The sequence below is a fragment of the Pseudomonas sp. HMSC067G02 genome (assembly GCF_001813485.1).
Lineage (GTDB): Bacteria > Pseudomonadota > Gammaproteobacteria > Pseudomonadales > Pseudomonadaceae > Pseudomonas > Pseudomonas aeruginosa.
Genome location: NZ_KV812632.1, coordinates 296,029 through 406,915, shown reverse-complemented (window position 1 = coordinate 406,915; position 110,887 = coordinate 296,029). Strand labels below are relative to the sequence as shown.

Genomic DNA, 110,887 nt, shown 5'->3' with positions numbered 1-110,887 from the left:
TGGAGAAGCAGAAGGCTGGTAAGAAAAGGATGAAGCAGGTCGGTAGCGTGGAAATTCCCCAGGAAGCCTTCCTCGCCGTGCTCAAAGTGGATAGCTAGAACCCATGACACTCAATTTCCCGTTGTTGCTGGTCATCGCCGTGGCTGTATGCGGCGCCCTGGCCCTGGTCGACCTGGTGCTGTTCGCGCCGCGTCGGCGGGCCGCGATCTCTTCCTACGAAGGGCAGGTGAACGAGCCCGATCCGGCAGTGCTGGAGAAGCTCAACAAGGAACCGCTGCTGGTGGAGTACGGCAAGTCGTTCTTCCCGGTGCTGTTCATCGTGCTGGTGCTGCGTTCCTTCCTGGTCGAACCGTTCCAGATTCCCTCGGGGTCGATGAAACCTACCCTCGAGGTCGGCGATTTCATCCTGGTCAACAAGTTCGCCTACGGCATCCGCCTGCCGGTGCTGGACACCAAGGTGATCCCGATCGGTGATCCGCAGCGCGGCGATGTCATGGTGTTCCGCTATCCCAGCGAACCGAACATCAACTACATCAAGCGCGTGGTCGGCCTGCCCGGCGACACCGTGCGCTACACCAGGGAAAAGCGCCTGTACGTCAACGGCGAGCTGGTGGCGGAGAAACTGGTCGGCGAGGAACCGGGTACCCTGGGCAGCGTGACCCTGTACCAGGAGAAGCTGGGCCAGGCCGAGCACCTGATCCGCAAGGAAATGAGCCGCTATCGCATCGAGCCCGACCGCCAGTGGACCATTCCCGCCGGCCACTACTTCATGATGGGCGACAACCGCGACAACTCCAACGACAGCCGCTACTGGAACGATCCGAAGATCCCCAAGGATCTGCTGGGCATGGTTCCGGACCGCAATATCGTCGGCAAGGCCTTCGCCGTGTGGATGAGCTGGCCCGATCCGAAGATGAGCAACCTGCCGAACTTCTCCCGGGTCGGCGTGATTCACTGACCTGTGCGCAGGTTCGCCACGCGGAAGGGCGCTCCTGCTGAATAATCGCGAAGCGGGGCTGCTCCCGAGGGCAGCCCCGCTTTCACTTCCGCGAACGCCGCCGCAGGGCCCTGCCCGATGGCGTTACCGCTCGCTGGACGGAATAACTACACTGACATGAGGTCCGACATGAGGTTCGCGCGTTCGCAGAAGGGGATGTCCCTGCTGGGGTGGCTGGTGGTGCTGGGCGTGGTGGCGTTCTTCGCCAGCGCCGCATTCAAGATCATCCCGCACTACATGGATTACTACTCGCTGGAGAAGGTGATCACTTCCGTGGAGACCGACAAGGCGGCCGAGGTGCGTTCCGTGCCGGAGTTCTACAGCTACGTCGGCAAGGGGATGCAGATCAACGGCATCCGCAACCTGGACCTGGAGAAGGCCCTGGAGGTGCAACTGGAAGACAACCAATTCCGGGCGCACCTGAAATATGAAAAACGCGAGCCACTGATCAGCAACATCGACCTGGTGGTCCACTTCGACAAAGAATTCCGTGTACGCATGCCGTGAGTAATTCGCTGGACCGACTCGAGCGCAAGCTCGGCTATACCTTCAAAGACCGGGACCTGATGGTCCTGGCCCTGACCCATCGCAGCTACGCCGGGCGCAACAACGAGCGCCTGGAGTTCCTCGGTGACGCCATTCTCAACTTCGTCATCGGCGAGGCGCTGTTCCACCACTTCCCGCAGGCTCGCGAAGGCCAGCTTTCGCGCCTGCGCGCGCGACTGGTCAAGGGCGAGACCCTGGCCCTGCTGGCGCGCGGCTTCGAGGTGGGCGACTACCTGCGGCTGGGCTCGGGCGAGCTGAAGAGCGGCGGGTTCCGCCGCGAGTCGATCCTCGCCGATGCGATGGAAGCCCTGATCGGCGCCATCTACCTGGATACCGGCATGGACTCCGCGCGCGAGCGGATCATCGCCTGGCTCGGACCGCAACTGCGCGAGCTGACCCCGGTGGACACCAACAAGGACCCCAAGACCCGCCTGCAGGAGTTCCTGCAGTCGCGTGGCTGCGACCTGCCGCGCTACGAGGTGGTGGATATCCAGGGCGAACCCCATTGCCGGACCTTCTTCGTCGATTGCGAAGTGGCCCTGCTGAGCGACAAGACCCACGGGCACGGCGGCAGCCGCCGCATCGCCGAGCAGGTGGCCGCGGCCGCCGCGCTGGTGGCCCTGGGCGTGGAGAATGGCCATGACTGACATGCACGACGACATCCCCGCCGGCAGCCGTTGCGGCTACGTGGCGATCGTGGGGCGCCCCAACGTGGGCAAGTCCACCCTGCTCAACCACATCCTCGGGCAGAAGCTGGCGATCACCTCGCGCAAGCCGCAGACCACCCGTCACAACATGCTCGGGATCAAGACCGAGGGCGAGGTGCAGGCCGTCTACGTCGATACGCCCGGCCTGCACAAGAGCGGCGAGAAGGCCCTCAACCGCTACATGAACCGTACCGCCAGCGCGGCATTGAAGGATGTCGACGTGGTGATCTTCGTGGTCGACCGCACCCGCTGGACCGAAGAGGACCAGATGGTCCTGGAGCGCGTGCAGTACGTCAGTTGCCCGGTGCTGATCGCGGTGAACAAGACCGACCGCATAGAGGAGAAGGCCGACCTGCTGCCGCACCTCGAATGGCTCACCCAGCAGTTGCCGAAGGCCGAGGTAGTACCGATCTCGGCGCAGCACGGGACCAACCTGGACGTGCTGGAGAAGCTGGTCGCCGAGCGTCTGCCGGAAAGCGAGCACTTCTTCCCCGAAGACCAGATCACCGACCGCAGCAGCCGCTTCCTGGCCGCCGAGCTGGTCCGCGAGAAGATCATGCGCCAGCTCGGCGCCGAGCTGCCCTACCAGATCACCGTGGAGATCGAGGAGTTCAAGCAGGAAGGTCGCATCCTGCATATCCATGCGCTGATCCTGGTGGAGCGCGAGGGGCAGAAGAAGATCATCATCGGCGACAAGGGCGAGCGGATCAAAAGCATCGGCCAGAACGCGCGCAAGGACATGGAAGTGCTGTTCGACTCCAAGGTCATGCTCAACCTCTGGGTCAAGGTCAAGGGCGGCTGGTCCGACGACGAGCGTGCCCTGCGCTCGCTGGGCTACGGCGACCTCTGACCATTCCCGGCAGCCCGGCGCCAGCCGGGCGCCATTCCTCTCGCGCCCGGTCGACCCGCCATGTCCTTCGCCGCCGCCCAAGCCACCTACGTGCTGCATAGCCGGCCGTACAAGGAAACCAGCGCCCTGGTGGACTTCTTCACCCCGTTGGGTCGCCTGCGCGCGGTCCTGCGCGGCGCCCGCGGCAAGGCTGGCGCCCTGGCGCGGCCATTCGTGCCGCTGGAAGCGGAGTGGCGCGGGCGCGGCGAACTGAAGACCGTGGCCCGCCTGGAAAGCGCCGGTATTCCCAACCTGCTCAATGGCCAGGCGCTGTTCAGCGGTCTCTACCTCAACGAGCTGTTGATCCGCCTGTTGCCGGCGGAAGACCCGCAGCCGGAAATCTTCGCCCACTACGCCGCGACCCTGCCGCTGCTGGCGGCGGGGCGACCCATCGAACCGCTGCTGCGCGCGTTCGAATGGCGCCTGCTGGAGCAACTGGGCTATGGTTTCGCTCTCGATGTCGACATCGATGGGCGCCCGATCGAGCCGCAGGCGTTGTACCAGCTTTTGCCAGAGGCCGGCCTGGAGCCGGTGGCGCAGCTGCAACCCGGGCTGTTCCAGGGCTCCGAACTGTTATCCATGGCCGACGCCGACTGGAGCGCCCCCGGCGCCCTGGCGGCGGCCAAGCGCCTGATGCGCCAGGCGCTCGCTCCCCATCTGGGCGGCCGGCCGCTGGTCAGCCGCGAGCTGTTCATGAACCGTAAGGAGTCACCCCGTGACTGAAGCCACTCGAATTCTGCTCGGCGTGAACATCGATCACGTCGCCACCCTGCGCCAGGCCCGGGGCACCCGCTATCCCGACCCGGTGAAGGCCGCCCTGGACGCCGAGGAAGCCGGCGCCGACGGTATCACCGTGCACCTGCGCGAGGACCGCCGGCATATCCAGGAACGCGACGTGCGGGTGCTCAAGGAAGTGCTGCAGACGCGGATGAACTTCGAGATGGGGGTCACCGAGGAAATGCTCGCCTTCGCCGAGGAGATCCGGCCGGCGCATAGCTGCCTGGTCCCCGAGCGCCGCGAGGAACTGACCACCGAGGGCGGCCTCGACGTCGCCGGCCAGGAACAGCGCATCCGCGACGCGGTACGACGCCTGGCTGCGGTGGGCAGCGAAGTGTCGCTGTTCATCGATCCCGATCCGCGGCAGATCGAGGCCTCCGCCCGGGTCGGCGCGCCGGCTATCGAACTGCATACCGGTCGCTACGCCGACGCCGAAGACCCCGAGGAGCAGGCCCGTGAGCTGCAGCGGGTACGCGAGGGCGTGGCCCTCGGGCGTTCCCTCGGCCTGATCGTCAACGCCGGGCATGGCCTGCACTACCACAATGTCGAGCCGGTCGCGACCATCGACGGCATCAACGAGCTGAACATCGGCCACGCCATCGTCGCCCACGCCCTGTTCGTCGGCTTCAGGCAGGCGGTGGCCGAGATGAAAGCGCTGATGCTGGCCGCGGCGACCAAGCGCTGAGGCAATCGCGCCCCGCTTGCCGTCGACCTGCGGGGCGGATGAAGCCATGAAAAAAAGCCCATCCGAGGATGGGCTTTTCCCAATTTGCTGTCAGGGCTTGCGCGCCACCAGCGTGGCGCGCATCGGTGCCGGCAGGCCCTCGACGGTTCGCGAACGGTCCTGCGGATCGAGGAATTCCGGCAGCGACTGGAAACGCATCCATTCGGTGGAGCGTTGTTCCTCGACGCTGGTCAGGCTGACGTCGACGCAGCGCGCGTCGGCGAACCCGGCGCGGCGCAGCCAGAGCTCCAGGGCTGCCACCGAGGGCAGGAACCAGACGTTGCGCATCTGCGCGTAGCGGTCCTCGGGCACCAGCACGGTGCTGGCGTCGCCTTCCACCACCAGGGTCTCCAGGACCAGTTCGCCGCCGCGCTTCAGGCAGTCCTTGAGCGCCAGCAGGTGGTCGATGGGCGAGCGACGGTGATAGAGCACACCCATGGAGAACACCGTGTCGAAGCCTTCGAGCTTCTCCGGCAGGTCTTCCAGGGCCAGCGGCAGGTGCCAGGCCGTCAGCTCCGGCAGGTAGCGCTTGGCGGCGAGGAACTGGCAGAGGAACAGCCAGTTCGGATCGACCCCTACCACGCTTTCCGCGCCGGCGCCGAGCATGCGCCACTGGTAGTAGCCGTTGCCGCAGCCGACGTCGAGGACGCGTTTGCCACGCAGTTCGACATGCGGCGAGACACGCTCCCATTTCCAGTCGGAACGCCATTCGGTATCGACCTGTACGCCGAAGAAGTCGAACGGCCCCTTGCGCCAGGGAATCAGCCCTTGCAGCGCTTCCTTCACCTGCGCTTGCAGCGCCGCATCGTGGTCGCTGTGCAGGGCGAAGCGCTGGGCCAGTTCGACCTTCGGCGCGGGCACCTGGGGCAGGCGCTGGACCGCGCTCCACCAACGGGCCAGGTCGCCGTGGCCTTCCTCGATGCGCGCGGCGATCTGCGCGGGCAGGCTGGTCGCCCAGCCGTACAGCGGCGAGCCGGCGAGGTGTCGCTGGAGGGCGTCGAGGGCGAGGTGCTGGATCATGGCAGGGCGATCATCGAGGCGAAGTTGAGACACTGGAACCATTGGCTGACCCGGCTGAAGCCGGCGGCCAGCAGCCGTTCACGGTGTTCCTCGAAGGTGTCGGGGAGCATGACGTTTTCCAGCGCGCTGCGCTTCTGCGCGATCTCCAGCTCGCTGTAGCCGTTGGCACGCTTGAAGGCGATGTGCAGGTCGGTGAGCAGCGCGTGCTCCTGCGCATCGGCGAAGCGCAGTTTCTCCGAGAGGATCAGCGCGCCGCCGGGCAGCAGCGCCTGGCGGATCCTGCGCAGGAGGCCGAGGCGCTGGTCGGGGGCGACGAACTGCAGGGTGAAGTTCATCGCCACCAGCGAGGTGGGTTGCAGGTCCAGGGCGAGAATGTCGGCCTCGATCAGCTCGACCGGCAGCAGCTCCTGGTACATGGCGTCCTGGGCATGCAGGTATTCACTGCAGCGCTCGATCATCGCGTGCGAGTTGTCCACCCCGATCACCCGGCAGCCGTCGTTGCGGACGTGGCGGCGCAGCGACTGGGTGACCGCGCCGAGCGAGCAGCCGAGGTCGTAGAGCACGCTGTTCGGCTGGGCGAACTGCGCGCCGAGTACGCCGATGTTCTCGACGATGGTGGGGTAGCCCGGCACGGAGCGCTTGATCATGTCGGGGAACACGCGCACCACGTCTTCGTTGAATACGAAGTCGGCGACACGTTGCTGGGGTTGGGCGAACAGGCGATCGGACTCGCTCACGCGGGTGACCTCGGGCATCACGGCTTTTCAGGGGGCCGAATTGTAGCCGAGGGACGAGCGTCGCCCAACTGCGCGGCGACGATTCACCCATGCGCGCAGGCGAATCACCTGAGCTTGTCGGAGAAGTACTCTCCCGCGCCCTGCAGCGGACCCAGCGGGTTCTTCTTGTCTTCCAGGCGATGGATGTTCGGTTCGCCGTTGCTGACCTTGTGCACCAGCACGTCGTTGACGAAGACGAACACTGCCTTGAACGACCAGCCCTGCAACTCCCGTTTCTTGCGGAAGTTGAACACGTCCGCCCAGAAGCTGCCGACCCGCTGGGTGTCGGTCTTGCTGAAATCGAAGGCGTAGCCGATGCAACGGTCCTTCGCTTCCAGGCATTGCACCAGGCCGCCCGGCAGGTAATCGATGGGGATGTTCGGCTGGATGAACATGAGCCGCACGTCGATGAACGACAGCATGCGGCCGTTGCCCTGGGTCAATGGATCGAAACCCAACCCGAACAGCTGCGAACGGGTCGTGCTGCCGGGTTGCGCCTGGGAATAGCGCAGTTCGGCATCGAGGTAGTCGACGAAGGGGGATTGGACTTCCGCTCGTTCGCTGGGCAGCAGGCTGCCGCAGGAGGAAACGAAGACAGTGGATGCCCAGAGCAGTGAGTAACGAAGAGCGGTGCCCATGACGCGCCTCCTTTCGGTGCCGTCGTAGATTGAGTAATAGACGACGCCAAAAAGGCCTGCCGGAATTTATTCAATCGGCTGAAAGCAGCGTGGTTGCTGGTCTGGCGGCGGATTTCCGGCGGCCCGGAAAGTCATTCGAAAGAAAGCCTATAGCGCTCGCCGAGGACCTTCAGGGTGCCTTCGCGACGCAGTTGGCGCAGTCCTTCGTCGAGTTCCGCGAGACGCGCGTCGACCTCCGGCAGGTGCGGGCTGAGGCCGACGTGCAGCGGCTGCCGCCCGGGCAGTTCGCCGGCGCGGCGGACCTGTCCGGCGAGCTGCGGATGATGCTCCAGGTAGTGCTCGATGATGTCGCGGTCTTCCAATAGCACGTCGATGCGGCCGAGCAGCAGTTTCTGCAGGTTGCGCGGCAGCACGCGCTCGCCGCCGAGGACCTGCAGGTGCAGGTCGTCGTCGCCGGCCTGGCTGCGCCAGGCTTCGAAGCGCGGATTGTTCACGTAGCCCTGGGCGAGGCCCAGGCGCTGGCCGAGCAGGGAAGCATCGCCGGAGTAGCGCCAGTCGCTGTCGTGGCGGGTGTAGAAGGCCAGCTCGACCCAGCCGATGGGCTCGCTGCCGACCCGCAGGCCGTCGAGTCCATAGGCGCCGACCAGGCCGTCGCGATGGCCGTCGCGGACCATCTGCACGGCGCGCGGCCAGGGCAGGCTGTCGAAGTGCGGTGGCTCCCGAAGGACCTGGCTGAGCGCTTCGACCAGGTAGCCGGGCCGCTGCGGCGTGCCAGGGCACAGGTAGGGGCAGCCGTCGTCGCCTGCGAAGCGCAACGGTTCGGCCAGCGTGGGCAGCGGAGCGGCGCAGGACAGGGCGAGCAGGACGAAGGAGGCGCGGAGCATGGAGTCCTCGGGGCGACGGGGCCTGTCAGGATAGGCCAGGTCGCCACGGCGCAGGACGTCGGTCTTCGTACAGAATGTGTCCGCCGGGGGCAGCGGTTTCAGCGCACCTGGATCGCGCAGGAAAAGCTTTCCGCCGGTTCCGCGTCCTTTTCCCAGGGCCGCCGGTAGACCAGTTCCAGGCGGTCGTCGCCGCTGGCGGCGACGCGGAAGCGCCAGGTCGATTCGCCGCCGCTGCCAACCAGGCCGCTGTCTTCTTCGGAATTGCTGTAGACCTCCGGGCCAAGGCGCTTGAGCACACTGGCGGCGGGGTTGTGCAGTTCCCAGCGGAAGCCGGTGGTGGGATTGCTCGGCAGGGTCAGCACCAGTTCCTGGCCTTGCGTCAGCTTCAGCGGCGAACAGTCGTCGGCGTCGTCCAGGGTGACCACCGGCTTCTGTTGCCCGGCGCAGCCGGCCAGGACCACGATGGACAATGGCAGCAGCAGACGGGAGGGGGAAAAGGACATGCAGCGCTCCTCGGCTCGAATGGAAAGGGCGCCAGCATAAACCCTGCCGGCGCCCGAGCGCCAAGGTTGGCGCGGCGGATGGCCGAACCGGTCGGCCATCCGCCGCCGGCTCAGGCCGGGAACAGCACCTTGGCCACGTCGCCGTAGCGCTTGGCGAAATGCACGGTGAGCCCTTCCTTGAGATAGTCGGGCAACTCTTCGAAGTGGCCGCGGTTGGCTTCCGGCAGGATCAGCTCGAAGATCTTCTGCCGGCGCGCGGCGATCACCTTCTCGCGGACCCCGCCGATGGGCAGGACCTGGCCGGTCAGGGTCAGTTCGCCGGTCATCGCCACGCCTTTCTTCGGCACCTGGTTGCGCGCCAGGGAGAGCAGGGCGCTGGCCATGGTGACGCCGGCGCTGGGGCCGTCCTTGGGCGTGGCGCCTTCCGGCACGTGCAGGTGGACGAAGGCCTGGTCGAAGAAGGTCGGGTCGCCGCCATACTTCTTCAGGTGCGAGCCGATGTAGCTATAGGCGATCTCGGCGGATTCCTTCATCACCTCGCCGAGCTGGCCGGTGAGCTTGAAGCCACGGTTCAGCGTGTGGATGCGGGTCGCCTCGATCGGCAGGGTGGCGCCGCCCATGCTGGTCCAGGCCAGCCCGGTGATCACGCCGATCCCGGAAAGCACCTGCTCGCTGCGGAACACCGGCATGCCGAGGTAGTCCTCGAGGTCCCTGGGACCGATCTTCACCTTCGACTCGGGATCCTCCAGCAGCTTGACCACCGACTTGCGCACCAGCTTGCCGAGCTGTTTCTCCAACTGGCGCACCCCGGCTTCCCGCGCATAGCCCTCGATCACCGCACGCAGCGCGGCATCGCTGATGCTCAGGCGGCCCTTGGGCACGCCGGCCTTTTCCAACTGCTTGGGCCACAGGTGACGCTTGGCGATGGCCAGTTTTTCCTCGGAGATGTAGCCGGACAGGCGGATCACTTCCATCCGGTCGAGGAGCGGTCCGGGGATCGAGTCGAGGGTGTTGGCGGTGCAGACGAACAGCACCTTGGACAGGTCCAGGCGCAGGTCCAGGTAGTGGTCGAGGAATTCGACGTTCTGCTCCGGGTCGAGGGTTTCCAGCAGCGCCGAGGCCGGGTCGCCCTGGTAGCTGGCGCCGAGCTTGTCGATTTCGTCGAGCATGATCACCGGGTTCATCACCTCGACTTCCTTCAACGCCTGCACCAGCTTGCCGGGCAGGGCGCCGATGTAGGTGCGGCGGTGGCCCTTGATCTCCGCCTCGTCGCGCATGCCGCCGACGCTGAAACGGTAGAACGGCCGGCCGAGGCTCTCGGCGATGGATTTGCCGATGCTGGTCTTGCCCACCCCCGGCGGGCCGACCAGGAGCACGATGGAACCGGCGATCTCGCCCTTGAAACTACCCACGGCGAGGAATTCGAGGATGCGATCCTTGATGTCGTCGAGGCCCGCGTGATGCTTGTCGAGGACCTTGCGCGCATGCTTGAGGTCGAGCTTGTCCTTGCCGTACACGCCCCAGGGCAGGGCTGTGGCCCAGTCCAGGTAGTTGCGGGTGACGGCGTACTCGGGCGAGCCGCTCTCGAGGATCGACAGCTTGTTCAGCTCTTCGTCGATACGCTTGCGCGCCTGCTCGGGCAGCACCTTGCCTTCCAGGCGGGCGCGGAATTCGTCGGCGTCGGCGCTCTTGTCGTCCTTGGTGATGCCCAGCTCCTGCTGGATGATCTTCAACTGTTCCTTGAGGAAGAATTCGCGCTGGTGTTCGCCGATCTTGCGGTTGACCTCGGCGGACAGCTCCTTCTGCAGGCGCGCGACTTCCACCTCCTTGCGCAGCAGCGGCAAGACCTTCTCCATCCGCTTGAGGATCGGCACGGTGTCCAGCACTTCCTGCAGTTCGCCGCCGGGCGCGGTGGTCAGGGCCGCGGCGAAGTCGGTGAGTGGCGAGGGGTCGTTGGGACTGAAGCGGTTCAGGTAGTTCTTCAGTTCCTCGCTGTACAGCGGGTTGAGCGGCAGCAGCTCCTTGATCGCGTTGATCAGGGCCATGCCGTAGGCCTTCACTTCGTCACTGGGATCGATCGGGGTCTTCGGATAGTCCACCTCCACCATGAACGGCGGACGATGGCGCTTGATCCAGCCCCGGATACGCACCCGCGAGAGGCCCTGGGCGACGAACTGCAGCTTGCCGCCCTCGCGCGAGGCATGGTGCACCCGGACCAGCGTGCCGTGCTCGGGCAGGCTGTTGACGTCGAAGTGGCGCGGATCTTCCGGAGGATTGTCCATGAAGAACAGGGCCAGCGAATGGTGGTCGGTCTTGGCCACCAGTTCGAGGGTTTCCGCCCAGGGTTCTTCGTTGACGATCACCGGCAGCACCTGCGCCGGGAAGAACGGGCGATTGTGGATCGGGATCACGTAGAGGGTGGTCGGCAGGGTCTGGCCGGGCAGCACCAGGCCGGTGCCGGCGGGCTGCGCGTCGCTGATGTGTTCGGGATTAACGTCCTGGTCGCTCATGAGGCACCTGACTGACTGAAACATGAGAGTCTAGATGGGGCCCCGGGGGCGGGTTTCAATCCCTGTCCGTTCAAGGATGTTGCCGAAGGTTTCCACGCAGCACGCGGTACGCGGGTACCACTTGCGGCAAGGTGCTGGGCAGCGTCGGGCAAGTCGAGTAGAGTGCGCAAAAATTGAGCAGTTGCCGTTCATGTTCGACACCCGCCTCATCCGTCTGCCCGACCAGTCGCACACCCACGCCCACGAACATCACCAACTGGTGATGTCGCTGGCCGGGCGCGCCGAATTCGAGGTCAATGGCTGTGGCGGGGAAGTCTGCCGGATGCGCGCCTGCCTGGTGCCGGGCGAGGCGGGCCACGTGTTCGCCGGGGTGGGCGACAACCGCATGCTGATCATCGACCTGGGCGAGGACAACCCGACCCCGGAAGACCCCGACCTGCTCGCGCGCCTGTTCGAGGCGCCGCGCTACCCGACCCTGGACGCCGACTTCCAGAACCTGCTCAGCTACGCCGGCGCCGAACTGGCCCGCTACGGCAGCGACCCGTTGCTGACCCGTGCCCTCGGCGGAGTGCTGATCCGCGCCCTGCACCTGCGCCTGTTCGGCGAGCAGCAGCCCCTGGCGGCCAGCGGGCCGCTCGACCTGGAGCGCCTGGACGCGCATATCGTGCGGAACCTGGCGCGACGCATCACGGTCGCCGAACTGGCCCAGGTCGCCTGTCTCAGCCCGAGCCATTTCCATGCGCAGTTCAAGGACAGCGTCGGCCTGACCCCACACCAGTACCTGCTCAAGGTCCGCCTCGACTGCGCCGCGCGGTTGCTGAGGGAAAGCCGCCTGCCCCTGGTGCGGATCGCCGAGGAATGCGGCTTCTCCAGCCAGAGCGCGCTGACCACGGCGATGCGCCGCTACCTAGGGCTGACGCCGAAGTCGCTGCGCAAGGGCTGAGCGCCGTCCGCCACCTTCGGCGGATAACCGCAGGCGGTTATTCGCCCTACCGGCAGGAGTCCATATACGGATAACGGCGCGGACGTCATCCGCCGAGCGAATTCGTCCCGCACGGCCTGTCTCAGAACGCCACCTTCACCCCCGCCTCGATGCCGCGTCCCGCCGCCGGCACCCGGTCGCGCAGGATCGAACTGGCGTAGCGCACGGTCTGGTTGGTCAGGTTGGTGCCCTTGACGAAGGCCAGCCAGCGGCTCTCGCCGAGGTCGAAGTTGTAGCCGAGGCTGGCGCCGAGGGTGGTGTAGCCGTCGGTGGAGAGTTCTTCCTCCGGCACGCGGTGCTGCGAGGCGGCGTGTTCGACGTCGACCCGCGCCTGCCACTGCTGCAACTCCCAGATCAGCGCGGTGTTCAGGCGCAGCGGGGCGATGCGTGGCAGCGGTTCGCCGGTGTCCTTGTTCTTGGCGCGGGTGTAGTCCCCGGAGAGTTCCAGGTCGAAGTTGCCGTACGGGCTTTCCAGCAGGTGGATGCGGTCCTGCGCCTCGACGCCGTAGAAGTCCGCGCGAACGCCGCTGTAGAGGTATTCCGGCAGCGCCTCGTCGTCGCTGGCGGCGACCACTTCGCCTTCCTCGTTGCGATGGCGACCGCTGGCGAGCAGGCCGATGTAGTTGGAGAAGCGGCTGTAGAACACCCCGACGCTGCCCTTGTGCACGCCGTTGTCGAAGCGCAGGGCGAGGTCGGTGGAGACCGCCTTTTCCTTGTCCGCGTCGGCATCGCCTACCTCGTAGGTGCCGGTGGCGGCGTGCGGACCGTTGGCGTACAGCTCGTAGAAGGTCGGTGCGCGCTCGGTGTAGCTGAGGGTGGCGGCCAGCGACCAGATCGGCGTCAGCTTGTACACCGCGCCGGTGGACAGGCTGCCGGTGGTGAAGCTCTGTGAACCGTCGTTCTCGGCGAAGCGCTCGTTGCCCTTGGCGTCGGGGTCCACGCGGGTGTGCTCCAGGCGGGCGCCGAAGCTGAGGTCGAGGCGGTCGCTGAGCTTCCATTCCTCCAGGGCGAACAGCGCGGCGCTGTCGGTTTCCGTGTGCGGCACGAAGGCTTCCTCGCCGAGGGCGGAGAAGCGGCTGTTGGCGAACTGCGCGCCGACCACCCCGTTCAGCGGGCCGAGCGGGCGGTGGCGGGCCTCGATGCGGCCTTCGTAGCCTTCGTTCTTGAAGGTGGTGCCGGTCTCGCCGTCCTCGATTTCCTTGTGCTCGTACTTGGTATAGGCGGCGTCCAGCTTCAGCGAGGTGAACGGGCCTTCGAGGTCGCGGATCTCGGAGGCGAAGGCGTAGCGGTCCTGCTGCATCTTCAGGCGCACGTCGTCCTCGGCCGGCGAGCCATAGTTGCTGTCATAGCCGCTGTAGGAGAGGCCGGCGTAACCGTGCTCCCAGTGATAGGAGCCACCGACGGCGCCGCCGTCCTGGCGGCCGTCGCTGTTCTGCACCCGATGCTTGCCGGTGTCGCCGTCGATCTGCCGCTGGCGGCTGGAATGGGCGTAGCCGGGAATCCTGACGTCGTTGAACTCGCGGCTGGCGGCGTCCACGTGCAGAGCGAAGTTGCCGTCGCCGGCCTCCAGTGCGCCGGAGCGGCTACGGGTGGTGTCGGCGCCGCCGTAGCGCAGTTCGCCGCTGCCGTGGATGCCGTCGACGGGTTCGCTGGGGATGCGGTTGTCGAAGCTGTTCACCACCCCGCCGATGGCATTGCCGCCGTAGAGCAGGGCGGCCGGGCCGCGTACCACTTCCAGGCGCTCGACGCTGTTGGGGTCTTCCGGCACCGCGTGGTCGTAGGACAGCGACGAGGCGTCGAGCGCGCCGACGCCGTTGCGCAGCAGGCGGATGCGGTCGCCGTCCATGCCGCGGATCACCGGTCGGCTGGCGCCCGGTCCGAAGTAGGTGGAGGACACCCCGGGCAGGCCGTTGAGGGTTTCGCCGAGGCTGCCTTTCTGACGCAGGGTCAGCTCGTCGCCTTCGAGCACGCTGCTGGGCGTGGCGGGAGATTCGTTGCCCAGCGGGTTGGCGGTGATCACCTGGGAGGGCAATTCGCTGGTGCGGCCGTCGGCGCCGAGCGTTTCCCCCGAAACGATCAGGCAGGCCAGCGCCAGTGGCGTGAGAGGCCAGAGCGGACGGGAAGGGAAAAGGCCGGAAGAGGACATTGCGGGCTCCATGGTCATGGGTCGGACTTTTTTCAGGCCAAAGCGAACACAGGCCCTTCCCGGAGGAGGGGCGACGGGGTCGGATCGGCGTATTTATTGGGATGTTATATTATTTCTTTTTGTGTCGATAGACCCGCGTAGCCACTCTGCATGGCGTCGTGCCGACGAGCAGCGGCAATGTCCGCATGCCTGCCGGCGAAGAGGAACGGGAAAGTTCCGCGGCCAGGAGTTTTCCGCAAAAACTCCAGAGTCTTTCGCAAGAATCGCCCCTCTCGCAGCCACTACATTCCGCTATCCGCTGGTGCCTCGCGCCGGCGGAATGGGCCTGACCCATACTGATCCGTATTCCCGCGCCACAGGACGTGCCGCGCCGCCGGCACAACCCGTCGGCGGCGGTGCCCCGGGCAATGGACGCCTGGCCGGACTTCTTTCAATAACAATGGCTCCACAAGAGGAGGGCGTGATGTTCAAAGCCAGTCACGTCTTGCAGGGCGAGGACCAGACCCGGTCCGCAGCCGAATTCTTCCCTGTCATCAGCGCCAACTACGCGGTCGACGAGGAAGCCTACCTGGGCGAACTGCTGCAGCTCGCCGACCCCGGTCCCGACGGCATCGAGGCTATCCGCCGCAACGCCCGCGCACTGATCGAAACCGTGCGCAGCCGGGACAACGCCGTCGATACCCTCGACGCACTCCTGCGCCAATACAGCCTGGACACCCAGGAAGGCCTGATGCTGATGTGTCTGGCCGAGGCGCTGTTGCGTGTGCCTGACGCGGCGACCGCCGACGCGCTGATCCGCGACAAGCTGTCCGCCGCCGACTGGCAGCGCCATCTCGGCCAGAGCGACAACGTTCTGGTCAATTTCGCCGCCTGGGGCCTGGTGATGACCGGCAAGGTGGTGAACATCGACGAACGCACCGACGGCCGCGCCCCGAGCGTCATCAGCCGGCTGGTGCAGCGCTCCGGCGAACCGGTGATCCGCGCCGCGATGAACCAGGCGATGAAGCTGATGGGCAAGCAGTTCGTGCTTGGCCGGACCATCTCCGAAGCGCTGAAGAACGGTCGTCCATGCCGCGAGCAGGGCTACACCTATTCCTTCGACATGCTCGGCGAGGCCGCGCTGACCGCCGCCGACGCCGAGAAATACATGGCCGACTACCGCCAGGCCATCGACACCGTCGGCGCCGAGCCGCAGGTCGGTCCGGGGCCGCGGCCGTCGATCTCGATCAAGCTCTCGGCGCTGCATCCGCGCTACGAAGTGGCGCAGCGCGAGCGGGTGCTCAGCGAGCTGTTCGCCAACGTCCTGGAACTGGCGGTGCGCGCGCGCAAGCTGAACGTCGGCATCACCATCGACGCCGAGGAAGCCGATCGCCTGGAGCTGTCCCTCGAACTCTACGAGAAGCTGATGCGCGACCCGGCCATCGCCGGCTGGGGCGAGTTCGGCCTGGTCATCCAGGCCTACTCCAAGCGCTGCCTGCCGGTGCTGGTATGGCTGACCCTGCTCGGCCGCGAGCTTGGCGCACGCATCCCGCTGCGCCTGGTGAAGGGTGCCTACTGGGACAGCGAGATCAAGCAGTGCCAGGTGCAGGGCGCCGATGGCTACCCCGTCTACACCCGCAAGGAAGGCACCGACACTTCCTACCTGGCCTGCGCCCGCTACCTGCTCAGCGAGCACACCCGCGAGGTGATCTACCCGCAGTTCGCCAGCCACAACGCCCACACCGTGACCGCCATCCTCGCCCTGGCCGACGAAGCCAGGGCCGCCGGCGGCGAGGAGCGCGACTTCGAGTTCCAGCGCCTGCACGGCATGGGCGACGCGCTGTACGACACGGTGATCGAGAAGTACCGCCGCAACGTGCGCATCTACGCCCCGGTCGGCGCGCACAAGGACCTGCTGCCGTACCTGGTCCGCCGCCTGCTGGAGAACGGCGCCAACTCTTCCTTCGTGCACAAGCTGGTGGACCCGCGCGTGCCGGTGGAGACGCTGATCCAGCACCCGGTTACCCAACTGCGCCAGTTCAAGACGCTGGCCAACGACCGTATCCCTCTGCCCCAGGCGATCTTCGGCGCCGGGCGGAAAAACTCCCAGGGCATCAACATGAACATCCAGAACCAGTGGAACGAGCTGGAGCTCGCCTACAAGCCGCACCTGACCCGCCAGTGGCAAGCCGCGCCGATCGTCAACGGCGAGAAACTTTCCGGCCCGGCCCACGAAGTGCGTTGCCCGTACGACCTGGAGAGGCTGGTCGGCAGCGTCCAGTACGCGTCCGCCGAGCAGGCCGGCAAGGCCCTCGACGTGTTGCAGGCGGCCTGGCCGCGCTGGAGCGCCACCCCGGTGGACGAGCGTGCCGGCATCCTCGAGCGTCTCGCCGACCTGCTGGAAGCCCAGCGCGGCGAGCTGATGGCGCTGTGCACCCTGGAAGCCGGCAAGTCGTTGCAGGACGGTATCGACGAGATCCGCGAGGCGGTCGACTTCTGCCGTTACTACGCCCAGCAGGCCCGCCAGCGCCTGGTCCGCGAGGAATTGCGCGGCCCGACCGGCGAGCGCAACGAACTGTTCTACGAAGGCCGCGGCATCTTCGCCTGCGTCAGCCCGTGGAACTTCCCGCTGGCGATCTTCCTCGGCCAGATCAGTGCCGCGTTGGTAGCCGGCAACACCGTGCTGGCCAAGCCGGCCGAGCAGACCAGCCTGATCGCCGCGCGCACCGTCGAACTGATGTTCGAAGCCGGCCTGCCGAAGGACGTTATCGCCTTACTGCCGGGCGACGGCGCCACCCTCGGCGGCGTGTTCTGCCGTGACGCGCGGGTCGCCGGGGTGGCCTTCACCGGCTCCACCGACACCGCCCGCATCATCAACCGCCAACTGGCCGAGAAGCCCGGCGCCATCGCCACCCTGATCGCCGAGACCGGCGGGCAGAACGCGATGATCGTCGATTCCACCGCTTTGCCGGAACAGGTGATCAAGGATGCGGTACAATCCGCGTTCACCAGCGCCGGCCAGCGCTGCTCCGCGCTGCGCGTGATGTACGTGCAGCAGGACATCGCCGAGCGGGTGATCGAGTTGCTCAAGGGCGCCATGGCCGAGCTGAAGGTCGGCCCGACCGACGTGCGCGTCAGCGACGTCGGCCCGGTGATCGACGCCGAGGCCAAGGCCGGCCTGGAGCAGCACATCGCCGCGCTGAAGGCCGCCGGCAAGCTGATCGCCGAGACCAAGGTGCCGGGCAACCTGAACGGTCACTTCGTCGCTCCCGTCGCGTTCGAGATCAGCGGCATCGACGAGCTGAAGAAAGAGAACTTCGGCCCGGTGCTGCACGTGGTGCGTTATGCCGCGCAGGACCTGGAAAAGGTCGTGCAGGCGATCAACGCCACCGGTTTCGGCCTGACCATGGGGGTCCATAGCCGCAACGAGGAAACCGCCCGTCGCATCGAAGAGCTGGCGCGGGTCGGCAACCTCTACATCAACCGCAACCAGATCGGCGCGGTGGTGGGCGTGCAACCGTTCGGCGGCCACGGGCTGTCCGGCACCGGTCCCAAGGCCGGCGGGCCGAACTACCTGCTGCGTTTCGTCAGCGAGCGCACCACGTCGGTGAACACCACCGCGGTGGGCGGCAACGCGTCGCTGCTGTCGCTGGCCGACGCCGAGTGATACTCCGTTCCCGGGCGCCTTGGCGCCCGGGTCGGTTTCCGGGGTTCGCCGTGGCGGACGCCGAGGGAAATGACCGCCGTTCCGGTGCGTGCCCGGAGCGGACCATAAAGGACGATTTTCCCTGCCCGACAGGGGAGGGATCGTGAGGCGTGGGCCTGTTCGGACTCGTTTGAGGCCACCCACGTTTCCGGCTTGCTCCGGCAAGCGCTCACGGAGTGACGCCACAAGCGCCATTCTGCCAACCAAGGGCCCGCTACCCGTTGCTTGCACACGCAAGGGCCCGGATAAAAACAAGCAATAGGGGAGTCCCTATGAGTGTCAATACGCCCACGCTGATCACCTTCGTGATCTACATCGCGGCCATGGTCCTGATCGGCCTGGCGGCATATCGCTCCACCAACAACTTCTCCGACTACATCCTCGGTGGCCGCAGCCTCGGCAGCTTCGTCACGGCGCTGTCCGCCGGCGCCTCCGACATGAGCGGCTGGCTGCTGATGGGCCTGCCCGGCGCGGTGTACCTGTCCGGCCTGTCCGAAAGCTGGATCGCCATCGGCCTGATCGTCGGCGCCTACCTCAACTGGCTGTTCGTCGCCGGCCGCCTGCGGGTGCAGACCGAGCACAACGGCAACGCGCTGACCCTGCCCGACTACTTCACCAACCGCTTCGAGGACAACAGCCGCCTGCTGCGGATCTTCTCGGCCCTGGTGATCCTGGTGTTCTTCACCATCTACTGCGCTTCCGGCATCGTCGCCGGTGCGCGCCTGTTCGAGAGCACCTTCGGCCTCTCCTACGAGACCGCGCTGTGGGCCGGCGCCGCGGCGACCATCGCCTACACCTTCATCGGCGGCTTCCTCGCGGTGAGCTGGACCGACACCGTGCAGGCCTCGCTGATGATCTTCGCGCTGATCCTCACCCCGGTGATCGTGATGCTCGCCACCGGCGGCGTCGAGCCGACCTTCACCGCCATCGAGCTGAAGGACGCGACCAGCTTCGACATGCTCAAGGGCGCCTCCTTCATCGGCGTGATCTCGCTGATGGCCTGGGGCCTGGGCTACTTCGGCCAGCCGCACATCCTGGCGCGCTTCATGGCCGCCGATTCGGTGAAATCGATCCCGGCCGCGCGCCGCATCTCCATGACCTGGATGATCCTCTGCCTCGGCGGCGCGGTGGCCGTGGGCTTCTTCGGCATCGCCTACTTCCAGGCGCATCCGGAGCAGGCCGGCGCGGTCAGCGACAACCCCGAGCGGGTGTTCATCGAGCTGGCCAAGATCCTGTTCAACCCGTGGGTCGCCGGCGTGCTGCTGTCCGCCATCCTCGCCGCGGTCATGAGCACCCTGAGCTGCCAGCTGCTGGTCTGCTCCTCGGCGCTCACCGAGGACTTCTACAAGGCCTTCCTGCGCAAGGGCGCCAGCCAGCTGGAACTGGTCTGGGTCGGTCGCGCCATGGTGCTGCTGGTGGCGGTGATCGCCATCTGGCTGGCCGCCAACCCGGAAAACCGCGTGCTCGGCCTGGTGTCCTATGCCTGGGCCGGCTTCGGCGCCGCTTTCGGCCCGCTGGTGCTGTTCTCCCTGCTGTGGAAGCGGATGACCCGCAACGGTGCGCTGGCCGGCATGATCGTCGGCGCAGCGACAGTGATCCTGTGGAAGAACCTGTTGGGCTGGACCGGCCTGTACGAGATCATCCCCGGCTTCCTCTTCGCCAGCGTCGCCATCGTCGTCTTCAGCCTGCTCGGCAAGGCGCCTTCGACGAGCATGCTCAAGCGCTTCGACGATGCGGAGCAGGAGTACCGCGAGGCGCACCAGGGTTCCGCCGCTCCGGTAACCCAGCGCTGATCGAGCCTGCGGGCGGGTGAAGCGCCCGCGCATGGAGACGGCCCGCCCCGCAAGGTGCGGGCCGTCGTTTTTTCCGGCGGCTGCTGCGCCTCTCCGCGCAGGACGGATAACGGCAGCCGCGTTGTCCCTGTCCCGCCGCGCCGCTCAGGCGTCCCGCTCCAGCCGGCAAGCGTGCCCCGACTGTCGTGCCTCCAGCCTCAGCCATTCGAAGAATGCCTTCACCGGCGGATGACGTTCCCGTCCGGGCACGCATAGCGCGCTGTAGCCGGCGCCGTCGACACTGATATCCGCTCTGTAGGGTTGCAGCAGGCCGCTGGCGACGCTTTCCGAAACCAGGATCGAACTGGCCAGCACCAGTCCCTGGCCGGCGATGGCCGCCTGCAGGGCATAGTGCTCCTCGTCGTACTGGCGGATCACCGGCTGGCCCTCCATCCAGTCTTCGCCGGCCTGCGCGCACCAGGCCTCCCAGCCGTGGGCGTAGAGCCTGGAGTTGTGCCAGCGCACGCTGATCAGGGTCGGCTGCCGTTCTCCGGCCAGGGCGACCTGGGCCGGCGAGCCGTAGACCGCGAAGCATTCGTCGAACAGGCAGAGACCGTAGAAGTTCGGGTAGTCGTCGAGGCTGTAGCGGATCACCAGGTCGATGCTGGCGTCCTGGTGCAGGTCGAGGACTTCGCAGTTCGTGTCCAGGCGCAGGTTGATCTGCGGGTGCGCGGCGTAGAAGCGGCCGAGACGCGGCACCAGCCAGAGGGCGGCGAAGGCCGGGGTGGTGGAGACCGTCAGGTTGCCGCCGCTGCGCTGCGGACGCAGGGTGTCGACGCTCTGCGAAATTTCCAGCAGGGCCCCGTGCAGGCTGCGGAACAGCCGTTCGCCGCAGTCGGTCAGGCGCACTTTCCGTGGCAGACGCTGGAACAGCGGAACGCCGAGCCAGGCTTCCAGCGAACGGATCTGGTGGGAAACCGCGGTTGGCGTTACCGCAAGCTCCTCGGCGGCGGCCTTGAAGCTCGACTGGCGGGCCGCCGATTCGAAGGTGCGCAACGCGGTCAGCGGCAGGGAAGCGAACATGGGAATCTCCATGGGTGAACTGAATTCACCCTGAACAACTATTGCTCATTTGTCGGGAACCCCCGCTGCCAATAATTTCTGGCTCCAGGAGAAGGGCCTTGAGGCCATTCGAGTCTAGCCGAATCCAAGGAGATACAGATGAGTAGAATTCTTGCAGTGCATGCCAGCCCGCGAGGCGATCGCTCGCAATCCCGGCGTCTCGCCGAGGTTTTCCTGGCGACCTATCGCGAAGCCCATCCGCAGGCCCGCGTGGCTCGCCGCGAAGTCGGCCGGGTACCGCTTCCGGCGGTCACCGAGGCCTTCGTTGCCGCCGCCTTCCATCCCCAGCCGGAACAGCGTTCGCTGGCGATGCAGGCCGATCTGGCGCTGAGCGACCAACTGGTCGGCGAACTGTTCGACAGCGACCTGCTGGTGATCTCCACGCCGATGTACAACTTCAGCGTGCCCAGCGGCCTGAAGGCCTGGATCGACCAGATCGTGCGCCTCGGGGTGACCTTCGATTTCGTCCTCGACAATGGCGTCGCCCAGTACCGGCCGCTGCTGCGCGGCAAGCGTGCGCTGATCGTCACCAGTCGCGGTGGCCATGGCTTCGGCCCGGGCGGCGAGAACCAGGCGATGAACCACGCCGATCCCTGGTTGCGCACCGCGCTGGGTTTCATCGGCATCGACGAGGTCACGGTGGTCGCGGCGGAAGGCGAGGAATCCGGCGGCAGGTCCTTCGAGGACTCCTGCGCCGAGGCGGAACAGCGCCTGCTGGCGCTGGCGCGGTCGGCCTGAGGAGCCGCCATGGCCTGGTTCCATCTGCTGGTGGCGGCGGCCTTCGAGGTCGCCTTCGCCATGGGCATGAAGTTCTCCAACGGCTTCGGCAGGCTCTGGCCATCGCTGCTGACGGTGGTCGCGGCGATCGGCGGGATCTATTTCCTGACCCTGGCGCTGCGCGAGTTGCCGGTCAGCGTCGCCTATCCGATCTGGACCGCGATCGGTTCGCTGGGCACGGTGTTCCTCGGCGTCCTGCTGCTTGGCGAGAGCCTGACGGCGGTGAAGCTGATTTCTGTCGGGTTGATCGTCGCCGGGGTGGCCGTGCTCAAGTAAGCGATGCGGCATTTGGCCTACAATCGGCCGCGTTTCCGTTCCTTCGAGAGCAGCCATGCTGACCACCCTGGCGGTGTCCAACTACCGCACCCTGCGCGACCTGGTGATGCCGCTGCGGCGCCTGAACCTGATCACCGGCGCCAACGGCGCCGGCAAGTCCAACGTCTACCGGGCCTTGCGCCTGCTGGCGGACAGCGCGCGCGGCGAAGTGATCCCGTCGCTGGCGCGCGAGGGCGGCCTGCCATCGACCCTGTGGGCGGGACCGGAGGACATCAGCCGGGCCATGCGCAGTGGCGCCCAGCCGATCGAAGGCAGCGTGCGCCGGCAGTCGGTGAATCTGCGCCTGGGCTTCGCCGGGGAGGATTTCGGTTATTGCATCGACCTCGGCCTGCCGGAGCCAAGCCAGAGCAAGTTCGGTCTCGACCCGGTGATCAAGCGCGAATGCATCTGGGCCGGCCCGTTCCTGCGCCCGGCCAATGTCCTGGTCGACCGTCGCGGGCCGTTGTTGCGCGCACGCGGCGGCGGCGGTCGCTGGGAAGTGGCGGCGCAGCACCTCGCCACCTTCGACAGCATGCTGGGCGCGGCGGTGGACCCGCGACAGGTGCCGGAACTGCTCGGCCTGCGCGAGCGGATCCGCTCCTGGCGCTTCTACGACCATTTCCGCAGCGACGCCGAGGCACCGGCGCGGCGTCCGCAGATCGGCACCCATACGCCGGTGCTGGGCGCCGACGGCGCCGACCTGGCCGCGGCCCTGCAGACCATCCGCGAGATCGGCGATGCGGCGGCGCTGGACGAAGCGGTGGACGATGCCTTTCCCGGCAGCCGCCTGCACATCGACAACCCGGGAGGGCGCTTCGACGTGCTGATCGAGCAGCCCGGCCTGCTGCGGCCGCTGCGCACCGCGGAGCTGTCGGACGGCACCCTGCGCTACCTGCTGTGGATCGCCGCGCTGTTGTCGCCGCGGCCGCCGGCGCTGCTGGTGCTCAACGAACCGGAAACCAGCCTGCATCCCGACCTGCTGCCGGCCCTCGGGCGCCTGGTCGGCCAGGCCGCGCAGCACTCCCAGGTGCTGGTGGTGTCGCACGCCGCGCGGCTTGTCGCGACGCTCGAAGAACACCCGGAATGCCATTCGCTGGGGCTGGAGAAGGACTTCGGCGAGACCCGCATCCAGGGGCTGCGCGAGCTGGACCGGCCGGCCTGGTACTGGCCGGTGCGCTGAACCGCTACAGGCGGCCGATCTGTTGCGGCGACAACGGTACCTGGCAGCGGGTGGCGGTGCGTGGGTCGAGGTAGTCCCTGAGGAGCGGTGCCATGCCCTTGAGTACCTGCACCGGCAGGGCCGAGGTGAACTTGAACTGGCTCGACTCGCTGCCGTCGACGTAGGCGGTGAGGGTACCGAAGTGCCGCGGGCCGATGTAGAAGACGAAAGTGGCGGTGCGGTTCAGTGCCTTCGAACTGCGCACGTGGCCGCCGGCGCTGAAGGTCTGCAGGCGGTTGTCGCCGGTGCCGGTCTTGCCGCCCATCACCAGCGGTGCGCCGTCCGGACGGCTGAAGGTGCCTTGCAGGCGCCGCGCGGTGCCGGCGTCGACCACCTGGGACAGCGCGTTGCGCAGGGTGGCGGCGACCTCCGAGGTCATCACCCGCTGGCCGAGGGTGGCTTCCGGGGCGAAGCGCGTCTCGTAGGGCGTACCCAGGGCGAAGTCGAGGTGCTCCAGGCGCAGGGTCGGCATGCGCACGCCATCGTTGACGATGATCCCCATCAGTTCGGCCAGCGCCGCCGGGCGGTCGCCGGAGCTGCCCAGGGCGGTGGCGTAGGACGGCACCAGGTGATCGAAGGGATAGCCGAGTTTCTTCCATTGCTGGTGCAGGTCGAGGAAGGCCTCCACCTCCAGCAGGATGCGGATGCGCTTGTCGCGGGCGTTCTTGTGCCGCGACTTGAACAGCCAGCCGTAGACCTCCTTGCGCTCGGCGCCGCTGGCCGCCACCGCCTCGCCGAAGGTCGCCTGCGGCTGCTTCTGCAGATAGCCGAGCAGCCATAGCTCCAGCGGGTGCACGCGGGCGACGTAGCCCTGGTCGTTGAGGTTGAACTTGCCCGGGCCGTAGCGCTCGTACAGCTCGGCGGCGCGCTTGTCGGTCAGGCTGCCGCGGGGCAGGCGTTCGCGGAGGAAGGCGCTGAAGCTCGCCAGGTCGGCCTGTGGCTGCAGGTAGCGATGGATCGCAGCCAGCCGCACCGGCCAGGGACGCAGGCCGTCGAGGAAGGTCTCCAGGCGCTGGTTGGCGTCCTTGTCGCGGTACTTGACCCAGAAGCGGCGCAGGTAGACCTGGCTTTCCTTGTCGACGAAACGGTCGAGGTAGTCGGCGCGGCGCGGGTCCTTGTCGTCGGCCAGCAATTGCACCTTGCTCCCGGCGTTCTGGTAGATGTCGTGGCGGATCAGGTCGCGCAGCAGGCGCACGAAGGGCAGGTTGATCGATTCGCGCAGGGCTTCCAGCAGCATCGGCCGGCGGCCGTTGTCTTCCTTGCGGAAGTTGTTGAAGGTGTGCAGCCCGCCGCCGGTGAAGAAGCTCTCGTAGGGGCTGGCCGAATAGCGCCGTTCCATGGCCGCCTGGAGCATCGCGGAAAGATCGCGGTCGCGGCTGGCGACCAGGTGGTCGATGCCCCAGCGGAGGATGAAATCGAGCGGCTCCACTTCCACCTTGCGCAGCTCGGCGACGCTCATGCCGCCATAGTCGCGGTGGATCTGCGCGACGGTCTCCAGGTAGCTGGCCAGCACCCGTAGCTTGGCGGTGGAGCCCAGCTCCAGCTTGCTGCCTTCGTTGATGTCGAAGGGCTGGTCGGTGTTGTCGGTCTGCACCCGCACCTGGTTGCCGCTCGGCGTACGTTCGAACAGGGTGAAGCTGTAGCGTACCGAGCGGGTCGAGGTCGGGGTCAGCAGGCGTTCGCCGATCAGCCCGAGTTGGGCGGCGTAGTCCGGGTCGGCGAGTTTCTGCAAGTAGGCGGTGACGCTTTCCTGCAACTCGTGCTGGAGGGTGGTATTGGCCCGCAGGTCGAGACGGTCGAGGTCGTACAGTGGCACGCCGAGCATCCCGGCCAGGCGGGTGCGAGCCAGGGTCACGCCCTTGTTGGTCGGCAGCGGTTGCACCGTCGGCTGGCTGCGTGGGTCGCGGAACGCCAGCTTCTGCGCCAGCGCCGCATCGCGTAACGGCGCCTCGATGACGCCGGCCTGGGTCAGGACCCGCAGGTGGCTGTCGGTCATCCGGTCCAGCTCGTCGCGGCCGCGCGGCGCCAGATAGAAGGAAGGCCGGCGGTGGGCGATCATCAGCGCCAGCACCTGGCGCAGGGCCAGGCCCTGGGCGGCGAGTCCGGCCTTGCCGTCGAGGGCCTCGCCGACCTGCCGGTAGTCGGCGCCGTACCAGACCCACAGGCCATCGGCCAGGCCGGTGACCTCGCCGTAGCCCGGCGCCGCCGATAGCGGCACCGAGTTGAGGTAGGTGAGCACGATGTCCTGGCGCGCGGCGAAGTTGGCCGGGCCTTCGCGATAGCTGCGTACGCTGGCCGAGAGCATCTGCCGCAGCTTGTCGCCGATGCTGCCGGTGCGCCCTTCGGCAGAGTGGCGGTATTTCTCGATCTGGGTCGCCAGGGTGCTGCCGCCGGAGGAGTGCGCGCTGAAGCCGAGCATCTTGCCGACCTGCGACAGCGCCGCCTGGGTGAAGCGACCCCAGTCCACCGCCGGGTTGAGGTAGGGGCGTTCGTGATCGAGCAGGTCGCGGTTCTCGATGAACAGCAGGCTCTGCACCGCCAGCGGCGGCAGGCTGGCGAAGTTCGCGTAGCGCCGTTGCGGATAGCGGAAGTCGTAGATCGGCACGCCGCGGCAATCGGCGATGTCCAGCCCGGCCTGGGCCTTTTCCGCGTAGGGCGGGAACAGCCGGTGTTCGGCGTAGCGCATCAGCGCCGGGGAGAAGTGCGCCTGGCGGGTGATGGCGTAGTCGCGGTCGTACAGGCGCTGCATGAACGAAGGCAGCAACTGGTAGCCGAGGCGGCGGTCGAAGGGGCCGTCCGCCGGGAACAGGATGGCCTCGCTGGGACCCTGGCGCACCTCGTAGTCCAGGGTCGCGGCGTAGCGTGCCAGCTCGCGTGCCTGCAGCCGCGAGGTGTGCGCTTCGTGAAGTACCACGATGCCCACCGCGGCGAGGATCGGCAAGGCGAAGCCGATCAGCATCAGGCGTTGGCGGAGACGGCTTTTTCGAGGAGAAGCGGAGGCAGGGAGACTGCAGGGTTGCAGCTCGGAAGGGTCGTTCGTGGATCGTTCTGATGCACCCATGCTCGCACCGCCTGTAGCTGCGCAATTCATCCGCACCTGGGGGGAAGTCTAGTTGTCCCGCTGCAACCCTGCTGTCATTCGTGCAAGGAAAATCTCCCCGGCGGCAATCGGACGACCGAGGATTGGAGCGGCGTGGCGCAGGGGTTAGAGTGTCTGTCTGAGTTCCTTGTGTTTCGGGTCCGGAATGTCGATGCGCACACTTTTCCCCCTTCTCGTCGGTGTCGTCCTGGCGGGTTTCTCCGGCCTCGCGGCGCAGGCCGCGCCGGCGCCCTTCTACAAATGGCAGAGTAAGCTCGACGGCCAGGTCGCCTGCATGCAGACCTCGCCGGGAGACGGCTGGGTCAGGCTCGACGGCCCCTACCGCGACCTCCGCTGCCGCGAACCCCTGCGCTGACCCCATGGAGCGCAGCCGACGGCTCGAACGCAGCTGGCGCGGCAATGCCGAGGCCTGGGCTCGCGCCGTGCGCGAGGGACGCCTGGAAAGCCGCCGCCAGGCCACCGACGACGCGATTCTCCAGGCGCTGCGCCAGCGCGCGCCGCGGCGCCTGCTGGATATCGGCTGCGGCGAGGGCTGGCTGTGCCGGGCGCTGGCCGGCGAGGTCGGCGAATGCGTCGGCATCGACGCCTCGCCGGAACTGATCGAACTCGCCCGCGCTGCGGGCGGAGGTAGCTTCCGGCGCCTGGCCTACCGCGAGCTGGATGCGGCCTCGGGGCTCGGTCGTTTCGACGCCCTGGTGTGCAATTTCTCCCTGCTCGACGAAGACCTTGCCGGTTGCCTGGCGGCCTGGCCGGCGCTGCTGGAAAGCGGCGGCGAGTTGCTGATCCAGACCCTGCATCCCTGGGCCGCCGGCGACGAGGACTACCGCGACGGCTGGCGCGAGGAGCGCTTCGACGGCTTCGGCGAAGGCTTCCGCGACAGCATGCCCTGGTATTTCCGCACCCTGGAGTCCTGGCTGGCGCTGCTCGACGGCAGCGGCTGGCGCCTGCGGGGCCTGAGCGAAACCGTCCATCCCCGGCTCGGCAGGCCGCTGTCCCTGTTGCTGCGGGCGGGACTCGCCGAGTGAAACCTTTCAGCCCCGCAATGGGCGTTGCAGAGCGCTTACGCCTTTGGTCCAGTTGCCCTGTTGCGGGGCATGACGGCCTCGAAATCTTGTGTAAAACTCCGGCCCGACCTCAGTTGTAGTCGACTCCCGCAATGCCCACGTTCGCTCCACGAGAGCGGACAGCCTCTTCCGGTGTGCAGTCCTGGAACCTATGACGCCCCGTCGTCGCCCGCTGTGCGGTATCGCGCAGGGGCCGCGCCGTTGGTGAAATCCGCTTCCCTACCCCGACCGCACGAGCGAGTCCGCAACTGATCTATCTCAATAACAAAATGAGGTTGTTCCCATGTCGTCTGTCGGCGAACAGAAGGTTCAAGACGGCTCCCTGAAGCGCGAGCTCGGTGAGCGACACATCCGCCTGATGGCGCTCGGCGCCTGTATCGGCGTCGGCCTGTTCCTGGGCTCGGCGAAGGCCATCCAGATGGCCGGCCCGGCCATCATGATCTCCTACATCCTCGGCGGCCTGGCGATCCTGGTGATCATGCGCGCCCTCGGCGAGATGGCGGTACACAATCCGGTGGCCGGTTCCTTCAGCCAGTACGCCAAGGATTACCTGGGCCCGCTGGCGGGCTTCATCACCGGCTGGAACTACTGGTTCCTCTGGCTGGTGACCTGTGTCGCCGAGATCACCGCCGTCGCCGTCTACATGGGCATCTGGTTCCCCGACGTGCCGCGCTGGATCTGGGCCCTGGCGGCCCTGGCGAGCATGGGCACGATCAACCTCATCGCGGTGCGTGCCTTCGGCGAGTTCGAGTTCTGGTTCGCCCTGATCAAGATCGTCACCATCCTGGCGATGGTGGTGGTCGGCATCGGCATGATCGTCTTCGGCTTCGGCAACGACGGCATCGCCACCGGCATCTCCAACCTCTGGGCCCACGGCGGCTTCATGCCCAATGGCATCCAGGGCGTGCTGATGTCGCTGCAGATGGTGATGTTCGCCTACCTCGGGGTGGAAATGATCGGCCTCACCGCCGGCGAAGCGCGTAACCCGACCAAGACCATTCCCAGCGCGATCAACTCGGTGTTCTGGCGCATCCTGCTGTTCTATGTCGGCTCGCTGTTCGTGATCATGTCGCTCTATCCGTGGAACGAGATCGGCACCCAGGGCAGCCCCTTCGTGATGACCTTCGAGCGCATGGGCATCAAGACCGCCGCCGGGATCATCAACTTCGTGGTGATCACCGCCGCACTGTCGTCCTGCAATGGCGGCATCTTCAGTACCGGGCGCATGCTCTACAGCCTGGCCCAGCATCGCCAGGCCCCGGCCTTCTTCGGCAAGGCCTCGCGCAGCGGCGTACCGCGCCGGGCGCTGATCCTGTCGATCCTGGCGCTGCTGCTGGGCGTGTTGCTGAACTACCTGGTGCCGGAGAAGGTGTTCGTCTGGGTGACCTCCATCGCCACCTTCGGCGCGATCTGGACCTGGGCGATGATCCTGCTGGCCCAGTTGCGCTTCCGCAAGACGCTCAGCCCGGCCGAGTGCGACAAGCTGCAATACCGCATGTGGCTGTACCCGCTCAGTTCCTACCTGGCGCTGGCGTTCCTGGTGATGGTGGTGGTGCTGATGGCCTTCTTCGAGGACACCCGCATCGCCCTCTACATCGGCCCGCCGTTCATCCTGCTGCTGACCGTCCTGTACTACGCCTTCAACCTGGCGCCGAAGGAGCCTGCCGGCGCCGGCGCGGTAAGCCGCGCGGCGTCCTGAGCGGTGTAGCGCCGGAAAGGAAGAAGGGCCTCGGACGAGGCCCTTTTTTCGTTGCGCCGATATCCGGCCCGGTGCGGCGGATAACGCCGTTGGCGTTATTCGCCCTACCCAGGCTGGGGCATCAGCCCGCCAGCATGCTCAGCATCACCGCCGCCAGCAGGCCGACGTACACCCGTGCATGCAGCGCATCGGGAATCCGCCCGATCAGCGGGGTCGCCAGGCGGATGCCGAGCCAGCCGCCGCCGGCCAGGGTGGCGAAGGCCAGCAGGTCGATGTAGCCGACGAAGCCTCGGCCCAGGCCTTGCTCCTGGTAGCCGGCCAGGACCAGGTAGGTAAGGGTGCCGCCAAGAGCCACCGGCAGGCTCAGCGGGTTGGCCATGGAGGTCGCCTGGGTCATGCTCAGCCCGCAGCGGCGCAGCAGCGGTACGGTCATCACGCTGCCTCCGACGCCGAGGAAGGTGGCGATCGCACCGATCAGCATTCCGCCCAGGCGCGTCTCGCCGACACCCAGCGGCCGCGCCTGGCGCTCCTCGGCGCGGCTGAGGAAGCCGCGGCGCAACAGGCAGTCGAGGATGGTGATGGCGAGGTAGGCGACGAAGGCCAGGCGGATGAAGTCGCCGCTGGCCAGGCCGACCAGCGCCGCGCCGAGCACCGCGCCGACACCGATGTACGCGCCCAGCGGCCAGACATAGGCGCGCAGCAGGCTGCCGGCGCGCCGGTGGCGATAGGTGGCGAGGGCGGCGTTGACGATCATCACGCAGGTCGAGGTGGCCACCGCGACCTGCATGGCCGCCTGGGCCAGCGGGTCGTCGGCGGCGCGACCGAGTTGCAGCAGGTGATAGAGCAGCGGCACCACCACGAAGCCGCCGCCAAAGCCGAACAACACGGCGCTGACCCCGGTGAGGCAGCCGCAGAGAAAGAGCAGGAGATAGAACATGGCGGGTTTCCGGAGCGAGAGCGGAAGGCCAGCTTAGGTGTCCCGGGGTTGGCCCGCTTTGCGAGGTTGGCCAATACTATTCGCCTTTCGGCCAGGTACTTCGACCATGCGCAACGCTTCCATCGAGCAGTACGACGCCACGCCCCGGGCCGTGGTGGCCATGGGTACCGACTATCCCGACGGCTACCTGCTGCCGCGCCATCGGCACCGTCGCGCGCAATTGCTGTACGGTGCCAGCGGGGTGATGCAGGTGCGTACCGGCGACGCCGGCTGGGTGGTGCCGCCACAGCGCGCAGTGTGGATTCCGCCGGGCGTCGAGCATGAGGTGCGAATGCTCGGGGTGAGCACCCGCAGCCTGTACATCGAGCCCGGCAGCGCCACGGCGATGCCGGCGCACTGCCAGGTGCTGGCGGTGTCGCCGTTGCTGCGGCAACTGTTGCTGGCGGCGGTGGACATGCCCCTGGAATACGACACCGAAGGTCGCGACGGCGCGCTGGCGACGCTGTTGCTCCATGAGCTGGCGGCGGCCGAGACGCTGCCGCTGCACGTGCCCTTGCCGCCCGAGCCGCGCTGGCTGGCGCTTTGCGAGGCGTTCCTCGTCGAGCCCGACATCCGCGCCAGCGCCGAGCGCTGGGCCGGGCTGCTGCATACCAGCCTGCGCAGTTTCAACCGCACCTTCCGTCGCTACACCGGCCTCAGCTTCGGGGCCTGGAAGCAGCGCGCCTGCGTGGTGCAGGCACTGGCGCGGCTGGCCGGCGGCGAAACGGTCACCGCCATCGCCCTGGACTGCGGCTACCAGAGCCCGGCAGCCTTCTCGACCATGTTCCGCCGGGTCCTCGGCCAGCCGCCCAGCGCCTTCCAGGCGGGCGCGCTCAGATCGCCAGGAGGTCCATGAAGCGGTTCACCGGCGTGGCTTCCAGTGACGCCTGGTGGCTGCACAGGTCGAAGATCCTCTGGCAGCGCTGCGGCGGGAAGCGCGTGGCCAGGTTGGCCTTGAACTTCTCCTGCAGCAGCGGAATGCCCTCGGCGCGCCGGCGGCGATGGCCGAGCGGGTACTCCACGGCGACCTGGCCGGTGCTGCTGCCGTCGTCGAAGAACACTTCCACGGCGTTGGCGATGGAGCGCTTGTCCGCCTCCAGGTATTCACGGCTGTAGCGCGGCTCCTCGACGATCTCCATTTTCTCGCGCAAGCGGTCGATCAGCGGGTGGGCGGCGTGGAAAGCGTCCTCGTAGTGCTCGGCCACCAGGTCGCCGAAGATCAGCGGCACGGCGGTCATGTACTGCAGGCAATGGTCGCGGTCGGCGGGGTTGGCCAGCGGGCCGACCTTGGAAATGATGCGGATCGCCGACTCGTGGGTGGTGATGACGATGCGGCTGATCCGTTGCAGGCGGTCCTTCACCAGCGGATGCAGGCGCACGGCGGCCTCGGCGGCGGTCTGCGCGTGGAATTCGGCGGGGAAGCTGATCTTGAACAGCACGTTTTCCATCACGTAGCTGCCGTAGCCCTGGGGGAAGCTGAAGCGCCGCTTGTCCTCGGGCTTGGTCGCCAGGTCCTTGCTGGTGTGGCTGAACAGGACATCGTAGAAACCCCACTGCGGCGCGCTGAGCACGCCGGGGATGCCCATCTCGCCGCGCAAGGCGATGTCCGCCAGGCGTACGCCGCGGCTCGTCGCGTCGCCAGCGGCCCAGGACTTGCGCGAGCCGGCGTTCGGTGCGTGACGGTAGGTGCGCAGGGCCTGGCCGTCGACGAAGGCGTGGGAGAGGGCGGCCAGCAGTTGCTCGCGGTCGGCCCCCATCAGCTTGGCGCAGACGGCGGTGGACGCGACCTTGACCAGCAGCACATGGTCGAGGCCGACGCGATTGAACGAGTTCTCCAGGGCGATCACGCCCTGGATCTCGTGGGCCATGATCATCGCTTCCAGTACCTGGCGCATGCTCAGCGGCGCTTCGCCGTTGGCCAGGCGTTTCTGCGAGAGGTGGTCGGCGACGGCGAGGATGCCGCCGAGGTTGTCCGAGGGATGGCCCCACTCGGCGGCCAGCCAGGTGTCGTTGTAGTCCAGCCAGCGGACGATGCAGCCGATGTCCCAGGCGGCCTTGACCGGGTCGAGCCGGAAGGAGGTGCCCGGCACCCGCGCGCCGTGCGGGACCAGGGTGCCCTCGACCAGCGGGCCGAGGTGCTTGGTGCATTCCGGGAAGCGCAGCGCCAGCAGGCCGCAGCCGAGGGTATCCATCAGGCAGTTGCGGGCGGTGTCCAGGGCCTCCGCGGAATCGATGCGGTAGTCCAGCACGTAGTCGGCGATGTCCTGCAGGACGGCGTCGTAGTCGGGACGTTGGTTGAGATCGACGTTGGCACTCATCGCGTACTCCAGTGGTTCGTAAGTGGTGGGTTTCCTCTCGGGTCAGGCTGGTTCGGGGATGGTTTTTCTTGTCGTGGCTGCAAGACGCCCCGGCCTTTCGCGGTGGCGGAAGGCCGGAGCAAGGATAGGTCGGTTCAGAAGGCCTCGCCGGGTACGCGCACCCAGCCTTCCATGAGGATTCGCGCGCTGCGGCTCATGATCGCCTTGGTCACCGTCCATTCGCCGTTCGCCTGGCTGGCCTCGGCGCCCACTCGCAGGGTGCCGGAGGGATGGCCGAAGCGTACCGCGCTGCGTTCGCCGCCGCCGGCGGCGAGGTTCACCAGGGTGCCGGGAATGGCCGCGGCGGTGCCGATGGCCACCGCCGCGGTACCCATCATCGCGTGGTGCAGCTTGCCCATGGACAGCGCGCGGACCAGCAGGTCGATATCGCCGGCCGCCACCAGCTTGCCGCTGGCGGTGCGGTAGTCGCGGGGCGGGGCGACGAAGGCGATCTTCGGCGTGTGCTGGCGGGTCGCGGCTTCCTCGGGGGTCTTGATCAGGCCCATGCGCAGGGCGCCGGCGACGCGGATCCGTTCGAAGCGCGCCAGTTGCTGCGGGTCGCCGTTGATCTCTTCGCGCAGCTCGGTGCCGCGGTAGCCGATGTCCTCGGCATTGACGAACACCGTGGGAATCCCGGCGTTGATCATGGTCGCCTTGAAGGTACCGACCCCCGGCACCTCCAGGTCGTCCACCAGGTTGCCGGTGGGGAACATGGCGCCGCCGTCCTCGCCGTCCTCGGACGGGTCGAGGAACTCCAGCACGATCTCGGCCGCCGGGAAGGTCACTCCGTCCAGTTCGAAGTCGCCGGTTTCCTGGACTTGGCCGCCGCTCACCGGCACGTGGGCGATGATGGTCTTGCCGATATTGGCCTGCCAGATGCGCACCTCGCAGATGCCGTCTTCCGGTATCCGCGCCGGATCCACCAGCCCGGCGTGCAGGGCGAAGGCGCCGGCCCCGGTGGAGAGGTTGCCGCAGTTGCCGCTCCAGTCGACGAAGGGCTTGTCGATGGAGACCTGGCCGTAGAGGTAGTCGACGTCATGGCCCGGCTGGCTGCTCTTCGAGAGGATCACGCACTTGCTGGTGCTGGAGGTGGCGCCGCCCATCCCGTCGATGTGCGCGGCATAGGGGTCGGGACTGCCGATCACCCGCATGAACAGCCGGTCGCGCGCCTCGCCGGGGACCCGGCAGGATTCCGGCAGGTCTTCCAGGCGGAAGAACACGCCCTTGCTGGTGCCGCCGCGCAGGTAGGTGGCGGGGATGCGGATCTGGGGTGGGTGGGCCATGCGTCGTCGTCCTCGGCAATCGAATTCAAGGGCAGCGGCTGCGTTCGACAGCCGCTGCCGGTCGTCGGCGGATGACGCTACGCGTCGTCCGTCCTACCAGGGTGTTTCGCCGGCGCCATCAGGCGCCGGCCGCCTCCAGGAAGTCCTGGGCGAAGCGTTGCAGTACGCCGCCGGCTTCGTAGATGGAGACTTCCTCGTCGCTGTCCAGGCGGCAGGTCACCGGCACTTCGAGCCGCTCTCCGTCGCGCCGGTGGATGACCAGGGTCAGGTCGGCGCGTGGCCGGCGAGCGCCGAGCACGTCGAAGGTCTCGCTGCCGTCGATCCCCAGGGTCAGGCGGGTGGTACCCGGCTTGAACTCCAGCGGCAGCACGCCCATGCCGATCAGGTTGGTGCGGTGGATGCGCTCGAAGCCCTCGGCGACGATCGCCTCCACCCCGGCCAGGCGCACGCCCTTGGCCGCCCAGTCGCGCGAAGAACCCTGCCCGTAGTCGGCGCCGGCGACGATGATCAGCGGCTGCTTGCGCTCCATGTAGGTCTCGATGGCTTCCCACATGCGCATCACCTTGCCTTCCGGCTCGACCCGCGCCAGCGAACCCTGCTTCACGCTGCCGTCGGCGTTGCGCACCATCTCGTTGAACAGCTTCGGGTTGGCGAAGGTCGCGCGTTGCGCGGTGAGGTGGTCGCCGCGGTGGGTGGCGTAGGAGTTGAAGTCCTCCTCGGGCAGGCCCATTTTCGCCAGGTATTCGCCTGCCGCGCTGTCGGCGAGGATCGCGTTGGACGGCGACAGGTGGTCGGTGGTGATGTTGTCCGGCAGCACCGCCAGCGGGCGCATGCCGCGCAGGGTGCGTTCGCCGGCGAGGGCGCCTTCCCAGTACGGCGGGCGGCGGATGTAGGTGCTCGTCGGGCGCCAGGCGTAGAGCGGGTCGACCTTCTCGCGCTCGCCGTGGGTGATGTCGAACATCGGGATGTAGACCTGGCGGAACTGCTCGGGCTTCACCGCCGCCCTGACCACCGCGTCGATCTCCTCGTCGCTCGGCCAGAGGTCCTTCAGGCGGATCTCCTTGCCGTCCGCCACGCCGAGCACGTCGCGCTCGATGTCGAAGCGGATGGTCCCGGCGATGGCGTAGGCCACCACCAGCGGCGGCGAGGCGAGGAAGGCCTGCTTGGCGTAGGGGTGGATGCGCCCGTCGAAGTTGCGGTTGCCGGAGAGCACCGCGGTGGCGTACAGGTCGCGCTCGACGATCTCCCGCTGGATCGCCGGGTCGAGGGCGCCGGACATGCCGTTGCAAGACGTGCAGGCGTAGGCCACCACGCCGAAGCCGAGGGCTTCCAGGTGCGGCAGCAGGCCGGCTTCGCGCAGGTATTCGGTGACCACCTTGGAGCCGGGTGCCAGCGAGGTCTTCACCCATGGCTTGCGGACCAGGCCGAGGCGGTCGGCGTTGCGCGCCAGCAGGCCGGCGGCGATCACGTTGCGCGGGTTGCTGGTGTTGGTGCAACTGGTGATCGCGGCGATGATCACCGCGCCGTCCGGCATCAGGCCCTCGGCTTCCTCGGCGCGGGCCCGCTCGAGGTTGCCGGCGATGCCTTTCGCCGCCAGTTCGCTGGTGGCGACCCTGGCGTGCGGATTGGACGGGCCGGCCATGTTGCGCACCACGCTGGACAGGTCGAACTTCAGCACCCGCTCGTACTCGGCGTCGACCAGGCTGTCGGCCCAGAGCCCGGCGGTGCGCGCATAGGCCTCCACCAGGGCGACCTGCTCGTCGTCGCGGCCGGTGAGGCGCAGGTAGTCGATGGTCTGCTGGTCGATGGCGAACATCGCCGCGGTGGCGCCGTATTCCGGAGCCATGTTGGAGATGGTCGCGCGGTCGCCGAGGGTCAGGCTGGAGGCGCCTTCGCCGTAGAACTCCAGGTAGGCGCCGACCACCTTCTGCTTGCGCAGGAACTCGGTCAGGGCCAGCACCACGTCGGTGGCGGTGATGCCCGGCTGGCGACGGCCGCTCAGCTCGACGCCGACGATGTCCGGCAGGCGCATCCAGGAGGCGCGGCCGAGCATCACGTTCTCCGCTTCCAGGCCGCCGACGCCGATGGCGATCACGCCCAGGGCGTCGACGTGCGGGGTATGGCTGTCGGTACCCACGCAGGTATCGGGGAAGGCCACGCCGTCGCGCGCCTGGATCACCGGCGACATTTTCTCCAGGTTGATCTGGTGCATGATGCCGTTGCCCGGCGGGATCACGTCGACGTTGCGGAAGGCCTGCTTGGTCCAGTCGATGAAGTGGAAGCGGTCCTCGTTGCGGCGGTCCTCGATGGCGCGGTTCTTGGCGAAGGCCTCGGGGTCGTAGCCGCCGCATTCCACCGCCAGCGAGTGGTCGACGATCAGTTGCACCGGCACCACCGGGTTGACCTGGGCCGGGTCGCCGCCCTTGTCGGCGATGGCGTCGCGCAGGCCGGCGAGGTCGACCAGAGCGGTCTGCCCGAGGATGTCATGGCAGACCACCCGCGCCGGGTACCAGGGGAAGTCGAGGTCGCGCTTGCGCTCGACCAGTTGGCGCAGCGAAGCCTCCAGGGTCGCCGGGGCGCAGCGGCGCACCAGGTTCTCGGCGAGCACGCGGGAGGTATAGGGCAGCTTGGCGTAGGCGCCGGGCTGGATCGCCTCGACCGCCTCGCGGGCGTCGAAGTAGTCCAGGCGGGTGCCGGGGAGCGGTTTGCGGTGTGCGCTGTTCATGGCTCGGACTCAATCACGGGGTGTTCGGAAGCGTGTCGCTCGCGCCGTGGCGCAGCCCACGCCGGCCTTTCGAATTCTGGGTGCGGCAACCGTCCGGCGCGCTCGCGTTCGGCGCGCCGGACGGCGTGGATCAGCGTTGCTCCAGCGGCACGAACGCGCGCTGTTCGACGCCGGTGTACTCGGCGCTCGGGCGGATGATGCGGTTGTTGGCGCGCTGTTCGAAGACGTGGGCGGTCCAGCCGCTGGTCCGCGAGCAGACGAAGATCGGCGTGAACAGCTTGGTCGGGATGCCCATGAAGTGATACGCCGAGGCGTGGTAGAAGTCGGCGTTGGGGAACAGCTTCTTCTGCTCCCACATGGTCTTGTCGATGGCTTCGGAAACCGCGAACAGGACCTTGTCGCCGACCTCGTCGGCGAGCTGCTTCGACCAACCCTTGATCACTTCGTTGCGCGGGTCGGAATCCTTGTAGATGGCATGCCCGAAGCCCATGATCTTGTCCTTGCGCTCGAGCATCTTCAGCAGCTTGGCGGTGGCTTCCTGCGGCGAAGAGAAGCGTTCGATCAGTTCCATCGCCGCCTCGTTGGCGCCGCCGTGCAGCGGGCCGCGCAGCGAGCCGATGGCGCCGGTGACGCAGGAGTAGAGGTCGGACAGGGTCGAGGCGCAAACCCGCGCGGTGAAGGTGGATGCGTTGAACTCATGCTCGGCGTAGAGGATCAGCGAGACGTTCATCACCTTCACGTGCAGCTCGCTGGGCTTCCTGCCGTGGAGCAGGGCGAGGAAGTGCCCGCCGATGGTCGGCTCGTCGCTGTTGCAGTCGATGCGCTGGCCTTCGTGGGTGAAGCGGTACCAGTAGGTCATGATCGCCGGGAAGGCGGCGAGCAGGCGGTCGGCGACGTCGCGCTGCTGGTCGAAGCTCAGCTCCGGTTCCAGGGTGCCGAGGACCGAGGCGCCGGTGCGCATCACGTCCATCGGGTGGGCGTCCTTCGGAATCCGTTCGAGAACTTCCTTCAGCGCCTGCGGCAGGTCGCGCTGGCCCTGGAGCTTCTTCAGGTAGGCGTCGAGCTGTTGCTTGTTCGGCAGTTCGCCGTAGAGCAGCAGGTAGGCGACTTCCTCGAAGATCGCCGCCGCCGCCAGGTCGCGGACGTCGTAGCCACGGTAGGTCAGGCCGGCGCCTTCCTGGCCGACGGTGGACAGGGCTGTCTGGCCGGCCACCTGGCCACGCAGGCCGGCGCCACTCAGTACTTTTGCTTCAGCCATTGCTCTCTCCTTTCTTGAATTTTTTCTGGATGCTGCAACTCGGTTTCACGGGGTTCGCGGACCGGCGCTCAGGCGCACGCCGGGCTCGATGCTCAGGCGTTCTTCTTCTGCGCGAAGAGCGCGTCGAGCTTCTGCTCGAAGCTGTGGTAATCGATGCGATCGTACAGCTCCATGCGGGTCTGCATGGTATCGATCACGTTCTTCTGGGTGCCGTCGCGACGGATCGCGGTGTAGACGTTCTCCGCCGCCTTGTTCATGGCGCGGAAGGCCGACAGCGGGTAGAGCACCAGGGACACGTCGGCGGAGGCCAGTTCGTCGGTGGTGAACAGCGGGGTGGCGCCGAACTCGGTGATGTTGGCCAGCACCGGCACCTTCACCGCGGCGGCGAACTCCTTGTACATGGCCAGTTCGGTCATGGCTTCCGGGAAGATCATGTCGGCGCCGGCCTCGACGCAGGCGCAGGCGCGGTCGATGGCGGCCTGCAGGCCTTCCACGGCCAGCGCGTCGGTGCGCGCCATGATCACGAAGGAGTCGTCGCTGCGGGCATCGACGGCGGCCTTGATGCGGTCGACCATCTCCTGCTGCGAGACGATCTCCTTGTTCGGCCGATGGCCGCAGCGCTTGGCACCGACCTGGTCCTCGATATGCATCGCGGCGGCGCCGAACTTGATCATCGACTTCACCGTGCGGGCGACGTTGAACGCCGAGGAGCCGAAGCCGGTGTCGACGTCCACCAGCAGCGGCAGGTCGCAGACGTCGGTGATCCGGCGCACGTCGGTGAGCACGTCGTCGAGGCCGCTGATGCCCAGGTCCGGCAGGCCCAGGGAACCGGCGGCGACGCCGCCGCCGGACAGGTAGATGGCCTTGAAGCCGGCGCGCTTGGCCAGCAGGGCGTGGTTGGCGTTGATGGTGCCGACCACCTGCAGCGGGTGCTCGGTGGCCACGGCTTCGCGGAAGCGCTGGCCGGGGGTAAGGGACGTCTGGCTCATCACGGACCTCTTAGACGGTGGAGGAAGCGGAGGCGAGCTTCGCCGGCTGGGGTTCCAGCTGGCGCTCGATATTGCGGCGCGACGCACTGATGTGGCGGCGCATCAGCAGCTCGGCCAGTTCGCCGTCACGGTCGGCGATGGCGTCGAGAATGCGGTGGTGTTCGGCGAAGGCCTGGCGCGGCCGGTTCGGTGTGGTCGAGTACTGGATGCGGTACATCCGCACCAGTTGGTAGAGCTCGCCGCAGAGCATGCGGGTGAGGGTGGCGTTGCCGCTGCCCTGGATGATCCGGTAGTGGAAGTCGTAGTCGCCTTCCTGCTGGTAATAGCCGCGCCCGGCCTGGAACGCCTCGTCGCGCTCGTGGGTGTCGAGCACCCGGCGCAACTCGTCGATCTCGGCCTGGCTCATGCGCTCGGCGGCCAGTCGGCAGGCCATGCCTTCCAGGGACTCGCGGATCTCGTAGAGTTCGATCAGCTCGGCGTGGCTCAGCGACACCACCCGCGCCCCGACATGCGGCACCCGCACCAGCAGGCGCAGGCCTTCCAGGCGGTGGATCGCCTCGCGCAGCGGGCCGCGGCTGATGCCGTAGGTGCGCGCCAGCTCCGGCTCGGAGATCTTGCTGCCCGGCGCGATCTCGCCGCTGACGATGGCGCTCTGGATCTTGCGGAAGACGTGTTCCGACAAGGTCTCGCCGTCGTCATGGGCAATCTCGAGAGGGGGCGGGTTCTGGGTCATGGTACTGGCTGTCCGGGTCGATGTGTCGACAATGTTTGCGAAAGCTACCGCCTGGATTGCGTGGGGTCAATCATTCGTCGCTTGATTGTCGACAATCGTCTAATGCATCGCTGGTCTATGCTTTCCCCTCCAGTCGCTGTGCCAGGAGAGAGTTTCGTGGGCATCTATGACCGTTACGTGTTGCCGCGCCTGATCGACTTCGCCTGCGGCATGGGCGACGTGATGAAGCAGCGTTCGCTGCTGGTGCCGCGCGCCCATGGGCGGGTGCTGGAGGTCGGTCTGGGCACCGGGCTCAACCTGGGCTTCTACGATGCGGCGAAGGTGTCGGCGATCGTCGGCGTCGACCCGGCCGCGCAAATGCAGGCGCTGGCCCGCGAGCGCGCGGCGCAAATCGGCATCCCGGTGGAAATGGTCGCCCTCGAGCTTGGCGAGATCCGCGCCGAGGCGGAAAGCTTCGACACCATCGTCTGCACTTTCACCCTTTGCTCCATCGCCGCGCCGCTGCCGGCGCTGGGCGAGATGCGTCGGGTGCTGAAGCGTGGCGGCGAATTGCTGTTCTGCGAGCACGGGCGCGCGCCGGACGCCTCGGTGCTGGCCTGGCAACGGCGCCTGACGCCCTGGTGGAAACCGCTGGCCGGCGGTTGCCACCTGGACCGCGACATGCCGGCCTTGCTGCGCGAGGCCGGCTTTCGCATCGACGAGCTGGAACAGGGCTACCTGCCCGGGCCGCGGCCGATGACCTACGTCTACCGCGGCGTCGCGCGCTGAATCCGGGCGGCGCTCAGAGCGCCTTGGGCAGGGGCGCGAACAGCGCGTCGATATCGGCCTCGTCGAGCTTCCAGCCGTCGCCGTTGCCTTCGCTGAACAGGCCGTCGGCGAGGGCGGCCTTTTCCTGCTGCAGGTGCTGGATCTTCTCTTCCACCGTGCCGCGGGCGATCAGCCGGTAGACGAACACCGGCTTGTCCTGGCCGATGCGGTAGGCGCGGTCGCTGGCCTGGTTCTCCACCGCCGGGTTCCACCAGGGATCGTAGTGGATCACGGTGTCCGCCGCGGTCAGGTTGAGGCCGACCCCGCCTGCCTTCAGGCTGATCAGGAACACCGGCACCTTGCCGCTCTGGAAGCGCTGTACCGGGGCTCGGCGGTCGCGGGTCTCGCCGGTCAGCAGGACGTAGTCGACGCCGCGCTGGCGCAGGGCGTCCTCGATCAGCGCGAGCATCGAGGTGAACTGCGAGAACAGCAGGACCCGGCGACCCTCGGCGATCAGTTCGTCGAGCATGTCGAGCAGGTAGGCCAGCTTGCCCGAGCTGAGCGCCCGGCCGCTGCGCGCGCCGTCTTCCTGGCGTTGCAGCAGGCGCGTATCGCAGCAGACCTGGCGCAGCTTGAGCAGCGCCTCGAGGATCACGATGCGGCTGCGCGCCAGGCCGCGCCGGGCGATCTCCTCGCGGACCTTGCGGTCCAGCGCCAGGCGCACGGTCTCGTAGAGTTCGCGTTGCGCCTCGCTGAGTTCGACGAACTGGGTGAACTCGCTCTTCGGCGGCAGTTCCGAGGCCACCTGTTCCTTGGTCCGTCGCAGCAGGAACGGCCGCAGGCGCGCGGCCAGGTGGCTGAGGCGTGCCTCGTCGCCGTGCTTCTCGATCGGCGTGCGGTAGTCCTGGGCGAACTGGCGGGCATCGCCGAGCCAGCCGGGCATCAGGAAATGAAACAGCGACCAGAGTTCGCCGAGGTGGTTCTCCAGCGGCGTGCCGGTCAGGCACAGGCGATGCCGTGCCGCTAGCTCGCGGGCGGCGACGGCGGCCTTGGTGGTGGCGTTCTTGATGTTCTGCGCCTCGTCGAGGATCAGCAGGTGGAACCGCCGCTTGCCCAGCTCGGCGGCGTCGCGTGGCAGCAAGGCATAGGTGGTCAGCACCAGGTCGTGCTCGTCGATGCGGGCGAAGTCGCGGCGCCGGCCGGCGCCGTGCAGGGCCAGCACGCGCAGATCGGGGGCGAAGCGCTCGGCCTCGTCCAGCCAGTTGGGGATCAGGCTGGTGGGCATCACCACCAGCGCCGGCGTGTCGAGCCGCCCGGCCTGCTTTTCCAGGAGCACGTGGGCCAGCGACTGCAAGGTCTTGCCCAGCCCCATGTCGTCGGCCAGCACGCCGCCGCTGTCGAGTTCGCGCAGGGTCTGCATCCAGCTCAGGCCTTCGAGCTGGTAGGGCCGCAGTTCGGCGCGCAGGCCTTGCGGCGGGGTCGCCGGACGAGCCTGGAAACTGCGTAGGCGGCGGGCGAAGTCGCGCAGGTTGTCGCCGCCTTCCCAGGCCAGCGGCAACTCGTCGAGATCGGCCAGGCGCGCCGCGTCCGGTGCGCCCAGGCGCAGCTTGCGCTGCGGTTCGGGGTCGCCCAGGTAGAAGTCGGAAAGCGTCGCCAGCACCGGCTTCAGGCGGCCGAAGGGCAGCGCCACGCGCAGCGGCGGGTTGAGTTCCAGGCGCAGCACCAGTTGCTCTTCGTCGGCGTGCCGGGCGAGGGCGCGCGGATCGAGCAGGGCCGGGCTGCGGCGGATCAGCTCGGTCAGAGCCGGCAGCAGGCTGACCCGCTGTCCGGCGACCTGGATGCCCAGTTCCAGCTCGAACCACTGGCGGTCGTCGGCTTCCTCGACCTCGGCGTACCAGGCGTCGATGGGCGTCAGGTCGTAGGCGAAGTCGGCGCGGATGTCGATGAACCAGCCCTGCTGGCGCAGGCGCGGCAGGTCGTCCTGCATGAAGTGCAGCCAGGCGTTGTCGCCGGGCAGTTCGAACATCTCGCCGGCGCTTTCCTCGAGCGCGTCGCTGCGCCGGGTCGCCGGCTTGAAGCCGAGGCGGCGCAGGGTCTCGCGGTATTCCTGCTCGTGCGCCGGACGCCGTTCTATACGCCGCTGGGCCACCCGTGGCTCGCTGCCGGGACGCCCGGAAACCGCCTCGCCGGCATAGATGAAGGCCAGCGCCGCGCGGTGCCGGGAAATGCTCTGCATGCGTCCGCTGCGCAGGTCGTAGCCGCTGTGCACGTGGCTGCCGAGGGTCAGCCGCGCATACGGCCGGGCCGGGTCGATGGCCAGGCTGAGCTGGGTGTCTGGGGCGGAGGGTGAAGTCATCCGGTATGTCCTTCGGCGGAACCAGCCGAAACCGCAAACAGCCGATATTACCAAGCTCGACGCGCTTGCGCAGAGCGGAGATGGACGTATGGCGAGGCGGGCGGGGACGGCGGGATACGACCCGCTCTCGTCGGACCCCGGCAATCCCAGGCGTGCCGCGACCTGGCGGTCGTCCGGAGCAAGTACAAATGCGAACGTAATTGAGATACAGTCGCAAACCTTCCGAATCGACGACCGCCTCGCCACCCGCGAGCGCGGCGTCGCCGTGCCAGCCAGACGAGGTAGCGACGATGCAAGGCCCTGTTTCCACCCGGGACGCCGCCCCATGACCAGCCAGGCCCTGGCCGGCGGACTGTCCGTCACCGGCCGCATCCTCGTCGCGGTCCTGCTTGGCTACGCGCTGGCCTATGCGGTCACCGTCTGCCTGAGCATCTACCTGCCGCTGCCGCGTCCCGACCGGGTCTCGTTCGGCAGCCTCGGCTGCTTCGCCGTGTGGGTCGCGGCCATCGTCTACGCCTTCGCCGCGCGCAGCGCCTGGCGCGCCTGCTGGGTGCTGGCGCTGGCCAGCCTGGCGCTGGGCGGCCTGGCCTGGCTCGGCCTCGACTACGGAGCGCGTCCATGAACCTGCGTCAATCGATGTCCGGCCTGCATACCTGGTCGGGGCTGCTGGTCAGCTGGCTGCTGTTCGTCATCGTCTTCGCCGGCAGCCTGGCCAGCTTCGACAAGGAGCTGACCCGCTGGATGCAGCCGGACCTGCACCTGCCCGGCGCGCAGTCGCTGGGCGCCGACCAGGTGCGCGACTGGTTGCGCCAGCGCGCTCCCGATGCCCATGCCTGGTGGATGCTGCCGCCGAGCGCGCGGGCGCCTTACTGGAACGCCGGCTGGGAACCGCGCGACGGCAGCGAGTTCAAGGCCTTCCAGCTGGACGCGGTGAGTGGCCAGCCGCTGCCGAAGACGGTCGGCGGCGAGTTCTTCTTCACCCTGCACTACGACCTGCACGCCGGCATGGTCGGCCTGTACATCGTCGGCATCGCCGGGATGCTGATGCTGGTGGCGCTGGTCAGCGGGACCATCGTGCACCGGCGGATCTTCAAGGACTTCTTCACCCTGCGCCCGCAGGCGGCGCGGCAGCGCGCCTGGCTCGACGCGCACAACGTGCTGGGGGTGATCGGCCTGCCGTTCCACCTGATGATCGCCTACACCGGCCTGGTGATCTTCATCGTCTACTACATGCAGGCGGGCCTGCAGGTGGTCTACCAGAACGATAGCGAGCGCTTCTTCCATGAAGTGCAGGGCTCCTACGAACGCGAGGAAGTCGGCCGCCCGGCGGGGCCGCCGGCGTCCATCGACGGCCTGATCGTCGAGGCCGGCAAGGTCTGGGCCGACGGCGGCGCGCCGGGCTGGATCAGCGTCCACCATCCCTATGACGAGGCGGCCACCGTGGACATCCGCCGGCGCGACGCCTCGCGCATCCTCGACGACCAGCGCACGGTCAACTTCGATGCCTCCAGCGGCGAACTGCTGCATGCCCAGCCGTCCTATGCGCCCGGCTACGCCACCTACGGCTGGCTGACCGGCCTGCACATGATCCAGTGGGGCGGCCAGTTGGTGCGCTGGATGTACCTGTTGCTCGGGCTGTCCGGGGCGATGATGATCTTCGGCGGGTTGCAGGTCTGGCTGGCCAAGCGCGAGGCCCGCGGCAGTCGCGGCGTTGGTCTGGTGCGGGCGCTGAACCTGGCGGTCTGCGGCGGCCTGCCGCTGGCCAGCCTGGCGCTGCTGTGGGGCAACCGCCTGCTGCCGACGCAACTGGCCGGCCGCGACACCTGGGAGATCCGCGTGTTTTGCGCCAGTTGGGCGCTGGTCGCGCTGTGGGCCATCGTCCGCCGCAACAGCGGGACCCTCGGTCGCACGCAACTGCGCCTCGCCGCCGTGCTGGCGCTGGGCCTGCCGCTGCTCGGCCTGCTGCGTAGCCCGGAAGGCAACCTGCTGGCCAGCCTGCAGCGCGGCGACTGGGTGCTGGCCGGCGTCGACCTCAGCCTGCTGGGCCTCGGCCTGCTCTGCGCCTGGCTCGGCTGGCGACGTCGGCAAGCGTCGAGCAAGCCTGCCCGGCGACGCCTGAACGTCCAGGAGGTGGCCTGATGCTGCTGGTCTTCGGCCTCAACCTGCTGGCCTTCACCGCTCTCTGCCTGGCCATGAACCGCCACCACAAGAACCTCCTCGGCCACCAGCCGTCGGCTTCCCGGGTGCTTCTGCTACGCGGCGTGGCGCTGCTCGACCTGGGCCTGGCGCTGGCCTTCTCGATCCACCGGCAGGGCGTGGAGATCGGCATCGTCTTCTGGTCCTGCTTGCTGATGCTGGCGGCCGGCACGCTGGTCCTGCTGCTCGCCTGGCGGCCACGCTGGGCATTGCCTTGCGCCGCCGGAGTGCCGTTGCTCGGCGGAGTGCTGGCGCTGCTGCGCTGAAGGGCGCGCCGCCCATCCGTGCCTCGGGGGCGGTCCGGTCCAGCGTCTATGCTGGTGGTCGTGCTTTCCCCCGGAGGTATGCGCCATGCACACGCCCGCCAGCAACACCGTCGCCAGCGTCATTCCCTGCCTGCGTTACCGCGATGCGCCGGCCGCCATCGACTGGCTGTGCCGGACCTTCGGCTTCCAGCGCAAGCTGGTGGTGCCCGGCGAGGACGGACAGGTGCTCCACGCCGAGTTGACCTACGCCAGCCCGAACGGCGCCAACGGCATGCTGATGCTCGGCTCGAGCGTCCGCGACAACGCCTACGGTCGGCTGATGCGGCACGTCGACGAAGCCGGCGGCAATACCCAGAGCCTCTACCTGGTGGTCGCCGATCCCGACGCCCTGTTCCGCAGCGCCCAGGCCGCCGGCGCCGAGATCGTCATCGACATCAAGGACGAGGACTACGGCGGTCGCGGCTTCACTTGCCGCGATCCGGAGGGCCACGTCTGGAGCTTCGGCAGCTATGATCCCTGGGCATGAGGCCCCGTCCATTCACCACAGGAGACGCTGCATGAAAACGCTCACGCTGATCGATGGCCAGGAGGTCGCCGCCATCGGCCAGGGTACCTGGCATATCGGCGAGCAGCCCGGCGAACGCAAGCGCGAGGTCGCGGCGCTGCGCGAAGGCATCGAGCTGGGGATGACGCTGATCGATACCGCCGAGATGTACGCCGAGGGCGGCGCCGAGGACGTGGTCGGCGCGGCTATCGCGGGACGCCGCGAAGAGGTCTTCCTGGTCAGCAAGGTCTACCCGCACAACGCCAGCCGCAAGGGTCTGCCGGCAGCCTGCGAGCGCAGCCTGCGCCGGCTCGGTTGCGAAACCATCGACCTCTACCTGCTGCACTGGCAGGGCCGGTATCCGCTGGAGGAAACCATCGAAGCCTTCGAGCGGTTGCGCGACCAGGGCAAGATCCTGCGCTGGGGCGTGTCCAACTTCGACCTGGGCGACATGTACGAACTGGACGGCAGCGCCTGCGCCGCCAACCAGGTTATGTACAACCTGGAGGAACGCGGTATCGAATACGACCTGCTGCCCTGGTGCCAGGAGCGCGGCATGCCGGTGATGGCCTACTGTCCGGTGGGGCAGGGCGGCAGGCTGCTACGGCACCCGGCGCTCGGCGAGATCGCCGCGCGCCACGACGCCAGCAGCGCCCAGGTCGCCCTGGCCTGGCTACTGGAGCAGGGGGTGATCGCGATCCCGAAGGCGGTGACGTCCGCTCACATCCGCCAGAATGCGGCGGCGGCCGACCTGGAACTGAGCGCCGACGACCTGCGGGCGCTCGACCAGGCGTTCCCGTCGCCTACCCGCAAGCGAAACCTGGCGATCGTCTGAGTGGAGTACGGGAGAAACGGCCTGCGCTTGTTTCCCCTGGCCGCGGGAATATGACGAAGTTGGCGAGGAAATATTTAAAAAGGAATAAGTAAATATTTATTTCCTGCGTGGGAACTTTCTTCAACTTAACCTGTATTTTTCGCTGTCCCACAAAAAAGCCCCGTCGGGGACGGGGCTTTTCCTTGCATTCGCGCTGATGCTTGCATGATTCAGGCAGCCAGTGTTTTCTTGCGAACTCGATTGATCACTTCTTCCATTTTGCCGGAGTCGTCGTACTGCTCCGGATACAGGCGCTCGCTGTGGCAGGCCACGCCATGCTGGTCAACGATGGTGAAACTGAAGTTTCCTTTACGAGTTGCCTGGATCAGGCAGTCGAACGGCGCAAATGCGGCGGTTAGGGTGCGAATTGCATCCTGAGTACGATGTTGAATAGACATATTCTTATGTTCCTTTACTTTCACGCTTATGGAGCAGCGTATATTGCAAATGTTCCCGCTCCGTGACAGTGCCAAGAAAGCTTTGTGTCGGGGGAACGTACTGGTTATGCCGGCTTTTTTCGAAAAGAGCAAGCTGGCAGTTCAGGTACTAATCAGAGGATCGATTGGCAGGAAAGTTTCCAGGCCAGGATCCTGATCAATCTGCGGGTGGTATTGCGGGACGCCGGTCTTCCCATCGGCCCTGCGTGGCAGGGGATTGCTTCAGAAGAGTGGCGACCGAAGAACCATCGGAAGGCTGTAACCCTGATGGTAGAGCCCTTTTCATCTGTGGGCCCGGTCGTGGGGTAAAGCCTGATTGACTTTCAGTTTGGTACGCAGTCCCGGATTGTATGTCTTTCGACGAAGAAAGGCCAGGACATTTTTTGAGCAGATGTCGCCCCGGCGGCGGGAATGTTTGAGCATTTGTTTCGGCGGACGCCTGCCAACCGGGCAAAGGTTATGGGCCTGGCGTCGGCGGCGCGTGGCAGGATTGCCGTTCCATCGCCGCGCCGAGGTTATCCATGCCGTCGCCCGCTCGCACGCTGCTCCTGGCCTTCGTGTCCGCCTGGTTCCTGCTGGGTGGGCTGGGCCATTTCGTCTTCACCGATTTCTTCGTCGGCATCGTCCCGCCCTACGTGCCCTGGCCGCTGGCGGCGGTGTGGGTCAGCGGGGTCTTCGAACTGCTCGGCGCCGCCGCCCTGCTGGTGCCGGCATGGCGCCGGCTGGCGGCGTGCGGGCTGTTCATCCTGACCCTCTGCGTGACCCCGGCCAACCTCTACATGTGGCAGCACCCCGACCTGTTCCCATCCTTCCCGCCGACGCTGCTGGCCGCTCGCCTGGCGCTGCAGGCGTTCCTCCTCGGCTGCATCCTGGCGCTGATGCTGGCGCGGGACGAGGCGCCGCTGGCACGACGCTAGGCGCAGGCGAAAAAAAGCCACTGTGCGGGGGTGGACAGTGGCCGGGAATGCCAGGAGATGGAGGAGCAATCGGACCTGGCGTGGATAGAGTAGTAGCCGCTCTGTCGAGGGTCTGTATGGCTATTGGTGGACTTTGTGAAGAAGTGCAAAGTAGAGCGGCCAACGGACGAACGGTGTTGCACGCGGCGGGACGCTCGCGGTAGTTTTTTCCCATGATCACGTTTCCCGTGGTCGCCCTCGAAGCCCGGCCCCAGCGCCGGGCTTCGTCGTTTCCGCCCGCCGCGCAACGGACGCAGCGGGCGGCGACCGGTGCGAAAGGCTCTGGCGTGCGCCCGCATGGCGTCCGGCCAACTTAAAGTTCGGTTGTGCCGACTGCTGTCATAACGCCATCGTTCAGTGGCCTCGGTGAGCCCCCGTACCCCCAGTTCGCTGGGGCTTGCCTTTGGTGTATCCCTTTTGCCCGGCCGCGTGCCGGGCTTTTTTATGCCCGGTCTTCTTCCTTCCGGTTTAGCCGGGGCCCGCGTTTCCTCGGCCGGCCCCTGAACCTCATCGCTGCATCGACGTCCCTAGCTACAGGCGAGCCTGTGGCCGGGGGCTTTCCATCATCCGCAAAAAGGTGAAAACCATGCTGACCATCGACTACAACAGCTATCGCACCACTACCCCCTACGGCAAACGCGTGCGCTTCCTGGTGCTGCACTACACCGCGCTCGACTTCGCCGCTTCGGTCAAGGCGCTGACCACCGGCGCCGCCAGCGCCCACTACCTGATCCCGGCGCCGCACGACCCCAGCTACAAGGCCGCCGGCTTCAAGGGCCAGCGCATCTTCAACCTGGTCGCCGAGGAAGACCGCGCCTGGCACGCCGGCGTCAGCGGCTGGGCGCGCCGCGACAACCTCAACGACACCTCCATCGGCATCGAGATCGTCAACCTCGCCCGCGACGACGACGGCGTGTTCACCTTCCCCGACTACGAGCGCTCGCAGATCAACGCACTCAAGCAACTGGCGAAGAACATCCTGCAGCGCTACCCGGACATGACCCCGAAGAACGTGGTCGGCCACTCCGACATCGCCGTCGGGCGCAAGTCCGACCCGGGTCCGAAGCTGCCCTGGAAGGAACTCTACGAGGCCGGTATCGGCGCCTGGTACGACGACGCCACCCGCGATCGCTATCGCGAAGGCTTCGAGCGCGACGGCCTGCCGCCGCGCGCCGACCTGCTGGAGGCGTTCCGCCTGTACGGCTATGCGCTGCCGGCGACGGTCGACGACGCCTACTTCGCCAGCCTGCTGCGCGCCTTCCAGATGCATTTCCGCCCGGAGAACTACGACGGCGCGCTGGATGTGGAGACGGCGGCGATCCTCTACGCTCTGAACGAGAAATACCCGGCCTGAGCCATTAACCGCGAGCGGCCGCCCGATGCGGCGGCCGCTCCCTTGCCCACCCCCATGGAGGACTTGCCATGACTGCCGTCGCACAGGTCGTCGCCAAGGCGGAAATGCTGATCCGCCGCCCCATCGCCGAGGTCTTCGAAGCCTTCGTCGATCCGGCCATCACCGCCAGGTTCTGGTTCAGCCGCGGCGATGCCCGCCTCGAAGCCGGGAAACGGCTGCGCTGGCACTGGGACATGTACGGGGTTTCCCAGGAAATCGAAGTGAAAGACCTGCAAACGAACCGCCGCATCCTCATCGAATGGCCGAATGGCGACAGCAACCCTTCCCAGGTGGAGTGGCTGTTCGAGGAACTGCCCGGCGCCGGGACCTTCGTCAGCATCCGCAACAGCGGTTTCGTTGGCACCCCGGAAGAAGTCATCCCGCGGGTGGTCGACGCCACCGAAGGTTTCACCCTGGTGCTGGCCGGACTCAAGGCCTGCCTGGAGCATGGCATCGCCTTGAACCTGGTGGCCGACCGTTTTCCCCGCGGTCTCGATGGCTGAGCATTGCCTGAGTGCGCGTCCCGCACCGCGCAGCGTGCCCTCAGGCAATGCTCAGCCGAACGCGAAATCGGCCAGCAGTTGCAGGTTCAGGCCGACGATCGCCAGCGCTACCGCCCAGGCCAGCCACCGGGTCCCGGCGCCGATCGCCAGCGGGCCCATCAGGCGCCGGTCGGAAACGAACTGTAGCAGCGGGATCACCGCCAGCGGCAACTGCATCGACAGGATCACCTGGCTGAAGATCAGCAGCCGCGCGGTGCCGTCCTCGCCGTAGAGCAGGGTCACCAGCAGCACCGGCAGCACCGCGACGCCCCGGGTCAGCAGGCGCCGCGCCCAGGGCGCCAGGCGCAGGCGGAGGAAGCCCTCCATGACGATCTGCCCGGCCAGGGTGGTGGTGACCGTCGAGTTGAGGCCGGACGCGAGCAGCGCCACGGCGAACAGCAGCGAGGCGAGTTCCAGGCCGAGCAATGGCGAGAGCAGCGCGTGGGCCTGCTCGATATCGACCACTTCGGTGTGCCCGTTGCGGTGGAACACGCTGGCGGCGACGATCAGGATCGCCGCGTTGACCAGCAGCGCAAGGGTCAGCGCCAGGCTGCTGTCGGCCACCGCCCAGCGCAGCGCCTGGCGCTTGCCGGCGAGGCTGCGCGGGTAGGCGCGGCTCTGCACCAGCGAGGAATGCAGGTAGAGGTTGTGCGGCATGACGGTCGCGCCGACGATGCCAATCGCCAGGTACAGGGCAGCCGGGTCGCTGAGCACTCGCGGGCTCGGCAAGAACCCTTGGAGCACCTCGCCGAGTTCGGGGCGCGAGAGCAGCAACTGTACCGCGAAGCAGGCGAAGATCAGTGTCAGCAACGCCACCACGAAGGCCTCCAGCGGCCGCTGGCCACGTCCGATCAGGACCAGCACCAGCAGCGCGTCGCCCACGCAGAGCAACGCGCCCCAGGCCAGCGGCAGGCCGAACAGCAGCTTCAGGGCGATGGCGGTGCCGATCACCTCGGCCAGGTCGCAGGCGATGATCGCCGTCTCGCAGGCCAGCCACAGCAGGCGGCAGGTGCTCGGCGAGTAGCGTTCGCGGCAGGCCTGGGCCAGGTCCAGGCCGCTGGCGATGCCCAGGCGCGCGGACAGCGCCTGCAGCAGCATCGCCATCAGGCTGGAGAGCAGGATCACCGAGAGCAGCAGGTAGCCCAGTTGCGCGCCGCCGGCGACGTCGGTGGCCCAGTTGCCCGGGTCCATGTAGCCCACCGCGACCAGGTAGCCGGGGCCGGCGAAGGCCAGCAGGCGGCGCCACCAGTGGCCGCCACCGGGGACTTCGACCGGTTGTGCGCGACCGGGCTCGGCGGCCTGGGTGGCCGGGGTATCCTTCGCGGACATGACGAAGCTCCTGCCGGACGCGTGCCGGCGCTGCGCGCCTTTCCCGGCGCGCCGTAGCGCGCGGGTTGGGCGAGCGGTTCAGGGGCAGGAAGTAGGAATTCGGTCAGGCCGAGGCCGCCAGTTGCCGGTGCAGGTCCGGCAGGTCGCTGGCGATCAGGTCCCAGTCCTGCTCGGCGGCGAGGTCCTGGGTCTGGCCGGGGCCGTATTCCAGCGGCCGGGCGATGAACGCGGTCTTCAGGCCGAGGGCGCGCGCGGCCTTGAGGTCGTAGTTGTGCGCCGCGCAGAGCATCACCTCCTGCGGCGGCAGGTCGAGCAGGCGGCAGGCGCCGAGGTAGACCTGCGGGTCGGGCTTGTAGTGGCCGAACAGGTCGGCGCACAGCAGCATGTCCCAGGGCAGCCCGGCGTGCCGCGCGACGTCGAGCATCAGCGCGGTGTTGCCGTTGCTCAGCGCGGCGAGCCAGTAGTCGGCCTTCAGCGCGTGCATCCCGGCGAGCGTGTCCGGCCACGGCCGCAGGCGGTGCCAGAAGCCAGTGATGCGTTGCAGCAGGGCCTCGTCCAGCGCCAGGCCGAACTCTCCGGCCAGGGCCTCGAGACTCTGCCGGTGCAACTGGTCGAGGTGCTGCCAGGGCGCCTGGCCGTTGCGTACCCGGTCCATCGCCGGCTTGTATTGCTGGCGCCAGCGGTCGGTCAGTTCCACGCAGGGCAGGGTCCCGCCGAGTTCGCGCTCCAACGCCTGGAACTGCTCGATCAGGCTGGAACGCCAGTCCACCAGGGTACCGAACACATCGAACAGGATCGCGCGCATCGTGCCTCCTCGGCCGTGGCCGTCATCGCTTCAGTGCTTCTGTGGCAGCGCGGTAGGCAGGCCGCGGCCGCTCCAGGCGGTGACCACAAGGGCTACCGCCGCCATCAGGCAGAGCGCCAGCCAGCCGGGGACGAAGCTGTGGCTGAAGTCCTTGAGCAGCCCCAGCGCCGGCGGCGCGAGAACGATCGCCAGCTGGTTGATGGCCATCGCCAGGCCGAGGGCGAAGCCGGTCTTGCCGACCGGCGCGGTATCCGCCACATAGGCCACCCAGGGACCGTACCAGCCGAAGCCGAAGAAGCCCAGCCAGGCCACTACCAGGCCCATCCCCAACGGTGATTGCAGGGGCAGCAGGACCAGCGCCAGCAGGCCGAGGATCACCGCGCCGAGGCAGACCATCACCGGGAAGTAGCGCCCGGCGCGGCAGCGGTCGCTCCAGGCGGCCAGCAGGATGCGCCCGGCGACGCCGCTGCCCTGGGCGACGAACAGCAGGGTCGCGGCCATGCCGATGCCGATCTCCAGGGTCTCGTGCAGGTAGAGCACGGTGAACACCAGGATGCCGTACTGCACCGAGATCAGCGCCACCCCGGAACAGACGATGTTCTTCATCGCCGGGTCGGTGATCATCGCCAGCCGCGACTTCACCACCGCGCCCAGGTCGCGTTCGGCGGGGTTCGCGCCGGGCGCGGGGGCGTCCGGCGGGGTGCGGTAGAAGAGCATGAAGGCCAGCGCGCCGAGGAACGCCACCAGGCCGCCGGCGAGGAATGCGCTGCGCCAGCCGTAGATCCCCGCCAGGTACGGCAGCAGCGCGGCGGACAGCGCGCCGCCCAGCGGCAGCCCGGCCTGGCGGATGCCCATGGCGAAGCCCAGCTGGGTCTTGGCGAACCAGCGCGACACCGATTTGCTGCCGCCCGGCTGCGCCGTGCTGTAGCCGGCGCCGACGACCACCAGGAACAGCAGGATGGTCAGGTAGTCGGTGGCCCACAGCGAGGCGCAGAGGGCCAGCGCGACGATCAGCGTGCCGAGGCCGACCACCAGCCGTTCGGAGTAGCGGTCGAGCAGCTCGCCGGCCACCAGCAGGCCGACGATCGGCACCAGCTGCGCCGCCGACACCAGCAGGCCGATCTGCAGCGACGAGAGTTGCAGGTCGTTCTGGATGAACACGGCGATCGCGCCGATGCCCTGGACGAAGAAGCAGGCGCAGGCCTGGGCGAAGGTGGCGATCAGCAGGATGACCCAGCGGTAGCGCTGGGTCGGGTTCGCGGCGAGGGCGGCGGTCACTGGACGAACTCCCGTGCGATGGTGAAGTTGGCTTCGCCGAGCGGATGCAGGCGCTGCAGCGACAAGTATTCGCCGAGGGTGCGTTCCATGCCCATGCGCTGGAAGATCCGTTCGCCGTCGAGCTCGGCCTCGGCGCCGTTGGCGCGCAGTTCGTCGAGGGCCTGGCGCAGCAGTTGGCAGTTGTCGCTGAGCGTCACCCGGCCGTCATCGTCCACCGCGTAGGGCGTGTCCTCCATGCCGACCCGCAGCACATCGACCTGGCTGTCCGCCTGCGCGGCATAGGCGGCCAGCCGGCGCACCGCGCAGAGCGGGGTGCCGGCGCGAGGACCGACGTCGAGCGGCCGGAAGTGCTGCGCGGCATGCTGCGGCATCACCGCCGCGCCGACCGTGATGCTGACCTTGCGCTTGCGCACGCCGGGTTCGCCGATGTCGTACTCCAGGCTCTTGGCGCTCTCGATCACCGCGCGGAACTGCTGGTAGGTCTCCGGGAACGGCAGGCGTGGCGAGAAGCCGAACAGCAGGATCACGTTCAACTGGCCGGAACCGCCCAGGCGCAGGCGCGGGTGCTCCACGGCGAAACGGGTCATGGCGTAGCTGCGCACATGCTGCACCCACTCCACCTCGTGGAACAGGCCGAGCTTCTGGCGCGCCTGGATGGCGTTGCGGTAGACCTGGAACTGGGTCATCGGCGAGGTCACCCCGTAGTCGGCGCCCTTGCTGGTGGAGTGGGTCTGCAACTCGGCCCTTTCCAGCGCCGTCGACGGCTGGTAGTCGCGCAGGTCGGCGAGGAAAGCCGGGCTGGAGGCATAGTCGAGGTCGAGCTTGCGCCTTTGCTTCTCCAGCTCGCAGATCACCTGCAGTTCGATGGCCGCCTGGATCGTCACGAAGTGCGCACCGCCCAGGTGCAGCGGGATGGCGCAGTGGCTGACCCGCTCCCACTCGCCGAAGCGGCGGATGTTCTCCTGCACCTCGCTGCCGTTGCGGCTGGCGCCGAAGCTCAGCATCAGGTCGGGGAAGCGGTTCTGCAGGGCGCGGCTGACCGCCTGGTAGATGTCGTTGTCGGTGGTCTGTTCCTGGGTCAGCGGGTTGCGCGCATGATAGTGGTAGTAGCGGCAACCCATCTCGTAGAGCTGGCGCGCTTCGTCCAGCAGTTCGCCGGGGGCGGTGCGGATGGTGGCGCCGGTGCAGATGCTGTCGAGCAGGCGGTCACCGGTGGCGGCGTGGTTGCGCGGGGTGAACTTGGCGCCGGTGGAGGCGCATCCGAGAATCAGGGTTTTCCGGGATCCGGTCATGGTCGTCTTTCCTCCATTCATCATTCCATTGAGGGCGGAGCGGTCCGCGGCGGACCGAAAGGCTGCCCAGGGCGTCGAAAGTCGTCGGTGTCTCAGGCAGGTGAAAGATGTCGCTGGCGGGATCGTTATGCGTTGTTCTACGAGAGGGATTTAAACCGCATGGCGGCGGCCGTGCGCGGCGCATTCGGCAACGCTCGTTGCCGCCGGCACAAAGACCTTGCGCAAATCGCCCGGCGTTGCGCCAACCGCCGGCACGGCGGCGCAACGTTGCCATTCGCGCAAGGTCGCTCAACTGGCGGCGCGCTGTCGCAGGCAATCCTCCAGGGCCTCGCCGAGGCGCTCGATCTCGCCGTCGTCGGTCAGGTAGTGCGGAGTCAGGCGCAGTACCCCCGGCAGCGCCTGCTCGCGCAGCGCCCAGCGGGCATACTGCGGGCCGATGTAGGAGGCGTTCACGCCGCGCGCGTGGAGGCGCTTCAGCCATTGCTCGCCGCTCAGTTCGGGGGCCGCGTAGGTCATCAACGCGCTGGCGTGCGGCCCTTGTTCCAGCGGCGTCCAGCCGAGCCGGCGGTAGAGCTGCTGGGCGATGCGTTCGCGCAACTGGCGGTTGCGTCGGGCGATGCGCCGGACATCGGTCTGCAACAGGTAGTCGCAACTGGCCTTGAGCGCCAGGCGCAGCCCCGGGTTGAACTCCGAGCATTCGAAGCGCCGCGCGTCATCCCGCGCCTGCAGGGCGAAGGCGTCGCTCCATTGCGCGCCGCCGACGTCCAGCCCGTCGGGCAGGGCTAGGCGCTCCAGGGCACGTTCGCCGAGATAGAGCACGCCGAGTCCCTTTGGCCCGCGCAGCCACTTGCGTGGCGGGAACACCAGCACGTCGCAGCCGGTCGCCTCCACCGCCAGCGGCAACTGGCCGACCGCATGGCTGGCATCGAGGAAGAACAGCCCGTCATGGGCGCGGATGCGCTCGGCCACCCCCTCCAGCGCGGTAGCCGCGCCATGCCCGGTGGGCACCGCGCTGAGCGACAGCAGCGGCGTCTGGCCGGGGGCGAGGTCGTGCAACTGCTCGTCGAGCCGTTGCAACAGCTGTGCGGCGTCGCCGCGTGCGTCGATCAGGCGCAGCTCCAGCCCGCGCTGCTGGCGCGCGGCGAGCAGGCACAGGCTGTTGGAACCATATTCGTCGAAGCTGCTGATCGCCCGTATCCGTGGATGGACGGCCAGGGCCGCGGCAAAGGCCACCGACCAGGCGCGGCTGGCGCAGTCGAGCAGGGCGATGTGCCGTGGCTGGGTGCCGAGCACTCGCGCGACGCTGTCGCGGACCGCCAGCAAGGGCTCGGCGAAATGCTCGGCGGCGCGCTGCACGCCCCAGCGCCGCTCGGCTTCCAGCCAGCTGTCGAGGGCGTCGTAGAGCACCTGCGGCGGCAGGCTGGCGGAGCCATGGGCGAAGTGCGCGTAGCTGCCCCAGGCCGGGGTCTCGCGGCGCAGGCGCAGCAGTTCGTCGGCACCGAAGGCGTCGGGGCCGGCGGGGAAGAGCGCGCTCATGGCCGCACCGCCGCGATCAGTTCCACCTCCACCGCGGCGCCGCGCGGCAGCTCGGCCACGCCGACGGCGGCGCGGGCGTGGCCGCCGCGCGCGCCGAGCACCTCGTCGAAATACTCGCTGGCGGCATCGATCACCGCCGGCTGCTGGACGAAACCCGCCGCGCTGGCGACGTAGCCGGTCACCTTGAGCAGCCGCTCGACCCGTTGCAGGCCGCCCAGCGCCTCCTCCAGCGCCAGCAGGCAGCACGCCGCGCAGAGCCGGGCGGCCTGGCGGGCCTGTTCCAGGTCGAGTTCGCTGCCGACCTTGCCGGTCCAGCGCAGCTCGCCGTGCTGGCGCGGCAACTGGCCGCTGACGTAGGCGATGCCGGCGTGGAGCACCACCGGCTGGTAGGCGCCGCCGGCGACGATGGCCGGAGCGGGGGATGTCTGCATGGTCCTGTCCTCGTGGCGGACCCGCCCGGCCACGATGCTCGGGCGGGTCGATGGCTGGAAAAGCGCGACCTCACTACTGTGGGCCGGTTTTCCCGGTCTGTTTTGCGGGAGTCGACGAGCTGCTTGCCAAATCGGCAAAACAAACCGAACTTTAGCCTTGCAACAGGCACCGCCGCGCGAAGTAGACTGAAAACGCCCGACCGTTGAGGAACGCGCAACGATGATCGACCTGGTGATGCTCAAGGACTTCCTCGTCCTCTGTCGGATCAAGAGCTTCAGCCGTGCGGCGCAGGAGTGCCATGTCTCCGTGTCCGGGCTCAGCCGGCGTATCCAGACCCTGGAACAGTGGCTTGGCGCGCCGGTGTTCGAGCGCCACAAGCACGCCCTCGAACTGACCGAGGCCGGCCGCCAGTTGCAAGGCGTGGCGCAGGACGCGGTGCGCGCCCTGGACAACCTGCGCCAGTCGATCCGCGAGCGCGACGAAGACGCCCAGCGGCGCATCCGTTTCTGCGCCCCGCACATCCTCTCCTCGGTGTTTTTCCCGCACTGGATTCCGCGTCTGCAGGCGGACTTCCGCAGCGCCAAGTTCAGCGTCGACTGCGATTACCTGCCGCAATGCCTGTCGCGCCTGCGCGACGGCTCGGTGGACTACGTGGTGGCGTTGCTCGACGAAGGCGAGGCGGTGTCGCGCCGCCTGGGCATCGACAGCGAAGCCGAGTTCCAGCGCCTGGAGCTTGGTCACGAACAACTGGTGGCGGTCTGCGCGCCGGACGCCGCCGGCCAGCCGCTGTTCAACCTCGACCGCCTGCAGACCGAAGCGCTGTCGTTCCTCGGCTACTCCGAGGAATGCCACCTGGGCTGGGCCCTGGAACCGCTGCTGCGCGACAGCGGCCTGTTCCTCCAGCGCCATCACAGCTCCAGCCAGACCGAGGGGCTGCGCTTCTTCGCCCAGTCGCGCCTGGGCGTCGCCTGGCTGCCGCATACCCTGGTCCGCGAGGACCTCGCCAGCCGTCGCCTGGTGCGCGCCGGCGGCCAGCGCTTCGACGTGCCGTTGCGCTACACCCTGATCCGTCGCCGCCTGCCGCTACCCGGCGAGGCCGAACGCCTGTGGACCTTCCTCGGCGAGCTGGCGCGCCCGGCGCCGCGCTACGCGGTGGTCGGCGCGGCCTCCTGAGCCGCCGTCTCGGCCAGCAGGGCGCGGCGGAATTCACCGACCAGGTCGTCCTGCGCCGAACCGCTGCGGCTGACCATCACCAGCTCGCGCTGGAATTCCAGCGCGCCCAGTTCGATCACCCGTACCCGCGCCGGCTCGCGTAGCCACAGCCCGGCCCGGGGCAGCAGCGCCACGCCGAGACCGTTCTCCACCATCCGCGCGATCGCGTCGATCTCATCCAGCTCCATCACCTGGCGTGGTCTGAGCTGTTGCGCCTCGAGGAAATCGCCCACCAGGCGACCGCCGAAGGACACATGGTCGTAGCGGATGAACGGTTGCGTGCGCAGCAATTCCAGCGCATCCGTCGCAGTGCATTGCGGCGGCGCGATCAGCACGAACGGCTGGCGCTCGACCCGTTGCGCGGAGAGCCCGCGCGGCAGGTTGAACGGCGGGCGGATGAGGATCGCCAGGTCCAGTTCGGCGGCGTCCACCTGGTCCAGCAGGTGCAGCGAGACGCCCGGCATCACCTGCGGCTCGATGTGTGGCGCCTGTTCGGCGAGGCGCTTGAGCACCTCCGGCAGCAGCCCGGTCTGCGCCGTGTTCACCGCACCGATGCGCAGGCGTCCGCGCGGGCTGTCGCCCTGGCCGATGCCGTCGAACAGCGCGAGGATCTGCTCGGCCGTACGCACCGCCTGCCTCCCGACCTCGTTCAGGTGTGCCGCGCGCGGCGTGCGCTTGAACAACTCGACGCCGACGCTGCGTTCCAGCGCGCGGATCTGCGCGCTCACCGCCGACTGCGTCAGCCCCACCTGTTCCCCCGCCGCGGCGAAGGAGCCCCGGCGCGCCACGGCGACCAGGGTGCGGAGTTCGCGGATCATCCAAGCCTCGAAAAAAGTGTTGCTCAGGCGAAATATTATGCGCTTTCCATCGAAATCGGCACGGCAAATAATCCCGGCACACCCACAGAGGAACCGCGCCATGAGCCTGATGCCCTTCCACCTCGCCATCCCCGTCCACGACCTGCCCGCCGCCCGGCGCTTTTACGGCGAGGTCTTCGGCCTGAGCGAAGGCCGCTCCGCCGAGCACTGGGTCGACTTCGACTTCTTCGGCCACCAGTTGGTCATCCACCAGCATCCGCAGACCGATTCCCAGCGCCACGCCGGCAGCAACCCGGTGGACGGCCACGACGTGCCGGTGCCGCACTTCGGCGTGGTCCTCGCATGGGACGACTGGCACGCCCTGGCCGAACGCCTGCAGCAGCGCGGCACCCGCTTCGTGATCGAGCCCTACATCCGCTTCAAGGGCCAGGTCGGCGAGCAGGCCACGCTGTTTCTCTTCGACCCCTGCGGCAACGCGCTGGAGTTCAAGAGCTTCCGCGACATGGGCCAGTTGTTCGCCAAGTGAGATTGCCGGCGCTCCACCTTACTGTGCGCAGTCCGTGCAGAACTCCAGCGCCGCGCAGCTGGACTGCTCGTCCGGTAGGCTCGATGTCGCGCACTCTTTCTTGCGCACCACGCTGCCCAGCGGCGCCAGCTTGAACCGCTCCGGCGGCGGGCTGGCCGGCTTTGCGCTTGTCGTCCCGTCGAGGTCGGGCTTGAAGGCGTGTTCAAGGTCGCCCAGGCGTTCGTCCAGGGTGGCGGAGGAGGCGAGGGCGGGCGTCAGGGCCAGGATGAGCAGGAGAACGCGGTAGGGCATAGGGTTTCCGGTGTGGGTGGCGATGCGCTGGAGCCGAGCACGGCATCCCCGCATGACGAGGAATCGAAGCGGCCATTCAAGGCGATTGCGTGTTGGCGATGGGATGCGCTCGCCCTCTGTTTGGCATTTTGTGAAGCGCTTCGCACCTTGCCCGAGCGGCACCTTGTCCGGGCAAAACCGTCACCGCACAGTCCCCTTCCACCTTCATCCCCCTGCGACGCACCTCGCAATGCAACCAGCATCCCGGCTGCGCCACCCTCTACCTGGACTGCAGCGCAGCCAGCGAAGATCTGTTCGACACCGCCCGCACCCGTCTGGAGTCGGCGATCGGAACGCTGAGCGTCCTCGACCTGCTCGACGAAACCGAAGAACCCGGTGAAAGCACCTGCCGCATCACCGGCTCCTTGCTGTCGCTGTTCGAGGCGGAATACGCACGCAGACACCGATAACCGACGGAGGCGGTGCCCCCGGCCCGTTCTCGTTAATGGTCATAAATAGCCAAGGCTGGGCAGGACTGGGGCTGGATCGGAGGGGACGGGCCAAGCTCTGTGCTATGCCGGCCTGTATGGGCGAGTAATTTCGACACTTTTTCGACACACGGAATGAGGCTGCCTCGCTGGTCCTGGTTCGTCCGTCTGGCGCCGGATCGTCTTCAGGACTCCGTGCGTTCTGTCCGCTGTCGGGAAGCGGTCTCTTTAAGTAGGATTCCTTTGATGGAATATTCCCTGGGGGTTATATTTTGTGGCGTGGGATATCGAGTACACCGACGAGTTCGGTGATTGGTGGGGTTCTCTGTCCGAGGATGAGCAGGAGTCGCTAGCTGTGACGGTTCGCTTGCTTGAGGAGCGGGGGCCATCCTTGGGGCACCCCCACAGCAGCGGCATCAATGGCTCCCGCCATGGCCATATGAGAGAGCTACGGACTCAACACGGCGGGCGACCTTTCCGAACGCTTTACGCGTTTGACCCCAGACGCTCCGCGATACTGCTGATCGGTGGCGACAAGACTGGCGATGATCGTTGGTACGAATTGAACGTGCCCATTGCCGACCGCCTCTATGACGAACACTTGCACCAGCTCCGTGAGGAGGGACTGATCGATGGTTAAGAAATTCTCCGACCTTCGGGCGCAAATGTCGCCTGAGGCACAGGCCCGCGTCGAGGCCAAGGCCCAGGAACTGTTGGCTGAAATGCCCCTGAATGAGTTGCGCCAGGCTAGAGGCTTGTCGCAGAAGATGCTGTCTGAAGTGCTGCAGGTGCAGCAGCCGGCAATTGCCAAAATGGAGCGGCGTACGGATATGTACATCTCCACCTTGCGCAGCCACATCGAAGCCATGGGTGGCCAGCTGGAAGTGATCGCACGCTTCCCGGATGGCGCGGTGAAAATCAGCAACTTCGCGGATATCGAAGAGGCGGGCGCCTAAGGCTATTCGTTACGACAGTTCTTCGACTTCAAAGCCTTAGAGCTGTTTCCAATTTAAAGGTATTTTAGATATCGCCGATAAGAAGTAAATGACGCCAATGGAGATGGTCTTATGGGTTTGAAGAAGTTTTAGTAAGGTGTAAAGAAGACAGATTTTGAGTTTGAGTTTGGGTTTCGAGTCGCGAATCTATTAAAGAGGGATGGTTGTTGAATAATAAGTAATAGATGCTGTTTGGGTGATATTGAAGGCACGATTAGATAGGTTGAATTCTTGCTTATAAGCACTCTTGCGAGGGGCAGATATTTTTTCTGTCAGGCTCGCCTCATAGGGAGTGTAGCCTTGGCGAGCACTTTTGATCCCAGAAAACGTAAGCCCCTACGGGCGCTCCGGCAGTGAGTTCGTCGCGTCCAAGCATGGCTCAGTGTTGAGCAATTTGTCGCGCCAGCGGGGGAGTTCGCTGTCTTCCACATCCAGCCGTTTCAGCCATTGATCGGCCGCCCAGCCCACCAGCCGCAATTCGCCGTCGTGGGAGCCGCCGTGTAGCGAGCCGACGGTTTCATAGCGAATGCCTTTGAGCGCGTGGTTCAGCAGCACATACGGAGCGGGTCTGGAGTCTTCCGCATCACCCGCGATATAGGGATAGGCACCGGCCTGGATTACCACGCCATCGCCGTAGCGGTAGAAGGCAAAGTGGCTGGAGGGCAATTGCGCACGCAGGGCATCGAGCCCGCCGGCCAGCGCCAGGCGCTCGTTGTTCAGGAGGGTTAGCCAACTGACAGTTTTGATTCTTGTAGGTTTGAACTCGGGAGTATTGGCCAGCAGACAAGCCGTCCCTACATCCAAACCCGGCATACGCGCCGCCATAAAGGCTTCGGAGGGCTCGTCATTGTCCCAACTGGTCGGCGAGAGATTGTAGGCATGCCCCGCATACCCCTGCTCCGGCTCTAGTCGCCGTGCGAAGTCAATAAACAGCTGTAGGAAATCCAATGGCTGCCGCTCTTGATATAGCAGAGGTACGGAGAACTCCAGAACACTAAGATCATGCCCCATTTTGGCTTGCCAGCTCCGCTTGCCGTAAATATCAAACAGCCAGGCGCCTGCATCGCGGGATTTCTTGCCGCTGGTGTAGCAGAAGCTGAGATGATCGTCTTCATCCATTGCCCCCATCATCTCGCGCAGTGGTTGGGTGTCACGGTATGCGGTCAGTGGCTTTCCTTGTGCAGGCTCTTCACGGCAGAGCCAGGTGAGGTGAGGCTCTGCCAGGCGCTTGAACTCATCGAAGCATTGGCATAATGACTCACGTACCAGTGGGGTATGGGCATCTTTGAAGTAGAGAGTACCGCGTAGGCAAAGCACGGCACCGATATAGTCTTCGGGGCCGCCCTTCATCAACAGGTTGCCGGCTATTTCCAGTAGATGGGGTTGCTTGGCTAACTCTGCAGCCAGATCGAATGGCTGTTCCATGGGCTTTTCCTCTTGATCAATAGGCGGGAATCATCGGGCGAGGGGAACGGCCTCGGGTCAAGACGAACATCACTCCACCTGCGATGGCGACGGCCCACCCTGCTTGCTCTACTGGCACCTTGGATCGTTGATTTTCCTGGCCACAGTCGCAGTCGGAGGGTTTCATTTCAACAATCTTGTTCTTGTTGCCGGCAATCGCTGCATAATCCTCAAGTTGTTCCCTATTATGTGGGTCAGGCGGAAACTTCATCTCCACCACCTGTTTGATATTGTCCTGGGTTGGCGGCCTGTTGGGATTCTGAACGATGATCACGTCGGGCCTGCGAATCATTCCTTTCCCTGGCTTGAACGGCGGATGCTCCGGATCTTCATCCCAATACTTGCTGATCCATCCCGGTATCCAGCCATGTGGACTGTTACCGGTCTGGCTATCGAGAATCGGCTGCGGTGGGTTCTTGGTCATGTCGTAGCTGACCTCGGGCTTGTAGGGGCTGTGTCCCTGGAGAACTTCGTCCAACTCTCCCAGCCGCTGTGCCACGCACGCCTGCTTGAGGCTTTTGCCATCCTGGCTGAGGTTGGGCGTGCTGCTGCAATGGCAGACCGCCGAGCACAGCACCTTCTTGTCCTGCGGATCGAGCCTGGATTCCAGGGTGCCGACGGGGTTGGTCCTGCCTTCGGGGCTCATGCCTCCCCGGGACAGGCTGGGCTGGTCGCTCATGCGTCGCCCCTCTGCACCAGGTCGATGTAGAGGGTCTCCGCGGTGGGGCGCTCGATCCAGGAGGTCATGCCGTCGGCATCCGTGGTGTCGAAGGCATTCCAGCCGCCACTCGACCAGACCCTGACCCGGCGTCCGGCGACGGGCTTGCCCGTTTCGTGGTCGATGAGCTGGAAGCGCCCGGAACAGGGCACGCCGTTGCGGTTAAGGGGAAGGGCGGGAGCGCGCGGGGCGGGCGTGAAGACGTCGCCGATGAGTACCGTCCCCGAGCCGCCGATCACCACGTTGCCGTGCGCCCCGATACTACCCAGCGTCACCGCCGGTAGGCCGTTGATGAGTACCGTCGACGAAACGGCTGAGATCATCGGGCTTCCGCAGGCTGAGGTGTCGCCTTGCCGTGCTGCCGGCAGGCCGTCGAAAACGACGTCGGGAGAGCCCTGGACGATGGGGTTGCTGCCATGCCCTGGCACTGGGCAGGTCGTTGGATCGGTGACGCGGGCGGCGGGTTTTCCACTCATGTGCGGGTCCTTGCATCAGTGAGATGTGCTGGCCGTTCTGGCGGCCAATTCGGGATTGAACGAGTCGGCACCTATCGCCAGCGGAAGAAACGCAGAAGGGGACTTCTCCTTGTCCCACCTCCCGGCATTGGTTTCTTCTCCGGCCCGCCGAGGACCGTAGCGAGGTGCGCCGGTCAGTCTTGAGGGTGCGACGCGGAAGCGCCGGCTACCTGCAGCGCTGCAACTTCCAGCCGGGCGTCGCGGCGGGTCTGCTCCGTATGGCCCTGGATGATGCCGGGAATCAGGAAGGCATCGACGATCCACCAGATGCCGGTAATGATCAGGGGGAACAGGGTGAAACAACCGATCAGCGTGATGATCAGTTGGGTAACCGCCGTGCCGGTTTTCCCCAGGTAGAAGCGGTGTGCGCCGAAACCGCCCAGGAAGAACCACAGAAGATAGGCGGTGCCGGTGGATTTCTGGGCGTTGGAAACTTTCTGCTCCACGAGCATTTCAGACTGTAGTGACATGAGTTTTCCCACTGATCCATGCGGAAGACATGGTGGGAATTGAAACGTTGCCAACGGTGTTTTTTCAAGCGTCCAGTCTGAGGATGTTTTTGATTTGTAGTTTTATTGCGGGGCTCTGGAAGAGTCGGCCAGGAGTCGGAACTCCTGGACTTCGTAGAAGTGCTTAAAACAAACTGGCGAGTGGCTGGAGTTTATGGGCGAAAGGCGTCCGGCCGGGCGCCTTTCGCTTTTGTCCGTTAACTTCATAGTGGCGTGGTTTCGAACTTTATCTTTTGATAGTTCTCGAAAATGAACCTGTCTTCCGGCGACAGGGCCGTTTCGTCGAAGGGCAGGATCGCGCCGTCATGCATGACCTTGTAGTCGCGAGAGGTGATTTTCGTCTCCGCCGTGGTGAATGTACTCATGAAGCGCTTATGGGCATCCCCCTGGAACTCCTTCCTGTGCTGGAGGAAGTAGGCGAAGTCCATGTGCCCAACCATGAAGACGATGCTCCAGTCCTTCCTGGCGGCTATGTCCCATTTCCACATGGCGGAGAGTTTCCGCCTAATGGCCTGGTCGGACTCCCTCAGGGCCTTCTTGAGACAGTCGAAGGCGTAGGTACTGTCTATGTCGAATTCGCAGATGGTCAGGTAGTTCACGAACTTTTCGCCGAAGACACAACTGGAGCCGAGGGTGAAAATCTCGTATCCCGGGTAATACCTGCGAAAGAAATCAAGTTCCGTCAGGAACCAGTCTTCCAGTGCGGGTCGGCTGCTCTTTCCGTAGACGTTCTTGACGATGTCTGGCGTATATTCGAACCCTTCGCTGGTGCAGGTCAGAACGTTCTTCTCATCTTTGGCGATGACTATCCTGTTTTTTGCTCCTTTCGGTTCCTTTTTCATTTTTCTTGTCCTTCGAGCGTCTGTGGAGGCCGGTTTATCGTGTTTTGGAATCTCTGTTTTAGGTTTCGCTTTCCAGGGATATAAGACGCCTGCTTACCCTGGTAGTGAGTGTCTAGCTCAAATTCTTTTTCTTTGCTTGACGAAAAGTATGCGTCGGTTTCTCGGAGGCTCGTTTTCTTGGACGGGGAGTTTCGAACCTGAATCCATGAATGTTTTCCTGCCAGCGTTCCAGAGCCTTGTTGGCGGCGGAATCGAACGGTCTCATTAACAGATTCGGGAAATATCATTCCGCGCGTCCGCAGCCAAAAGGGCGGGCTGGCGAAGCTCGCCGGGTGCCGGTCACGGTAGGGGAGGGAGCAGCAAGGCGAGCCGGCAACAGGAAAGGCCCGGCGCTGTAGGAGCAGGCAAGGAACTGGGCAAAGAAAAAGCCCCTGAAATTCACTAGGAAAATCAGGGGCTTATCGTTTGCGTTTGGTGGAGCCGGGGGGATTTGAACCCCCGTCCGCCAGCTCTCCGCTATCGGTTCTACATGCTTAGCCAGCTCTACTGAGTTAACTCCGCGCCGCCCGAGTGGCAGGGTGCTTGGAGCGAGCTGTATGAGTTTTAGCCGTTACGTCTACAGCGAACTTGGCGGCGATCCTGTTCTATCTGACAGTCGTTTCGGGTTTACAGGCATCCCCTAGCGACTGCTAGCCGCATTAAGCAGCTAGAGCGTAGTTGTCGTCGTTGGCAACTATAAGTTTGCAGCAGCGAATTTACGAGTTCTGCTACCAGCTCGGCATGCCCCTCAAGTTTTGTTACCGGCGTCGAATCCTAATCGGCCCCAAAACCTTGACAGGTCGACAACCAGTCTACGGCAAAGGGCTGCGAGAGTCCAATCCGCCGCTCATAAACCTTTGACGCCGCTGGGTTTCCCCTCCGGAGGCGGGCTCAGGTCCAGGGGTTTGTCCGGTGCCTTGGCGTTCCGCCCGGGCGCCAGCTGTTTTTCCACGTCGGCCTGGATCGCCTGCAACACCGGTTGCAGGTCGCGCATGTTGTCGCGGACCTCGGGGTAAGGGTGGTCCTTGGCGAAAGCGGCGATGCGTTCCAGCAACTGGGCGCGCACCGGGGAGGGCAGGTGGATGAACAGCTCGGGCATTTCCTTGGCCAGTTCGGCGGAGTAGAGCACCAGGTCCTGGCGCTCGAACTGGGCGGTGAGGCCGAGGTAGTCGAGGGCGCTGCCGGTGAGCATCGCCGCGGCCGCCTTGGTTTCCTGCATGCCCTGCAGGCGCGCGGGGTTGCGCTGCTCGGCCTGGGACAGGGTCATCCAGAATTCGACGGTGAGGGTGAACAGGATCGACTGCTCGCGCAGCGAGTAGCTCATCAGGCCCAGCGCCTCGGCGCCGTAGGGCTGTTTGGCGGCGCGGAAGTCGAAGTACAGGCGCATCAGCTCCTTGAGCTTGAACAGTACTTCGCGGGCCTCGTTCTGGCGGATCTCCAAGGGGCTGTAGATGTTCAGCTGCGGGCGGAAGTTTTCCTCGCTGACCATGCGCAGGTAGAGCGGCCCGGTGAATTCGCCGCTGCGTCGCGGCAGGGCGTTCTTCTGGGTTTCCTCGATCTTCTTCAGGGCGTCGATCAGCACCTGGTAGTCGTGGCTGTCCCAGGGCTTCTGGATGTCCGGGATGCGCTGGCCGAGGTAGTAGAGGTCGGCGGCCGCGAGCGGGCGGCCGAGAACCAGTAAAAGGATGGCCAGCGGCCAGAGCAGGCGGCGTGATAGGGTCGGCACGGACTTTCCTTGCGGGGCGCGTGGATCGGCCTAGGTTAGCGATGGCCGGGGCCGCCGTCACCCCGCGCTTCGATTGGGGCGGACGGGATGGCAACGGCGCAGTGGGACGGCTTGCAGGCGGTATTCGAGGATCTCGGCGGCTACGGCGCGCTGGCGCGCCAGGCGGCGCAGGGCGAGGGGCCGCTGGTGGGGCATCTGCAACGGACCAACATCCAGCTCGCGGCGATCCCGGTGTTCACCCGCAAGGGAGTCGCCGAGACCACGGTCAACGACCTGCTGGAGGCGGCGCGGGTCTCGCGGCGGACTTTCTACAAGTATTTCGCCGGCAAGCTGGAGGTGCTGGAAAGCATCTACCACAGCGCCGTGCAATTGCTGCTGGCGCGCTTCGGCGGGCTGCGCAGCGAGGCCGGCAGCGACGAGGACTGGCTGCGGGCGATGGTCTCGCTGTTCTTCGACTACCACCTGGCGGTCGGTCCGATCATCCGCATGATGCAGGAGGAGGCCCTGCATGCCGGCTCGCCGCTGGCGGCGCACCGGCAGCGCGCGCACCTGAAGATTATCGAGCTGTGGGCCGAGCGCCTGGGCGCCCAGGGTGCGGCCCACGATGCGCTGACCTACCGGGTGCTGATCTGGGCGATGGAGGCGGCTTCGCTGGAGCTGCTCAATGCCAGCGACCCGCTGGAGCTGCCGCGGGTCAAGCGGGTGCTCGGCGACCTGCTGGTGGGTACGCTCTGTCCCAGCACCCAGGCTCCGACGAGACTGCAAGGGTAACAGCCGGGCAGTCGCCGCTCGCGCCTACAGAACCTAGGTTGGGCTCGCAGCCCGCCGTGGCCATGCTCTGATGCCCTGTCATAACAACAAGACGGGAGACGTGCGTCCATGTCCGCGACACCCTATCTGCTGCAACCGCCGCTGGCGGTCGGATTCGCCCGCCTGGGCTTCGGCTCCCTCTCGCTGGAGTCGTTGCGCGAGCGCTACGCCGCACCGTCCAGCGGCTCGCGCTTCATCGAGCTGGACGGTTTCCCGCTGCACTACCGCGACGAAGGCAGCCGCGACAAGCCGGTGCTGGTGATGATCCACGGCGTGGTCGCCTCGCTGCACACCTGGGACGACTGGGTGAAGGCGATGTCGCCCTACTTCCGCATCGTGCGCTTCGACGTGCCGGGCTTCGGCCTGACCGGGCCGGGGCGTGACAGCCGTTACTCCGGCGAGCGCATGGTGGCGATCCTCGGCCAGTTGCTCGATTTCCTGAAGATCGACAAGGCCTCGATCGCTGGCAACTCCCTGGGCGGCTATATCGCCTGGAACTTCGCCCTGGCGCAGCCGCAGCGAGTGGAGCGGCTGGTGCTGATCGACCCGGCCGGTTACCAGATGCGCAAGGTGCCGTGGATGATCGCCTCGGCGGCGCTGCCCGGCTCGACCCTGGCGATGCCGCTGTGGATGCCGCGGGCGCTGATCGCCCAGGGCATCAAGGAAGTCTATGGCGAGCCGGGGCGGATCAAGCCGGGGGTGGTCGACCGTTACTACGACCTGAGCCGCCGCCCGGGCAACCGCAAGGGCATGATGGAGATCTTCCGCGTGTTGCTGAAGGTCAACCGCGAGGAACTCGGCACCTCCGGCGAACGCATCGCCCGGATCGTCGCGCCGACCCTGCTGATGTGGGGCGAACGCGACCGCTGGATCTCGCCGAAGCACGTACCGCTGTGGCAACGCGACCTGCCGGGGATCCAGGTGAAGACCTATCCGGGCGTCGGGCATATCCCCATGGAGGAGATTCCCGAGCAGACCGCGGCGGATGCACTGCGCTTCCTGATGGCCTGATCCCAGGCCGTCATGAAGAAGCCCGCGCTGGTCAGTCGCGGGCTTTTTAATGCATGGACGAAAGGCCGAAATACCAGGCAGGGCAGGGAAGCGATGCAAGCCCCTCTCGCGGCGCGGAGGGGCGGTGAGGAGGGTCAGGCGGCCTTCGGTTCCGGTTCGAACTGGTCGCGGTACTGCTCGATGAGGTGCAGGTTATTGTGCTGCCAGGGGTGGAAGTCCTTCTTGTAGAAGTCCAGGTACACGCCCACCAGCGAGCGGAACACGCCGTCCTTGCCCCACAGCCACTTGATGCCGTCGCGCCAGACCTTGAAGTTCCACAGCAGGCCGTCGCGCTTGAGCATGTGGACCAGGCCCTTGGTGGTGTCGAGGGCGAAGAAGAAGGTGCCCTGGATCATCGCCCGGCGGCGCAGCCTGGCCTTGCCGTTGACCAGCATGAACACGTCGTAGGCCACTGCCTTGTGCTCGGTTTCCTCCAGTGCGTGCCAACGCCACAGGCGGGCCATGGTCGGGTCGGCGCCTTCCAGCCACCTGGGGTTGCTCAGCAGGCCGTCGGCCATGATCGCGGTGAGGTGCTCCAGGGCCGCGGTGGCTGCCAGTTGCCGCGACGGGTGCAGTTTCTGCTGGGCGAAGCGGATGCGCCGCTTGGCGCCGCCTTCCAGGCGGTCGATGTCGTAGCCGAGGGCGCGCAGGCGGTCGCTGTAGACCAGGTGCTCGCGGCTGTGGTGGCCTTCCTGGCCGATGAAGCCACGGATCTGCTGCTTCAGCGCCGGGTCCTCGACCCGCTCGCGGTAGTGGCGCACGGAGTCGATGAAGAAGCGCTCGCCATCGGGGAACAGCACCGACATGGCGTTGAACATGTGGGTCTTGAAAGCGTCGCCGCTGTGCCAGTGGCGCGGCATCGGATCGGGCAGGTCGAAGTCCAGATGACGCGGGCGGATCTCCAGACCTTCGGGGGTGGTGCTGGCCATAGCGGCTCCCTGTGATGGTGAAGGACCATGGGATCGACTATCGCTTGCGGGGGATAGCCTCACAAGGTTATCTTCTGCCAACTTTCCGGTCATATCCGGCCAGCGGTCAGAACAATAAACAGCCATGAAACAACCGCTCAATTTCACCGCCGAACTGGTGCCGGTGGCCTATGCCGAGGCACTCCTCGATCTCGTCGCAGAGTCCGGCGTGTCCCGCCAGGCGCTGTTCGACGCTGCGCGGGTGCGTCCCGAGGTGCTGGACAGCCCGAACGGCCGCCTGTCCTTCCTCGACTTCAACCAGCTCACCTACAGCGCCCAGGCCCTGTGCGGCGAGCCGGCGCTGGGGCTGGTGCTCGGCCAGCGCCTGAACGTCTCCGCCCACGGCATCCTCGGCTACGCGGTGCTGTCCAGCGCCAACCTGGGCAAGGCCATCCAGTTCGCCCTCAAGTACTACCGGGTGCTCGGCCTGGCCTACGAACTGGAACTGGTGCTCGATGACGGCCGCGCCGAGTTGCGCGCGGTGGAGTCGATGCCGCTGGGCGCCGCTTCGGTGTTCGCCGCCGAGGGCCTGATGGCGACGCTGTATTCCATCGCCTGCTTCCTGGTCGGCGAGCCGTTGCAGGACGTGCGGGTCGGCTTCGCCTATCCGCCGCCGGCCCATGCCCGGCGCTACGCCGAGGTGTTCGGGGTGGCTGCGGAGTTCGAGCAGCCCTGGCACTGGCTGAGCATGCCCAGCGAGTACCTGGAACGACCGATGGCGCTGGCCAACCCGGCCACGGTGCAGATGTGCGAGCAGCAGTGCGAGGCGCTGCTGGCCACCCTGGACGTCCAGGAAGGCCTGCTGACCCGTGTGCGCCGCCTGCTGCTGGCGCGTCCCGGCGACTTCCCCGACCTCGAACAGGCCGCCCGCGAACTGCACACCAGCGGGCGCAGCCTGCGCCGGCACCTGTCGTCGCTGGGCACCACCTACCAGCAGGTCCTCGACGATGTGCGCAAGCGCCTGGCCCTGCAATACCTGACCACCACCCAGCTACCGCTGTACGAGATTGCCCTGTTGCTCGGCTTCAACGACTCGTCGAACTTCCGCCGGGCGTTCCGCAAGTGGACCGGCAAGCTGCCCAGCGACTACCGCGAAGCGCCCTGAGCCGACGCCGACGGTCCTCGGCACCAGGCGGATGTGCCATGCTTGGCGTTTCATAGAAATCCATGGCGCGCTTGCCGCGCCGACCGTGATCGGAGTCTTGCATGTCGACATCCCCCGCGCTGATCCGCGAAACCTTTCCCGTCGGGCCTTTGCAGTGCAACTGCACCATCATTGGCGATCCGCTGACCAGGAAGGCCATCGTCGTCGATCCGGGCGGCGACCACGAACTGATCCTGCAGCGCCTCGACCGCCTCGGCCTGCAGGTGGTCAGCATCATCCATACCCACGCGCACCTGGATCACTTCCTCGCCTCCGGCGAGATGAAGAAGCGCACCGGCGCCAGCCTGCACCTGCACAAGGACGACCAGTTCCTCTGGGACAACCTGGAGATGCAGTGCCAACTGTTCGGCGTGCCCTACACGCCGGTGCCGGCCCCGGACCGCTGGCTGGCCGACGACGAGGAACTGGCCTGCGGTTGCGGAGTGGCACTGCACACGCCGGGGCATACGCCGGGCTCGATGAGTTTCTGGTTCCCCCGGGCGAAGCTGCTGATCGCCGGCGACACCCTGTTCCGCCGTGGCATCGGCCGCACCGACCTGTGGGGCGGCGACTCGGCGGCGATCCAGCGTTCGATCAGGCAGCGCCTGTACAGCCTCGACGAGGACGCCACGGTGGTCGCCGGCCACGGCCCGGACACCACGCTGGGCGAGGAGATGCGCGAGAATCCCTTCGTCAGGGGCTGAAAAGGATTTTTCCGAGCATCGGGAATTTTGCCACCTGGCTATGCTCTAAGATGTCGGCCGCCCCTCACGCAGGGGCGTTTCAGTACCTCGAGGAGTAGTTTTCCCATGTTCACCTCCCGTTGCCTGCCTCTGGCCGCAGCCGTCACCGCACTGGCGCTGCTCGCCGGTTGTGCCAACAACAACCCCTACGACACGCAAAGCCAAAGCCAGGGTGGCATGAGCAAGACGGCCAAGTACGGCGGACTGGGTGCGCTGGCCGGCGCCGTCGCCGGCGCCGCGATCGACCACAACAACCGTGGCAAGGGCGCGTTGATCGGCGCTGCCGTTGCCGGCGCGGCCGCCGCGGGTTATGGCTACTACGCCGACAAGCAGGAAGCCGAGCTGCGTCGGCAGATGGAAGGCACCGGCGTGGAAGTGCAGCGCCAGGGCGACGACATCAAGCTGATCATGCCGGGCAACATCACCTTCGCCACCGATTCGGCGAACATCGCTCCGAGCTTCTACGCGCCGCTGAACAACCTGGCGAACTCGTTCAAGCAGTACAACCAGAACACCATCGAGATCGTCGGCTACACCGACAGCACCGGCAGCCGCCAGCACAACATGGACCTGTCCCAGCGTCGTGCGCAGAGCGTGGCCGGCTACCTGACCGCCCAGGGCGTCGACGGCACCCGCCTGAGTACCCGCGGCATGGGCCCGGACCAGCCGATCGCGAGCAACTCCACCGCCGACGGTCGCGCGCAGAACCGGCGCGTCGAGGTCAACCTGCGACCGGTTCCGGGCGCCCAGGGCCCGGCGCAGACCCAGCCGCAGTACTGATCGCGGCCTGGACGAAAAAGCCCGCCATTCGGCGGGCTTTTTCATGGGCGCTGGTCGGCGCTCTTCGTCCTACGCCTTGGCGTTACCGGGAAACTCGCGGTGCAGGCTGTCGAGCAACTGGTCCTTGCGCTCCCACAGCTGGTTGACCCATTGCTGGAATTCCGCGCGGTAGCCGGCGTCCTGGTCGTAGCTCTTGCCGACGAACTGGCGCGGAATCTCCAGTTCCTCGAAGCGCACCACGACGTCCTTCAGGCGTCCGGAAAGCAGGCACCAGAAGGTCGGGCTGCCGTCCGGGTAGTGGATGGTCACGTTGACCAGGGTCTTCAATTGCTCGCCCATGGCGTCGAGGACGAAGGCGATGCCGCCGGCCTTGGGCTTGAGCAGGTGGCGGAACGGCGACTGCTGCTCGTCGTGCTTGGCGCGGGTGAAACGGGTGCCTTCGAGGAAGTTGAACACCGCTACCGGGATGCGGCTGAACTTGGCGCAGGCCTTGCGCGTGGTCGCCAGGTCCTGGCCTTTCTTCTCCGGGTGCCTGGCCAGGTAGGCCTTGCTGTAGCGCTTCATGAAGGGGAAATCGAGGGCCCACCAGCACAGGCCGATGATCGGGACCCAGATCAGTTCCTGCTTGAGGAAGAAGCGCAGCAGCGGGATGCGCCGGTTCAACTGGTATTGCAGGACGAGGATGTCGACCCAGCTCTGGTGGTTGCTGGTGACCAGGTAGGAGTGTTGGTACTCCAGGCCCTCCAGGCCCTGGACGTTCCAGCGGGTGCGCTGGACCAGGTTCATCCAGCCCTTGTTGCAGGCGATCCAGCCTTCGGCGATCAGGCTCATGATCTTGCTGCACAGGCGCTGGGCGGCGGCGAACGGCAGGAGCAGCTTGACCAGGGTCATGCCGAACAGCAGGCAGGCCCAGCACAGGGTGCTGGACACCAGCAGCAGGCCGGCCAGGGAGCCGCGCAGGAAATGGGGGAGAAACGACAGCATCAAGGAGTCCTTGTACGTAGGCGCCCGGCCAGGGCCGGGCGCGTGGAGCGGGGCGTGGTCCCGCCGTTCACATGGCACATCCTCGTGCCTGGCCGAAGCCAGTGCCGCCCACTGGGCGGCGTTCCTTCAGGCCGGGGCCTGGGCGTCCGCCTGGATGGCGGTGAGGGCGATGGTGTAGACGATGTCTTCCACCAGCGCGCCGCGCGACAGGTCGTTCACCGGTTTGCGCAGGCCTTGCAGCATCGGCCCGACGCTGACGCAATCGGCGCTGCGCTGCACCGCCTTGTAGGTGGTGTTGCCGGTGTTCAGGTCGGGGAAGATGAACACCGTGGCCTGCCCGGCCACCGGGCTGTTCGGCGCCTTCTGGCGGCCGACGCTGGCGATGGCGGCGGCATCATACTGCAAGGGTCCGTCGATCAACAGGTCGGGGCGCTGCTCGCGCGCCAGGCGGGTGGCCTCGCGAACCTTGTCGACATCCACCCCGGAACCGGAGTCGCCGGTGGAGTAGCTGATCATCGCGACCCGTGCAGGGATGCCGAAAGCCTGCGCCGACGCGGCACTCTGCACGGCGATCTCGGCCAGGTCACTGGCCGAAGGATCGGGATTCACCGCGCAATCGCCGTAGACCAGCACCTGGTCCGGTAACAACATGAAAAACACTGACGACACCAGGTTGTAGCCGGGCGCGGTCTTGATCAGTTGCAGCGCCGGGCGGATGGTGCTGGCGGTGGTGTGGATGGCGCCGGAGACCAGGCCGTCGACCTCGTCCAGGGCAAGCATCATGGTCGCCAGGACCACGCTGTCCTCCAGTTGCTGCTCCGCCATCGGCGCGTTCAGCCCCTTGCCCTTGCGCAGCTCGACCATCGGTTCGACGTAGCGCTGCCGCACCAGGTCCGGGTCGATGATCTCCAGGCCTTCCGGTAGCACGATGCCCTGGGCCTGGGCCACCGCCTGGACCTCGTCCGGCTTGGCCAGCAGCACGCAGCGGGCGATGCCGCGCGCCTGGCAGATCGCCGCCGCCTGCACGGTGCGCGGCTCGCTGCCCTCGGGCAGGACGATGCGCTTGCCGGCCTTCTGCGCGCGTTGCACCACCTGGTAGCGGAACGCCGGCGGCGACAGGCGCAGCTCGCGCGGCGTACCGCAGCGCTGCTTGAGCCATTCGAAATCGATGTGCCCGGCGACGAACTCGGTGACCCGCTCGGCGCGCTCGCGGTCGTCCACCGGGATTTCCTTGTTCATCCGGTTCAGGTTGGTCGCGGTGTCGTAGGAGCCGGTGGCCACCGACAGCACTGGCAGGCCGCCCTGCAGGGCGCCGCGGCAGAGTTCCATGATCCGCGGGTCGGGCGGGAAGTCGCTGCACAGCAGCAGGCCGGCCAAGGGTACGCCGTTCATCGCGGCCAGGCTGGCGGCGAGGATGATGTCGTCGCGGTCGCCGGGGGTCACCACCAGCACGCCGGGCTTGAGCAGTTGCACGGTGTTGGGCACGGCGCGGGCGCATAGCACGATCTTCTGCACCCGGCGCTGCTCGTAGTCGCCGGCGTTGATCACCCGTGCGCTGAGCAGGTCGGCGATGTCGCGGGTGCGCGCGGCGTTGAGTTCGTCCTGCCAGGGAATGCAGCCGATCAGGCGGAAGTCGTCGCGCAGCAGCGGCGAGTGTTCGGTGAGGCGCCGGGCGAAGTCCGCCACGCCGTCCTCGGCGTTGGCCGCGTCGGCCTCGCCGCGGACCTTGTTGAGGATCACCCCGAGCACCTTCGGGTCGCGCGGGCCGCCGAACAGTTGGGCCTGGATCTCGATACGGTCGGTCAGTTCGGTGAGCGTCTCGTTTTCCGGCGCGGAGACCAGGATCACCTCGGCGTCGAGACTCTTCGCCAGGTGGAAGTTGACCCGCGCGGCGTAGCTGGCGTGACGGGTCGGTACCATGCCTTCGACGATCACCACGTCCTTGTCGGCGGCGGCGCGCTGGTAGAGGCTGATGATCTCTTCGAGCAGTTCGTCCAGTTGGCCGTCGCCGAGCATCCGCTCGACCTGGGCCAGCGGCAGCGGCTTCGGCGTATCCAGGCCGTGGGTGCGCGCCACCAGTTCGCTGGAGCGCTCCGGGCCGAGGTCGCCGGGATGCAGCTGGGCGATGGGTTTGAAGAAGCCGACCTTCAGCCCGGCGCGTTCCAGGGCGCGAAGCAGGCCGAGGCTGATCGAGGTGAGGCCGACGCCGAAACCGGTCGGGGCGATGAAGAAGGTATGCATCTGGGCTCCTTAAGCCGTGCGTTTGGCCACGCCGCCTGGTTGGGCGGGGGCGTCGATCCAGTTCAGTCGAGCAGGGCCAGCGTGTCGAGGGCGATCTGCCGCTCTTCGTTGGTCGGGATCACCAGTACCCGCGGATGCCCCGCGGCCTGGATCGGCCCGGCGACGCCGCGCACGCAGCGGGCGTTGGCCTCCTGGTCGAGGCGCAGGCCGAACAGCCGCAGGTGGGCGGCGGTCTTGGCGCGCACCAGCGGCGAGTTCTCGCCGATGCCACCGGTGAAAATCACCCCGTCCAGTTGCGGCAGGGCGCAGCTCATCGCCGCCAGGGACTTGGCCAGGCGGTAGCAGAACACCTCGATCGCCAGGGCCGCGCCGGGGTGGCCCTGCTCGCGCTCCTGCTCCAGGGTGCGCATGTCGTTGGACAGGTCGGAGAGGCCGAGCAGGCCGCTTTCGTTGTTCAGCATCGAGTCGATGCGCTCCAGGCTCCAGCCCAGGGTCCGCGCCAGGTGGCTGTGCAGGTTGGGGTCGACGTCGCCGCTGCGGGTGCCCATCACCAGGCCTTCCAGCGGGGTCAGGCCCATGCTGGTGTCGAGGCTCTGGCCGTTGACGATGGCGCAGGTCGAGCTGCCGTTGCCGAGGTGGGCGCTGAGCCAACTGCTGTCGCCGACCGCCAACCCGGCCATTTCCGCGGCGCGGTGGCTGACGTAGCGGTGGCTGGTGCCGTGGAAGCCGTAGCGGCGCACGCCATGCTCACGGTAGAGGGCCTCCGGCAGGGCGTAGCGGTAGGCGTGCTCCGGCAGGCTCTGGTGGAAGGCGGTGTCGAACACGGCGACGTGGGGCAGCTTGGGAAACAGCGTCATCGCTGCCTCGATGCCTTGCAGGTTGGCCGGGTTGTGCAGCGGCGCCAGCGGCGCGGTGGCCCGGATCGCCTCGACCACCCGGTCGTCGATGCGCGTGGCATGGGTGAACAGCTCGCCGCCATGCACCACCCGGTGGCCGATGCCGTGGAGCTTGCCGCCCGCGGCGTTCTGCACCATCGGCAGCAACTGGGCGAGGGCGGCGCGGTGGTCGGCGTTGGGAATCATCAGGCTGTCGCTGTCGCCGCCGCGCTTCCAGCGCAGCACCGCATCGCGGCTGCCCAGGCGCTCGGCGAGGCCGTGCAGGGGAAACAGGGAGTGGGCCTCGTTGACCAGGGCGAACTTGATCGACGAACTGCCGCAGTTGATCACCAGTATGTTGCGTGAGGGCATCACTGCTCCTTGGTCTGCTCTTCTTCTTCCCGGGCACACCAGCCGCAGCGAAATTCGCGGCCGAGCTGTCTGTGCCGCTCGTTTTCGTCAAGGACCCAGGCGCGCGATTGCCAGGGCGGTTGGTGGCGCAGGTGTTGAGTATGGCCACAGGACAAGACTGCCACCCAATGGCCTTCCTCGTCCTGATGAAAATCAATCACCCGCGACGGCGCCCGCGCGCCCCGTTCATCAGGGGCGCGGTCGCTTTCGGGGCTATTGATGCGTACACTTACGCATTCATCTTCTTTATCGAAAAGGTTTCGAACCATGCAGATCGCGGCCAACAAGGCGGTTTCCATCGACTATACCCTGACCAACGACGCCGGGGATGTCATCGACAGTTCCGCTGGTGGCGCGCCGCTGGTCTACCTGCACGGTGCCGGCAATATCATCGTCGGCCTGGAGAAGGCCCTGGAAGGCAAGAACGTCGGTGACGAACTGAGCGTCGCCATCGAGCCGGAAGACGCCTATGGCGAATACAGCGCCGAACTGGTCGCGACCCTGACCCGCGAGATGTTCGAAGGCGTCGACGAACTGGAAGTCGGCATGCAGTTCCACGCCTCGGCTCCGGACGGCGGCATGCAGATCGTCACCATCCGCGACATCGACGGCGACGACGTGACCGTCGATGGCAACCATCCGCTGGCCGGCCAGCGCCTGAACTTCAAGGTCAAGGTAGTCGACGTGCGCGAGGCCAACGCCGAGGAAATCGCCCATGGTCACATCCATGGCGAAGGCGGTCACCACCACTGATCGGCGTTCATTCGCCGATTGATGGCCTGGGCCGTCCGCCGGCGGAACTGCTAAGCTGGTATAGCGAAAGGCGCCTTTGGGCGCCTTTCGCGTCATGCGCCATGCCTGGGCTCTTTACCCCGTCCCTGGGGATGCGCCGCAGCCAGGGTTCTTGCCCGGTGCGGGGCTTGGCACGTTGTGTCGCTGAATGCGCAAGGAGTACGTCATGAGTGCCTTTCACGATCTCACCCTGCAGGGGTTGGATGGACAGGACCTGCCGCTTTCCCCGTTCAAGGGCAAGGTGCTGCTGGTGGTCAATGTCGCCTCCAAATGCGGCCTGACACCCCAGTACGCCGGCCTGGAGAATCTCTACCAGACCTACCGCGAGCGCGGTTTCGCGGTGCTCGGCGTGCCCTGCAACCAGTTCGCCGGCCAGGAGCCGGGCAGCGAGGCGGATATCCAGTCCTTCTGTAGCCTGAACTATGGCGTCAGCTTCCCGATGAGCGCCAAGGTCGAGGTCAACGGCAGCGCGCGGCATCCGCTCTATCGCCTGCTGGCGGGCGAGGGCGCGGAGTTTCCCGGCGATATCACCTGGAACTTCGAGAAATTCCTCCTCGGTCCCGACGGTCGCGTGCTGGCGCGTTTCAGCCCGCGCACGGCGCCGGACGACCCGGCCCTGGTGCAAGCCATCGAGAAGGCCCTGGGTTGATCTCCCCCGCGGGACGCGTTCGCGTCCCGCCGCTTCCTTTCCTGTCTTGCGCCGCTTCATGACGCAACGCGATAAGTCCCTGCCTGTAACGCCTGATCACCGCCGTTGATAATGCTGGGCGGACGAGACGACCGGTCATATTCTCTCGTTCCATGACTAGCAACCGACTCGACAAGCGCGAACTGATCCTGGCCAAGGGCTCCGAGGTCATGACCCGGCGTGGCTACCACGGCACCGGGGTGCTGGAGATCGTCCAGGCCGCGCGCATCCCCAAGGGCTCCTTCTATCACTACTTCGACAGCAAGGAAGCCTTCGCCCAGCAGGCCCTGGAGCACGTCTACGCGCCGCGCCTGGCGCGCTACGCCCAGGCCCTCGGCGACAGCCGCTTCAGCCCGCGCGAGCGGGTGCTGCGCTACTACGGCGAGCTGCTGGAGCACTTCGCCCGCCAGGAAAAGCCCGAATACCACTGCTTCATCGGCAGCCTGAGCTTCGAGATGGCCGAGCTGTCGCCGCCGATCGCGGCCAAGGTCGAGTCGATCCTGCAGGCTTCCGCGCAAATCCTCCAGGACTGCCTGGAGCAGGCGCGCGAGGCCGGCGAACTGGCCGCCGACGAGGACTGCGCGAGCCTGGCCGGCTTCATCGGCTTCGCCTGGCAGGGCGCCCTGGCGCGCTTCAAGGTCGGCGCCGGCCTCGCTCCGTTGAATGCTTTCATGTCGCGCCTGGAGCTGCTGCTCCGCGCCTGATACCTGCCCGAACCTCCCATTCCCCCTCAGGAGTCCGTCCATGAGTGCCCCCGTAGAAGCCCTGTTCCAACCGTTCCGTCTCGGCGCCCTGGAGCTGCCCACCCGTGTGGTGATGGCGCCGATGACCCGCAACTTTTCCCCGGGCGGCGTACCCAACGCCAAGGTCGTCGAGTACTACCGCCGGCGCGCCGCCGCCGGCGTCGGCCTGATCGTCAGCGAAGGCACCACGGTCGGCCACAAGGCCGCCAACGGTTATCCGAACGTGCCGCGCTTCTATGGCGAGGACGCCCTGGCCGGCTGGAAGCAGGTGGTCGACGCAGTGCATGCCGAGGGCGGGCGCATCGTTCCGCAGCTCTGGCACGTCGGCAGCGTTCGGCGCCTGGGCGTGGAGCCGGACGCCAGCGTGCCCGGCTACGGCCCGATGGAGAAGGCCAAGGACGGCAAGGTGCTGGTCCACGGCATGAGCAAGGCCGACATCCAGGAGGTCATCGCCGCCTTCGCCCAGGCCGCCCGCGACGCCCAGGCGATCGGCATGGATGGGGTGGAGATCCACGGCGCCCACGGCTACCTGATCGACCAGTTCTTCTGGGAAGGCAGCAACCAGCGGGACGACGAGTACGGCGGCAGCCTGGCCAATCGCTCGCGCTTCGCCGTCGAGCTGGTGCGGGCGGTGCGCGCGGCGGTCGGCGCGGATTTCCCGATCATCTTCCGCTTCTCCCAATGGAAGCAGCAGGACTATTCCGCGCGCCTGGTGGAAACCCCGGAGGGCCTGCGCGAGTTCCTCGCGCCGCTGGTGGAGGCCGGCGTCGACATCTTCCACTGCTCGACCCGCCGCTTCTGGATTCCCGAGTTCGAAGGCTCGGAACTCAACCTGGCCGGCTGGACCCGCGAGCTGACCGGCAAGCCGACCATTACCGTGGGTAACGTCGGCCTGGACGGCAGCGAGTTCCTGCAATTCTTCGGCAAAACCGACGAGGTGGCGCAGCCGGCGAGCATCGACGGCCTGGTGGAGCGCCTGGACAAGGGCGAGTTCGACCTGGTCGCGGTGGGCCGCGCGCTGCTGGTGGATCCGGAGTGGGCGGTGAAGGTCCGCGAGGGGCGTATCGGCGACATCAAGCCGTTCAGCCGCGAGGCCCTGGCCAGCCTGGTCTGAAGGCGCGTCCGCGACGCACCGGCCCGGCGCCGCGCCGGCAAGCAGATCCCACCCCTCGGGGTGGGATTTTTCATGGCCGTGATTTTTTCCGAAAACCCGCCGTGCGACCGGCTGACTTCAAAGTCCGAAACCGGCATTGTATGACCGCCAACACAACAATAGGCCGAGAAACGGCCAGAGGAGCGAATCCATGCGTATCGGCCTGGTGGTCGACGCGACCTGCGACCTGCCGCCCGAATTCCTCGCCGCCCACGGCATCCGCGTGATGCCGATCGGGATCCGCCTGGGCGAGCAGCGGCTCATCGATCGACGCGACCCCGACACCACCCTGAGCTTCTACCGCGACCACCTGCCCAAGGTCGGTAGCAAGGACGGCAGCCAGCCGCTCTCCGCCGCCGAGTTGCAACAATGGTTCCTCGACGAACTGGTGACCGACTTCGACTACGTGGTCTGCCTCACCGTCGACAGCCTGCGCAGTCCGATCTTCGAGCACGCCACCCAGGCCTCCTTCGGCCTGCTCCAGCACTACCACGAGCGCCGCCACGCGGCCGGCATCGCCGGTCCCTTCACCCTGCGCGTACTCGACAGCCACTCGGTGTTCGCCGGCATCGCCTGCCTGGCGGCCGAGGGCACGCGCCTGCTGGCGCAGGGCAGCCACCCCAACGCGCTGCGTACGCGCCTCGAACAGCTCAGCCAGCAGACCTGCACCTACCTGGTCGCCGACGACCTGGGCCACTTGCGCCGGCGCGGCTTCCAGAAGGGTGATCGCAGCGGTTTCGTCGACCGGGTCAAGGGCGCGGCGCTGGGGTTGGGCTCGCTGCTCGACGTCAAGCCGGTGTTCAGCCTGGCCGATGGCGAGGACAAACCGGTGGCGCTCTCGCCGAGCTTCGAGAAGTCGGCGGAGAAGCTGTTCGGCTATGCCCTGGCGCGGGTACAGGCGGGTGAGCTGCTGGCACCGCAACTGGGTCTCAGCTATGCCGGCGATCCGACCGCGCTGCGCGACCTGCCGGGCTTCGCCGCGCTGGAGAACGCCTGCCGCGAGCGCGACATCCACTTGCACCTGGGCATGCTCAGTCCCACCGGCGGCATCAACCTGGGCGCCGGGGCCATGAGCCTGGGCTTCATCGCCGCGCCGAAAGCCTTTGCCTGAGACCTACTCGCGGCTGCGTGGCAAGGCCCCGCCATCCTCCGCCGGCGGCCGCTCGGGCTTCGACCGAGCGGGCTGGACCAGCGGACTGGCGCAGGCGTCCTCCAGGTAGTTCTGGAAGTGCTCGACGATGCTGTCCCAACCTTGCCGGCTGGCGTGCTGGCGGGCGTTGAGACGGACCCGGCGCAGGCGTTCCTGGTCGTCCAGCAGCCAACTGGCGACTTCGACGAAGCCGCTCTTGTCGCCCGGCGCGGCGAGCACGCCGTTGTGCCCATGGCGGATGTGCTGGCCGGCGGCGGCCTGGTCGAAGGCGACCACCGCGAGGCCGGCGGCCTGGGCTTCGAGGACCACGTTGCCGAAGGTCTCCGACAGGCTTGGGAAGAGGAACAGGTCGCCCGAGGCGTAGTGGGCGGCCAGGGTTTCGCCGCGCTGGACGCCGCAGAACAGCGCTTCGGGCAGGTCCCGTTCGAGGTGCTTGCGCTCCGGCCCGTCGCCCACCAGTACCAGGCGCAGCTTCAGCTGCGGATGGGCGGCGCAGAGCGCGCGGAAGGTGCCGCCGAGCAGGCCGAGGTTCTTCTCCGCCGCCAGCCGGCCGACGTGCAGCACGGCGATGTCCTGTTCGCCCAGGCCCCAGCGCCGGCGTAGTTCGGGATCGCGCCGGGAGGGATGGAAGAGTTGGCTGTCGACCCCGCGGGAGAGCAGGTTGAGGCGTTCGAAACCGCGCCGTTGCAATTCCATGCGCTGGCTGCCGCTGGGCACCAGGGTCATCTGCGTGCGGTTGTGGAACCAGCGCAGGTAGCCGGTGACCAGCCGGGTCAGCGGACCGAAGCCGTAGTGCTCGCTGTACTGCTGGAAGTTGGTGTGGAAGCCGCTGACCGCCGGGATGCCCAGGCGCCGCGCGGCGCGCAGGGCAGAGAAGCCGAGCGGGCCTTCGGTGGCGATGTAGAGCACGTCCGGGCGCTGGCGCTTCCAGCAGCGCAGCAGCTTGTGCAGGCTCGACATGCCCCATTGCAGGCCGGGGTAGCCGGGCAACGGCCAGCCGCGGGTCAGCACCAGCTCGGCGTCGCTGCGCCGGCCGTCGTCGCCGGGCTGGCGCGGGCGCACCACCTGGACCCGATGGCCAAGCTGCTGGAGACCGGCATGCAGGCGACCCAGGGTATTGGCGACGCCGTTGACTTCCGGGGGGTAGGTTTCGCTGATCAGGGCGATGCTTAGAGGTCTGCTCATGACGTCAGTGTCGACCGACGCCGTGTAGCGGATGTGAAGTTTTGGTGACGCTTGCGTGACGGCGCCCCGGTCGGGGCGCCGTGGATTTCAGCGTTGCAGCAGGCGTGGGTTCTCCTCGCCGAAGATCTGCTTGCGCAGGGCCTTGAGGCGTTCGTCGATGGCGGCGTGACGCTGCTCCTCGTCGTCGACGCTGGCGAGCACCTCGGCGATCACCTTGTCCGACTCTTGCGCGTATTCGCGCAGTTGCTCTTCCTCGCCAGGCGTCGGCGCTTGCTGCTGGACGGAGGCGTTGTCCTTGAGCGCCATCCAGATCTCGAAGTCGAGCGCCTCGCGGCGCCTGGCATCGGCCTCCACATAGGGCGTCAGACGCTGGATCTCCTCGAAGGTCTGGCGCGGATCGGCGCCGACCGCCACCTCGCGCTTGAGCTGTTCGATCAGACCTTCGGCGGCCTGCTTGCGTTCGATCTCGGACATCTGCCCGGCGTTGCGGCCGAACTCGCCGAGTTGCTGTTCCAGGTTGTCGGGAGCGGTGGCTGTATTCATCTCGGGGGCTCGGGAAGGAATGGAAGGTTTTGCCGCCGGTGTGGCCTGCGGGGGAGACGCGAAGGGCGTGACGGGCGCCGGCTCCGATGGGTAAAACAACAGGACGGCGCCGATGGCCGTGCCGCAGAGCAGCAGGGCCAGCAAGGTCCAGGTCAGGGTAGGTCTCATGCGATGGACTCCTCGCTTCAGGTCGCTGCGATGTCGAGCAATGGATCGCTCCTGCTCGGCTTGCCGGTCTCGACGTGTCCGGCCAGGCGGCGGAGATAGTTGGCTTCCGTATTGCTGGCGGTCACGCTGAGGTCGTACCAGCCCTGGCTGCTGCGTAACAGCCACACTTCACTGATCGCCTGGTTCGGTTCGAGTTCATAGCGACGGCTGCCCTCCTGGGTATAGGCCGGGTTCGGCGTCACCGTCACGCTGCACGGCAGGCGGCCGAGATTGCGGATGTTCAACTGCAGGTTGCCGTTGCGTTGATAGGTGACCGATACCTCGGGCCGCGCCATCTGCGCGGCGAGATGCAGGTTGCCGTGGAACTCGCGGAAGAAGCCGTTGGGGCCGTGCACCTCGAAGGCGTAGCGGCCGTTGGCGTCGAGCAGGTCGTCGAGTTCGTCGTTGAGGGTCCGGCCCAGTTCCTCTCCGCTTTCCTGGACCACCGGATAGCTGGTCACGGTATAGAAACGCGGATTGCCGACTTCCCGCGGCTGCACCTGGAATACCGCAGCGGAGTGTCCCTGCGGATTGCCCGGCAGGCTCATGCCGTCGTTGCCCAGGGTCAGGCGCAGCTTGCCGGCGGCGATGTCGAGGGCCAGCGTGGAGTGCAACTGGTAGGGCACCGCGAGGGTAGGGCGCTGGCCCTTTTCCTGGCCGGGCAGGCTCTTGGGCTCGTAGGACCAGTACTTGGGGCTGGGCCGGTAGAACTGCTGCCAGTAGGCGTCCTCCTTGCGCGCGTCGCTCTGCGGGACGTTGGTCAGGTCGGGGGCGACCTGGGTATCGCCTGCGCCCTGGAAGTCGAACAGCGAAGTCAGGTCGCCGCAGACGGCACGCCGCCAGGGCGAGATGTTTTCCTCGACGACGCCGAAGCGGCGTTCGAGGAAGCGCAGCACCGAGGTATGGTCGAACACTTCGGCGCTGACCTTGCCGCCCTTCGACCAGGGCGAGATGGCGATCAGCGGGACGCGGTGGCCGAGCCCGATGGGCAGTCCGCTGGATGCCTCGATCTCGCCGGCGGTGCTGACCGTGGAAAGGCCGACGCCATCCTTCCACGGCGGCACCGGGGCGCTGGCGTGGTCATAGAAGCCGTCGCCCTCGTCGTAGTTGAGGATGAACACGGTCCTGGCCCAGACCTCGGGGTTGCTGGTCAGCGCGTCGAGCACCCGGGTCACGTAGTACTCGCCGAACGAGGGGCCCCACCAGGGATGCTCGCAGTAGCAGTAGGGCGCGACGATCCAGGACACCTGCGGCAGCGTGTTTTCTTGCACATCCTTGCGCAACTGGTCGACGCCGCGGGCGAGCATGGCGCGCTGCCAGAGGTCCGAATCGCGCGGAGCGTTCTTGAAGTTCCTGAACCAGGCGAGGGCGTTGCAGTCGTAGTTGTTCTGCTCCTGGAGCCGGTATTTCCAGTAGGCGTCGACGTACAGGTACCAGAGTGACGAGGAGCGGTAGCCGCCTTCCTGGTAGACCCGCCAGTCCACGCCAGCGGCGCTTAGCCGCTCGGGATAGGTGGTCCAGTCCACCGTGCCGCTGGCGCCGATGGTGCCGTCGCCCATGTCGTTGCCGATGTGTACGTCCTTGCCGTCGCCGCTGGGGGCGGCGCGTCCGCTCATGTGGTAGAGGCGGTTCGGATTGGTCGGGCCCATCATCGACTGGTGGTAGGCCTCGCACAGGGTGAAGGCGTCGGCCAGGGCGTAGTAGTAGGGAATGTCGCCGCGCTTGAAGTAGCCCATGGCTTCGGGGTACTGCACCGCCATCCACTTGTCGTTGCGGCCCTGGTTCCAGATCGCGTGGAAGGCCGACCATTCATGGTTCTGCGAACTCACCCACTGGGCGCTGGTGACCTTGGTATCCCAGTGATAGGGGGAGAACTCGTACTTGTAGTTCTGGTACCAGACCGGCTTGCCGTCCTGGCGCTTGAGCGCGCGAGGGTCGTTGAAGCCGCGGACGCCGTTGAGGTGGCCGAAGTAGTGATCGAAGCTGCGGTTCTCCTGCATCAGGATGACCACGTGCTGGACGTCCTGGATGGTTCCGGTGCGGATGTCCGGCTCGACGGCCAGGGCGCGCCGGAGCGTCTCCGGGAACAGCCCGGAAAGGCCGGCCAGGGTAGCGGCCTGGGCGCCGTGCTTGAGAAAGGTTCGACGGCGGAATTTCCAGTTTTCGGTCATCGTTTTATTTCCCGGGTGGTTTTTTGATTTCCATCAATCTGCGTACTTCTTGTTTCGAGATGATTAATCGTCTTCGCTGTTTTTCCGGCAGGGAATACAGCGAGCCGATGGTTTCATGGCGATAATTTATCGGTTGATCCCGAAAGCGACTTCGATATGACCTTGAGCGACAACTTGAGAAGTTTTTCGGGATAAAAACAAAGGGCACGGAAATGGAGTTCCATGCCCTTGTCGGCTGAATGAAAGGTCACTTGTTCATGTGTTTTAAATCACATTTTATTTGACGACTTTCATGCGTCATAAAGTTGGCTGGCGAATCTCGAAACCTTGGCTGGAGCCCGCTAGGGAGTGGTGCCGAGCACCTCGAAGGAGCGGGTCGAGCCGCCGATTTCGCTGATCTTCTGGGTCCAGAAGTTCTTCGCGTTGCCATAGTGCCTGATGTAGTAATGGCCGGGCTCGGTCCCTGGTGGAATGGACCAGCTGATAGTCGCTTTCGAGGCAGATATACCCACTCTCTCCCAGCGGTATTGGGTATCCCAGTCATTATCGGTGGCAACGGTCACGGGCGTCTGTTTGCCATCCTTGCCGATATTCACCACTTCCAGGAAAGTCTTCTCGGTGCGCAAGTCATTCTTCGGATGTCCGGTCACGAAAGCGACGGTCACCTTGTCGCCGATGCGATAACTTTCCCTGGGTTGTTGCAACACGTCGCCGAAGGACTTGCCGATATAGGGATCATCGGCCACTACTCCGGTCTGGAAGTTCATCTGGCAGCAGGACAGGTCCGGCGCTATCGCCGAGGTTTCCACCGGCAGGCGTTCGCGCAGCGCCACCGCCATGTCGACGAACAACTGCTGGTAGGCGGCCTGGGTCCAGGGGCCGTAGAGGGTCGAGCCGCCTTCGTATTCCTGGGCGGCGTATTCCTCGCGGGTGGTGACGTAGCTGGCATAGGCATTCGCGTAGCCATTGAAGATCACATGGCGGATACCGGCCGCTTCGCTGGCCGCCTGCACCGCGCGGCGGATCCGCACCCCGGCCATCACGGTGAACTCGGCGGGGGCGCCGAGCAGTTCCAACTGGCCGATGCGGAACATCTGGATCGGCAGCACCGTCGGCGTCCAGGGGTAGGGTTTCTTGTTGCCGGTGTCGGCGAGGATGGTCTTTTCCGCCTGGCATTGCACCAGTTCCTGCGGCGGCACGCCGGTGAGCAACCCGCCAAGGGCCGAGAGGAACGGATTGTTGCCTTCATCCAGCCCCAGCGGGCCTGGACCGTCTTCGGTGCTACCGGCGGCCAGGCTGGTGCCGATGGCCGCGGTGCACAACTGGCGCGGCTGGCCGTCGGTGAACTCCGGGCGGATCGGCAGGCGGGTGAAGTCGACGAAACGGAAGCGCGAATCCAGTTCGCCGAGCACTTCCTCCTGGGCCTGGCCGGCGATCTCGTAGGCCTTGGCGAATTGGCGCAGACCGATCTCGCGGGTGTTGTCGAACTCGTTGTCGAAGGGACCGGAGCCGGGCTTCAGGTTCAGGTTGGGCGACAGGTTGCCGGCATTGGTCTGGGCGAAGGCGGCGACGAAACCGCTCTTGCGGCTGACGTCGTGCTCCCAGTGATAGGAGGCGTAGCCCTTGTTGTCCGGGGAGATCAGGTGATTGGCGTTGGTCATCGAGGTGCTGTGCACCGGGAACCAACTGATCGAGCCGGCCAGCTCGCCGTTGGCGTCGACGAAGCTGAGCACGCTCATCTGCGGGTCGATGCCATCCTCGTAGCCGGCGATGTCCGGGTTCTTCAGGTGCGACAGCAGCGAACGGTTGCGGCTGGCGTTGCGCAGCTCGCCGCTGCCGTAGAACAGGCGGCCGGGCTGCAACCTGGCCTGGGCCCGCTCGATGGAGCGGACGATGCCGTCGACGATGGCGTTGAAGGTCTTTTCCTGGAAGCCGAGCACCGACAGGTTGTACATCGCGTAGTGGGAGAAGCCGCCCGGACCGGAGTGGGTGTGGGTGGCGGCGAGCATCACGTTGTTCTCGTCGTAGACACCGGGGTACTTCGCCTTGAGCCGGGCCAGGACCTTCAGGTGCACGGCCTGGAAGATCATCCCCAGGTCGGTGTTGACGTAGACCAGGCGACGGCCGCTGGCCGCTTCCTCGATCACGAAGGCACGCGCCCACTGGCGCATGTGGATGCCGGCGGTCTTCTGTTCGAGGGAGGAGTAACCCATCATGCCGACTTCGGCGGCTTCGCCGGTGATGTCCGCCTTGCCCAGGCCGAAGCGGTAGGGCAGGTCGTCGGCCGTGGCAGGCATGGAGAGCGCCAGCAGGACGCAGGACAGCAAGAGCGCGGTGAATGCGGAACGTGACATGGCGGCCCTCTTCTTGTTTTCCGCCGCTGGGCGGGCTGGGGACGGTGGTCATCGAAAGCGGGCCGGAGCCTGCCTCGCCTGGTTGCCACTGTAGTGCCAGGGTGGCGGCGTCGAGGGGGGGCGTAGCGGACAGGAAGGGGGTGAGCGCCGGCCATCCTGCATGGACGGCAAGGCAGGGGGGTAAAAAAAGGCCGCCTGCGTGGGGAAGCACCGGCGGCCAGTCGGTTCGGCAGCGTCGAGCCGGTCTGCAAGGGCTGGCGCAGGTCTCGGCTGCGGCCTGCGCCGACGCTCCCGAGGGCATTCGTAGTGTGCCCGACGCCGGCTGTCAGGGCGCTGACGCTCGCCTGACAATGCCGACAGCGGACACCGGGCGCATGCTTATTTCACCAGCGCCTTCTCGCCTTCCTCGCGGACCCAGAACAGGGTGGCGCCGGCGACGGCGGCGGGCATCATGACCAGGTTGACCAGCGGGATCAGCAGCGCCAGGTAGGTCATCCCGCCGAAACCCATGCACGCCCAGCGCTTGCTGCGCAGCCAGGCGAGCATCTCGTTCCAGCCGAGCTTGTGGTTGTCCGCCGGATAGTCGATGTACTGCACCGCCATCATCCAGATGCCGAAGAGGATCCACAGCGGCGTGGCGATCAGGTTGACCCCGGGCACGAAGCTCAGCACCAGCAGCACCAGCGCGCGCGGCAGGAAGTAGGCGAGCTTGCGCATCTCGCGACCCATGGTGCGCGGGATCATCGCCAGCAGTTCGGCCCAGCTGAACGGCGGGAAGTCGTCGCGGCCGCGAACCACCACCTCGACCTTTTCCGAGAGGAAGCCGTTGAACGGCGCGGAGATGATATTGGCGACCATGGTGAAGGTGAAGAACACGATCACCAGCACCAGCAGGACGAACAGCGGCCAGACGATGTACTGCAGGAAGCTCAGCCAGTCGGGCAGGCTGGGCATCAGCAGGTCGACCCAGTGGCTGAACTGCTGCATCGCGAAGCCGATCAGCAGGGCGAACACCAGCAGGTTGAGGGTCAGGGGGATCAGCACGAACAGGCGCAGGCCGGGACGCATGATCAGCTTCAGGCCTTCGCCGAGGTATTGCGGGCCGCTCAGGGCTGGCATAGGGAATGGTTCTCCGATGGGATGCGGGCTGAAACCTTAGCAGACTGGCGAAAGCCCGCGACAGAGCCTGTTTGACCGCGCATTTCAGGCTGGCGCCTGGTACAGGCAATAGTGGTTGCGCTGGCGCTTGGCCTGGTACATGGCGCTGTCGGCGGCACGGACCAGTCCTTCGGCATCGCCGGCATGCCGCGGGTAGAGAGCGATGCCGATGCTCGGGGTGACGAAGTCGATGCGTTCGCCATTCAGCGCGATCGGTTGGACCAGCGCCGCCAGCAGGCGTTCTGCGAGGCGCTGCGGATTGTTTTCCTGGCTGTCCTCGAGGAGCACGGCGAATTCGTCGCCGCCCAGGCGGTAGGCCTTGTCCGGCTGCCGCAGGGTGCTGCGTACCCGTTCGGCGACGGTCCTGAGGAGGGCATCGCCGATGTCGTGGCCGAAGCGGTCGTTGACCTCCTTGAAGCGGTCCAGGTCCAGGTACAGCAGCGCCAGTTCGCTTCCGCCGGAGCCGGCGCGAAGCAACGCCTGGCCGAGCTGTTCGTCGAAGGCCTTGCGGTTGCCCAGGCCGGTCAGCGGGTCGCGGTAGGCCATTTCCAGCAATTGCTGCTGGTAGGCGATCTGGTCGCTGACGTCGCGGACGATGCCGCGGTAGCCCCGTAGTTCGCCCTGCAGGTCGTGGATCAGCGAAACCGTGGCCTCGAAGTAGCCGAGGCTGCCGTCGGCGCGCTGCAGGGGGATGGCGAAGGTCTTGCCTGCGCCGCTCTGCATGGCGCGCTGGAAGGGTTGGCGGGCACGCGCCAGGTCGTCTTCGCCGAGCAGTTCGTAGTAGGGATGGCCGATCAGCGTTTCGCGCGTCTGGCCGAGCAGTTGGCAGAGCGCGGGGTTGACGGTGAGGATCACGCCGTCGACGTCCATTTCGAAGTAGCCGTCGCGCATCGACTGGAGGATCGCCCGGTCGCGCGCCTCGCTGTGTTCCAGGCGCTCGAGCATCTGGTTCATCTCGCCCGCCAGTTGTCCCAGCTCGTCGTTGCCGAAGTCGCTCAGGCGTATCGAGTGGGCGTTGCGTCCGACTTCGGCGACCTCCCGGTTGAGCCGTTGGACCCGGCGCAGGACCCACAGCTCCAGGGCCAGGTAGCCGACCAGGAAAGCGCCCAGCGCGACCAGCAGGGAGGCGCCGAGGAAGAAGTTGATGGCCTTCTCGCCCTGGATGTAGAGCAGGCGTTTCTTGGTGATGTCGAAGCGCAGCTGCGGCTCGCCGCTGGAACTCAGGTACTGCACCGAGACCTGCTGGACATGTTCGCCGATGAACCGCCGTGGGCTGAGCAGGGCCTGGTTGTGGGTACTGCCGCTGCGGCTGCGCAGCGGCTTCCAGGTGGCGTCGGTGGCGATGTTGGGCATCGGTTGCAGGTCGGCCTGCATCTGTTCGCGGAGGTTGGCCAGGCGTTCCCGGTCAAGGAAGTAGCCGGCGAGGATCGCGCCCTTCGCCGGCGCGCTACCCTGGTTGTTGCTGATAGGCACGCTGACCAGCAGGGTCGGCAGGTTGTCGACCAGCAGCAGCTCGCTCAGGCTGTGGTCGGTGCGTCCGCGAAAGTCCAGCGCGCCGAGGCGGATGGCGCGTTGCTGCAGTGCCTCGAGCAGGGCCTGGTCGCTCGCCGAGGGGGCGCCGAAGAGCACGCGCTGGTCGGGCGCGGGCGGGGACCACTGCTTCAGTTGCAGGTGACCCCGGTCGTCGAGGAACAGGACGAAGTCGAATCCCAGGTCGTCGAGCATCTCGTGGTCGAGGTTTTCCTGTTCGAAGGTCTCGTTGGGGCGCTGGATGAAGTCGTAGCTGGCATCCCACCAGGCGTAGGTGCGAACGATGTCCAGGTGGCGCTTCAACTCGAAGTCCAGCCGGTTGTGCAGGACGGTGGCGCCCTCTTGCAGGCGTTGCTGGTCCTCTCGGTCGAAACGGCTCAGCAGGATGCTTTCCGACAAGAGCCAGATACCGCCGAGACTGGCGGCCAGCAACGGCAGGAACAGCCAGAGCAGGCGTGTGCGTAGGGGCATGCGGTGAGGACGGGTAATGGGCGACAGCATGAGTCTAGCCGCAGGTTGAGAGCATAGGCTGACTCTATCGTGCGAATTGAAATTCGACATTTCAATGCATCGTCGTGGCTGGGTAACCTGCGCTGCATATTCTTCCGGGAGCCTGGCGTCGCCGGGCGGAACCCAACCTTCTAGGAGCCTCGCGATGAGCGTACTGGTCAACAAGCAAGCCCCCGATTTCACTGCCGCCGCGGTCCTCGGCGACGGTTCCATCGTCGATGCCTTCCAGCTTTCCAGCCTGCGCGGCAAGTACGTCGTACTGTTCTTCTGGCCGCTCGACTTCACTTTCGTCTGCCCCTCGGAAATCATCGCCCACAACAACCGCATGGATAAGTTCCGCGAGCTGGGCGTCGAGGTGGTCGGTGTCTCCATCGACTCGCAGTTCACCCATCACGCCTGGCGCAGCACGCCGGTGGAGAAGGGCGGCATCGGCGCGGTCGAGTTCACCATGGTCGCCGACGTCAAGCACGAGATCACCCGCGCCTACGGTATCGAGCACGAAGACGGCGTGGCCCTGCGTGCCTCCTTCCTGATCGACCGCGCCGGGGTGGTCCAGCACCAGGTGGTGAACAACCTGCCGCTGGGGCGCGAGGTGGACGAGATGGTGCGCCTGGTCGAGGCCCTGCAGTTCACCGAGGAACACGGTGAGGTCTGCCCGGCCGGCTGGCGCAAGGGCCAGAAGGGCATGAAGGCGAGCGCCGAGGGCGTGGCCTCGTACCTGGCCGAGAACGCCGAGGCACTGTGATCCCGCTGCCGGGCGCGAAGTGTGCCCGACCGACCTTTTTCCGGGGCGACCGCTCCTTCCAAGCCTTCCCCATGTGCTTTGGTGGCCCCGTTTTTATTCGCGCCGACGCTGATGTCGGCAGGAGTCCGACGAGATGCCCGATACCCTCCGCCACGCCCGAGTGATCATCCTCGGTTCCGGTCCCGCCGGTTACAGCGCGGCTGTCTACGCCGCGCGTGCCAACCTCAAGCCGCTGCTGATCACCGGCATGCAGGCCGGCGGCCAGTTGACCACCACCACCGAGGTCGACAACTGGCCGGGCGATCCCCACGGCCTGACCGGCCCGGCACTGATGCAGCGGATGCAGGAGCACGCCGAGCGCTTCGAGACCGAGATCGTCTTCGACCACATCCATGCCGTGGACCTGGCCGGCAAGCCGTTCACCCTGCGCGGCGACAATGGCACCTACACCTGCGACGCACTGATCGTCGCCACCGGTGCCAGCGCGCGCTACCTGGGGTTGCCGTCGGAGCAGGCGTTCATGGGCAAGGGCGTGTCGGCCTGCGCCACCTGCGACGGTTTCTTCTACCGCAACCGCGAAGTGGCGGTGATCGGCGGCGGCAATACCGCTGTCGAAGAGGCCCTGTACCTGGCCAACATCGCCAGCCGGGTGACCCTGGTGCATCGTCGCGAGACCTTCCGCGCCGAGAAGATCCTCCAGGACAAGCTGCAGGCGCGGGTCGCCGAAGGCAAGATAGTGCTCAAGCTCAACGCCGAGGTCGATGAGGTGCTTGGCGACACGATGGGCGTCACCGGAGTGCGCCTGAAGAACCGCGATGGTGGCAGCGAGGAGATCGCCGTGGATGGCATGTTCGTCGCCATCGGCCATACTCCCAATACCTCGCTGTTCGAAGGGCAACTGGCCCTGAAGGACGGCTACCTGGTGGTCAACGGCGGGCGCGAAGGCAACGCCACCGCGACCAACGTACCGGGTGTGTTCGCCGCCGGCGACGTGGCCGACCACGTCTACCGCCAGGCGATCACCTCGGCCGGCGCCGGCTGCATGGCCGCGCTGGATGTGGAGCGCTATCTCGATTCGCTCTGATGAGAAGACAGCCCTGAGTGCTGCGTGCAAGGAAGGCCCCGCTTCGGCGGGGCTTTTCTTTGTCCGTTCGGAAAGCCGCGGGCAGTGGGTCGTCCGGTTACGCATCCGCCGACGGCGGACATCGGGGCCGAGCGGCGTACCGGCAGAACACGACTTAAGGACGGCGGACTGCGAATAGAGCAATTGCTCTAGCCGGCCTAGAATCCAGACGCTTCATCCTTCCCACGACAAGACAATAGAAGGAGCGTCATCCATGTTTCTCAGCCCTAGCGCGATCTGCCTGCTCGGCCTGATCGCCTGGACCCTGTTGCTGGTCTTCCTGCTGGTCAGCCAGCGCGGCCTGCTGGTACTCGGCGGGCGGATGGCGGTGAACGCCTTCGCCGCCGATGGCAGCAACACGCCTGGCGGTTTCGGCCAGCGGCTGGTGCGAGTCCATGCCAACTGCGTGGAGAACCTGCCGCTGCTGGCCGGCGCGCTGCTCTACGCGATCGCCAGCGGGCAGAGCAGCCTGACCGACCCGTTGGCGCCACTGGTGCTCGGCGCCCGGCTGTTCCAGTCGCTGATGCACCTGGTCAGCACCTCCGCGCTGTTCGTCTGGCTGCGTTTCGCCGGCTTCTTCGTGCAGTTGCTGGTGCTCGCCTGGTGGCTGCTGCTCCTCGCGGGGCTGGCCTAGCGGCGCCGGCTCAGTCGCCGGCGGCCAGTTGCTCGGCGAATACCTCGCGGTCGACGTTCGCTCCGCTGAGGATCAGGCCTACCTTCAGCCCCTTCAGGCGCTCGCGCTCCTGCCAGGCGGCGGCCAGCGCCGCCACCCCGGCGCCCTCGGCGACGTTGTGGGTGCTGGTGAAGCACAGGCGCATGGCCGCGCCGATCTCCCTGTCGCTGACCCGCACCAGGCGATCGGCGCCGGCCAGGATCATTTCCAGCGCGCTCGGGTCCGGCGTACTGCACGCCATGCCGTCGGCCAGGCGGGTGTCGACCGGGTGGCTGATCGCCGTGCCGGCCTCGAACGACAGGGCGTAGGCCGGCGCATGGGCGGACACCACGCCGACGATGCGGGTCTTCAGGCCCAGCGCGTCGCGCGCGGCGATCAGGCCGCAGATGCCCGAACCCATACCGATCGGCACGTAGACTTCGTCAAGGTCGGCCAGCGCGGCGAACAACTCCAGGCTGTAGCTGGCGACCCCGGCCACCAGCCAGGGATGGAACGCCGGAATCAGGTGCAGGCCTTCGTGCCGGGCGCGCTCGGCGGCGTATTCGCGGGAGGCCTGGAAGTCCTCGCCATGCTCGATCAGCTCCGCGCCGAGGCTGCGCATCGCCGCGTTCTTCTCGCGGCTGTTGCCGTGCGGCACGACGATGATCGGCTGGATGCCGTAGCGGCTCGCCGAGAAGGCCACCGACTGGCCGTGGTTGCCGCGGGTGGCGCTGATCACGCCGGCCGGCCGCTCACCCTGGTGCGCCAGGTGGTGGAAATACACCAGGCCGCCGCGCAGCTTGAAGGCCCCCACCGGCAGGTGGTTCTCGTGCTTCATCCACACTTCGCAACCCAGTGCCTCGCATAGCAGTGGCCAGCGTATCTGCGGCGTCGGCGGCAGGCTCTGGTGGACGATGGCGGCGGCCTGTTGGAGGGAGGCGAGAGAAAAAGGCATGCGTGGTTTCCCCGTGCTGGTGGTCGGACCAGCCTAGGGAGCGCACGGCAGATTGAACAGGCACACGTAGCCAGGGTTTCGCCGGGGGACTGTACCGTTGCGCGGATTCGCCGTCTCGCGGCGGGTGCCTGGCGGCGAAAACGACTGCCGCCCGGAGCGGGCGGCAGTCGAGGGCGTTACAGCAGGGTCCAGGCGTCCTGCCAGGCCATGCCCTTGCCCGGGGCGTAGTAGAGGTCCCAGCCCTTGCACCAGCCGGAGTTCGGGTAGGGCTTGCACTGGTAGCGCTTGCCATCGGCACCGCGCACTACGGTCCCGGCGTCGTATTGCTGCAGGCCTTGCGGATAGTCGAAGTCGACCTTGCCGTCGCCGCCCGGCTGCTCGCCGCCGCCCTCGACCGGCAGTTCGATGTCGACCTGGAAGCGGTAGCCGGCCTGGCGCACGTAGACCTGGTTGTCCTGCGAGCTGGCCACCGGGCTGACCGCCCCGTAGGCATCCAGCACGCCGACGTTGACCAGGGTGGAGTCCTGGTTGACCTTCTGCGCCAGCGCCAGCGGCCATTGCTTGGCTCCGTTGTTGCCCTGGGCCAGGGTCAGGCTGTGACGCTGGGCGTCGCGGCCCTGGGCATCGAACAGGCGCAGGGTGACGGTGGCACCGGCCGGCAGGTCCTGCTGCGCGCGCAGGTTGCCCAGCGCTTGCCAGGGGTTGGCGACGGCGCCGCTGAAGCTCACGTCGATGCAGGCGTAGAAGGCTTCCGGGCTGTCCGAGCGCTGCCAGACGTTGTAGATCACATGCTTGCCGGTCTTGCCCTGGGGCAGCGGGCAGTTCATCCGGTAGGTGCCGTTCTCCAGCTTGACGCTGGTGATCGAGCAGAACGGCGCGGGTTCCAGGTCGCTCCAGGCCAGCGGCTTCTCGGGGTTGTAGCCGTCCTTGGTGATGTAGAAGTCGAAGTAGCGGGTCGCGTGCGGCGCGCTGGCCTTGTAGACGAACTGGAAGTTGCCGCTGGCGTCCGGCGCGATGGCAGTGCTGGGCCAGTCGCTGCGAGCCAGGTTCAGGCCCTTGAACAGTGCCTTGCCGGCGCCGCAGAGCTGGCCGTCGGGGACCACCGCCTGGTGGTTGCCGTTGGCGTTGCCCTGGTTGACGCCATTCCAGTCGTACAGCGCCTGGGTGCCGCCGGCGGCGACGGCGGCCTTGCAGGCGGCCGACTTGGGATTCTCCGGACCTTCGAGGAAGCAGCCGTAGACCCGACTGGGCGGCGTTTCCATCGAGCCGTGGGCATGGGCTGCCTGGGGCAGGAACAGGGCGAGGGTGAGTGGCAGGAGTGCCAGGGTGGCTGAGTAGTGTTTCATGACAAGTCCTTTTTTCCAGAACCGGATTCATTTCGAAGCGGGCTGATCCTAGCCCTCGGTGCTGGTTTGAGGTCCCTACCAAATGTGACGGGCCGGTCAGATTCGCTACCCATTCCTGATGGATGTCGCGGAATGCAAAGCGGTCGGCACCCGCACTGTGAGCCGGTAGAGGCAGGCAAAGGGCCGCCATGGGGGCGGGGAAGGGAAGCCGGCGGGAAGGTGGCGGACCTGTCAGAACGATCAGTGTCCGCGCCCGGCCGCAGCCGGGCGGGAAGGGAACTAGACCTGGCTGCCGAGCTGTTCGGCGCGACGCAGCCAGCCCTGGCGCTGTTCCTCGCTGGAACTGCGCATCGGCGCGAACTCTTCCAGGCGGCGGGTGGCGATGCCACAGGCGCCGAGCACGCTGCGCACCATCTGCCGGTGCGCCGGTGGGCCCTTGAGGAAGCGCAGCCGCGACAGCGGCTGGTCGTGGCAGACCAGCAGGTCGGCGCTGCGCCCGCCCAGCAGTTGCTCCCAGTCCTTGTCCTGGGTGCCGCGGTAGCGGAAGGCGAAGCCCGGCTGCAGGGCGCGGTCGAAGAAGCCCTGCAGCAGCGCCGGCAGGCCGCCCCACCAGACCGGGTAGACGAACACCAGGTGCTCGGCCCAGTGGATCTGCCGCTGCGCTTCCAGCAGGTCGGGTTCGAGCACCTGGCTCTGTTCGTAGCCTTCGTGGAGGATCGGGTCGAAGGCCAGTTCGCCCAGCTTCAGTTCGCGCACCACGTGATCCTTGCTGCGCGCGCCCTGGGCGTAGCATTCGGCGAGCAGGTGGCAGAAGCTCTTGCGCTTGGGCGAACCGACGATCAGCAGGATGCGCTTGCCGTCGCCTTCCAGCGGGGTGGCGCCGGTCTTGGCGGTTTCAACCATGGTGGCCGGCCTCCAGCATCTGCTCCGGCCGTACCCATTCGTCGAACTGCGCTTCGTCCAGGTAGCCCAGCTGCAGCGCCGCGGCGCGCAGGGTGGTGCCTTCGGCGTAGGCCTTCTTGGCGATTTCGGCGGCCTTGTCGTAGCCGATGTGCGGGTTCAGTGCGGTGACCAGCATCAGGCCGCGCTCCAGCAGGTCGGCCATGCGCCGGGCGTCCGGCTCCAGGCCGGCGACGCAATGCTTGTTGAAGTTGCGGCAGCCGTCGGCGAGCAGGCGGATGGACTCCAGCAGGTTGTAGACGATCACCGGCTTGAACACGTTGAGTTGCAGATGGCCCTGGCTGGCGGCGAAGGAAATCGTGCTGTCGTTGCCCATGACCTGGCAGGCCAGCATCGACAGCGCCTCGCACTGGGTCGGGTTGACCTTGCCGGGCATGATCGAGCTGCCCGGCTCGTTGGCCGGCAGCTTCACCTCGGCGAAGCCGGCGCGTGGGCCTGAGCCGAGCAGGCGCAGGTCGTTGGCGATCTTCATCAGGGCCACCGCCAGGCTCTTCAGGGCGCCGGAGAGGATGACCAGCGGCTCGTGGCCGGCCAGGGCGGCGAACTTGTTCGGCGCGGCGACGAAGGGCAGGCCCGATTCGGCGGCGATTTCCGCGGCGATGGCGTCGGCGAAGCCCTTCGGCGCGTTGAGCCCGGTGCCCACCGCGGTGCCGCCCTGGGCCAACTGGTAGACCGCCGGCAGCGCCGCGCGGATGGCGCGCTCGGCATAGTCGAGCTGGGCGACGAAGGCCGAGAGTTCCTGGCCGAAGGTGATCGGCGTGGCGTCCATCAGGTGGGTGCGCCCGGTCTTGACCAGGCTGGCGTGCCGCGCCGACTGTTCGGCGAGACCGCCGGAAAGCTCGGCGATGGCCGGCAGCAATTGTTCGTGCACGGCCTTGGCGGCGGCGATGTGCATGGCGGTGGGGAAGCTGTCGTTGGAACTCTGCGCGCGGTTGACGTGGTCGTTGGGATGCACCGGCGACTTGCCGCCGCGCGGATTGCCGGCCAGTTCGTTGGCGCGGCCGGCGATCACCTCGTTGACGTTCATGTTGGTCTGGGTGCCGCTGCCGGTCTGCCAGACCACCAGCGGGAAGTGTTCGTCGTGGCGGCCTGCGAGGACCTCGTCGGCGGCCTGTTCGATCAGCCGGGCGACTTCCGGCGGCAGTTCGCCGAGGTGGTCGTTGACCCGCGCGGCGGCTTTCTTGATCAGCGCCAGGGCGTGGATCACGGCGAGCGGCATGCGCTGGCCGCCGATGGCGAAGTTCTCCAGCGAGCGCTGGGTCTGGGCGCCCCAGTAGGCGTCGTCGGGCACCTCTATGGTGCCCAGGCTATCGGTTTCGGTCCGGCTCATGAGTGTTCTCCAGGGTGCGTATCCGGCAGTTTAGGCCTTCGCTCCCGCCTTGGGTTCCGCTGCCGTCGCTTCCTCGTGGGCATTTTTCGCCGCGCTGCGGGTCGGAAATAGATTGCCCGCCGCCGGCGTCACCAGCGCGCGCGGGTCGAGCCGATCCAGCCGAGGGCGCCGTCCACCGGCACGCAGTCGCCGTCGTCGTGGCGCAGGGTGCCGTTGAAACGGCCGAACCACTGGCGGGTATTGGCATAGAACAGGCCGACGCTGGGCCGCGCCTGGTGCAGCTGTTCGGGACGGAAGAGCAGCTCGACGCGACCGCAGGCGCTGTCCAGGCGCCATTCGGCCAGCGGGTCGCGAGGCTCGCGGATGTGCACGTCGTCGAGCACGCGGCTGAGCTTGCCGCCGAACCACAGGGCGTTCTCGCGCAGGTCGCTGGCTTCGGTCCAGCCGGTGCCGAAGTTGCCGGCGATGCCGCCGGGGGCGGCGAAGGCGGCGCGGGTCCAGTAGGTATGCAGCGGCCAGACGCCGCGGCCGAAGTCCAGCGCGGCGAAGCTCTGGCCCGCCTGGCAGTCGTAGCGCCGGCGGCCGAGTTGCAGGCAGCCGCTGATCGGTAGGCCGAGCTGGCGGCTACAGGCATGGAAGGTGTGTTCGCCCATCGGCACCACCAGGTTCACCGACTCCAGGTGCGACGGTCGTCGCACTTCTAGCGCCAGCTCCAGCGGCAGGCCGCCGAGGTCCGGGGCCTGGCCGGTGACGCGCAGGCGCCCGGGCTGTTCGTCGAAGCGCAATTGCAGGCGGGGATGCTCGAAGGCATGGCTGGCCTGCGGCTCGTCGGGCAACTGGCAGCCGAGGCCGAAGAAGCGGATCTGCGTGTGCGCTACCGCCTGGCCGCTGTCCAGGTCGAGGAAATAGGCGGCGCCGTAGGTCAGGTAGTCGAGGTCGGCGATGGTCAGCGAGAGCATCCAGCCGGGGCTGACGATGCACCAGTGGTTCCAGCGCTTGCGCCGGCCGAAGTGGCCGGGGATGTGGCAGAGCACCCGCGGCCGGGCGGACCAGCCGACCGCCCGGGGATCGAGCCGGCCGTGGCTGTCGCAGAGGTTGCGCAGGGGCGGGGGCGATACGGCGAGGGTATCGGCGGCGGTTCCGTTCATCTAACACATCCATGTGACAGGCTGACGCAAGCATGCCGGCTGCGGAAGGAAGGCGGCAAGTACCCACTACAGAACTGATAGTAGACGGCATGGAGCGGGCGGGCGCCGGATAGGATTCTCCCGATATTCGGCGCCGCGCTTGAGCGGATTTCGAACTTAGGCGCAGAATGTCGGGTCCCACGGACACATCTACCCAACCTCAAGGATTTTCCATGACCCGTCTTCGCCTCATCGGCAGCGCCGTGCTGCTCAGCCTCAGCTCCATGGCCATGGCCGATTCCGCCAGCCAGGCCGAGCAATTCCTCAAGCTGGTCCATGCCGACAAGCTGACGGTCCCGGTCTATGCCCAGGTGCAGCAGATGCTGGCCCAGCGCTTCGCCCAGGCCAAGGCGCCGGAGAGCAAGAAGGCGGTTCTCGAGCGTTACCAGGCTAAGGCCAATGCCGAACTGGACCGCGCCATCGGCTGGGACAAGATCAAGCCCGAGCTGATCAAGCTCTACACCACCAACTTCACCGAGTCCGAGCTGAAGGACCTGAATGCCTTCTACCAGTCGCCGCTGGGCAAGAAGGTGCTGGAGAAGATGCCGCGCCTGACCGCCGAATCCGCCCAACTGACCCAGGCCAAGCTGCAAGGCGCCGTCGAGCCGGTGAACAAGCTGATGGCCGACATGGACAAGGAACTCGGCGTCGCCGCGCCGGCCCAGAAGAAAAAGTGAGTCGTGATTCGCGATGAGCATGCGTGACCGTATCCAGACCGCCCTGCAGCCCCTCGATCCGCAACACGTCGAGGTGCTCGACGAGAGCCACATGCACAGCCGCGGGCTGGAGACCCACTTCAAGGTGGTGCTGGTCAGCCCGCAGTTCGCCGGGTTGAACGCGGTGAAGCGGCACCAGAAGGTATATGCCACCCTCGGTGGGTTGATGGGCGAGTTCCACGCCCTGGCGCTGCATACCTTCACCCCTGAGGAGTGGAGCCAGGCTGCGGTGCCGTCCTCGCCGACCTGCCGCGGCGGGAGCAAGCACGACATACCCTGAGACGGCGTCCGTCGCGGCGGGGTGCAGAGCCTGCCCCTGCTGCGCTAGACTACGCACCCAGCGCCGGCCTTCCGCCGGCGTTGTCGTTTCCATGGCGCCAGCGGCTGGCGCTTTTCGTTCCGGTCCGCCCTTTACGCGGGCGACCACCTGGAGGCTATATCCCCATGACATGCATCGTCGTGGCGGCGCTGTACAAGTTCGTGACTCTCGACGATTACGTGGCGCTGCGTGAACCCCTGCTGCAAACCCTGCTCGACAACGGTGTGAAAGGCACCTTGCTGCTGGCCGAGGAAGGCATCAACGGCACCGTCTCCGGTAGCCGCGAAGGCATCGATGCGCTGCTCGCCTGGCTGCGCAGCGATCCCCGGCTGGCCGATATCGAGCACAAGGAATCCTACTGCGACGAACAGCCGTTCTACCGCACCAAGGTCAAGCTGAAGAAGGAAATCGTCACCCTCGGCGTGCCTGGCGTCGATCCGAACAAGCAGGTCGGCCAGTATGTCGAGGCGAAGGACTGGAATGCCCTGATCAGCGATCCGGAAGTCCTGCTGATCGATACCCGCAACGACTACGAGGTGGCGATCGGCACCTTCGAGGGCGCGGTCGATCCGAAGACCAGGTCGTTCCGCGAGTTCCCCGAGTACATCAAGGCCCACTACGACCCGGCGCGGCACAAGAAGGTGGCGATGTTCTGCACCGGCGGCATCCGCTGCGAGAAGGCTTCCAGCTACATGCTCGGCGCCGGTTTCGAGGAGGTCTTCCACCTCAAGGGCGGCATCCTCAAGTACCTCGAAGAGGTGCCGCAGGAACAGAGCCTGTGGCGCGGCGACTGCTTCGTATTCGACAACCGCGTGACCGTGCGCCACGATCTTAGCGAGGGCGAGTACGATCAGTGCCACGCCTGCCGCAACCCGGTTTCGCTGGAAGACCGCCAGTCCGAGCACTACGTGCCCGGCATCAGCTGTCCGCACTGCTGGGACTCGCTGAGCGAGAAGACCCGCGCCGGCGCTCGCGAGCGGCAGAAACAGATCGAACTGGCGCGGCAGCGCAACCAGCCGCACCCGCTCGGTCGCGATCCGCGCCAGTCCACGCTGGAGAACTGAACCTTGGCCAAGGCCCGCCTGCTGTACGTGATGGACCCCATGTGTTCCTGGTGCTGGGGCTTCGCCCCGGTCGCCGAGGCGCTGTCCCGGCAGGCGGCCGCCGACGGCGTCGCTTTCCACCTGGTAGCCGGTGGCCTGCGCGCCGGCCACGGCGCGGCGCTCGACCCGAATACCCGCGGCTACATCCTCGGCCACTGGCAGACCGTGCAGCAGACCACCGGCCAGCCGTTCCGCTTCGACGACGCGTTGCCCGAAGGCTTCGTCTATGACACCGAGCCGGCCTGCCGGGCCCTGGTGGCGGCGCGCAGCCTCGACGAGGAAAGCGCCTGGCCGCTGGTGAGGGCGATCCAGCGGGCGTTCTACGCCGAGGGGCGCGATGTCACCCAGGCGGCGGTGCTCGCCGACCTGGCGGAAGCGGTGGGAATTCCACGCATCGAGTTCGCCGCGGTCTTCGACAGCGGCGAGGCGCGTGACGCCACCGCCGCCGATTTCGCCTGGGTCCAGGACCTTGGCATCGCCGGGTTCCCGACCCTGCTGGCCGAGCGCAACGGCCAACTGGCGTTGCTCACCAACGGCTACCAGCCGCTTGCCGAACTTTCACCCTTGCTCGGCCGCTGGCTGGAACGGGGCCGGCATGAGTGAGCGCGGAGACCGCCTGAGCTGGGCGGAGATTCGTCGACTCGCACTGCGCCACAAGAAAGCCCTGTTGCTCGCCAACCTGGTGGCGGTGCTGGCCACCCTCTGCACCGTGCCGATCCCCTTGCTGCTGCCGTTGCTGGTGGACGAAGTGCTGCTCGGCAAGGGCGACGGCGCGCTGCGTTTCATGGACCGCCTGTTGCCCGCCGACTGGCAGGTGGCGTTCGGCTACATCGGCCTGATGCTGGCGGCGACCCTCCTGTTGCGGGGGGCGGCGCTGGTGTTCAACGTGCTCCAGGCGAAGCTGTTCGCGCGGCTGTCCAAGGACATCGTCTACCGCATCCGCCTGCGTCTGATCGAGCGCCTCCGGCATATCGCCCTGGGCGAATACGAAACCCTCGGCGGCGGTTCGATCAGCGCCCACCTGGTGACCGACCTGGACACCCTGGACAAGTTCGTCGGGGAAACCCTCAGCCGCTTCCTGGTCGCCTTGCTGACCCTGCTCGGCACCGCCGCGATCCTGGTCTGGATGCACTGGCAGCTGGCCTTGCTGATCCTGCTGTTCAACCCGCTGGTGATCTGGTCCACGGTACAACTGGGCAAGCGCGTCAAGCACCTCAAGAAGCTCGAGAACGACAGCACCGCGCGCTTCACCCAGGCGCTCACCGAGACCCTCGAGGCGATCCAGGAAGTCCGCGCCGGCAATCGCCAGGGCTATTTCCTCGGCCGCCTCGGCCACCGCGCCCAGGAAGTCCGCGACTACGCCGTGGCCTCGCAATGGAAAAGCGACGCCGCCGGGCGCGCCAGCGGCCTGCTGTTCCAGTTCGGCATCGATGTGTTCCGCGCCGCGGCGATGCTTACCGTGCTGCTCTCGGACCTGTCGATCGGCCAGATGCTCGCGGTATTCAGCTACCTCTGGTTCATGATCGGTCCGGTCGAACAGCTGCTCGGCCTGCAATACGCCTACTACGCCGCTGGCGGCGCGTTGCAGCGGATCAACGAGTTGCTGGCGCGGGCCGACGAGCCGCGCTACCCGCCGCTGCGCGATCCGTTCGCCGGCCGCACGACCGTTGGCATCGAGGTGCGCGGGCTGGATTTCGCCTACGGCGAGGACAAGGTCCTGGAGCAGTTGGACCTGAACATCGGCGCCGGCGAGAAGGTTGCCCTGGTCGGCGCCAGCGGCGGCGGCAAGAGCACGCTGGTGCAACTGCTACTCGGCCTCTACAGTGCGCAGCGCGGCAGCATCCGCTACGGCGGGGTGCCCCTGGAGGAAATCGGCCTGGACTGCGTGCGCGAACATGTCGCGGTGGTTCTCCAGCATCCGGCGCTGTTCAACGACAGCGTGCGGGCCAACCTGACCATGGGCCGCGAACGCAGCGACCAGGCCTGCTGGCGGGCTTTGGAGATCGCCCAGTTGGCCGACGGCGTGCGGCGCCTGCCGCAGGGGCTGGACACCGTGGTCGGGCGTTCCGGGGTGCGCCTGTCGGGCGGTCAGCGGCAGCGCCTGGCGATCGCCCGGATGATCCTCGCCGAGCCCAAGGTGGTGATCCTCGACGAGGCCACCTCGGCCCTCGACGCCGCTACCGAGTACGCCCTGCACCAGGCGCTCGGCGACTTCCTCGAAGGCCGCACCACATTGATCGTGGCTCATCGGCTGTCGGCGGTGAAGCAGGCCGACCGGGTCCTGGTCTTCGATGGCGGGCATATCGCCGAAGACGGCGACCACCAGCAACTGATCGCCGAAGGCGGCCTCTACGCCCGGCTCTATGGACATCTGCAACAGATGTGAGGCGCCAGGCTGTCGCCTGGCGGTTTTTCTCGTATATTCCATATAAGACATCCGGTTTTTATTGGCTGCGGCAATAAAAAACGCTGTCTGTTCCGCCAGGTGCAGGGCAGGTTCGGCAAACAGCCACTAGACTCCTACTGTTTGCCGGGTGTCCGCCTCCTCCAGCGTCGTGGCTGCCGGCAGGCAAGGCCTCGGGAGTTCTGCGACGGGATCTTGAGCGGCCGACAGGTGATGCAGTCAGGGGTGACGGAGACGGCACCCGATCGCTTAGCGCCAGTTTGAATGGTAGATGGAATGAGGCAGAACCGGACTCTCGACAAGCCCCGCCTGCTCGGCCTGGTATGGCCCTTCATCGTCGTGGTGCTGTTGCAGGCCATGCTGGCGGGCGGCAGTCTCTACGTCCTCTCCGCGGTGCGCAGCTATGTCGGCGGCGAAAGCCTCTGGTCGAAGGGCCAGAAGGATGCCATCTACTATCTCACCCTCTATGCCGACTCACGCGCCGACGAAGACTTCCGCCGCTACGAGGAGGCCATCGCGATCCCCCTCGGCGACCGCGAGATGCGCCTTGCCCTGGACCAGCCCGACCCGGACATCGAGGCGGCCCGCCAGGGCATCCTCAAGGGCGGCAACCATGCCGACGACGTTACCGCGATCATCTGGCTGTACCGCAACTTCCACGACTTCAGTTACTTCGAGCGCGCCATCGAGCTGTGGCTGGTGGGCGACAAGTACGTCATGGAACTGATCGACGTCGCCGGCAAGATGCGCGCGGGCATCGGCACCGGGCAGGCCAGTGCCGAGCAGGTGCAACAGTGGAAGACCGAGATCCACGCGATCAACGAGAAGGTCACGCCGGCGGCCAAGGCCTTCAGCGACGCCCTCGGCGAGGGCTCGCGGGCCTTGCTCAGGCTGCTGCTGGTGGCCAACCTGACCACCGCCAGCGTGCTCATCCTCCTGGCGTTCCTGCGTACCCGGCAGCAACTGATGCAGCGCCAGGAAGTGGAGAACGCCCTCGATGCCGAGCGCGAACGGGCCCAGATCACTCTGGCCTCGATCGGCGACGGAGTGATCACCGCCGACACCCAGGGGGGGCATTTCCTACCTCAACCCGGCCGCCGAGCAGATGACCAACTGGACGCTGGACAAGGCCCGCGGCCTGCCCCTGGCGTCGCTGTTCCGGATCGTCGACGAAAGCTCGCGGGAGGAGGGCATGCTGCTGATCGAGCAGATCCTCAGCGGCGAGATCGACGGCGGCCGCGAGCATTCCAAGCTGGTCCTGCGCCACGACGGCAGCAGCGTGCCGGTGACCCTGGTGGGTGCACCGATCCATCGCGGCGGCGAGATCACCGGGGTGGTCCTGGTGCTTCACGACATGACCCGCGAGCGCCAGTACATGGCGCGCCTGTCCTGGCAGGCGACCCACGATGCGTTGACCGGGCTGACCAACCGCCGCGAGTTCGAGTATCGCCTGCAGATAGCGCTGGAACGCCTGGAGCGCAACAGCGGGCGGCACGCCCTGATGTTCCTCGACCTGGACCAGTTCAAGCTGGTCAACGACACCTGCGGCCACGCCGCCGGCGACGAACTGCTGCGCCAGGTCTGCACCCTGCTGCAACAAGGCTTGCGCGAGGGCGACACGCTGGCGCGGCTGGGCGGCGACGAGTTCGGCATCCTGCTGGAGAACTGCCCGGCGGAAAAAGCCGTGGAGATCGCCGACCATCTGCGCAAGACGGTCCAGGACCTGCACTTCACCTGGAGCGGGCAGCCGTTCAACTGCACCGTCAGCGTCGGCCTGGTGCACCTGCTGCCGGGTATCTCGACCCTCGAGGAGGCACTGCGCTCCGCCGACATGGCCTGCTACATGGCCAAGGAAAAGGGCCGCAACCGGGTCCAGGTGTTCCATCAGGACGACGTCGAACTGTCGATGCGCTTCGGCGAGATGACCTGGGTCCAGCGCATCCACCTGGCGCTGGAGGAAGACCGCTTCAGCCTCTATGCCCAGCCTATCGTGCCGCTGGGCGAAGGCGCGGAGGAGGGCTTGCACGTCGAACTGCTGCTGCGCCTGCGCGACGAGGGCGGGCGCCTGGTGCCGCCGCTGAGCTTCATACCCGCCGCCGAGCGCTATGGCCTGATGACGCTGATCGACCGCTGGGTGGTGGAGAATGCCTTCCGCACCCTCGTCGAGCGCGCCCAGGACCCTCGCGCCGAGCCGATCGGCACCTGCGCCATCAACCTCTCCGGCGCGACCATCGGCGACGAGTCGTTCCTGCAGTTCCTCACCGAGCTGTTCGCCCGTTACCGCATTCCGCCGCAGACGATCTGCTTCGAGGTCACCGAAACCGTGGCGGTTGCCAACCTGGCCAGCGCCATCCGCTTCATCAACGAGCTCAAGGACACCGGTTGTCGTTTCTCCCTGGACGATTTCTGCGCCGGCATGTCGTCCTTCATCTACCTCAAGCACCTGCCGGTGGATTACCTGAAGATCGATGGCAGCTTCGTCAAGGACATGCTCGAGGATCCCATCGATCGCGCCATGGTCCAGGTGATCAACCATATTGGCCACGTGATGGGCAAACGTACCATCGCCGAGTTCGTCGAGACCGTCGAAGTGATGGAGGCGCTGCGCGAGATCGGCATCGACTATGCCCAGGGCCTGGCCATCGGCGCGCCCCTGCCGTTCAGTCGCCAGCCTCCGGGCGCAGGGCTGGATGCCCAGGGCCTGTGGCCGAGCCTCGGACAGAACCTCCGGTAGGTGACCGCGGAGCGAAGAAAGAGTAGTTTCGCTGCTATGAGGCCGTTGCCGAGAAGAAGAGAAGGGAGACGGGTGTGAGCGAGTTCTTTGACCGTACGGGCCCCTTGCAGGAGGCGGGAAGCTATCCGCAGTGGGCGCAGCAACTGATCGTCGACTGCCAGGCGAGCAAGGACCGGGTTTCCGGCCACGAGCTGTACCGGCGCATGCGCGACGCCGAGCTGAGCCCGGCGCTGATGCGCCTGTACCTGATCGGCGGCTGGCCGGTGGTCGAGCAGTTCCCCTTGTACATGTCGCAGAACCTGCTGAAGACCCGTTTCGCCCGCCATCCCGGCGAAGACATGGCGCGCCGCTGGCTGATGCGCAATATTCGGGTCGAACTCAACCACGCCGACTACTGGCTGCACTGGGCCGAGGCCCACGGTGTGAGCCTGGCCGAGATCCAGGCGCAAGACGTGCCGGCCGAACTGCACGCGCTCAGCCACTGGTGCTGGCACACCTGCGCCAGCGACTCACTGCCGGTGGCCATGGCCGCCACCAACTACGCCATCGAAGGCGTCACTGGCGAGTGGTCGGCGCTGGTCTGTTCGAACGGCGTCTACGAAAACGCCTTCCCCAAGGAAGGCCGCAAGCGCGCCATGAAGTGGCTCAAGCTCCACGCCCAGTACGACGATGCCCACCCCTGGGAGGCGCTGGAGATCATCTGCACCCTGGCCGGCACCAATCCCAGCGCCGAGCTACGCCGGCAACTGCGCGACGCGATCTGCAAGAGCTACGACTACATGTACCTGTTCCTCGAGCGCTGCATGCAGCTGGAGGAGGCGCGCAGCGCCCGCAAGCTCGCGGTCGGCGCGGAGTAGTCTTGCGCGCAGCGGAATCCCGGCGTGTTCTGCCGGGATTCCGCTGGTCCTCAAGGCACCAGGATGATCTTCTCGCAGGTGCCTTCGTTCACTGCCCGGTACTGCTCAACGCCCTGCTCCAGCGGGACTTCCCGCAGCCCGTCCGGCAGCGGCAGGCGGCCTTGGTCGAACAGTTTGCCGAAGGCGTCGAGGAAGCCTGCGCAGGTTTCCACGCCATAGAGCAGCGAGTTGATCCCCACCACCGAGCCACCGCGACGGTACAGGTTCAACGCCGGCAGGCGCACATGGCCGTCGGCTGGTGCGGCGATGATCGCCAGGCGACCGAAGGCGGCCAGCGCCGGGACCGCCGCCTCGAGCCAGAAACCGGTCGTATCGAAGATCACCTCGGCCCCGCCGGGGAAGATCCCTTCCACCTGTGCCGCCAGTTCGGCCGGCTCGCCCAGCAGCAGCGCGGCGATGCCCTGCGCTTCCAGCGCCTGGCGTTGCTCCTCGCGCCGCACCGCGCCGATCGCTTCGGCCCCCAGGGCCTTGGCCAGCGCCAGCGCGGCCTTGCCGACCGCGCCGCTGGCGCCGATTACCAGGAGCCGGGTGCCGGCCTTGACCTGGCTGCGTTGCAGGGCGTCCCAGGCGGTGCTGTAGGGCACCCCGCAACTGGCGGCCTGGGCGAAGCTCAGGCTTTCCGGCTTGAGCGCGACGCCGGCGGCCGGCAGGGTCAGGAACTGCGCGTGGCTACCGTCGCGGAAGAATCCCGGCTCCCGCCCGGTGCCCCAGACCGCCTGGCCGAGCAGGGCCTTCGGTCCCTCCACCACCACCCCGGCGAAGTCGCGGCCCGGTACCCGGGGCAGGGTGGTATAGGGGAAGCGGCCGAGGACGTTCTTCACGTCGCTCGGATTCAGCCCGGCGGCGCGGATTTCCACCCGCACCTCATCGGCGGCGGGAAGCGGGTCGGGCATGTCCACCAGCTTGAGGGCGGCGAGGTCGCCGGTACGGTCGAATTGCAGTGCTTTCATCGGGGGCTCCGTGTCGTCGCGGCGATCAGTGCAGCCACTGCTGCAGCAGGTCGCGGCCAAGGGGGAAAAGCTGTTCGCCGAGCTGCATGCCAAGCAGGCCGACCAGGGCGATGGCGGGTGGCGCCGGCGAGCGGAAGTCGAGTACGGCGTAGAGCACGCCGACCAGCAGGCCGATGCCGAGGGAGATCAGGTAGTTCATGGCGGCTGACAGGGACGGTGAACGATGGTGCCAGTCTAGTTGGCCGAAAAAACATCTATCGGCCAATCGCTATCGAATACCGGTCAAGGCTGGAACGGCTGGTGATGCTCGGCCCTGTACTCGGTGGGAGAGACGCCCAGCTCGCGGCGGAACATGTCGCTGAAGGCGCTCGGCGTATATCCCAGGGCATGGGCGATGCCTGCCACCGGACGGCCATCGATCAGTGCGGCGGCGGCGGTCGCCAGTTGCACCTGCCGCCGCCAGTCGGCGAAGCCCATGCCCAGGCTGCGCTGGAACAGGCGCGAGAGGGTCCGCACGCTGGCCCCGGCGTCTTCGGCCAGGCGCTCCAGGCCGATGTCCAGGGAGGGATTGGCCATCACCGCCTGGCACAGCGCGAGCAGGCGCCTGTCGGAGGCGTCCGGCAGCGGTACGCGGAGGCTGGAACGGCGCGCGCGACCGAGTTCGAGCACGGCGAGATCGGCCAGCGCCCGATAGTAGTGGGGGTCGCTCTGTCGTTCCTGCTCCACCAGGCTGACGATCAGCTCGCGCAGCAGCGGGCCGACCACCAGCACCAGGGTGCGGTCCTCCAGGCCGCGGGAGAGTTCCGGGCTCAGGTAGATGTTGCGCATCTGCAACTCGGACGCGATCCGCACCGCATGGCGCAGGCCCGGCGGCAACCAGACCGCCCGTTGCGGCGGGACCGGCAGGGCCTCGTCGGGCGTCTCCAGCCACATCATCCCGGACACCGCATAGAGTACCTGGCCCCAGGCGTGCTCGTGGGCATCGACGCGGTGCCCGGCAGGATAGCTGCGGGCGACGCCGCGCAGGGGCCGGCGGCTGTCGCTCAGGTCGGGTGGGGCGGGTCGTGCCATGGGAATGCCGTCGCGGAGTAAAGACGCAGGTTAACCGCTTGACGCCGATCATGCAGCGCCGGCTTTCAGCGCAGCCGTGACAGCGCTGCTGGCAGTTTTTCGCTCCGCCCTGTAAAGATAATTTTACGAAGACCGGGCGTTCGCCATGCATGCCGCCGGCGCGTAAGGAATAGTTGCCAGAAACCCTGCGCCAGGCCCTGCGCCGGGCCCTGCCGACGGCTTGTCCGCCGCGTCGCCACGGGGTGAGATGAAGGCATCTCCCATGTCGCCGGCCGCCTGGACCGGCGGCGGTCCATTCAACAAGAACAACGAGGAGGCCGGATGAACGCCGTGGCCAAGATCGAACAGCACAATCCCATCGGTACCGACGGATTCGAATTCGTCGAGTTCACCGCCCCCGACGCCAAGGGCATCGAGCAGCTGCGCCAGCTGTTCAACATGATGGGCTTCACCGAAACCGCCAAGCATCGTTCCAAGGAAGTCTTCCTGTTCCAGCAGAACGATATCAACATCGTGCTCAACGGCAGCCCGACCGGGCATGTCCACGAATTCGCCCTCAAGCACGGCCCGAGCGCCTGCGCCATGGCCTTCCGGGTGAAGAACGCTTCCCAGGCCGCCGCCTACGCCGAATCCCAGGGCGCCAAGCTGGTGGGCAGCCACGCCAACTTCGGCGAGCTGAACATCCCTTCCCTGGAAGGCATCGGCGGTTCGCTGCTGTATCTTGTCGACCGCTACGGCGACCGCAGCATCTATGACGTCGACTTCGAGTTCATCGAAGGCCGCAGCGCCAACGACAACTCGGTCGGCCTGACCTACATCGACCACCTGACCCACAACGTCAAGCGCGGCCAGATGGACGTCTGGTCCGGTTTCTACGAGCGCATCGCCAACTTCCGCGAGATTCGCTACTTCGATATCGAAGGCAAGCTCACCGGCCTGTTCTCCCGCGCCATGACTGCGCCTTGCGGGAAGATCCGCATCCCGATCAACGAGTCGGCCGACGATACCTCGCAGATCGAGGAATTCATCCGCGAATACCATGGCGAAGGCATCCAGCACATCGCCCTGACCACCGACGACATCTATGCCACGGTGCGCAAGCTGCGCGCCAACGGCGTGAAGTTCATGTCGACCCCGGACACCTACTACGAGAAGGTCGACACCCGCGTCGCCGGGCATGGCGAGCCGCTCGAGCAACTGCGCGAACTGAACCTGCTGATCGACGGCGCCCCGGGCGACGACGGCATCCTGCTGCAGATCTTCACCGACACGGTGATCGGCCCGATCTTCTTCGAGATCATCCAGCGCAAGGGCAACCAGGGCTTCGGCGAGGGCAATTTCAAGGCCCTGTTCGAGTCCATCGAGGAAGATCAGATTCGCCGCGGCGTGATCTGATCCCGCTGCCGCCAGCCTGTTCCGGGGCTGGCGGTTTTCCTTGCGCTCCGCGTTTCCGTTCCAGCGGCGCCGATCGCGCCAGCCTTGCCCGCACCGCCGAGCCACGAGCCTGGCGGCCCATTCACGTCACGTACAACAACAAACAGGTGACGCATGATCCGTGAGTCCTTCCTTCGCCCAGCCGACCGCCCGCCGCCACGCGCCCCGCATGGCGCTCGCCGTGCGCCTGCCGCCTGAGCCGCACGGCCCCGTTTCGCCTCCGACAACAATAAATTTCCACTTGCGTGAGATAACTCAATGGACGGCCAACATCCGCATTCGGGCGAGCTCAAGCGCGGCCTGAAGAATCGTCACATCCAGTTGATCGCCCTCGGCGGCGCCATCGGCACCGGCCTGTTCCTTGGCTCGGCCGGGGTGCTCAAGTCGGCGGGCCCGTCGATGATCCTCGGCTACGCCATCGCCGGCTTCATCGCTTTCATGATCATGCGCCAGCTCGGCGAGATGATCGTCGA

102 protein-coding genes, 1 other RNA gene and 2 pseudogenes (1 of these 105 cut by a window edge) are annotated in these 110,887 nt (G+C 66.7%); 53 read left to right on the top strand and 52 right to left on the bottom strand.

Annotation, left to right across the window (positions count from 1 at the left end; translation table 11 throughout):
- The 7 genes from lepA to pdxJ all read left to right on the top strand — a co-directional run.
- On the top strand, window positions 1-98 hold the end of the coding sequence (gene lepA / locus HMPREF2914_RS05910) for a translation elongation factor 4 (protein ID WP_003085555.1). The gene continues 1,702 nt to the left of window position 1, outside the view; only the last 98 of its 1,800 coding nucleotides appear in the window; its start codon lies off the left edge, out of view; the stop codon is at window positions 96-98.
- Between the two features lie 5 nt (window positions 99-103).
- Window positions 104-958, top strand: a complete 855-nt coding sequence (gene lepB, locus HMPREF2914_RS05905) for a signal peptidase I (protein WP_003085558.1) — start codon at window positions 104-106, stop codon at window positions 956-958.
- A 168-nt stretch (window positions 959-1,126) separates the two neighbouring features.
- Entirely contained in the window at window positions 1,127-1,504 is a 378-nt protein-coding gene (locus HMPREF2914_RS05900; RefSeq protein ID WP_003085562.1) for a DUF4845 domain-containing protein, read from the top strand.
- Window positions 1,501-2,190, top strand: a complete 690-nt coding sequence (rnc, locus tag HMPREF2914_RS05895) for a ribonuclease III (protein ID WP_003085565.1) — start codon at window positions 1,501-1,503, stop codon at window positions 2,188-2,190. The genes HMPREF2914_RS05900 and rnc overlap by 4 nt, the downstream gene beginning before the upstream one ends.
- Window positions 2,183-3,100 (top strand): GTPase Era, encoded by a 918-nt coding sequence (gene era, locus HMPREF2914_RS05890; RefSeq protein WP_003085566.1) that lies wholly within the window; start codon window positions 2,183-2,185, stop codon window positions 3,098-3,100. Before rnc ends, era begins: the two co-directional genes overlap by 8 nt.
- 60 nt (window positions 3,101-3,160) lie before the next feature.
- Window positions 3,161-3,862: a DNA repair protein RecO gene (gene recO, locus HMPREF2914_RS05885; protein ID WP_003085569.1), complete on the top strand. Its 702-nt coding sequence runs from the start codon at window positions 3,161-3,163 to the stop codon at window positions 3,860-3,862.
- A complete protein-coding gene (pdxJ, locus tag HMPREF2914_RS05880; protein WP_023092190.1) occupies window positions 3,855-4,601 on the top strand; it encodes a pyridoxine 5'-phosphate synthase in 747 nt (248 codons plus the stop codon). The genes recO and pdxJ overlap by 8 nt, the downstream gene beginning before the upstream one ends.
- Window positions 4,602-4,691: 90 nt before the next feature.
- Here the strand turns inward: pdxJ and cmoB are convergent, their stop codons facing one another.
- From cmoB to lon, 6 genes are all read right to left on the bottom strand, one after another.
- Window positions 4,692-5,660 carry a tRNA 5-methoxyuridine(34)/uridine 5-oxyacetic acid(34) synthase CmoB gene (gene cmoB, locus HMPREF2914_RS05875; RefSeq protein ID WP_023092189.1) on the bottom strand — a complete coding sequence of 323 codons (969 nt, stop codon included), beginning with the start codon at window positions 5,658-5,660 and terminating at the stop codon, window positions 4,692-4,694.
- Window positions 5,657-6,397, bottom strand: a complete 741-nt coding sequence (gene cmoA / locus HMPREF2914_RS05870) for a carboxy-S-adenosyl-L-methionine synthase CmoA (protein ID WP_003123029.1) — start codon at window positions 6,395-6,397, stop codon at window positions 5,657-5,659. Before cmoA ends, cmoB begins: the two co-directional genes overlap by 4 nt.
- Before the next feature lie 104 nt (window positions 6,398-6,501).
- Complete coding sequence (locus tag HMPREF2914_RS05865; protein ID WP_003085577.1) at window positions 6,502-7,074, bottom strand: hypothetical protein; 573 nt, start codon at window positions 7,072-7,074, stop codon at window positions 6,502-6,504.
- Between the two features lie 131 nt (window positions 7,075-7,205).
- Window positions 7,206-7,958 carry a substrate-binding periplasmic protein gene (locus HMPREF2914_RS05860; RefSeq protein ID WP_003110243.1) on the bottom strand — a complete coding sequence of 251 codons (753 nt, stop codon included), beginning with the start codon at window positions 7,956-7,958 and terminating at the stop codon, window positions 7,206-7,208.
- 98 nt (window positions 7,959-8,056) lie between these two features.
- A complete protein-coding gene (locus tag HMPREF2914_RS05855) occupies window positions 8,057-8,461 on the bottom strand; it encodes a protease inhibitor I42 family protein (protein WP_023092188.1) in 405 nt (134 codons plus the stop codon).
- Between the two features lie 110 nt (window positions 8,462-8,571).
- On the bottom strand, window positions 8,572-10,971 hold the full coding sequence (gene lon / locus HMPREF2914_RS05850; RefSeq protein ID WP_023092187.1) for an endopeptidase La: 2,400 nt from the start codon (window positions 10,969-10,971) through the stop codon (window positions 8,572-8,574).
- 190 nt (window positions 10,972-11,161) lie between these two features.
- On the opposite strand from lon, the gene HMPREF2914_RS05845 reads away from it, so the two are divergent.
- Window positions 11,162-11,914 (top strand): AraC family transcriptional regulator, encoded by a 753-nt coding sequence (locus tag HMPREF2914_RS05845; protein ID WP_003085585.1) that lies wholly within the window; start codon window positions 11,162-11,164, stop codon window positions 11,912-11,914.
- 121 nt (window positions 11,915-12,035) lie between these two features.
- On the opposite strand, the gene HMPREF2914_RS05840 is transcribed toward HMPREF2914_RS05845, so the two are convergent.
- Window positions 12,036-14,099 (bottom strand): TonB-dependent receptor, encoded by a 2,064-nt coding sequence (locus tag HMPREF2914_RS05840; protein ID WP_015503446.1) that lies wholly within the window; start codon window positions 14,097-14,099, stop codon window positions 12,036-12,038.
- A gap of 463 nt (window positions 14,100-14,562) precedes the next feature.
- Here HMPREF2914_RS05840 and putA point away from each other — a divergent pair, with 463 nt between their 5' ends.
- Both putA and putP read left to right on the top strand, forming a co-directional pair.
- Window positions 14,563-17,745: a bifunctional proline dehydrogenase/L-glutamate gamma-semialdehyde dehydrogenase PutA gene (gene putA, locus HMPREF2914_RS05835; protein WP_023092186.1), complete on the top strand. Its 3,183-nt coding sequence runs from the start codon at window positions 14,563-14,565 to the stop codon at window positions 17,743-17,745.
- A gap of 311 nt (window positions 17,746-18,056) precedes the next feature.
- Window positions 18,057-19,577 (top strand): sodium/proline symporter PutP, encoded by a 1,521-nt coding sequence (gene putP, locus HMPREF2914_RS05830; protein ID WP_003085592.1) that lies wholly within the window; start codon window positions 18,057-18,059, stop codon window positions 19,575-19,577.
- A 144-nt stretch (window positions 19,578-19,721) separates the two neighbouring features.
- On the opposite strand, the gene HMPREF2914_RS05825 is transcribed toward putP, so the two are convergent.
- The gene (locus tag HMPREF2914_RS05825; RefSeq protein WP_004348238.1) at window positions 19,722-20,651 is read right to left on the bottom strand and encodes a LysR substrate-binding domain-containing protein; all 930 of its coding nucleotides are present in this window, start codon (window positions 20,649-20,651) and stop codon (window positions 19,722-19,724) included.
- Window positions 20,652-20,777: 126 nt separating this feature from the next.
- Between HMPREF2914_RS05825 and azoR1 the strand changes: the two genes are divergently transcribed.
- The 3 genes from azoR1 to HMPREF2914_RS05810 are packed head-to-tail and all read left to right on the top strand — an operon-like array spanning window position 20,778 to window position 22,950.
- Window positions 20,778-21,416, top strand: a complete 639-nt coding sequence (gene azoR1 / locus HMPREF2914_RS05820) for an FMN-dependent NADH-azoreductase AzoR1 (protein WP_023092185.1) — start codon at window positions 20,778-20,780, stop codon at window positions 21,414-21,416.
- 9 nt (window positions 21,417-21,425) lie between these two features.
- Entirely contained in the window at window positions 21,426-21,731 is a 306-nt protein-coding gene (locus tag HMPREF2914_RS05815; RefSeq protein WP_023092184.1) for a DMT family transporter, read from the top strand.
- A gap of 55 nt (window positions 21,732-21,786) precedes the next feature.
- Window positions 21,787-22,950 (top strand): AAA family ATPase, encoded by a 1,164-nt coding sequence (locus HMPREF2914_RS05810; RefSeq protein ID WP_023092183.1) that lies wholly within the window; start codon window positions 21,787-21,789, stop codon window positions 22,948-22,950.
- Window positions 22,951-22,954: 4 nt separating this feature from the next.
- Here HMPREF2914_RS05810 and HMPREF2914_RS05805 read toward each other — a convergent pair whose 3' ends face one another.
- Window positions 22,955-26,080, bottom strand: a complete 3,126-nt coding sequence (locus tag HMPREF2914_RS05805; protein WP_003140922.1) for a transglycosylase domain-containing protein — start codon at window positions 26,078-26,080, stop codon at window positions 22,955-22,957.
- 154 nt (window positions 26,081-26,234) lie between these two features.
- Between HMPREF2914_RS05805 and HMPREF2914_RS05800 the strand changes: the two genes are divergently transcribed.
- The 3 genes from HMPREF2914_RS05800 to HMPREF2914_RS05790 all read left to right on the top strand — a co-directional run bounded on the left by HMPREF2914_RS05800 (window position 26,235) and on the right by HMPREF2914_RS05790 (window position 28,852).
- A complete protein-coding gene (locus HMPREF2914_RS05800) occupies window positions 26,235-26,444 on the top strand; it encodes a hypothetical protein (RefSeq protein ID WP_009875978.1) in 210 nt (69 codons plus the stop codon).
- 4 nt (window positions 26,445-26,448) lie between these two features.
- The gene (locus HMPREF2914_RS05795) at window positions 26,449-27,114 is read left to right on the top strand and encodes a class I SAM-dependent methyltransferase (RefSeq protein WP_023092182.1); all 666 of its coding nucleotides are present in this window, start codon (window positions 26,449-26,451) and stop codon (window positions 27,112-27,114) included.
- A gap of 322 nt (window positions 27,115-27,436) precedes the next feature.
- Window positions 27,437-28,852 carry an amino acid permease gene (locus HMPREF2914_RS05790; protein WP_023092181.1) on the top strand — a complete coding sequence of 472 codons (1,416 nt, stop codon included), beginning with the start codon at window positions 27,437-27,439 and terminating at the stop codon, window positions 28,850-28,852.
- A 121-nt stretch (window positions 28,853-28,973) separates the two neighbouring features.
- On the opposite strand, the gene HMPREF2914_RS05785 is transcribed toward HMPREF2914_RS05790, so the two are convergent.
- Complete coding sequence (locus HMPREF2914_RS05785; protein WP_023092180.1) at window positions 28,974-29,789, bottom strand: sulfite exporter TauE/SafE family protein; 816 nt, start codon at window positions 29,787-29,789, stop codon at window positions 28,974-28,976.
- A 106-nt stretch (window positions 29,790-29,895) separates the two neighbouring features.
- On the opposite strand from HMPREF2914_RS05785, the gene HMPREF2914_RS05780 reads away from it, so the two are divergent.
- Window positions 29,896-30,684: an AraC family transcriptional regulator gene (locus HMPREF2914_RS05780; protein WP_009875980.1), complete on the top strand. Its 789-nt coding sequence runs from the start codon at window positions 29,896-29,898 to the stop codon at window positions 30,682-30,684.
- On the opposite strand, the gene prpD is transcribed toward HMPREF2914_RS05780, so the two are convergent.
- The 6 genes from prpD to HMPREF2914_RS05750 form a co-directional block, all read right to left on the bottom strand.
- On the bottom strand, window positions 30,662-32,146 hold the full coding sequence (gene prpD / locus HMPREF2914_RS05775; RefSeq protein ID WP_003109750.1) for a 2-methylcitrate dehydratase: 1,485 nt from the start codon (window positions 32,144-32,146) through the stop codon (window positions 30,662-30,664). The two genes, HMPREF2914_RS05780 and prpD, sit on opposite strands and share 23 nt — an antisense overlap.
- Before the next feature lie 134 nt (window positions 32,147-32,280).
- Complete coding sequence (prpF, locus tag HMPREF2914_RS05770) at window positions 32,281-33,468, bottom strand: 2-methylaconitate cis-trans isomerase PrpF (RefSeq protein WP_023092179.1); 1,188 nt, start codon at window positions 33,466-33,468, stop codon at window positions 32,281-32,283.
- 118 nt (window positions 33,469-33,586) lie between these two features.
- Window positions 33,587-36,193 carry a Fe/S-dependent 2-methylisocitrate dehydratase AcnD gene (acnD, locus tag HMPREF2914_RS05765; protein ID WP_023092178.1) on the bottom strand — a complete coding sequence of 869 codons (2,607 nt, stop codon included), beginning with the start codon at window positions 36,191-36,193 and terminating at the stop codon, window positions 33,587-33,589.
- A gap of 130 nt (window positions 36,194-36,323) precedes the next feature.
- Entirely contained in the window at window positions 36,324-37,451 is a 1,128-nt protein-coding gene (prpC, locus tag HMPREF2914_RS05760) for a bifunctional 2-methylcitrate synthase/citrate synthase (protein ID WP_023092177.1), read from the bottom strand.
- A gap of 92 nt (window positions 37,452-37,543) precedes the next feature.
- Window positions 37,544-38,440 (bottom strand): methylisocitrate lyase, encoded by an 897-nt coding sequence (gene prpB, locus HMPREF2914_RS05755; protein WP_003103044.1) that lies wholly within the window; start codon window positions 38,438-38,440, stop codon window positions 37,544-37,546.
- A gap of 10 nt (window positions 38,441-38,450) precedes the next feature.
- Window positions 38,451-39,173 (bottom strand): GntR family transcriptional regulator, encoded by a 723-nt coding sequence (locus HMPREF2914_RS05750; protein WP_003085635.1) that lies wholly within the window; start codon window positions 39,171-39,173, stop codon window positions 38,451-38,453.
- 117 nt (window positions 39,174-39,290) lie between these two features.
- Between HMPREF2914_RS05750 and HMPREF2914_RS05745 the strand changes: the two genes are divergently transcribed.
- Complete coding sequence (locus HMPREF2914_RS05745) at window positions 39,291-39,941, top strand: class I SAM-dependent methyltransferase (RefSeq protein WP_073656955.1); 651 nt, start codon at window positions 39,291-39,293, stop codon at window positions 39,939-39,941.
- A 13-nt stretch (window positions 39,942-39,954) separates the two neighbouring features.
- Here the strand turns inward: HMPREF2914_RS05745 and HMPREF2914_RS05740 are convergent, their stop codons facing one another.
- Window positions 39,955-41,946 (bottom strand): DEAD/DEAH box helicase, encoded by a 1,992-nt coding sequence (locus HMPREF2914_RS05740; protein WP_003140910.1) that lies wholly within the window; start codon window positions 41,944-41,946, stop codon window positions 39,955-39,957.
- Between the two features lie 655 nt (window positions 41,947-42,601).
- Between HMPREF2914_RS05740 and HMPREF2914_RS32725 the strand changes: the two genes are divergently transcribed.
- The 5 genes from HMPREF2914_RS32725 to HMPREF2914_RS05715 all read left to right on the top strand — a co-directional run bounded on the left by HMPREF2914_RS32725 (window position 42,602) and on the right by HMPREF2914_RS05715 (window position 46,117).
- The gene (locus HMPREF2914_RS32725; protein WP_023092175.1) at window positions 42,602-42,898 is read left to right on the top strand and encodes a DUF3649 domain-containing protein; all 297 of its coding nucleotides are present in this window, start codon (window positions 42,602-42,604) and stop codon (window positions 42,896-42,898) included.
- A complete protein-coding gene (locus tag HMPREF2914_RS05730; protein WP_023092174.1) occupies window positions 42,895-44,415 on the top strand; it encodes a PepSY-associated TM helix domain-containing protein in 1,521 nt (506 codons plus the stop codon). Before HMPREF2914_RS32725 ends, HMPREF2914_RS05730 begins: the two co-directional genes overlap by 4 nt.
- Window positions 44,415-44,738 carry a DUF3325 domain-containing protein gene (locus tag HMPREF2914_RS05725; RefSeq protein WP_004364132.1) on the top strand — a complete coding sequence of 108 codons (324 nt, stop codon included), beginning with the start codon at window positions 44,415-44,417 and terminating at the stop codon, window positions 44,736-44,738. Before HMPREF2914_RS05730 ends, HMPREF2914_RS05725 begins: the two co-directional genes overlap by 1 nt.
- 85 nt (window positions 44,739-44,823) lie before the next feature.
- Entirely contained in the window at window positions 44,824-45,264 is a 441-nt protein-coding gene (locus HMPREF2914_RS05720) for a VOC family protein (protein WP_003085641.1), read from the top strand.
- A 31-nt stretch (window positions 45,265-45,295) separates the two neighbouring features.
- Complete coding sequence (locus tag HMPREF2914_RS05715) at window positions 45,296-46,117, top strand: aldo/keto reductase (protein WP_023092173.1); 822 nt, start codon at window positions 45,296-45,298, stop codon at window positions 46,115-46,117.
- 209 nt (window positions 46,118-46,326) lie between these two features.
- On the opposite strand, the gene HMPREF2914_RS05710 is transcribed toward HMPREF2914_RS05715, so the two are convergent.
- Window positions 46,327-46,554 carry a hypothetical protein gene (locus tag HMPREF2914_RS05710; RefSeq protein ID WP_003085644.1) on the bottom strand — a complete coding sequence of 76 codons (228 nt, stop codon included), beginning with the start codon at window positions 46,552-46,554 and terminating at the stop codon, window positions 46,327-46,329.
- 560 nt (window positions 46,555-47,114) lie between these two features.
- Here HMPREF2914_RS05710 and HMPREF2914_RS05705 point away from each other — a divergent pair.
- From HMPREF2914_RS05705 to HMPREF2914_RS05695, 3 genes are all read left to right on the top strand, one after another.
- Window positions 47,115-47,510 (top strand): DoxX family protein, encoded by a 396-nt coding sequence (locus HMPREF2914_RS05705; RefSeq protein ID WP_003114197.1) that lies wholly within the window; start codon window positions 47,115-47,117, stop codon window positions 47,508-47,510.
- Window positions 47,511-48,135: 625 nt separating this feature from the next.
- Entirely contained in the window at window positions 48,136-48,903 is a 768-nt protein-coding gene (gene ampDh3, locus HMPREF2914_RS05700; protein ID WP_003114198.1) for an N-acetylmuramoyl-L-alanine amidase AmpDh3, read from the top strand.
- A gap of 68 nt (window positions 48,904-48,971) precedes the next feature.
- Window positions 48,972-49,445 carry an SRPBCC family protein gene (locus HMPREF2914_RS05695; protein WP_003085649.1) on the top strand — a complete coding sequence of 158 codons (474 nt, stop codon included), beginning with the start codon at window positions 48,972-48,974 and terminating at the stop codon, window positions 49,443-49,445.
- A gap of 51 nt (window positions 49,446-49,496) precedes the next feature.
- On the opposite strand, the gene HMPREF2914_RS05690 is transcribed toward HMPREF2914_RS05695, so the two are convergent.
- The 6 genes from HMPREF2914_RS05690 to HMPREF2914_RS05665 all read right to left on the bottom strand — a co-directional run bounded on the left by HMPREF2914_RS05690 (window position 49,497) and on the right by HMPREF2914_RS05665 (window position 56,155).
- Window positions 49,497-50,813, bottom strand: a complete 1,317-nt coding sequence (locus HMPREF2914_RS05690) for an Nramp family divalent metal transporter (protein ID WP_003109741.1) — start codon at window positions 50,811-50,813, stop codon at window positions 49,497-49,499.
- Between the two features lie 103 nt (window positions 50,814-50,916).
- The gene (locus tag HMPREF2914_RS05685; RefSeq protein ID WP_003116497.1) at window positions 50,917-51,618 is read right to left on the bottom strand and encodes a haloacid dehalogenase type II; all 702 of its coding nucleotides are present in this window, start codon (window positions 51,616-51,618) and stop codon (window positions 50,917-50,919) included.
- 30 nt (window positions 51,619-51,648) lie between these two features.
- A complete protein-coding gene (locus HMPREF2914_RS05680; RefSeq protein WP_003085654.1) occupies window positions 51,649-52,896 on the bottom strand; it encodes an MFS transporter in 1,248 nt (415 codons plus the stop codon).
- Complete coding sequence (locus HMPREF2914_RS05675) at window positions 52,893-54,188, bottom strand: 3-keto-5-aminohexanoate cleavage protein (RefSeq protein WP_031277656.1); 1,296 nt, start codon at window positions 54,186-54,188, stop codon at window positions 52,893-52,895. Before HMPREF2914_RS05675 ends, HMPREF2914_RS05680 begins: the two co-directional genes overlap by 4 nt.
- A 288-nt stretch (window positions 54,189-54,476) precedes the next feature.
- On the bottom strand, window positions 54,477-55,724 hold the full coding sequence (locus HMPREF2914_RS05670; protein WP_023092171.1) for an aminotransferase class V-fold PLP-dependent enzyme: 1,248 nt from the start codon (window positions 55,722-55,724) through the stop codon (window positions 54,477-54,479).
- Window positions 55,721-56,155, bottom strand: a complete 435-nt coding sequence (locus tag HMPREF2914_RS05665) for a RidA family protein (protein WP_003114204.1) — start codon at window positions 56,153-56,155, stop codon at window positions 55,721-55,723. The genes HMPREF2914_RS05670 and HMPREF2914_RS05665 overlap by 4 nt, the downstream gene beginning before the upstream one ends.
- 220 nt (window positions 56,156-56,375) lie before the next feature.
- Here HMPREF2914_RS05665 and HMPREF2914_RS05660 point away from each other — a divergent pair, with 220 nt between their 5' ends.
- Window positions 56,376-57,329, top strand: coding sequence for a LysR family transcriptional regulator (locus HMPREF2914_RS05660; RefSeq protein WP_003085661.1), 954 nt, complete (start codon window positions 56,376-56,378; stop codon window positions 57,327-57,329).
- On the opposite strand, the gene HMPREF2914_RS05655 is transcribed toward HMPREF2914_RS05660, so the two are convergent.
- A complete protein-coding gene (locus tag HMPREF2914_RS05655; RefSeq protein ID WP_004353136.1) occupies window positions 57,302-58,186 on the bottom strand; it encodes a LysR family transcriptional regulator in 885 nt (294 codons plus the stop codon). The two genes, HMPREF2914_RS05660 and HMPREF2914_RS05655, sit on opposite strands and share 28 nt — an antisense overlap.
- A 100-nt stretch (window positions 58,187-58,286) precedes the next feature.
- Here HMPREF2914_RS05655 and HMPREF2914_RS05650 point away from each other — a divergent pair, with 100 nt between their 5' ends.
- A complete protein-coding gene (locus HMPREF2914_RS05650; RefSeq protein ID WP_003114206.1) occupies window positions 58,287-58,712 on the top strand; it encodes a VOC family protein in 426 nt (141 codons plus the stop codon).
- Between the two features lie 18 nt (window positions 58,713-58,730).
- Here the strand turns inward: HMPREF2914_RS05650 and HMPREF2914_RS05645 are convergent, their stop codons facing one another.
- Complete coding sequence (locus tag HMPREF2914_RS05645; protein ID WP_003085667.1) at window positions 58,731-59,003, bottom strand: hypothetical protein; 273 nt, start codon at window positions 59,001-59,003, stop codon at window positions 58,731-58,733.
- Between the two features lie 206 nt (window positions 59,004-59,209).
- Between HMPREF2914_RS05645 and HMPREF2914_RS05640 the strand changes: the two genes are divergently transcribed.
- From HMPREF2914_RS05640 to HMPREF2914_RS05630, 3 genes are all read left to right on the top strand, one after another.
- Complete coding sequence (locus tag HMPREF2914_RS05640; RefSeq protein WP_042115131.1) at window positions 59,210-59,452, top strand: hypothetical protein; 243 nt, start codon at window positions 59,210-59,212, stop codon at window positions 59,450-59,452.
- A gap of 292 nt (window positions 59,453-59,744) precedes the next feature.
- Complete coding sequence (locus HMPREF2914_RS05635; protein ID WP_003111825.1) at window positions 59,745-60,110, top strand: type II toxin-antitoxin system RelE/ParE family toxin; 366 nt, start codon at window positions 59,745-59,747, stop codon at window positions 60,108-60,110.
- Complete coding sequence (locus tag HMPREF2914_RS05630; protein WP_003085668.1) at window positions 60,103-60,426, top strand: XRE family transcriptional regulator; 324 nt, start codon at window positions 60,103-60,105, stop codon at window positions 60,424-60,426. Before HMPREF2914_RS05635 ends, HMPREF2914_RS05630 begins: the two co-directional genes overlap by 8 nt.
- A gap of 375 nt (window positions 60,427-60,801) precedes the next feature.
- Here HMPREF2914_RS05630 and HMPREF2914_RS05625 read toward each other — a convergent pair whose 3' ends face one another.
- The 7 genes from HMPREF2914_RS05625 to HMPREF2914_RS05595 form a co-directional block, all read right to left on the bottom strand.
- Window positions 60,802-61,890 carry a DUF3396 domain-containing protein gene (locus HMPREF2914_RS05625; protein ID WP_023092170.1) on the bottom strand — a complete coding sequence of 363 codons (1,089 nt, stop codon included), beginning with the start codon at window positions 61,888-61,890 and terminating at the stop codon, window positions 60,802-60,804.
- A 16-nt stretch (window positions 61,891-61,906) separates the two neighbouring features.
- Complete coding sequence (locus tag HMPREF2914_RS05620) at window positions 61,907-62,608, bottom strand: VRR-NUC domain-containing protein (protein WP_023092169.1); 702 nt, start codon at window positions 62,606-62,608, stop codon at window positions 61,907-61,909.
- A complete protein-coding gene (locus tag HMPREF2914_RS05615) occupies window positions 62,605-63,123 on the bottom strand; it encodes a PAAR domain-containing protein (RefSeq protein WP_022579807.1) in 519 nt (172 codons plus the stop codon). The genes HMPREF2914_RS05620 and HMPREF2914_RS05615 overlap by 4 nt, the downstream gene beginning before the upstream one ends.
- A 173-nt stretch (window positions 63,124-63,296) precedes the next feature.
- Window positions 63,297-63,632 carry a TM2 domain-containing protein gene (locus tag HMPREF2914_RS05610; RefSeq protein ID WP_003140884.1) on the bottom strand — a complete coding sequence of 112 codons (336 nt, stop codon included), beginning with the start codon at window positions 63,630-63,632 and terminating at the stop codon, window positions 63,297-63,299.
- Window positions 63,633-63,874: 242 nt separating this feature from the next.
- On the bottom strand, window positions 63,875-64,513 hold the full coding sequence (locus tag HMPREF2914_RS05605) for a hypothetical protein (RefSeq protein ID WP_003109444.1): 639 nt from the start codon (window positions 64,511-64,513) through the stop codon (window positions 63,875-63,877).
- Window positions 64,514-64,985: 472 nt separating this feature from the next.
- Window positions 64,986-65,338, bottom strand: a transfer-messenger RNA (tmRNA) gene (gene ssrA / locus HMPREF2914_RS05600).
- 61 nt (window positions 65,339-65,399) lie between these two features.
- Window positions 65,400-66,278, bottom strand: a complete 879-nt coding sequence (locus tag HMPREF2914_RS05595; RefSeq protein ID WP_003109435.1) for a hypothetical protein — start codon at window positions 66,276-66,278, stop codon at window positions 65,400-65,402.
- An 87-nt stretch (window positions 66,279-66,365) separates the two neighbouring features.
- On the opposite strand from HMPREF2914_RS05595, the gene HMPREF2914_RS05590 reads away from it, so the two are divergent.
- Complete coding sequence (locus HMPREF2914_RS05590) at window positions 66,366-67,049, top strand: TetR/AcrR family transcriptional regulator (protein WP_003085795.1); 684 nt, start codon at window positions 66,366-66,368, stop codon at window positions 67,047-67,049.
- A gap of 108 nt (window positions 67,050-67,157) precedes the next feature.
- The gene (locus tag HMPREF2914_RS05585) at window positions 67,158-68,099 is read left to right on the top strand and encodes an alpha/beta fold hydrolase (RefSeq protein WP_003085798.1); all 942 of its coding nucleotides are present in this window, start codon (window positions 67,158-67,160) and stop codon (window positions 68,097-68,099) included.
- Between the two features lie 134 nt (window positions 68,100-68,233).
- Here HMPREF2914_RS05585 and HMPREF2914_RS05580 read toward each other — a convergent pair whose 3' ends face one another.
- Window positions 68,234-69,067: a metal-dependent hydrolase gene (locus HMPREF2914_RS05580; RefSeq protein ID WP_023092168.1), complete on the bottom strand. Its 834-nt coding sequence runs from the start codon at window positions 69,065-69,067 to the stop codon at window positions 68,234-68,236.
- Window positions 69,068-69,191: 124 nt separating this feature from the next.
- Here HMPREF2914_RS05580 and oruR point away from each other — a divergent pair, with 124 nt between their 5' ends.
- The 3 genes from oruR to HMPREF2914_RS05565 all read left to right on the top strand — a co-directional run bounded on the left by oruR (window position 69,192) and on the right by HMPREF2914_RS05565 (window position 71,773).
- Window positions 69,192-70,211, top strand: a complete 1,020-nt coding sequence (gene oruR, locus HMPREF2914_RS05575; protein ID WP_023092167.1) for an ornithine utilization transcriptional regulator OruR — start codon at window positions 69,192-69,194, stop codon at window positions 70,209-70,211.
- Window positions 70,212-70,312: 101 nt separating this feature from the next.
- Window positions 70,313-70,954, top strand: a complete 642-nt coding sequence (locus HMPREF2914_RS05570) for an MBL fold metallo-hydrolase (RefSeq protein ID WP_003085806.1) — start codon at window positions 70,313-70,315, stop codon at window positions 70,952-70,954.
- A 105-nt stretch (window positions 70,955-71,059) separates the two neighbouring features.
- On the top strand, window positions 71,060-71,773 hold the full coding sequence (locus HMPREF2914_RS05565; RefSeq protein WP_003085808.1) for a YiaD family glycine zipper/OmpA-like lipoprotein: 714 nt from the start codon (window positions 71,060-71,062) through the stop codon (window positions 71,771-71,773).
- A gap of 69 nt (window positions 71,774-71,842) precedes the next feature.
- Here the strand turns inward: HMPREF2914_RS05565 and HMPREF2914_RS05560 are convergent, their stop codons facing one another.
- The 4 genes from HMPREF2914_RS05560 to HMPREF2914_RS31205 all read right to left on the bottom strand — a co-directional run bounded on the left by HMPREF2914_RS05560 (window position 71,843) and on the right by HMPREF2914_RS31205 (window position 76,583).
- Window positions 71,843-72,757 (bottom strand): acyltransferase, encoded by a 915-nt coding sequence (locus HMPREF2914_RS05560; protein ID WP_003085811.1) that lies wholly within the window; start codon window positions 72,755-72,757, stop codon window positions 71,843-71,845.
- A 126-nt stretch (window positions 72,758-72,883) separates the two neighbouring features.
- Window positions 72,884-74,998: a phosphate acetyltransferase gene (gene pta, locus HMPREF2914_RS05555; protein WP_003085813.1), complete on the bottom strand. Its 2,115-nt coding sequence runs from the start codon at window positions 74,996-74,998 to the stop codon at window positions 72,884-72,886.
- A gap of 62 nt (window positions 74,999-75,060) precedes the next feature.
- Window positions 75,061-76,245 carry an acetate kinase gene (locus HMPREF2914_RS05550; protein ID WP_019486722.1) on the bottom strand — a complete coding sequence of 395 codons (1,185 nt, stop codon included), beginning with the start codon at window positions 76,243-76,245 and terminating at the stop codon, window positions 75,061-75,063.
- Window positions 76,245-76,583, bottom strand: a complete 339-nt coding sequence (locus HMPREF2914_RS31205) for a DUF3565 domain-containing protein (RefSeq protein ID WP_003109430.1) — start codon at window positions 76,581-76,583, stop codon at window positions 76,245-76,247. The genes HMPREF2914_RS05550 and HMPREF2914_RS31205 overlap by 1 nt, the downstream gene beginning before the upstream one ends.
- Between HMPREF2914_RS31205 and HMPREF2914_RS05545 the strand changes: the two genes are divergently transcribed.
- From HMPREF2914_RS05545 to HMPREF2914_RS05525, 5 genes are all read left to right on the top strand, one after another.
- Window positions 76,552-77,037 (top strand): FKBP-type peptidyl-prolyl cis-trans isomerase, encoded by a 486-nt coding sequence (locus HMPREF2914_RS05545; RefSeq protein ID WP_003085816.1) that lies wholly within the window; start codon window positions 76,552-76,554, stop codon window positions 77,035-77,037. The genes HMPREF2914_RS31205 and HMPREF2914_RS05545 overlap by 32 nt on opposite strands.
- A gap of 205 nt (window positions 77,038-77,242) precedes the next feature.
- A complete protein-coding gene (locus tag HMPREF2914_RS05540; RefSeq protein WP_003109429.1) occupies window positions 77,243-77,725 on the top strand; it encodes a glutathione peroxidase in 483 nt (160 codons plus the stop codon).
- Window positions 77,726-77,877: 152 nt separating this feature from the next.
- Complete coding sequence (locus HMPREF2914_RS05535) at window positions 77,878-78,468, top strand: TetR/AcrR family transcriptional regulator (protein ID WP_003085819.1); 591 nt, start codon at window positions 77,878-77,880, stop codon at window positions 78,466-78,468.
- Window positions 78,469-78,508: 40 nt separating this feature from the next.
- Window positions 78,509-79,621: an NADH:flavin oxidoreductase gene (locus HMPREF2914_RS05530; RefSeq protein ID WP_003085824.1), complete on the top strand. Its 1,113-nt coding sequence runs from the start codon at window positions 78,509-78,511 to the stop codon at window positions 79,619-79,621.
- 190 nt (window positions 79,622-79,811) lie between these two features.
- Window positions 79,812-80,771 (top strand): DegV family protein, encoded by a 960-nt coding sequence (locus HMPREF2914_RS05525; RefSeq protein ID WP_003085826.1) that lies wholly within the window; start codon window positions 79,812-79,814, stop codon window positions 80,769-80,771.
- 3 nt (window positions 80,772-80,774) lie between these two features.
- Here HMPREF2914_RS05525 and HMPREF2914_RS05520 read toward each other — a convergent pair whose 3' ends face one another.
- From HMPREF2914_RS05520 to HMPREF2914_RS05495, 6 genes are all read right to left on the bottom strand, one after another.
- Window positions 80,775-81,995 carry a glycosyltransferase family 4 protein gene (locus tag HMPREF2914_RS05520; protein WP_003085828.1) on the bottom strand — a complete coding sequence of 407 codons (1,221 nt, stop codon included), beginning with the start codon at window positions 81,993-81,995 and terminating at the stop codon, window positions 80,775-80,777.
- An 87-nt stretch (window positions 81,996-82,082) separates the two neighbouring features.
- Window positions 82,083-82,706 (bottom strand): phospholipase C accessory protein PlcR, encoded by a 624-nt coding sequence (gene plcR, locus HMPREF2914_RS05515; protein ID WP_016851926.1) that lies wholly within the window; start codon window positions 82,704-82,706, stop codon window positions 82,083-82,085.
- A 17-nt stretch (window positions 82,707-82,723) separates the two neighbouring features.
- On the bottom strand, window positions 82,724-84,916 hold the full coding sequence (locus tag HMPREF2914_RS05510) for a phosphocholine-specific phospholipase C (protein WP_023092166.1): 2,193 nt from the start codon (window positions 84,914-84,916) through the stop codon (window positions 82,724-82,726).
- Window positions 84,917-85,257: 341 nt separating this feature from the next.
- Window positions 85,258-87,270, bottom strand: a complete 2,013-nt coding sequence (cerN, locus tag HMPREF2914_RS05505; protein ID WP_023092165.1) for a ceramidase CerN — start codon at window positions 87,268-87,270, stop codon at window positions 85,258-85,260.
- Window positions 87,271-87,648: 378 nt separating this feature from the next.
- Window positions 87,649-88,389: a sulfate transporter CysZ gene (gene cysZ, locus HMPREF2914_RS05500; protein WP_003085838.1), complete on the bottom strand. Its 741-nt coding sequence runs from the start codon at window positions 88,387-88,389 to the stop codon at window positions 87,649-87,651.
- A gap of 84 nt (window positions 88,390-88,473) precedes the next feature.
- Window positions 88,474-90,429: a sensor domain-containing diguanylate cyclase gene (locus tag HMPREF2914_RS05495; protein WP_023980572.1), complete on the bottom strand. Its 1,956-nt coding sequence runs from the start codon at window positions 90,427-90,429 to the stop codon at window positions 88,474-88,476.
- A 184-nt stretch (window positions 90,430-90,613) separates the two neighbouring features.
- Between HMPREF2914_RS05495 and HMPREF2914_RS05490 the strand changes: the two genes are divergently transcribed.
- The 3 genes from HMPREF2914_RS05490 (at window position 90,614) to HMPREF2914_RS05480 (ending at window position 92,970) form a co-directional block, all read left to right on the top strand.
- Window positions 90,614-91,213 carry a peroxiredoxin gene (locus HMPREF2914_RS05490; RefSeq protein ID WP_003085842.1) on the top strand — a complete coding sequence of 200 codons (600 nt, stop codon included), beginning with the start codon at window positions 90,614-90,616 and terminating at the stop codon, window positions 91,211-91,213.
- A 133-nt stretch (window positions 91,214-91,346) separates the two neighbouring features.
- Window positions 91,347-92,297 carry a thioredoxin-disulfide reductase gene (trxB, locus tag HMPREF2914_RS05485; protein WP_003134313.1) on the top strand — a complete coding sequence of 317 codons (951 nt, stop codon included), beginning with the start codon at window positions 91,347-91,349 and terminating at the stop codon, window positions 92,295-92,297.
- Window positions 92,298-92,550: 253 nt separating this feature from the next.
- Window positions 92,551-92,970 carry an MAPEG family protein gene (locus tag HMPREF2914_RS05480; RefSeq protein ID WP_003085846.1) on the top strand — a complete coding sequence of 140 codons (420 nt, stop codon included), beginning with the start codon at window positions 92,551-92,553 and terminating at the stop codon, window positions 92,968-92,970.
- 10 nt (window positions 92,971-92,980) lie between these two features.
- Here HMPREF2914_RS05480 and HMPREF2914_RS05475 read toward each other — a convergent pair whose 3' ends face one another.
- The 5 genes from HMPREF2914_RS05475 to HMPREF2914_RS05455 form a co-directional block, all read right to left on the bottom strand.
- A complete protein-coding gene (locus HMPREF2914_RS05475) occupies window positions 92,981-93,943 on the bottom strand; it encodes a threonine dehydratase (RefSeq protein WP_003140849.1) in 963 nt (320 codons plus the stop codon).
- A gap of 176 nt (window positions 93,944-94,119) precedes the next feature.
- Entirely contained in the window at window positions 94,120-95,289 is a 1,170-nt protein-coding gene (gene cbpD / locus HMPREF2914_RS05470) for a chitin-binding protein CbpD (protein WP_003109418.1), read from the bottom strand.
- 279 nt (window positions 95,290-95,568) lie between these two features.
- A complete protein-coding gene (locus tag HMPREF2914_RS05465; protein ID WP_003085852.1) occupies window positions 95,569-96,192 on the bottom strand; it encodes an NAD(P)H-dependent oxidoreductase in 624 nt (207 codons plus the stop codon).
- Entirely contained in the window at window positions 96,185-97,579 is a 1,395-nt protein-coding gene (locus tag HMPREF2914_RS05460; protein WP_003140846.1) for a class II fumarate hydratase, read from the bottom strand. The genes HMPREF2914_RS05465 and HMPREF2914_RS05460 overlap by 8 nt, the downstream gene beginning before the upstream one ends.
- 128 nt (window positions 97,580-97,707) lie before the next feature.
- Complete coding sequence (locus HMPREF2914_RS05455) at window positions 97,708-98,727, bottom strand: DUF2804 domain-containing protein (RefSeq protein WP_003109416.1); 1,020 nt, start codon at window positions 98,725-98,727, stop codon at window positions 97,708-97,710.
- Window positions 98,728-98,894: 167 nt separating this feature from the next.
- On the opposite strand from HMPREF2914_RS05455, the gene HMPREF2914_RS05450 reads away from it, so the two are divergent.
- The 7 genes and pseudogenes from HMPREF2914_RS05450 to HMPREF2914_RS05420 all read left to right on the top strand — a co-directional run bounded on the left by HMPREF2914_RS05450 (window position 98,895) and on the right by HMPREF2914_RS05420 (window position 106,899).
- Window positions 98,895-99,443: a DUF2059 domain-containing protein gene (locus tag HMPREF2914_RS05450; protein ID WP_003120754.1), complete on the top strand. Its 549-nt coding sequence runs from the start codon at window positions 98,895-98,897 to the stop codon at window positions 99,441-99,443.
- Between the two features lie 13 nt (window positions 99,444-99,456).
- A complete protein-coding gene (locus HMPREF2914_RS05445) occupies window positions 99,457-99,762 on the top strand; it encodes a BolA family protein (RefSeq protein WP_003109415.1) in 306 nt (101 codons plus the stop codon).
- 164 nt (window positions 99,763-99,926) lie between these two features.
- Window positions 99,927-100,865, top strand: coding sequence for an oxygen-dependent tRNA uridine(34) hydroxylase TrhO (locus HMPREF2914_RS05440; protein ID WP_023092164.1), 939 nt, complete (start codon window positions 99,927-99,929; stop codon window positions 100,863-100,865).
- 39 nt (window positions 100,866-100,904) lie between these two features.
- A complete protein-coding gene (locus tag HMPREF2914_RS05435; RefSeq protein WP_023980573.1) occupies window positions 100,905-101,507 on the top strand; it encodes a DsbA family protein in 603 nt (200 codons plus the stop codon).
- Complete coding sequence (locus HMPREF2914_RS05430) at window positions 101,500-103,290, top strand: ABC transporter ATP-binding protein (protein WP_003106581.1); 1,791 nt, start codon at window positions 101,500-101,502, stop codon at window positions 103,288-103,290. The genes HMPREF2914_RS05435 and HMPREF2914_RS05430 overlap by 8 nt, the downstream gene beginning before the upstream one ends.
- Before the next feature lie 294 nt (window positions 103,291-103,584).
- Window positions 103,585-106,042, top strand: a pseudogene (locus HMPREF2914_RS05425) (EAL domain-containing protein).
- A gap of 74 nt (window positions 106,043-106,116) precedes the next feature.
- Window positions 106,117-106,899: an iron-containing redox enzyme family protein gene (locus tag HMPREF2914_RS05420; RefSeq protein WP_003085869.1), complete on the top strand. Its 783-nt coding sequence runs from the start codon at window positions 106,117-106,119 to the stop codon at window positions 106,897-106,899.
- A 50-nt stretch (window positions 106,900-106,949) separates the two neighbouring features.
- On the opposite strand, the gene HMPREF2914_RS05415 is transcribed toward HMPREF2914_RS05420, so the two are convergent.
- The 3 genes from HMPREF2914_RS05415 to HMPREF2914_RS05405 form a co-directional block, all read right to left on the bottom strand.
- A complete protein-coding gene (locus HMPREF2914_RS05415; protein ID WP_023092163.1) occupies window positions 106,950-107,909 on the bottom strand; it encodes a quinone oxidoreductase family protein in 960 nt (319 codons plus the stop codon).
- Window positions 107,910-107,934: 25 nt separating this feature from the next.
- Window positions 107,935-108,108 (bottom strand): DUF1427 family protein, encoded by a 174-nt coding sequence (locus HMPREF2914_RS05410; RefSeq protein WP_003085873.1) that lies wholly within the window; start codon window positions 108,106-108,108, stop codon window positions 107,935-107,937.
- An 83-nt stretch (window positions 108,109-108,191) separates the two neighbouring features.
- Window positions 108,192-108,980, bottom strand: coding sequence for an AraC family transcriptional regulator (locus HMPREF2914_RS05405; RefSeq protein WP_003085876.1), 789 nt, complete (start codon window positions 108,978-108,980; stop codon window positions 108,192-108,194).
- Window positions 108,981-109,301: 321 nt separating this feature from the next.
- Here HMPREF2914_RS05405 and hppD point away from each other — a divergent pair, with 321 nt between their 5' ends.
- Together hppD and HMPREF2914_RS05395 are read left to right on the top strand one after the other, a co-directional pair.
- A complete protein-coding gene (gene hppD / locus HMPREF2914_RS05400; RefSeq protein WP_003134288.1) occupies window positions 109,302-110,375 on the top strand; it encodes a 4-hydroxyphenylpyruvate dioxygenase in 1,074 nt (357 codons plus the stop codon).
- 297 nt (window positions 110,376-110,672) lie between these two features.
- Window positions 110,673-110,887 (top strand): annotated as a pseudogene (locus HMPREF2914_RS05395) (aromatic amino acid transporter AroP); the annotation flags it as partial.

Coding starts and splice junctions, on each gene's coding strand:
- HMPREF2914_RS05720 (WP_003085641.1), top strand. CDS start 44,824: ATGCACACGCCCGCCAGCAACACCGTCGCCAGCGTCATTCCCTGCCTG.
- prpD (WP_003109750.1), bottom strand. CDS start 32,146: ATGAGTGCCAACGTCGATCTCAACCAACGTCCCGACTACGACGCCGTC.
- HMPREF2914_RS05495 (WP_023980572.1), bottom strand. CDS start 90,429: ATGCCCCTACGCACACGCCTGCTCTGGCTGTTCCTGCCGTTGCTGGCC.
- prpB (WP_003103044.1), bottom strand. CDS start 38,440: ATGAGCCAGACGTCCCTTACCCCCGGCCAGCGCTTCCGCGAAGCCGTG.
- HMPREF2914_RS05710 (WP_003085644.1), bottom strand. CDS start 46,554: ATGTCTATTCAACATCGTACTCAGGATGCAATTCGCACCCTAACCGCC.
- HMPREF2914_RS05800 (WP_009875978.1), top strand. CDS start 26,235: ATGTCGATGCGCACACTTTTCCCCCTTCTCGTCGGTGTCGTCCTGGCG.
- HMPREF2914_RS05745 (WP_073656955.1), top strand. CDS start 39,291: ATGCTTTCCCCTCCAGTCGCTGTGCCAGGAGAGAGTTTCGTGGGCATC.
- putA (WP_023092186.1), top strand. CDS start 14,563: ATGTTCAAAGCCAGTCACGTCTTGCAGGGCGAGGACCAGACCCGGTCC.
- recO (WP_003085569.1), top strand. CDS start 3,161: ATGTCCTTCGCCGCCGCCCAAGCCACCTACGTGCTGCATAGCCGGCCG.
- HMPREF2914_RS05525 (WP_003085826.1), top strand. CDS start 79,812: ATGCGTATCGGCCTGGTGGTCGACGCGACCTGCGACCTGCCGCCCGAA.
- cmoB (WP_023092189.1), bottom strand. CDS start 5,660: ATGATCCAGCACCTCGCCCTCGACGCCCTCCAGCGACACCTCGCCGGC.
- HMPREF2914_RS05825 (WP_004348238.1), bottom strand. CDS start 20,651: ATGGAGATTCCCATGTTCGCTTCCCTGCCGCTGACCGCGTTGCGCACC.
- HMPREF2914_RS05545 (WP_003085816.1), top strand. CDS start 76,552: ATGCAGATCGCGGCCAACAAGGCGGTTTCCATCGACTATACCCTGACC.
- HMPREF2914_RS05465 (WP_003085852.1), bottom strand. CDS start 96,192: ATGGTTGAAACCGCCAAGACCGGCGCCACCCCGCTGGAAGGCGACGGC.
- ampDh3 (WP_003114198.1), top strand. CDS start 48,136: ATGCTGACCATCGACTACAACAGCTATCGCACCACTACCCCCTACGGC.
- putP (WP_003085592.1), top strand. CDS start 18,057: ATGAGTGTCAATACGCCCACGCTGATCACCTTCGTGATCTACATCGCG.
- plcR (WP_016851926.1), bottom strand. CDS start 82,706: ATGAGACCTACCCTGACCTGGACCTTGCTGGCCCTGCTGCTCTGCGGC.
- HMPREF2914_RS05585 (WP_003085798.1), top strand. CDS start 67,158: ATGTCCGCGACACCCTATCTGCTGCAACCGCCGCTGGCGGTCGGATTC.
- azoR1 (WP_023092185.1), top strand. CDS start 20,778: ATGAGTAGAATTCTTGCAGTGCATGCCAGCCCGCGAGGCGATCGCTCG.
- HMPREF2914_RS05810 (WP_023092183.1), top strand. CDS start 21,787: ATGCTGACCACCCTGGCGGTGTCCAACTACCGCACCCTGCGCGACCTG.
- HMPREF2914_RS05855 (WP_023092188.1), bottom strand. CDS start 8,461: ATGTCCTTTTCCCCCTCCCGTCTGCTGCTGCCATTGTCCATCGTGGTC.
- HMPREF2914_RS05655 (WP_004353136.1), bottom strand. CDS start 58,186: ATGATCCGCGAACTCCGCACCCTGGTCGCCGTGGCGCGCCGGGGCTCC.
- HMPREF2914_RS05785 (WP_023092180.1), bottom strand. CDS start 29,789: ATGTTCTATCTCCTGCTCTTTCTCTGCGGCTGCCTCACCGGGGTCAGC.
- cbpD (WP_003109418.1), bottom strand. CDS start 95,289: ATGAAACACTACTCAGCCACCCTGGCACTCCTGCCACTCACCCTCGCC.
- HMPREF2914_RS05630 (WP_003085668.1), top strand. CDS start 60,103: ATGGTTAAGAAATTCTCCGACCTTCGGGCGCAAATGTCGCCTGAGGCA.
- acnD (WP_023092178.1), bottom strand. CDS start 36,193: ATGAACAGCGCACACCGCAAACCGCTCCCCGGCACCCGCCTGGACTAC.
- HMPREF2914_RS05610 (WP_003140884.1), bottom strand. CDS start 63,632: ATGTCACTACAGTCTGAAATGCTCGTGGAGCAGAAAGTTTCCAACGCC.
- HMPREF2914_RS05605 (WP_003109444.1), bottom strand. CDS start 64,513: ATGAAAAAGGAACCGAAAGGAGCAAAAAACAGGATAGTCATCGCCAAA.
- HMPREF2914_RS05490 (WP_003085842.1), top strand. CDS start 90,614: ATGAGCGTACTGGTCAACAAGCAAGCCCCCGATTTCACTGCCGCCGCG.
- HMPREF2914_RS05670 (WP_023092171.1), bottom strand. CDS start 55,724: ATGAGCGCGCTCTTCCCCGCCGGCCCCGACGCCTTCGGTGCCGACGAA.
- HMPREF2914_RS31205 (WP_003109430.1), bottom strand. CDS start 76,583: ATGGAAACCGCCTTGTTGGCCGCGATCTGCATGGTTCGAAACCTTTTC.
- HMPREF2914_RS05695 (WP_003085649.1), top strand. CDS start 48,972: ATGACTGCCGTCGCACAGGTCGTCGCCAAGGCGGAAATGCTGATCCGC.
- HMPREF2914_RS05540 (WP_003109429.1), top strand. CDS start 77,243: ATGAGTGCCTTTCACGATCTCACCCTGCAGGGGTTGGATGGACAGGAC.
- HMPREF2914_RS05860 (WP_003110243.1), bottom strand. CDS start 7,958: ATGCTCCGCGCCTCCTTCGTCCTGCTCGCCCTGTCCTGCGCCGCTCCG.
- HMPREF2914_RS05625 (WP_023092170.1), bottom strand. CDS start 61,890: ATGGAACAGCCATTCGATCTGGCTGCAGAGTTAGCCAAGCAACCCCAT.
- HMPREF2914_RS05520 (WP_003085828.1), bottom strand. CDS start 81,995: ATGAGCAGACCTCTAAGCATCGCCCTGATCAGCGAAACCTACCCCCCG.
- HMPREF2914_RS05780 (WP_009875980.1), top strand. CDS start 29,896: ATGCGCAACGCTTCCATCGAGCAGTACGACGCCACGCCCCGGGCCGTG.
- HMPREF2914_RS05795 (WP_023092182.1), top strand. CDS start 26,449: ATGGAGCGCAGCCGACGGCTCGAACGCAGCTGGCGCGGCAATGCCGAG.
- HMPREF2914_RS05580 (WP_023092168.1), bottom strand. CDS start 69,067: ATGGCCAGCACCACCCCCGAAGGTCTGGAGATCCGCCCGCGTCATCTG.
- HMPREF2914_RS05415 (WP_023092163.1), bottom strand. CDS start 107,909: ATGAAAGCACTGCAATTCGACCGTACCGGCGACCTCGCCGCCCTCAAG.
- HMPREF2914_RS05460 (WP_003140846.1), bottom strand. CDS start 97,579: ATGAGCCGGACCGAAACCGATAGCCTGGGCACCATAGAGGTGCCCGAC.
- HMPREF2914_RS05750 (WP_003085635.1), bottom strand. CDS start 39,173: ATGACCCAGAACCCGCCCCCTCTCGAGATTGCCCATGACGACGGCGAG.
- HMPREF2914_RS05440 (WP_023092164.1), top strand. CDS start 99,927: ATGACATGCATCGTCGTGGCGGCGCTGTACAAGTTCGTGACTCTCGAC.
- HMPREF2914_RS05900 (WP_003085562.1), top strand. CDS start 1,127: ATGAGGTTCGCGCGTTCGCAGAAGGGGATGTCCCTGCTGGGGTGGCTG.
- HMPREF2914_RS05845 (WP_003085585.1), top strand. CDS start 11,162: ATGTTCGACACCCGCCTCATCCGTCTGCCCGACCAGTCGCACACCCAC.
- prpF (WP_023092179.1), bottom strand. CDS start 33,468: ATGGCCCACCCACCCCAGATCCGCATCCCCGCCACCTACCTGCGCGGC.
- HMPREF2914_RS05705 (WP_003114197.1), top strand. CDS start 47,115: ATGCCGTCGCCCGCTCGCACGCTGCTCCTGGCCTTCGTGTCCGCCTGG.
- HMPREF2914_RS05530 (WP_003085824.1), top strand. CDS start 78,509: ATGAGTGCCCCCGTAGAAGCCCTGTTCCAACCGTTCCGTCTCGGCGCC.
- HMPREF2914_RS05615 (WP_022579807.1), bottom strand. CDS start 63,123: ATGAGTGGAAAACCCGCCGCCCGCGTCACCGATCCAACGACCTGCCCA.
- HMPREF2914_RS05480 (WP_003085846.1), top strand. CDS start 92,551: ATGTTTCTCAGCCCTAGCGCGATCTGCCTGCTCGGCCTGATCGCCTGG.
- HMPREF2914_RS05430 (WP_003106581.1), top strand. CDS start 101,500: ATGAGTGAGCGCGGAGACCGCCTGAGCTGGGCGGAGATTCGTCGACTC.
- HMPREF2914_RS05560 (WP_003085811.1), bottom strand. CDS start 72,757: ATGCTGTCGTTTCTCCCCCATTTCCTGCGCGGCTCCCTGGCCGGCCTG.
- HMPREF2914_RS05805 (WP_003140922.1), bottom strand. CDS start 26,080: ATGAATTGCGCAGCTACAGGCGGTGCGAGCATGGGTGCATCAGAACGA.
- HMPREF2914_RS05865 (WP_003085577.1), bottom strand. CDS start 7,074: ATGGGCACCGCTCTTCGTTACTCACTGCTCTGGGCATCCACTGTCTTC.
- HMPREF2914_RS05715 (WP_023092173.1), top strand. CDS start 45,296: ATGAAAACGCTCACGCTGATCGATGGCCAGGAGGTCGCCGCCATCGGC.
- HMPREF2914_RS05815 (WP_023092184.1), top strand. CDS start 21,426: ATGGCCTGGTTCCATCTGCTGGTGGCGGCGGCCTTCGAGGTCGCCTTC.
- HMPREF2914_RS05410 (WP_003085873.1), bottom strand. CDS start 108,108: ATGAACTACCTGATCTCCCTCGGCATCGGCCTGCTGGTCGGCGTGCTC.
- HMPREF2914_RS05725 (WP_004364132.1), top strand. CDS start 44,415: ATGCTGCTGGTCTTCGGCCTCAACCTGCTGGCCTTCACCGCTCTCTGC.
- prpC (WP_023092177.1), bottom strand. CDS start 37,451: ATGGCTGAAGCAAAAGTACTGAGTGGCGCCGGCCTGCGTGGCCAGGTG.
- HMPREF2914_RS05450 (WP_003120754.1), top strand. CDS start 98,895: ATGTCGGGTCCCACGGACACATCTACCCAACCTCAAGGATTTTCCATG.
- HMPREF2914_RS05590 (WP_003085795.1), top strand. CDS start 66,366: ATGGCAACGGCGCAGTGGGACGGCTTGCAGGCGGTATTCGAGGATCTC.
- trxB (WP_003134313.1), top strand. CDS start 91,347: ATGCCCGATACCCTCCGCCACGCCCGAGTGATCATCCTCGGTTCCGGT.
- HMPREF2914_RS05405 (WP_003085876.1), bottom strand. CDS start 108,980: ATGGCACGACCCGCCCCACCCGACCTGAGCGACAGCCGCCGGCCCCTG.
- HMPREF2914_RS32725 (WP_023092175.1), top strand. CDS start 42,602: ATGACCAGCCAGGCCCTGGCCGGCGGACTGTCCGTCACCGGCCGCATC.
- HMPREF2914_RS05675 (WP_031277656.1), bottom strand. CDS start 54,188: ATGACCGGATCCCGGAAAACCCTGATTCTCGGATGCGCCTCCACCGGC.
- HMPREF2914_RS05665 (WP_003114204.1), bottom strand. CDS start 56,155: ATGCAGACATCCCCCGCTCCGGCCATCGTCGCCGGCGGCGCCTACCAG.
- HMPREF2914_RS05550 (WP_019486722.1), bottom strand. CDS start 76,245: ATGCCCTCACGCAACATACTGGTGATCAACTGCGGCAGTTCGTCGATC.
- HMPREF2914_RS05455 (WP_003109416.1), bottom strand. CDS start 98,727: ATGAACGGAACCGCCGCCGATACCCTCGCCGTATCGCCCCCGCCCCTG.
- HMPREF2914_RS05445 (WP_003109415.1), top strand. CDS start 99,457: ATGAGCATGCGTGACCGTATCCAGACCGCCCTGCAGCCCCTCGATCCG.
- HMPREF2914_RS05740 (WP_003140910.1), bottom strand. CDS start 41,946: ATGTTCGAACTGCCCGGCGACAACGCCTGGCTGCACTTCATGCAGGAC.
- HMPREF2914_RS05435 (WP_023980573.1), top strand. CDS start 100,905: ATGTGTTCCTGGTGCTGGGGCTTCGCCCCGGTCGCCGAGGCGCTGTCC.
- cysZ (WP_003085838.1), bottom strand. CDS start 88,389: ATGCCAGCCCTGAGCGGCCCGCAATACCTCGGCGAAGGCCTGAAGCTG.
- oruR (WP_023092167.1), top strand. CDS start 69,192: ATGAAACAACCGCTCAATTTCACCGCCGAACTGGTGCCGGTGGCCTAT.
- cerN (WP_023092165.1), bottom strand. CDS start 87,270: ATGTCACGTTCCGCATTCACCGCGCTCTTGCTGTCCTGCGTCCTGCTG.
- HMPREF2914_RS05660 (WP_003085661.1), top strand. CDS start 56,376: ATGATCGACCTGGTGATGCTCAAGGACTTCCTCGTCCTCTGTCGGATC.
- HMPREF2914_RS05620 (WP_023092169.1), bottom strand. CDS start 62,608: ATGAGCGACCAGCCCAGCCTGTCCCGGGGAGGCATGAGCCCCGAAGGC.
- HMPREF2914_RS05535 (WP_003085819.1), top strand. CDS start 77,878: ATGACTAGCAACCGACTCGACAAGCGCGAACTGATCCTGGCCAAGGGC.
- HMPREF2914_RS05570 (WP_003085806.1), top strand. CDS start 70,313: ATGTCGACATCCCCCGCGCTGATCCGCGAAACCTTTCCCGTCGGGCCT.
- era (WP_003085566.1), top strand. CDS start 2,183: ATGACTGACATGCACGACGACATCCCCGCCGGCAGCCGTTGCGGCTAC.
- lon (WP_023092187.1), bottom strand. CDS start 10,971: ATGAGCGACCAGGACGTTAATCCCGAACACATCAGCGACGCGCAGCCC.
- hppD (WP_003134288.1), top strand. CDS start 109,302: ATGAACGCCGTGGCCAAGATCGAACAGCACAATCCCATCGGTACCGAC.
- pta (WP_003085813.1), bottom strand. CDS start 74,998: ATGCATACCTTCTTCATCGCCCCGACCGGTTTCGGCGTCGGCCTCACC.
- HMPREF2914_RS05690 (WP_003109741.1), bottom strand. CDS start 50,813: ATGTCCGCGAAGGATACCCCGGCCACCCAGGCCGCCGAGCCCGGTCGC.
- HMPREF2914_RS05730 (WP_023092174.1), top strand. CDS start 42,895: ATGAACCTGCGTCAATCGATGTCCGGCCTGCATACCTGGTCGGGGCTG.
- HMPREF2914_RS05790 (WP_023092181.1), top strand. CDS start 27,437: ATGTCGTCTGTCGGCGAACAGAAGGTTCAAGACGGCTCCCTGAAGCGC.
- HMPREF2914_RS05565 (WP_003085808.1), top strand. CDS start 71,060: ATGTTCACCTCCCGTTGCCTGCCTCTGGCCGCAGCCGTCACCGCACTG.
- lepB (WP_003085558.1), top strand. CDS start 104: ATGACACTCAATTTCCCGTTGTTGCTGGTCATCGCCGTGGCTGTATGC.
- HMPREF2914_RS05685 (WP_003116497.1), bottom strand. CDS start 51,618: ATGCGCGCGATCCTGTTCGATGTGTTCGGTACCCTGGTGGACTGGCGT.
- HMPREF2914_RS05645 (WP_003085667.1), bottom strand. CDS start 59,003: ATGCCCTACCGCGTTCTCCTGCTCATCCTGGCCCTGACGCCCGCCCTC.
- HMPREF2914_RS05840 (WP_015503446.1), bottom strand. CDS start 14,099: ATGTCCTCTTCCGGCCTTTTCCCTTCCCGTCCGCTCTGGCCTCTCACG.
- HMPREF2914_RS05475 (WP_003140849.1), bottom strand. CDS start 93,943: ATGCCTTTTTCTCTCGCCTCCCTCCAACAGGCCGCCGCCATCGTCCAC.
- HMPREF2914_RS05510 (WP_023092166.1), bottom strand. CDS start 84,916: ATGACCGAAAACTGGAAATTCCGCCGTCGAACCTTTCTCAAGCACGGC.
- HMPREF2914_RS05650 (WP_003114206.1), top strand. CDS start 58,287: ATGAGCCTGATGCCCTTCCACCTCGCCATCCCCGTCCACGACCTGCCC.